General features: G+C 38.4%; 73 protein-coding genes, 2 tRNA genes and 1 pseudogene (1 of these 76 running past the window's edge). 51 read left to right on the top strand and 25 right to left on the bottom strand.

What is annotated here, in order from left to right:
• The first annotated feature begins 158 nt into the window (after positions 1–158).
• From AC0L7T_RS16560 to AC0L7T_RS16550, 3 genes are all read left to right on the top strand, one after another.
• Positions 159–1751, top strand: coding sequence for an aminotransferase class V-fold PLP-dependent enzyme (locus AC0L7T_RS16560; protein WP_473336685.1), 1593 nt, complete (start codon positions 159–161; stop codon positions 1749–1751).
• A gap of 939 nt (positions 1752–2690) precedes the next feature.
• Positions 2691–3272: a hypothetical protein gene (locus AC0L7T_RS16555; protein WP_473336683.1), complete on the top strand. Its 582-nt coding sequence runs from the start codon at positions 2691–2693 to the stop codon at positions 3270–3272.
• Positions 3273–3785: 513 nt separating this feature from the next.
• Positions 3786–7064, top strand: coding sequence for a VCBS repeat-containing protein (locus AC0L7T_RS16550; RefSeq protein WP_473336681.1), 3279 nt, complete (start codon positions 3786–3788; stop codon positions 7062–7064).
• Between the two features lie 257 nt (positions 7065–7321).
• Here the strand turns inward: AC0L7T_RS16550 and AC0L7T_RS16545 are convergent, their stop codons facing one another.
• Together AC0L7T_RS16545 and AC0L7T_RS16540 are read right to left on the bottom strand one after the other, a co-directional pair.
• Positions 7322–8992 carry a RagB/SusD family nutrient uptake outer membrane protein gene (locus AC0L7T_RS16545; RefSeq protein WP_473336679.1) on the bottom strand — a complete coding sequence of 557 codons (1671 nt, stop codon included), beginning with the start codon at positions 8990–8992 and terminating at the stop codon, positions 7322–7324.
• Positions 8993–9011: 19 nt separating this feature from the next.
• On the bottom strand, positions 9012–12077 hold the full coding sequence (locus tag AC0L7T_RS16540) for a SusC/RagA family TonB-linked outer membrane protein (protein WP_473336677.1): 3066 nt from the start codon (positions 12075–12077) through the stop codon (positions 9012–9014).
• Between the two features lie 600 nt (positions 12078–12677).
• Between AC0L7T_RS16540 and AC0L7T_RS16535 the strand changes: the two genes are divergently transcribed.
• The 5 genes from AC0L7T_RS16535 (at position 12678) to AC0L7T_RS16515 (ending at position 18780) form a co-directional block, all read left to right on the top strand.
• Positions 12678–13925 (top strand): TolB-like translocation protein, encoded by a 1248-nt coding sequence (locus AC0L7T_RS16535; RefSeq protein WP_473336674.1) that lies wholly within the window; start codon positions 12678–12680, stop codon positions 13923–13925.
• 84 nt (positions 13926–14009) lie between these two features.
• Positions 14010–15443 carry a sulfatase gene (locus AC0L7T_RS16530; RefSeq protein WP_473336671.1) on the top strand — a complete coding sequence of 478 codons (1434 nt, stop codon included), beginning with the start codon at positions 14010–14012 and terminating at the stop codon, positions 15441–15443.
• Between the two features lie 73 nt (positions 15444–15516).
• Positions 15517–15765: a toxin-antitoxin system YwqK family antitoxin gene (locus AC0L7T_RS16525; RefSeq protein ID WP_473336669.1), complete on the top strand. Its 249-nt coding sequence runs from the start codon at positions 15517–15519 to the stop codon at positions 15763–15765.
• 500 nt (positions 15766–16265) lie between these two features.
• Positions 16266–17867, top strand: a complete 1602-nt coding sequence (locus tag AC0L7T_RS16520; protein WP_473336668.1) for a BCCT family transporter — start codon at positions 16266–16268, stop codon at positions 17865–17867.
• 193 nt (positions 17868–18060) lie between these two features.
• Complete coding sequence (locus tag AC0L7T_RS16515; RefSeq protein ID WP_473336666.1) at positions 18061–18780, top strand: NYN domain-containing protein; 720 nt, start codon at positions 18061–18063, stop codon at positions 18778–18780.
• A gap of 2 nt (positions 18781–18782) precedes the next feature.
• Here the strand turns inward: AC0L7T_RS16515 and AC0L7T_RS16510 are convergent, their stop codons facing one another.
• Complete coding sequence (locus AC0L7T_RS16510) at positions 18783–20138, bottom strand: sensor histidine kinase (RefSeq protein WP_473336664.1); 1356 nt, start codon at positions 20136–20138, stop codon at positions 18783–18785.
• Between the two features lie 260 nt (positions 20139–20398).
• Here AC0L7T_RS16510 and AC0L7T_RS16505 point away from each other — a divergent pair, with 260 nt between their 5' ends.
• The 11 genes from AC0L7T_RS16505 (at position 20399) to argJ (ending at position 34717) form a co-directional block, all read left to right on the top strand.
• The gene (locus AC0L7T_RS16505; RefSeq protein ID WP_473336663.1) at positions 20399–21676 is read left to right on the top strand and encodes a DUF445 domain-containing protein; all 1278 of its coding nucleotides are present in this window, start codon (positions 20399–20401) and stop codon (positions 21674–21676) included.
• 261 nt (positions 21677–21937) lie between these two features.
• Positions 21938–22915, top strand: a complete 978-nt coding sequence (locus AC0L7T_RS16500; protein ID WP_473336662.1) for an endonuclease/exonuclease/phosphatase family protein — start codon at positions 21938–21940, stop codon at positions 22913–22915.
• A gap of 45 nt (positions 22916–22960) precedes the next feature.
• A complete protein-coding gene (locus AC0L7T_RS16495; RefSeq protein ID WP_473336660.1) occupies positions 22961–24391 on the top strand; it encodes a Ca2+-dependent phosphoinositide-specific phospholipase C in 1431 nt (476 codons plus the stop codon).
• Positions 24392–24434: 43 nt separating this feature from the next.
• Complete coding sequence (locus AC0L7T_RS16490) at positions 24435–26435, top strand: alpha amylase C-terminal domain-containing protein (RefSeq protein ID WP_473336659.1); 2001 nt, start codon at positions 24435–24437, stop codon at positions 26433–26435.
• 113 nt (positions 26436–26548) lie between these two features.
• Positions 26549–27895 carry a Trk system potassium transporter TrkA gene (gene trkA, locus AC0L7T_RS16485; RefSeq protein ID WP_473336657.1) on the top strand — a complete coding sequence of 449 codons (1347 nt, stop codon included), beginning with the start codon at positions 26549–26551 and terminating at the stop codon, positions 27893–27895.
• Between the two features lie 2 nt (positions 27896–27897).
• Complete coding sequence (locus AC0L7T_RS16480) at positions 27898–29349, top strand: TrkH family potassium uptake protein (RefSeq protein WP_473336655.1); 1452 nt, start codon at positions 27898–27900, stop codon at positions 29347–29349.
• Positions 29350–29365: 16 nt separating this feature from the next.
• Entirely contained in the window at positions 29366–30133 is a 768-nt protein-coding gene (locus AC0L7T_RS16475) for a PhzF family phenazine biosynthesis protein (protein ID WP_473336653.1), read from the top strand.
• A gap of 296 nt (positions 30134–30429) precedes the next feature.
• Positions 30430–31254, top strand: a complete 825-nt coding sequence (argB, locus tag AC0L7T_RS16470) for an acetylglutamate kinase (protein WP_473336651.1) — start codon at positions 30430–30432, stop codon at positions 31252–31254.
• Between the two features lie 2 nt (positions 31255–31256).
• A complete protein-coding gene (locus tag AC0L7T_RS16465; protein ID WP_473336649.1) occupies positions 31257–32462 on the top strand; it encodes an acetylornithine transaminase in 1206 nt (401 codons plus the stop codon).
• A complete protein-coding gene (gene argC / locus AC0L7T_RS16460; protein WP_473336647.1) occupies positions 32449–33492 on the top strand; it encodes an N-acetyl-gamma-glutamyl-phosphate reductase in 1044 nt (347 codons plus the stop codon). Before AC0L7T_RS16465 ends, argC begins: the two co-directional genes overlap by 14 nt.
• Positions 33493–33505: 13 nt before the next feature.
• Positions 33506–34717 carry a bifunctional glutamate N-acetyltransferase/amino-acid acetyltransferase ArgJ gene (gene argJ, locus AC0L7T_RS16455; protein ID WP_473336645.1) on the top strand — a complete coding sequence of 404 codons (1212 nt, stop codon included), beginning with the start codon at positions 33506–33508 and terminating at the stop codon, positions 34715–34717.
• A gap of 172 nt (positions 34718–34889) precedes the next feature.
• On the opposite strand, the gene AC0L7T_RS16450 is transcribed toward argJ, so the two are convergent.
• Positions 34890–35432: a hypothetical protein gene (locus tag AC0L7T_RS16450; RefSeq protein ID WP_473336643.1), complete on the bottom strand. Its 543-nt coding sequence runs from the start codon at positions 35430–35432 to the stop codon at positions 34890–34892.
• A gap of 244 nt (positions 35433–35676) precedes the next feature.
• Here AC0L7T_RS16450 and AC0L7T_RS16445 point away from each other — a divergent pair, with 244 nt between their 5' ends.
• Positions 35677–37428 (top strand): c-type cytochrome, encoded by a 1752-nt coding sequence (locus tag AC0L7T_RS16445; protein WP_473336641.1) that lies wholly within the window; start codon positions 35677–35679, stop codon positions 37426–37428.
• 684 nt (positions 37429–38112) lie between these two features.
• Here the strand turns inward: AC0L7T_RS16445 and AC0L7T_RS16440 are convergent.
• From AC0L7T_RS16440 to AC0L7T_RS16430, 3 genes are all read right to left on the bottom strand, one after another.
• Positions 38113–39501: an arginine decarboxylase gene (locus tag AC0L7T_RS16440; RefSeq protein ID WP_473336640.1), complete on the bottom strand. Its 1389-nt coding sequence runs from the start codon at positions 39499–39501 to the stop codon at positions 38113–38115.
• Positions 39502–40105: 604 nt separating this feature from the next.
• Positions 40106–42181 carry a tetratricopeptide repeat-containing sensor histidine kinase gene (locus AC0L7T_RS16435; protein ID WP_473336638.1) on the bottom strand — a complete coding sequence of 692 codons (2076 nt, stop codon included), beginning with the start codon at positions 42179–42181 and terminating at the stop codon, positions 40106–40108.
• A 645-nt stretch (positions 42182–42826) separates the two neighbouring features.
• Complete coding sequence (locus AC0L7T_RS16430; RefSeq protein ID WP_473336637.1) at positions 42827–43429, bottom strand: TetR/AcrR family transcriptional regulator; 603 nt, start codon at positions 43427–43429, stop codon at positions 42827–42829.
• Between the two features lie 205 nt (positions 43430–43634).
• Between AC0L7T_RS16430 and AC0L7T_RS16425 the strand changes: the two genes are divergently transcribed.
• The 4 genes from AC0L7T_RS16425 to AC0L7T_RS16410 all read left to right on the top strand — a co-directional run bounded on the left by AC0L7T_RS16425 (position 43635) and on the right by AC0L7T_RS16410 (position 52338).
• A complete protein-coding gene (locus AC0L7T_RS16425) occupies positions 43635–46886 on the top strand; it encodes a SusC/RagA family TonB-linked outer membrane protein (RefSeq protein ID WP_473336635.1) in 3252 nt (1083 codons plus the stop codon).
• Between the two features lie 13 nt (positions 46887–46899).
• Positions 46900–48696, top strand: a complete 1797-nt coding sequence (locus AC0L7T_RS16420) for a RagB/SusD family nutrient uptake outer membrane protein (protein ID WP_473336633.1) — start codon at positions 46900–46902, stop codon at positions 48694–48696.
• Positions 48697–48792: 96 nt separating this feature from the next.
• The gene (locus AC0L7T_RS16415) at positions 48793–50025 is read left to right on the top strand and encodes an alkaline phosphatase family protein (RefSeq protein ID WP_473336631.1); all 1233 of its coding nucleotides are present in this window, start codon (positions 48793–48795) and stop codon (positions 50023–50025) included.
• Positions 50026–50127: 102 nt separating this feature from the next.
• Positions 50128–52338 carry a carbohydrate binding family 9 domain-containing protein gene (locus AC0L7T_RS16410; RefSeq protein WP_473336629.1) on the top strand — a complete coding sequence of 737 codons (2211 nt, stop codon included), beginning with the start codon at positions 50128–50130 and terminating at the stop codon, positions 52336–52338.
• 123 nt (positions 52339–52461) lie between these two features.
• On the opposite strand, the gene AC0L7T_RS16405 is transcribed toward AC0L7T_RS16410, so the two are convergent.
• From AC0L7T_RS16405 to AC0L7T_RS16395, 3 genes are all read right to left on the bottom strand, one after another.
• Complete coding sequence (locus AC0L7T_RS16405) at positions 52462–54771, bottom strand: hypothetical protein (protein WP_473336628.1); 2310 nt, start codon at positions 54769–54771, stop codon at positions 52462–52464.
• A 152-nt stretch (positions 54772–54923) separates the two neighbouring features.
• Positions 54924–56606, bottom strand: coding sequence for a hypothetical protein (locus tag AC0L7T_RS16400; protein WP_473336626.1), 1683 nt, complete (start codon positions 56604–56606; stop codon positions 54924–54926).
• A gap of 480 nt (positions 56607–57086) precedes the next feature.
• Positions 57087–58013, bottom strand: coding sequence for an AraC family transcriptional regulator (locus AC0L7T_RS16395; protein ID WP_473336624.1), 927 nt, complete (start codon positions 58011–58013; stop codon positions 57087–57089).
• A gap of 178 nt (positions 58014–58191) precedes the next feature.
• Between AC0L7T_RS16395 and AC0L7T_RS16390 the strand changes: the two genes are divergently transcribed.
• Together AC0L7T_RS16390 and AC0L7T_RS16385 are read left to right on the top strand one after the other, a co-directional pair.
• A complete protein-coding gene (locus AC0L7T_RS16390; RefSeq protein WP_473336622.1) occupies positions 58192–59718 on the top strand; it encodes an aldehyde dehydrogenase family protein in 1527 nt (508 codons plus the stop codon).
• 75 nt (positions 59719–59793) lie between these two features.
• Complete coding sequence (locus AC0L7T_RS16385; protein ID WP_473336620.1) at positions 59794–60192, top strand: DUF779 domain-containing protein; 399 nt, start codon at positions 59794–59796, stop codon at positions 60190–60192.
• Between the two features lie 35 nt (positions 60193–60227).
• Here AC0L7T_RS16385 and AC0L7T_RS16380 read toward each other — a convergent pair whose 3' ends face one another.
• Both AC0L7T_RS16380 and AC0L7T_RS16375 read right to left on the bottom strand, forming a co-directional pair.
• The gene (locus AC0L7T_RS16380; RefSeq protein ID WP_473336618.1) at positions 60228–61976 is read right to left on the bottom strand and encodes an amidohydrolase; all 1749 of its coding nucleotides are present in this window, start codon (positions 61974–61976) and stop codon (positions 60228–60230) included.
• A 103-nt stretch (positions 61977–62079) separates the two neighbouring features.
• Positions 62080–62397, bottom strand: coding sequence for an antibiotic biosynthesis monooxygenase family protein (locus AC0L7T_RS16375; protein WP_473336617.1), 318 nt, complete (start codon positions 62395–62397; stop codon positions 62080–62082).
• A gap of 214 nt (positions 62398–62611) precedes the next feature.
• Here AC0L7T_RS16375 and AC0L7T_RS16370 point away from each other — a divergent pair, with 214 nt between their 5' ends.
• The 5 genes from AC0L7T_RS16370 to AC0L7T_RS16350 all read left to right on the top strand — a co-directional run bounded on the left by AC0L7T_RS16370 (position 62612) and on the right by AC0L7T_RS16350 (position 69329).
• Positions 62612–63994, top strand: a complete 1383-nt coding sequence (locus tag AC0L7T_RS16370; protein ID WP_473336615.1) for a cytochrome ubiquinol oxidase subunit I — start codon at positions 62612–62614, stop codon at positions 63992–63994.
• A gap of 6 nt (positions 63995–64000) precedes the next feature.
• Complete coding sequence (cydB, locus tag AC0L7T_RS16365) at positions 64001–65038, top strand: cytochrome d ubiquinol oxidase subunit II (protein WP_473336614.1); 1038 nt, start codon at positions 64001–64003, stop codon at positions 65036–65038.
• A gap of 111 nt (positions 65039–65149) precedes the next feature.
• Positions 65150–66061, top strand: a complete 912-nt coding sequence (locus AC0L7T_RS16360) for an SMP-30/gluconolactonase/LRE family protein (RefSeq protein ID WP_473336611.1) — start codon at positions 65150–65152, stop codon at positions 66059–66061.
• Between the two features lie 203 nt (positions 66062–66264).
• Entirely contained in the window at positions 66265–67722 is a 1458-nt protein-coding gene (locus AC0L7T_RS16355; RefSeq protein ID WP_473336609.1) for an arylsulfatase, read from the top strand.
• A gap of 26 nt (positions 67723–67748) precedes the next feature.
• Complete coding sequence (locus AC0L7T_RS16350) at positions 67749–69329, top strand: sulfatase (RefSeq protein ID WP_473336607.1); 1581 nt, start codon at positions 67749–67751, stop codon at positions 69327–69329.
• A 199-nt stretch (positions 69330–69528) separates the two neighbouring features.
• Here the strand turns inward: AC0L7T_RS16350 and AC0L7T_RS16345 are convergent, their stop codons facing one another.
• From AC0L7T_RS16345 to AC0L7T_RS16335, 3 genes are all read right to left on the bottom strand, one after another.
• Positions 69529–71298 carry an SLC13 family permease gene (locus tag AC0L7T_RS16345; RefSeq protein WP_473336605.1) on the bottom strand — a complete coding sequence of 590 codons (1770 nt, stop codon included), beginning with the start codon at positions 71296–71298 and terminating at the stop codon, positions 69529–69531.
• Between the two features lie 8 nt (positions 71299–71306).
• Positions 71307–73604 (bottom strand): acyl-CoA dehydrogenase family protein, encoded by a 2298-nt coding sequence (locus tag AC0L7T_RS16340; protein WP_473336604.1) that lies wholly within the window; start codon positions 73602–73604, stop codon positions 71307–71309.
• A gap of 225 nt (positions 73605–73829) precedes the next feature.
• The gene (locus AC0L7T_RS16335; RefSeq protein WP_473336603.1) at positions 73830–75260 is read right to left on the bottom strand and encodes an alanine/glycine:cation symporter family protein; all 1431 of its coding nucleotides are present in this window, start codon (positions 75258–75260) and stop codon (positions 73830–73832) included.
• A 529-nt stretch (positions 75261–75789) separates the two neighbouring features.
• Between AC0L7T_RS16335 and AC0L7T_RS16330 the strand changes: the two genes are divergently transcribed.
• Together AC0L7T_RS16330 and AC0L7T_RS16325 are read left to right on the top strand one after the other, a co-directional pair.
• The gene (locus AC0L7T_RS16330) at positions 75790–76617 is read left to right on the top strand and encodes a CvfB family protein (protein ID WP_473336601.1); all 828 of its coding nucleotides are present in this window, start codon (positions 75790–75792) and stop codon (positions 76615–76617) included.
• Positions 76618–76795: 178 nt separating this feature from the next.
• The gene (locus AC0L7T_RS16325; RefSeq protein ID WP_473336599.1) at positions 76796–77719 is read left to right on the top strand and encodes an ROK family protein; all 924 of its coding nucleotides are present in this window, start codon (positions 76796–76798) and stop codon (positions 77717–77719) included.
• Here the strand turns inward: AC0L7T_RS16325 and AC0L7T_RS16320 are convergent.
• Positions 77709–78101, bottom strand: a complete 393-nt coding sequence (locus AC0L7T_RS16320; RefSeq protein ID WP_473336598.1) for a hypothetical protein — start codon at positions 78099–78101, stop codon at positions 77709–77711. The genes AC0L7T_RS16325 and AC0L7T_RS16320 overlap by 11 nt on opposite strands.
• Positions 78102–78197: 96 nt before the next feature.
• A complete protein-coding gene (locus AC0L7T_RS16315) occupies positions 78198–80456 on the bottom strand; it encodes a hypothetical protein (protein ID WP_473336596.1) in 2259 nt (752 codons plus the stop codon).
• A gap of 469 nt (positions 80457–80925) precedes the next feature.
• Between AC0L7T_RS16315 and AC0L7T_RS16310 the strand changes: the two genes are divergently transcribed.
• The 4 genes from AC0L7T_RS16310 to AC0L7T_RS16295 are packed head-to-tail and all read left to right on the top strand — an operon-like array spanning position 80926 to position 87220.
• Positions 80926–81519, top strand: coding sequence for a TetR/AcrR family transcriptional regulator (locus tag AC0L7T_RS16310; RefSeq protein ID WP_473336594.1), 594 nt, complete (start codon positions 80926–80928; stop codon positions 81517–81519).
• A gap of 44 nt (positions 81520–81563) precedes the next feature.
• Positions 81564–82676, top strand: coding sequence for an efflux RND transporter periplasmic adaptor subunit (locus AC0L7T_RS16305; RefSeq protein ID WP_473336592.1), 1113 nt, complete (start codon positions 81564–81566; stop codon positions 82674–82676).
• A 6-nt stretch (positions 82677–82682) separates the two neighbouring features.
• Complete coding sequence (locus AC0L7T_RS16300) at positions 82683–85823, top strand: efflux RND transporter permease subunit (RefSeq protein ID WP_473336591.1); 3141 nt, start codon at positions 82683–82685, stop codon at positions 85821–85823.
• Between the two features lie 5 nt (positions 85824–85828).
• Positions 85829–87220: an efflux transporter outer membrane subunit gene (locus tag AC0L7T_RS16295; RefSeq protein WP_473336589.1), complete on the top strand. Its 1392-nt coding sequence runs from the start codon at positions 85829–85831 to the stop codon at positions 87218–87220.
• 438 nt (positions 87221–87658) lie between these two features.
• Here the strand turns inward: AC0L7T_RS16295 and AC0L7T_RS16290 are convergent, their stop codons facing one another.
• A complete protein-coding gene (locus tag AC0L7T_RS16290) occupies positions 87659–90031 on the bottom strand; it encodes a TonB-dependent receptor (protein ID WP_473336587.1) in 2373 nt (790 codons plus the stop codon).
• 198 nt (positions 90032–90229) lie between these two features.
• Here AC0L7T_RS16290 and AC0L7T_RS16285 point away from each other — a divergent pair, with 198 nt between their 5' ends.
• The gene (locus AC0L7T_RS16285) at positions 90230–91264 is read left to right on the top strand and encodes a sensor histidine kinase (RefSeq protein WP_473336585.1); all 1035 of its coding nucleotides are present in this window, start codon (positions 90230–90232) and stop codon (positions 91262–91264) included.
• A gap of 1 nt (position 91265) precedes the next feature.
• Positions 91266–91970 carry a LytR/AlgR family response regulator transcription factor gene (locus AC0L7T_RS16280; protein ID WP_473336582.1) on the top strand — a complete coding sequence of 235 codons (705 nt, stop codon included), beginning with the start codon at positions 91266–91268 and terminating at the stop codon, positions 91968–91970.
• Positions 91971–91975: 5 nt separating this feature from the next.
• On the opposite strand, the gene AC0L7T_RS16275 is transcribed toward AC0L7T_RS16280, so the two are convergent.
• Positions 91976–92809: a 3-keto-disaccharide hydrolase gene (locus AC0L7T_RS16275; RefSeq protein WP_473336580.1), complete on the bottom strand. Its 834-nt coding sequence runs from the start codon at positions 92807–92809 to the stop codon at positions 91976–91978.
• 35 nt (positions 92810–92844) lie between these two features.
• The gene (locus tag AC0L7T_RS16270; RefSeq protein WP_473336578.1) at positions 92845–95088 is read right to left on the bottom strand and encodes a bifunctional SulP family inorganic anion transporter/carbonic anhydrase; all 2244 of its coding nucleotides are present in this window, start codon (positions 95086–95088) and stop codon (positions 92845–92847) included.
• 255 nt (positions 95089–95343) lie between these two features.
• Here AC0L7T_RS16270 and AC0L7T_RS16265 point away from each other — a divergent pair, with 255 nt between their 5' ends.
• The 3 genes from AC0L7T_RS16265 to AC0L7T_RS16255 all read left to right on the top strand — a co-directional run bounded on the left by AC0L7T_RS16265 (position 95344) and on the right by AC0L7T_RS16255 (position 99700).
• Positions 95344–96645, top strand: coding sequence for an alpha/beta hydrolase family protein (locus tag AC0L7T_RS16265; protein WP_473336576.1), 1302 nt, complete (start codon positions 95344–95346; stop codon positions 96643–96645).
• 72 nt (positions 96646–96717) lie between these two features.
• A complete protein-coding gene (locus AC0L7T_RS16260) occupies positions 96718–97236 on the top strand; it encodes a DUF4943 family protein (protein WP_473336575.1) in 519 nt (172 codons plus the stop codon).
• A gap of 616 nt (positions 97237–97852) precedes the next feature.
• On the top strand, positions 97853–99700 hold the full coding sequence (locus AC0L7T_RS16255) for a chloride channel protein (RefSeq protein WP_473336573.1): 1848 nt from the start codon (positions 97853–97855) through the stop codon (positions 99698–99700).
• A 223-nt stretch (positions 99701–99923) separates the two neighbouring features.
• Here the strand turns inward: AC0L7T_RS16255 and AC0L7T_RS16250 are convergent.
• A tRNA-Glu gene (locus tag AC0L7T_RS16250) sits at positions 99924–99995 on the bottom strand.
• Between the two features lie 26 nt (positions 99996–100021).
• A tRNA-Glu gene (locus AC0L7T_RS16245) sits at positions 100022–100093 on the bottom strand.
• A gap of 231 nt (positions 100094–100324) precedes the next feature.
• On the opposite strand from AC0L7T_RS16245, the gene AC0L7T_RS16240 reads away from it, so the two are divergent.
• The 8 genes and pseudogenes from AC0L7T_RS16240 to AC0L7T_RS16205 all read left to right on the top strand — a co-directional run bounded on the left by AC0L7T_RS16240 (position 100325) and on the right by AC0L7T_RS16205 (position 110885).
• A complete protein-coding gene (locus tag AC0L7T_RS16240) occupies positions 100325–100963 on the top strand; it encodes a peroxiredoxin (protein WP_473336571.1) in 639 nt (212 codons plus the stop codon).
• A 619-nt stretch (positions 100964–101582) separates the two neighbouring features.
• Complete coding sequence (locus tag AC0L7T_RS16235; RefSeq protein ID WP_473336570.1) at positions 101583–102668, top strand: 3-oxoacyl-ACP synthase III family protein; 1086 nt, start codon at positions 101583–101585, stop codon at positions 102666–102668.
• A 20-nt stretch (positions 102669–102688) separates the two neighbouring features.
• Positions 102689–103522: an amidohydrolase family protein gene (locus AC0L7T_RS16230; RefSeq protein ID WP_473336569.1), complete on the top strand. Its 834-nt coding sequence runs from the start codon at positions 102689–102691 to the stop codon at positions 103520–103522.
• A gap of 14 nt (positions 103523–103536) precedes the next feature.
• The gene (locus tag AC0L7T_RS16225; RefSeq protein ID WP_473336567.1) at positions 103537–103866 is read left to right on the top strand and encodes an L-rhamnose mutarotase; all 330 of its coding nucleotides are present in this window, start codon (positions 103537–103539) and stop codon (positions 103864–103866) included.
• Positions 103867–104200: 334 nt separating this feature from the next.
• Positions 104201–104743, top strand: coding sequence for a hypothetical protein (locus AC0L7T_RS16220; RefSeq protein WP_473336565.1), 543 nt, complete (start codon positions 104201–104203; stop codon positions 104741–104743).
• A gap of 120 nt (positions 104744–104863) precedes the next feature.
• Positions 104864–105302 (top strand): annotated as a pseudogene (locus AC0L7T_RS16215) (IS982 family transposase); the annotation flags it as partial.
• A 1064-nt stretch (positions 105303–106366) separates the two neighbouring features.
• Complete coding sequence (locus AC0L7T_RS16210; protein WP_473336563.1) at positions 106367–110128, top strand: DEAD/DEAH box helicase; 3762 nt, start codon at positions 106367–106369, stop codon at positions 110126–110128.
• Positions 110129–110261: 133 nt separating this feature from the next.
• A complete protein-coding gene (locus AC0L7T_RS16205; protein WP_473336561.1) occupies positions 110262–110885 on the top strand; it encodes a class I SAM-dependent methyltransferase in 624 nt (207 codons plus the stop codon).
• Between the two features lie 74 nt (positions 110886–110959).
• Here AC0L7T_RS16205 and AC0L7T_RS16200 read toward each other — a convergent pair whose 3' ends face one another.
• Genes AC0L7T_RS16200 through AC0L7T_RS16190 form a run of 3 tightly spaced genes read right to left on the bottom strand, consistent with a single transcriptional unit; the run spans position 110960 to position 113764 of the window.
• A complete protein-coding gene (locus AC0L7T_RS16200; protein WP_473336559.1) occupies positions 110960–112327 on the bottom strand; it encodes an NAD(P)(+) transhydrogenase (Re/Si-specific) subunit beta in 1368 nt (455 codons plus the stop codon).
• A 5-nt stretch (positions 112328–112332) separates the two neighbouring features.
• Positions 112333–112650, bottom strand: a complete 318-nt coding sequence (locus tag AC0L7T_RS16195; protein WP_014021957.1) for an NAD(P) transhydrogenase subunit alpha part 2 — start codon at positions 112648–112650, stop codon at positions 112333–112335.
• A 1-nt stretch (position 112651) separates the two neighbouring features.
• Positions 112652–113764, bottom strand: a complete 1113-nt coding sequence (locus AC0L7T_RS16190) for a Re/Si-specific NAD(P)(+) transhydrogenase subunit alpha (RefSeq protein WP_473336557.1) — start codon at positions 113762–113764, stop codon at positions 112652–112654.
• A gap of 725 nt (positions 113765–114489) precedes the next feature.
• On the opposite strand from AC0L7T_RS16190, the gene AC0L7T_RS16185 reads away from it, so the two are divergent.
• On the top strand, positions 114490–115343 hold the 5' portion of the coding sequence (locus tag AC0L7T_RS16185) for a sulfatase family protein (protein ID WP_473336555.1). It continues 700 nt past the right edge of the window; 854 of the gene's 1554 nt are visible here — the first part of the coding sequence; the start codon lies at positions 114490–114492; the stop codon falls past the right edge of the window.

Raw genomic sequence — 115343 nt, 5'->3', positions numbered from 1 at the left:
ATCGGTAAAATGATCTAACCGTTAGGGTTTTAGTGATTAAGTGAAGTGTTCATTGGGTTACATCTCCCTAAAATATCAATGCTAACCTATTCTTTAGTTAGGATTAAATTTAAGTTCTAACGATATCCTATTACCTTTTATTTTGAAAAAGATTCATCATGATTAGCAGAAGAAAAGTAATAAATATTTTATCAAGCCTGCCATTTGGCAGTCTGTTTTTAGGAGCACTTTTGGGTACAAATAGTGCCAGGTCAATGCCTACCACTACTCTGTCCCAAAGTAAAAAGGCTCTTGGCAAAAGCATATATGACTCGATAGGAGTACGCCCACTGATTAATGCCCGGGGCACTGTTACTGTCGTTGGTGCAACTAGGGTCCTGCCGGAAGTACAGGTCGCGATGGACGAAGCGGTGAAGGACTTTGTTCAAATTGATGAACTGATGAATGGAGTAGGGCTTCGCCTAGCAGATATAACAGGGGCGGAATGGGGCGTGGTGTCTTCAGGTGCATCCGCTGCAATATCTATTGCGACAGCCGGTTGTGTGACAGGAGGCGACCCTGATAAGATTTGGCAAATCCCCAATCTGGATGGAATGAAGGATGAAGTGATTATTCCTTCTTATTCTCGATCGGCCTATGATGCTGCAGCAAAGGCGGTGGGAGTGAGAATGGTAGAGGTGAATAGCCCCGAAGAATTAAAAGCTGCCTTGGGTCCCCGAACAGCTATGATTATGGTTATGGCCAGTGGTGCATCTGAGGACGGGCCTCTCTCGCTGAAAATAATCGCTGCTCTTGCCAAGCCACTTAAAGTGCCAATCCTTGTGGATGCAGCGGCTGAAGGACTAGAAGTCCCGAATCCACATATAACCCAAGGGGCGGATATGGTTGCCTATAGTGGAGGTAAATATTTGCGAGGTCCACAATGTGCTGGCCTGCTTATTGGACGCAAAGATTTTGTCCAAGCTTCTTGGATCACTAGTGCGCCCCACCACGGCTTTGGACGTGGGTTTAAGGTGGGTCGTGAGGAGATAATGGGGATGCTGACAGCGGTAGAAATGTGGAAAAAACGGGATCATGCCGAAGAGTGGAGGATGTGGATTTCTTGGGCCAATTACATCTCCCATCGTTTGGAGCAGGTTCCTGGGGTGAAGACAGAGATTATTCTCCCAAAAGGAAGATCTAATCGATCACCTTCTCTTCATGTAAAATGGGATATTTCTTTAATTCCACTCACAGGAGAAGATATTGAAGAACTTTTGTGGGAAAACAATCCCCGAATTGCTGTCAGCGGTGCTGGGAGTTACCTTCCTTTCCCTCCAAATATGGAGCCTAACATACGGATTAACCCCTCCCAACTTACGGCAGGCGAGGAGAAGGTAATTGCCAAAAGCGTTTATGAGTTTCTTTCCAATCCACCTCAGATGCAAAAGCCTAGTGGTCCTGCTGCATTTAACTTAAGTGGCCTTTGGGACCTAGAGATACAATTCGTCGCAAGCATTGTGAACCAAACTTTCATGTTTGAACAAAAAGGAAATGAAATTTTTGGTACCCACCATGCTAGTTTCGGACCTCGTGAGCTAACAGGTACGCTTCATGGCAATGATATTTTGATTCGAAGTTCCTATACTAGCCAAGGAGTACGCCTTAATTTCCAATTTACAGGTGTAGTTAGTAACGATAATATGGACGGTATATTGAGTTTGGGTGAATACGGCAGGGCAGAATGGAAGGCGAAACGCAGACACTATTAAACCCAGTAGTTTCCTAACAAATGGTTAAAAGAATTTGATCCAGTGAATGAAAAAAATTGAAAAATGATTGTTGCTGTTTCTGAAGGATAAGAGTCAAAGTAGCACCCAATACCCAGACGAATTTAGCTAAAAAGATAATGGATATAAAAGGATTATATATTTTCCCAGGTTTTGTAGCTTTCAATACCCATAATAATCATGGAGTTAATCCCCATTCAGAGTATAGCAATGGACTTAATGGTCCAATATGGTTGCATTCACTTTTCGCTCTGTTGCTACAATAAATCTGGGCACCCTTACAATACATCAAAAACAATCTATTGGCTTCCTCCTGACCCTCATCTCTTATAGGGGAAGTCAGCGAACAATGGTGGACAAAGCTTGATGTTCTTTCTGGCTTGTCCCGCATTGCAAATGCCTGTGAACTCGTTTCACAATGGATTCCAAGGGATGTAGAAAAATGCTACACCCAGTCTACGGTAGGTAAAGCGTACGCTGGATGATTTCGCAACTTCTTCCTGATATTTTCAACGAATTTCCCTATGAAAAAATCCTCATTCCAAGGCTTAGGGAGGACTTTTGGTGAATCTTAGGTAAGTTCAGGTGACCACAATAGGTATGGCTTGTACCTACCCGGCAGGACCGGTCATTTCTGTTTTCGAAACATATATCCTAATAAATTTAATATTAATATATGATCCTAATAAATTCACAAATTGGCTAAAAAGATAGTTGATCCATTTGTTAAATTTATTTTTTAGTTATATCTTAGGATTGTATTTTACGTTTACTAACTGACTCACTATGAAGCAATTTTACAAATACAATGGATAAATCCTGGAAAGTTTTTTTCTATTGATAATTAACTGAATAGATGAAAAATCATGGTTTTATGGCAAAAAACATATTGATTGCGTTTCAACAATAAATTCATTAAGAATGTTACCTAAAATTAAATTATCATTAATTGGGACCTTTTTGTTCGTACTTACTTTAGGCTTAGACGGAAACTCCCAAATCGAATCCGAAGCGGTATCCGCCAAAAATGCAGTTTATCTTGAGGTAGGTGGAAATGCAGGTTGGTATAGCTTAAATTATGATCGTATTTTTTATCAAAAAGGTATGTTAAAGCTGTCGGGTAGGGCTGGTTTTTCGCTGTGGCGCCACAATACATCAGCGCAGCCTTACAATACATCAAAAACTATCTATTGGCTTCCTTCGGTACCATTGGAATTTTCAGCTTTACTTGGCAAGTCCAAACATCACTTGGAAATAGGCACAGGAATAACTCCCCATTTATCAGTAACTGTTAGAAGGCATCCAGATTTTTTAAGAAGTAGTGATAAAGTGTATTTGAATGCATTTATACCATTAAGATTGGGATACAGGTACCAGAAACCTGAAGGGGGATACTTCTTTAGGGTTGCTTATACTCCGGTATTCGAGCTTCCTATATTAGAAGGAAATAATTTTTTATTTAACCCGATTTTTGCCGGGATAAGTTTCGGGAAGAGTTTTTAAGCAAAGTAATCTGGTTGAATACAAAGTTTGGCCTCCTTCTGTCCCTCAGTTTCCTATAGGGAAAGTTAGCAAACAATGGTGGACAAAGTTTGATGTTCTTTCTGGCTTGTCCGGCATTGCAAATGCCTGTGAACTCGTTTCATAATGAATACCAGGGGATGTAGAAAAATGCTACACCCAGTCTACGGTAGGTAAAGCGTACGCTGGATGATTTTGCAACTTTTCTCTGATAATTTCAACGAATTTTCCCCATGAAAAAATCGTCATCCCAAGGCTTAAGAAGGACTTTTTGTGATCCTTAAGCTACTTCAGGTGACCACAATAGGTAGGGCTTGTGCCAGCCCGACAGACGGGTCATTTCAAGTGCTATATTTAAGCGATGAATCTTCTAAACTTATTCAACAAATAAACTTTTGTTTTATTGTTTAAAACGTCGCCCATAAATACACTTAATTTTTTTATGTCAAACTTCAAATGACTAAATTAGTAATTAATCATTTATACTTTAGAAAAATGAAAATAAGTGTTGTTGCGCTCACATTTTTTATTCTTTTTGGATGCTCAGAAGTGAAGGATGAAAATTACCTGTTTAGATCCATTGACCCGACTGTTTCACACTTGGATTTCACCAATGAATTAAAAGAAACCAATAACCTGAGTATTCTCTATTATCTCTATTTCTACAATGGGGGAGGAGTAGCTATAGGGGATCTCAACAATGATGGTCTCCAGGATGTATTTTTCACCGGAAATCAAGTTCCCAATAAATTATTTTTAAACAAAGGGAATATGGAATTCGAGGACATCACGGAAAATGCTGTAGTTGCTGGTTTTTCTGATTGGAATACTGGCGTAACACTGGCCGATGTTAATGGTGACGGAAATCTTGATATTTATGTTTGTGCAGTAGTAGGAATCCACGGGTTGAAGGGTAAGAATGAATTGTTTATAAACAATGGTGACCTCACTTTCAGCGAAAAAGGGGAGGAATTCGGTTTGGATTTTCAAAATTATTCTACAATGGCTTCTTTTTTTGATTATGACAATGATGGAGACCTGGACATGTACTTGTTAAACCATTCTGTACATACTGATAATTCTTATGGTCCGGCGGCGATAAGACATAAGCGCACTGAGGAAAGTGGTGATAAGTTGCTAAGAAATGAAGGTGGGAAATTCATTGATGTAAGTCAGGAAGCAGGAATTTTTGGTGGGGCCAATGGCTATGGACTTGGGTTGGCAACTGCGGATTTTAACAATGATGGATTTACTGATCTTTATATAAGCAACGATTTTCATGAAGACGATTATTACTATATCAACAATGGAGACGGGACTTTTACCGAGCAACTGAAGGATAAATTCAGCCAGGTAAGCAGGTTTTCTATGGGGAATGACGCTGTGGACATCAACCAAGATGGCTTTGTAGATATTATCACCTTGGATATGCTACCTGAAGATGAAAAGGTGCTCAAATCATCAATGAGTGATGATCCCATTTATACGCATGACCTGAAAATAGAACGCCTCAATTATCATCCCCAATACGCGCGTAATATGTTGCAAATTAACCGTGGTGGAGAATACTTTCAGGAAGTCGCTTTGTACAGTGGTATCTCAGCTACTGATTGGAGTTGGAGTCCTCTATTTGCAGATTTTGATTTGGATGGAAAGCAGGATTTATTCATTTCTACAGGGATTTCGCGAAGACCCAATGACCATGATTACATCAATTATATATCTAGCGAAGAAGTAGAACAAAAATTCAACGCTTCAAACCGTTTAGATCAGGAAGCGTTAAATAAAATGCCTTCAGGGAAAGTAAAGAACTATATTTTTAAAGGGGAAGAAAACCTACAGTATTCAGATCAGTCTGGCAACTGGATTTCTGATTACCCAAATTTATCAACAGGAGCTGCATGGGCAGATCTGGACAATGATGGAGATTTGGATCTGGTTACCAACAATCTCAATGAACCAGCAACCTTGTACCAGAACAATTTGGATGGAAATTCAGCTTATTTAAAAATCAAGGTAGATTTCATTGCTCCAAATACTTTTGGGATTGGCACCAAAGTGATGACTTGGCATCAGGGTAAGATGCAAATGAAACAGTTGTTTACTTCAAGAGGTTTTCAATCCTCTTCAGAACCTTTGATCCATTTTGGTTACGGCAATATTCAACAAGTAGATTCTATGCTGGTGATATGGCCAGACAATACAATTGAAAAAAAATACGACATAACAGTGAATCAAACACTGGAGCTGAGCCCATCAGAAAACCGCCAAAAGGTAGATTATTTAGAAATCTTCCCCAAATCCAAAACTTGGTTCCAAAAAGTCGGGACTTTATCGGGATTGGATTATAAACACCAAGAAAACAGGTTTATAGATTTCAATCACCAACGGCTTATTCCCTATAAAACTTCTGATCGTGGACCTGCAGTTGTGGTCAAAGACCTTGATGGCAATGGTAGCGATGATATTTTCTTTGGAGGAGCGAAATCGCAGCCTGCAAAGGTTTTTCTTCAAACTGATAATGGATTTATTGAGAAACAAATCGATTCAATTGCCAAAGATTCTCTTCGTGAAGATGTCTCGGCAATAATAGAAGACCTGAATAATGACGGTAAAAAAGACCTATTCATTGTCTCCTCAGGTGGTGAGCTTTCTGAACAAAATGAGGCTTTGTTGGATAGGCTGTTTATCAATGAAGACAAGGGTTTTAAAAAACAGGCCCTTCCTCCTTATTTTGAGAATGGTGCTGTAGTAAAAGCGCATGATTATAACAAAGATGGAAATATAGACCTCTTTGTAGGTAGTGGGGCTGTTGCAAATGATTTTGGACAGCTTCCAAAATCTTATCTCCTGAACAATAAAAACGGCTCGTTTGAGATTGTTGATAACAAAACACTGGAAAATGTAGGGATGGTTACAGATGCTGTCTGGACAGATTTTGATGGTGATGGGTGGGTTGATCTAATCGTAGTGGGGGAGTGGATGACTCCCAAGTTTTTTAAAAATCATGAAGGAATTTTAAAAGACATTACCGAAGAAATGGTTGATCAAAAGTTAACAGGTTTATGGCAATCCATCATTCCGTTTGATATCAATGGGGATGGTGAACTGGATTATTTATTGGGGAATTGGGGGCTTAACAGCAAATTTACTTCGAAAGAAGATTTCCCATTGAAGATGTATTATGCGGATTTTGATGAAAATGGAAATACAGAAACAATTGTAGCCTATGAAAAGGACGGCGAATACTATACAGTTGCAGGACTGGATGAACTGAGCAACCAAATGCGTTTTCTTAAAAGAAAGTTTACTTCGTATAAAGATTTCGCTGGCAAACCCTTGGAGGAGCTATTTGACGAAGAGCAGTTGGAAAATGCCACCCTTTTGACAGTAAATAATCTGGCATCCGGATACCTATTGAATGCTGGGGGTAAGTTTACTTTTGAAGCTTTTGATGCCTCTTTACAGGTAGCTCCTTTGACGGCCTTTTTAAAATTCGATTTTGATGGAGATGGAAAGGAAGAAGTCATGGCAGGTGGGAATTATTTTGGTGTGTCCCCATATCATGGACGCCTTGGAAGTCTTTCAGGAAATATAATTACTTCCGAAGGAAAAATAATAGAAGGAAACCAGCTTGGTTTAAATTTTAGCCAAAAAGCTGTAAGGGGTTTAGACATAATTAATATCAAAGGTGCCTACTATCTCATGGTAACATTCAACAATGAAAAACCAGATTTCTATATACTAAGACAGGCAAATCAAATCCAAAAATAGCCTAGATATAATTGGTCTACTGCCTTACCTCTGCCTTCGACAGGCTCAGGCACCGGTAGTTCGGATGCCCAACAGTCTCAGGCAACGGTAATAGATTAATGAAGTTTATACTTTAAAAACAATTAACAATTACCTCCCTTCAAAAGAAGCTAAAGAAAAAAATCCGGCACCTCAGACCAATGTCTCGATGCCGGATTTATTATTTATCCATTTTGGATTCCTTTACAAGAAGCCCAACAATTGTCTTTAAATTAAAATCAATAGCCAGGGTTTTGTTCCAGAACGTTACTCGCCGAAAGTGCTGAAGTAGGCACAGGGAAGCGATTTAAATGGCTTGAATTAGAAGGGGTGTGGTCCCACCATTTTTCTGTGGTGAAAAACCCTAACCTGATTAAGTCAGTTCTTCTTCTGCCTTCTCCCAGAAATTCAATTCCCCATTCATCTGCCATTCGGTATAAGTCCAAATTCCCAGCAGTTGCAGGATTGGAATCATTGCCTCCTTCAAAAGCCCTCGTTCTTACATTATTTATTAAGGTTGCTGCTTCAGAAGCATTTCCTAATCTTAACTCGCACTCAGCAAGCATTAAGTAAACTTCGGCCAATCTAAAAACTGGATGATCTGCAGCCCATCTCAAAGTCAGGTCCTGGCTGGATGGGACAGGGATTTTCACCAAACGGATACCGGTATTTTCTTCACCTGCGCCAATATTGGATGGAAGATCTTCAATAGTTGAGTAAGTTGATCCCAATTCCGAAAATCTTGCAACCTGATCTACAAATTCCAGTGGTTGTCCGTTGTACTCTTCATTACCTATAACTTGGTCACCATTTATTGGAGAAATTTGTGGACCTACTAAAAACATCCCTTCGTAACTGCCAGAGCCAAAATATTTAAATGGCTTCTTTCTAAGGTCAGTATCTTCGAATTTTTCGTAAGGAGAGCCCAACTTAAAATCCTCAGAGTATAAGGTTCCATCAGGTCTTCTTGATGGCTGTAAATGGGTTCCATTGTTAGAACCCAAATCTACATCAAAATATACCCGGGAATTATAATGGTACATATGACCGTAGTGGGTATACTCTAGTCGGTTAAATTCTGAAGGGATGGACCAAATAATCTCAGGTGATTGGTCATTTTCAAAATCGTGAGGCCCTTTCCAATCTGTATCCAGACCATAGTTACCATATTCATTATTAATGATTGCTTTAGAGATTACCGCTGCTTCATCGTACATGGGCTCTCCAATGTAGGCTTCTGCATTAAAGTATAATCTTGCCAGCATCACTGCTGCTGCCCCTTTGGTGATTGCCCCTTCCTGAGGTGCGCCATCTTCTTTTACAGATAAGTCAATAAGGGCTTGTTTTAACAAAGTTTCTATGTGATCAAAAGTTTCTTTGTCGCTGCTTCTAGGAACATTTTCCTGTTCTAGACTTGTGAAAATTGGAAGGCCACCGTAGAAATCAAGCCCTCTTAAGTAGAAGAATGCGATCAAGGCATCTAACTGACCGAGGTGGGCAGCTTTATCTTCTTCAGAAAGTGCAAGTGCCTGGTAATCTAATTTACCCAAGTCTTGCTTTACATCTAATGCCAAAGCTACGCCTTGCAATGTTCCTCTCCAGGTGCCAAATAATTGGGATTCATCTGGGGTCCATTCATGATGCTGATATCGGGCATAACGCCCTCCATCGTACCAATGACGTCCTTTTGTTGAACGGGCAAACTGATCTGCTGAAAATTCCTGTGCCACCCATCGGTCTCCGGTTAAGTACCATCTTGCATGGGTGAAAGGCCTATAAAGTGCTGCCAATACATCTCCTTCCGTTTTAAAGAAGGTTTCTGGTACTACCCTGTCATACCAAACCTCATCCAGAGAACAGCTTGTTATAATGACAGTAAAGAGTATTAATATATATTTTGTCAATTTCATGATCTTAATTTTTTTGGGTTTAAAAATTCGCTTGTACACCAAACATAAAAGTTCGCGTTTGTGGATAGGTTGCCCTCTCTTCAAACCCTGGGTCCAGGCCATTTATATTTACCTCTGGATTTAAACCTGTATAATTTGTAAGGACGAATAAGTTTTGCCCTGTGGCATAAATACGAAGCCCTTTCACGTATTTGTTTCCTTTCACATCAAAAGTATAGCCCAATGACAATACATCTAGCTTCAAGAAATCACCATCTTCAATCCAATAATCACTCAACTCTTTTTCACCAGTGATATGTTTTTGCTCATCATAATTTTCTACCAAAACATTCCTGGACTCCAATGGGATTCCATAATAGAAATTAGGCATGTTAAATATATCATGTCCTGTCCATCCTCTGAAATAAGCATTGATATCAAATTTCCCTACAGTGAATTGATTGTTCCAGGCTATGATTAGTTTAGGAATCGCATTGCCTATGAACTTTTTGTCCTGGTTGGTTTTTGTTCTTTCAGTCACATCAAATACTTCTCCATCGTCTCCTCTTAGCATCCAGTTCCCATCTTCTGTAAATCCAGCATGCTCCCATACGAAGAAGCGACCTATAGGCTCACCTGGGAAAAGTCTTACAGCATTACCTGGGCTACCCGGTGCTGGAAAACCTTTTCTATCCCAAAAGGTCTGATTCCCCCAAAGGCTTACCAGTTCACTTTTATAAGAAGAACCAATTAAGGTAGTTGTATAATTGAAATTGGTTTTGTCGATAGCATTCCAGGTGACTTCAGCTTCCCAGCCTGTATTTCTTAAAATACCTACATTCATTGTGGTTTTGTCGTGAATAGCTGGAGGTTGTGGGACAGAAATGTCATATATCAAGTCGTTTACATCTCTTTTAAAGACATCAAACCTACCTGAAATATTTCCTTCAAGAATAGCAAAGTCGACACCCAGATTGTATTCCTTTTTTGTTTCCCATCTTAGGTCTGTATTTTGGTTATGGGATACTCCATAGGTTCTTCTCCATTCACCATTCATCAGCCACCAGGTATCCGGGCCATACATTCTGGTTGCCACACCCGGTGCAAATCCTTCATTACCTGTTTCTCCGAAGCCACCTCTAAGTTTTAGATTGGTGAACAAATTTTGCGTTAGCATAAAGGGTTCGTTGTGAATATTCCAACCCACTGAAAGTGCTGTAAAGTTGCCCCATCTATTGCCTTTGGCAAATTTTGAAGAACCTTCTCTTCTCAAACTTGCAGTAATCAAATACCTATTGTTCCAGCTGTAGTTCACCCTGCCAAAGAAGGCCATCAACCTTACCCTGGGGTTTTTAAAAGAACCTAAGCCGGCTCTTCCTTCAGACAAGAACCGACCTGTACCCAGATCATGCTCTTCTATTCCATCCACAGCAAAATCAGAATTGTTTGCCGTAAAACCTTGTCCATTAAATTCTTGGAAACTATAACCCCCTACCGCGTTAATTGTATGAAGATCAAAGGTTTTGTCATAAGTGACAAACGTTTCAAATGTATTGTCATTAAATTCCCCATATTGATGACTGGCATATCCAGCTACTCCCTCATCCAATGAGGTTTTATGTTGGGCTGATCTCCAGTAGGTTCCATAATAATTGTGATTGTTTATGGAATATCTAGCAGTCAGGGCAATATTATCGGTAATATTAAATAGGAAGGAGGTGGTGTTTAGGAGATAAGTATAATCGGATTTATCTGTCCTTAATTTAATATCAGCTACAGGATTATACCAGTCATAGCCTCCTGTCCACACATTAAGCCCATGTGGCATAGTAGCGTCATATGGGCTTTCAGTGGGATTCAACTGCAAAGCCATCCTAAAAATATCATTGTTCGAGAAATTGGACTTTCTTTTATTGTAAGACAGGTTATTTGTAATTTTTAAAAAACCGTCAAACATTATAAAATCGGTATTTATCCTTGCTTGTGTGTCATCTCTGTCTGAACCTATAGCCAATCCTGTAGCATTTCTATTACTGATTGTTGCCCGAATTCTAGCATTTTCTACTCCTCCGCTGAAGCTAAGTACATTCCTATAACTTAACGGAACATCATTGGTGACCTCGTCAAACCAATCCGTATTGTGGCCAAGATCATTGCCTAGACCTTCTTCAAGGAAACGATCTCTTCCCAATGGCTCATTGTAACGGCGTACAGTTTCTGCAAACATTTCCCCAGTATAACTAACCGTTAGTTCTCCCGACTTAGCAGATTTGGTGGTAATAAGAATTACTCCGCCAGAGGCTCTCGTTCCGTAAATTGCAGCGCCAGAGGCATCACGCAAAACTTCTATGGAGGCAATGTCCTCCTTTACCACAGAATTGATATTTCCGCCTGGCACCCCATCTATAACAATTAGTGGTCCTTGAGAAGCATTTACGGAATTAACCCCACGCAATTGAATAGAGATTTCTGAGTTTGGATCAGCGCCATTGGTGGACTGAATACTTAATCCCGGAACTTTTCCCTGAATGGCCATTAAAGGGGAAACGGTACCGGCAACAAAATCCTTTTCATTCAATGAACTCACCGCACTGGTGAGGTTTTCTCTATTGACAGACCCATATCCCACGACCACAACTTCATCCAATGAAGCTACATCTTCAAGCAAGATTACATCAATTTTATTCTGATTATTGACAACAATGCGCTGCGATTCAAAGCCTATAAAAGAAAAAATGAGGGTTGAACCTTCAGGAACTGTAATAGAATACTTCCCACTAAGGTCGGTGGCGGTACCAAGTCCTGTTTCTGGAATGGAAATTGTCACACCAGGTATCGGTTCTCCACTTTCATCAGTTACCGTGCCTTCAACTTTCACATCTGCAACCTCAAAAAAGTTGTCTGCAAGGTTTTTAGTTGCTTCCGTTGCCTCAAAATTCAAATTTTCATGTAATAAAGAAGAATTTTTGATAACTTCTTTAAAGCGCGTCTCCTTCTCCTTTCTGTTTTCCGCATGTAGATAATCCACAGTCATTATCTGGAGGATTACAGCAATTGAAAACAATTGGAGAATGGGTTTTACATAATTACGTAAGTGTTGTTTCATTTTTTTGGGATTAGGTTAATTAAATGGAATTAGGATAAATTATTCATAGATAGAAGCTTATTGTTATTTATTAAGCTTTTACTATTAATAAAACTAATTAATGACCAATTTAAAAAATATATTGGTGTTATTTGAAAAAATTATCTTTAAAAAAAAGTTATTTAATTATTTATAATGGTATTAATCATAAATAGATTTTAATTAATCTTTAAATAAGGACAATAAACTGTTTTGTATTGGTAAATTTTAAAGAGATTGTTTAAATCAGAATTTAAGCCGTAGGCAAATTCAGCGTATTTGTATTTCATTTTCTATGTCATAACCTATTTCCATTGATTGTATCGTTGTTTATAGAATGAATTCGAGGTAATTAAGCAATTTGGATTTTTACTTTTTTCAAGGGAAGTTATTCTATCACTCAACAGAAATTACTATCCTGTTTTGGGCTTTATCTAAAAAATAGGAACCTGCCTGATTAAAGAAGTTAATTCAATTTTAGATTTGATGCAATTTGAAAAGCTGACAATCTCATGCTATTTTGTGGTTTAACTTCGAATTCAACAGATTTTGTTCAAAAACCAATTAACCAATTCAATCCAAATGAGACCCTTAATTTTTATTTTGCTGACTTGTCTTATTGCCTTTTCATGCGCAGAGCCCTCCCCCAAACAGGAAATAAGCTCCTTAAATACTGTAAATTTCCCAGAAGTTTCTGCTCCCATTCAATTGGTAGACAATGGCAAAGAACATCTTTATGCCAGCTATTATGGAATCAACTCTTTTAGTGCAAATCAAAAATATGCGACAGTTTTAGAAACGGACATTGTAGATCGCCTTCCCACCGAGGAGGATGAGGCTACATTGGGACTTGTAGACCTTGAAACCATGGAGTTCAAGCCACTGACAACGACGCGAACATGGAATTTTCAGCAAGGGTGTATGGCGCATTGGTTGGCTACTTCTCCAGATTCTCTTATTATCTACAATGACCTAAGGGATGGGAAATTTGTTTCCATTATTATGAATGTACATACCCAAGAGGAAATAAAAACCATTCCCCACCCGGTAAGTGCCGTATCTCCTGATGGAACCAAGGCTGTAAGTATTAACTTTTCTCGTCTTCGCATTACAAGGAGCGATTATGGTTATGGTGGAGAAGGGCAGGATAAAAAAGAGGATGATCAATTCCCCGAAGATGATGGACTATTTCTAATAGATCTAGCCACAGGGGAGGCTGAGCTTATAGTCTCAATGGCTGATGTCAAGGACTTGGTTCCGGAGATCCCTGAGGATGGGATTGAGTATTTTAATCACACCTTGTTTAGTCGAGGAGGTTCTAAAATATTTTGGCTAGCCAGGGCTATTCCAAATAGGAATACCACTTCATTGATAGTAAACATAGATGGAACGGGGCTTCAAAGGTGTTTTCCAGACGACTGGGCAGGATCACATTTTGATTGGCTGAATGATGAAGAATTAATGGTCACTAGTTCCTATGAAGGAAAACAATATTCCCATGTATTGTATACTACAGGCAAGCAGGATTATAAAAGGCTTGGGAATGGTCTCTTGGATTTTGATGGACATGGGACTTTCTCACCTGATGAAAAATGGATGGTTACAGATACCTATGCTAGAGAGAACAAATTTCGAGAACAAAAGATCTATTTGATGGACATGAAAACCAATGCTGTACGAACTTTAGGGCAGTTTGTTACTCCTGAATCTTTTAAAGGATTTTGGCGCTGTGATATTCATTGTAGGTGGAGCCCTAAAGGTGATATGATTGGTTTTAATTCCGTACATTCCGGATCAAGACAAGCCTACTTACTGAAATTGAAATTCTAAAAGGAAGAAGTAAATAATTATTAATTATTAATTGTTAATTGTTAATTAATTAACCATTAACCATTATCCAATTAACCATTAATCATGTCCCAAAAGTACCTTTTACTGTTTTTTATAAGTCTTTGTCTTACTAGCCTTAGCGGAAAAGCCCAGCAAGAACGACCCAATATTTTAATGATTGCGGTGGATGATTTGAATAATTTTGTCGGAGGAATGGGGCATCCAGATGCCATCACCCCCAATATGGACAAGCTTATCAAAAGTGGTTTGCTTTTCACTAATGCGCAATGCCAATCCCCCATGTGTAGCCCTTCTCGAACAGCTATAATGACGGGATTAAGGCCTTCCACTACTGGAATTTACGGGTTTATTACGGATAACAATATCAAAGAAACCAACCAAGCAACCCGTGAAGCCAAAATGATGCACCAGTATTTCAAGGAGCAAGGCTATTATACAATGGGTATCGGTAAAATATATCACAATCATGCACCTGAGGATTTGTTTGATGAAAGCGGTGGACGTGCCAAAGGTTTTGGACCATACGCAAAACAAAACTTTCATTGGGACAAAGAAAAAACATCTACTGACTGGGGTCCTTTCCCTGAAGAAGACAGTCAAATGCCGGATTATCACACTGCAAAATGGGCATCGGAAAGACTCCATAGAGATTATGAGCATCCCTTTTTCCTTTCAGTAGGCTTTCTTCGTCCTCACGTCCCCTGGTATGTGCCCCAAAAGTGGTTTGACCTTTATGATACTGCGACACTTCATCTTCCTCCTTATTTGGCAACAGATCGAGAGGACTTACCGGAAATAGCCCTTGCCATAGACGATTTACCGATGATGCCTACTACCGAATGGGCCTTGGCCAATAATCAATGGAAAAACATTCTTCAGGGTTATTTGGCAAGTGTTTCCTTTGTTGACCATTATATTGGGGAAGTATTGAATGCTTTAGAAAAAAGCAAGTATGCAGAAAACACCATAGTTGTGCTTTGGTCTGACCATGGCTACCGATTGGGAGAAAAAAACACCTTTGCCAAGGTGGCACTTTGGAACAGTGCGACGGCAGCCCCTCTTGTTTTTGCAGGACCAGGTATCCCGAAAAATAAAAAAGTGGATGTACCAGTGGAGTTGTTTTCAATTTACCCCACATTAACAGACTTAGTGGAACTTCCTTCAGTAGCGAATATTGAAGCAGAAAGCATTTATCCCCTGATAAAAAACCCAAAATTAAAGTGGGAAAAGCCTGCAATTGTTACCTGGGCTAGAAATAACCACGCCATTGTCACCAAAGATTACCGGTACATTCATTATGAAGATGGTTCTGAGGAATTGTATTTGCTAAAAAAGGACCCCAATGAGTGGAACAATGTGGCTGATAAGATGAAGTACACCGAAGTAAAAGAAAGACTGGCTCAATTTCTTCCAAAAATCAATGTCAAGTGGGCCAAGGAGTCCAAATATGATAATAACGATTATTTCATCAAGCAGAAAATAGAGCAAAGCGAGTAAAGAATGGTATAATAGAATAAAAAAATTGTACTATTGCTTTAGGGTTTAGGGATCAATGGACTGAAAACTCATTATGACAGCAAAAAGTAGTAATCTAAAAAAAGCTGAAATTGTTGATGGTTATACCATTAAATACCATGCCAATGGTGAAACGATATGGTCCAAAGGTAAAATAATTAGCGGCCAAGCGGAAGGTTACTGGGAATGGTACCGTATTGACGGAACCATCAAACGTTCGGGTTATTTTAAGAAGGGGGAACCCATGGGAGAGTGGACAACCTATGATGCCAAAGGTGAAGTATACAAGGTTACCTATAGGTAAGCGAAAACATTCAAGATGGTAAAAAACAAGGGGCTTTCTAATAAAAGATTTAGTTGTTCAATTGTACTCATATCGGTTTGAGATGTTGGCCTAATTATAGGCTAGTTTATGGCCTCTCTGCGAACGCTTTTCTATTGGTTTGGTTAAAAATCCTTCCATGATTTTAAATTTGGGTGGAATGGAATTTGTCATCGGAGGCAAAATAGTATACTTTTAACAATGTCTGAAATGGCAGCGAGATTTGTAAAGCTATTTCCAATTCTGCCTACCAATAGCTACATCTTGAATAATTTACTTTATTGATTGTTTACCAATAGTGTAAAACAATCTATTGATTTACTTTAAGTACTTCTCTTGAGTAGGTAGTTCTAAGTTATTCGGAGAATAGCAACAAATATTAGCTAGCCCTATTTAGGAGTAAATCACCATTTCTGATTTTAAGTAAACCTGGTTCTAATAAAATTTAAATATAGAAGACCTTTCTTTTCAATTGATTAATTATGCTGAAAAAACATTTTGACATTCATAGGCCGGTTTTTTGGCCATCTGTCATATTGATTTTTATTTTTATTCTGATTACCCTAATTGTAGGTAAGCCTATGGAGCTTGTATTCTCAAGCATCAAAACCTTTATTACAAATAAAACCGGATGGCTTTTTATTATTGCGGTGAATGTTTTTATCGTTTTTTGCTTTTACCTGGGCTTCAGTAAATATGGTACGATAAGACTTGGAGGTAAGGAGGCTGTGCCAGAATTCAGTACAAGTTCTTGGTTTGCCATGCTGTTTAGTGCTGGTATGGGAATAGGATTATTGTTTTGGGGGGTAGCAGAGCCTGTAAACCATTATGCCAATCCTCCTTTTGGGCAAGCCTACACGGTTGCTGCAGCAGAAGGTGCCATGAACCTGACCTTCCTTCACTGGGGGTTTCATGCCTGGGCAATTTATGCGGTAGTTGCCCTATCACTAGCATTTTTTGCTTATAATCGAAAACTACCTTTAACCATAAGATCTGTATTCTACCCTTTGCTGGGAGAGCGCATACATGGATGGATTGGTGATTGTATAGATGTCTTGGCAGTGCTGGCTACCCTTTTCGGGTTGGCTACTTCCTTGGGCTTAGGGGTAAAACAAGTCAGCGGAGGTTTATCGTATTTATTTGACATTCCCAATACCATAACCGTACAAGTTTTATTGATTGCCGGAATTACTTTAATAGCAACTATATCTGTGGTATCGGGTATCGACAAAGGGGTCAAATTTTTGAGTGAATGGAATGTGAGAATAGCAGCTATTTTGCTAATTTTTGTAATTATCGTAGGCCCTACACTCTTTATCTTTCGCTCATTTGTTCAAAATTTAGGGAATTACATGGAAAACATTCTTCAAGTGTCTACCTGGACGGAGGCCTATAGAGACAATGGTTGGCAGAAAGACTGGACTGTTTTTTATTGGGCTTGGTGGATTTCCTGGTCCCCTTTTGTAGGAATGTTCATTGCCAGGGTTTCAAAAGGGAGAACCATTAGGGAATTTATATTTGGGGTTTTGCTGGTGCCCTCCATTTTGACGTTTTTTTGGTTAACGGCTTTAGGGGGATCTGCCATCCTTTTGGATATGCAGGAAGGATTGGCTAGCAATACCCACAGTCTGGCTACTAGCATAGTTGCGGATGAATCTATAGCCTTGTTCGTCTTTCTGGAGAAGTTTCCATTTTCAAGTGTAGGTTCCATTATTGGGATTTTATTGGTTACTAGTTTCTTCGTCACCTCATCGGACTCTGGTTCTTTAGTGATCGATAGCATTACCGCAGGGGGTAAATTGGATGCCCCTGTAGGTCAACGTATTTTTTGGGCCACAACAGAGGGGACTGTAGCCGCAGTTTTGTTAATAGGAGGAGGACTTACAGCTTTGCAAACTGCTGCAATTACCACAGGATTGCCGTTTTTAATTATTTTGCTTTTCATGTGTTATTCATTGTTAAAAGGCTTGCGATTAGAATATGCCAAGGACAAGCAATTTGAAATGGATATGGATAGAAAAGTGTATGAAGATAAATTATCAAATGTGATTCTTAAAAAACTTGATGAGGAAAATAAATCGTAAAAGAAAACAATAGTATTATAAGGTTGAAATGGCTCAAATATAGGCTTCTTTCTTCCTAATTTCTTATTGATTGAAGCAGGCACCTTGATAGTAAGGATGGATAATCAACAGCTGTACGCATGAATAAAGACCAGGAAAACACCAATTTCTTTGCTTCGTTTTATTTCTTATTTTTACAGAATAATTAAATCCCATGGATAAAGACATTAAAATTGCTGTATTGATTGATGCAGATAACGTTCCCTCTACTCAGGTTAAGGAAATGATGGAAGAGATAGCCAAATATGGCAATCCAACTATAAAAAGGATATATGGGGACTGGACAAAACCTCAATTGGGAAAGTGGAAAAATGTGCTGTTGGAAAATGCGATAAACCCAATCCAACAGTATGGTTATACCACAGGAAAGAATGCGACTGATTCGGCCATGATTATTGACGCAATGGATATTTTGTATTCTGATAAGGTAAATGGATTTTGTTTGGTATCGAGTGACAGCGACTTTACCAAATTGGCTACAAGGTTACGTGAGTCCAGGATGCTAGTCCTTGGAATGGGGGAGAAAAAAACGCCCAATCCTTTTATTGTTGCCTGCGATAAATTTATCTACCTGGAAATTTTGCATAACCAAAGTGAAGAAAAGGAAAATGGTAAGACCAAAGTAAAGGCGCCCGTTCAGGTTGACAAAATCAATCCCAAATTGATCAGGTTGATATCCAGTACCATTTCAGATCTGGCTGATGATGATGGTTGGGCATTTATGGGAGATGTTGGGAATTTACTTCAAAAGAAGCAACCAAACTTTGATTCAAGGAACTTTGGGTTCCAGAAACTAACGCCTTTGGTTAGTTCTATTCCTAATTTTGAGGTAGAACGAAGAATTAAATTAATTTACGTCCGAAACAAAGAATAGCATCAAAAGGTGGTTGAATGTTTGGGTAGTGTAAAAGTGAATACTGTTCCTTTTCCAACCTCTGAGGCTACCCATATTTCACCTCCTAAAATATCAGTTATTTTTTTAACAATAGCTAAGCCCATTCCTGTACCATGACCAGTGGAATGGTTTTGTAGGCGCTGGAATAAGACGAAGATTTTATCAAAATAATTGGAATCAATGCCTATTCCATTGTCACTTAGTTGAAATAAATAATCTTTTTCTCTTTCTTCCATCGTGAAATGAATCATTGGAGGTCGATTTGGGTCTGAATATTTCAGGGAATTACCAATGAGGTTTTGAATTAGTAGCGAAAAAAAGCTTGGGTGCCCAGGGAATTTATGCATTGGTCCAGAGGTGATTTTTGCATTTTTCTCGATTATTTGGGGTTGAAAAGTAAGTGTTATTTCCTTTAGTATTTTTTCAGGATCAAGAAGAACAGGATCATCTGTTATTTTATTGATTCGAGAATATTCAGACAAATCAAGAATCAAGAGCCTCATTCTATTGGCACCATCTACAGCATAAGAAATGTAGGTATTAGCTTTTTCATCCAATTGGTTGCCGTACTTTTTTTTCAGCAATCCAATGAATCCTGAAATCATCCTTAGAGGCTCCTGAAGATCATGTGAAACGACAAAGGTGAAATGCTCCAATTCCTTATTCTTTGACTCAACTTCTTGAAGGGATTCCTTGAGCTTGATAGTCCCCAATTTTAGTTTTTCCTGGAGGGAATATTGCTCTCTTAAACTGTTTTCTAACCTTGAAAATAATTTGGGTATAAGGTAAGAAAACATGGCACTTAAAAATATCAAATTCGAGGATACCGCGATCCAGTGACCCAATTGTACACCAGGAAGATTAGGGAGATCAACGATTGCTTTAAAATGGACCAAGAGGCCAAAAGCAATACAGGTAACTAAATTAAAATAAAAGCTAATATAGGTTCTGCCGTTGGGAAGAAATAAAATCATTAAAATCGAAACTGCCAATAAATACATTAGTCCTGGACCAAAATTGCCCACAAAATAAATGAGTACAACCCCAATGCCATAAAAAGCTAAAAATACGGCCCATTTTCTGATGAATAGAGACATTCCAGGTACTAAAGCGACCACTATACAGACTAGAAATGCGAGTGAATCAAATACTATGAGCGGAACATGATTGTTTATAAAAGCCATTATCAGACCTGGAATCACTCCGATGAGGCAAAATGGCATTAAAAATGCTATACCGGAGACAAAAAGCCTATCCCTCCATTGATCAAGGGGATCGGCATTTTGTTCAGTAGCCAAACAATTTTTTTCGATATATTTTAAATACTTATCCCACATGAATGTAATCGCTGTTTTATTAAAAAATGTCCTAAGGTATAAGCCATCCACATTGCGCCAAGATTAACTTTAGCATTGGATATCTAATGGAAATAATTTTAAAAATAATGAATATATTATTCCTTAAGGAGATTTATCCTAAAATAAATTTCCCATTTCGATTAATGGATCAAATTTTGTAGACAATAATTAAATATATTGTTTAAAGAATTAGGTGATAAAAGTATTTAACTATTTATAAGTCAGGTAATTAAGAAGTTTTGAAGAGCAAAATTGGAAGGAATTCTCTACTAATTGCCATTTCCGGATTTATTTTCTTGGAAATGGGTATTTATTTCGAGGTTTTGGATGCGGCTATTTGGCGCATTTTGGCTACTGCTTTCGAGGCTGGGACAATAGGAGGATTGGCAGATTGGTTTGCTGTAAGTGCTTTGTTTTATGAAATACCTATTCCTTATGTGAGAAAACATACGAATATCATTGTAAAAAATAGGGAGAAATTAACCGAGGGAATTGTAGATCTGGTTACTACCAAGTGGTTGTCTCCAGAAGTTTTGGAAGAAAGACTCACACATATTAAAATTGCAGATGGATTATTGCAATCTTTAGAATCTGGTGAAAATGTACATAAATTACTTGGATTTTTTAGCGGGGTTTTTAAGCGCATATCAGGTGAAATGGACAATCCCCAATTGGTGGTTCTTGTCCAAAAATTGCTAAAAGATAAACTCGAAAGCTCAGATGTTGCCAGGCCATTCGGGGAGTGGTTGCATGGCATTTTAACTGAAGGAAAACACCATGAGTTTATTGCCATCGCCTTGGATCAATTTTCAGCCTCTATTAAAGAACCGGAAACAAGAACACTTATCTTAGGGAAGTTAAAAACTGCTCTTGAATTATATGCAAGTAGAGATTGGGTGAAAAAATCAGCGGTGTGGTTAGGTAAAAAAACTGGAGGGATAGATCCAGACCTATTGATCGATAGGATATTAGACCTCGTTTTGGCCTTATTGGAAGAAATAAAGGAAAATCCAGAGCACCCAATACGTAAAAATCTGGAAAACTATGTTTTGGAGTTTGCAAGTAATCTTGAATCAGGAGACGAAAGAACCTTGGCTTATGTAGAAAACCTCAAAAGGAACTGGATTTTAAATGATAAAACCAAGGGCATGATCCAAAAGGTATTGGTTCAATTAAAAGAAAACATGCACGAGCAGTTTGCCAATAGCGACACACCAATAATGCAATTAATCAGCAGGCAATTGCACCGCTTTCTAGACGAGTTGCGTGAGGATGACAATAGTAGAAAGAAAATTGATGTGTGGATGAGAACGACTATTACACATCTTGTGACGAAATACCACCATGAACTTGGGGATATGGTTAGAAGCAGTTTGTCCAAACTGGATGACAAAGGAATAATGCTTCAAATCAAAGAAAAGGTGGGGTATGATTTACAATACATACGGCTCAACGGGGCAGTAGTTGGTGGTATTGTGGGACTTATAATAGCAACGATCAGGTGGGCTATTCATTGAGCTTGAGTTTCATCCCAGTTTTAGCATTATCTTATTATCTCGGATTTAATCACTTTGTGTTACGTAATTGGAAAAACTACGCTGAATTTTAATACAGCATGGGGATAAAATGACGGCCTAAACTCTCCAAAATAGACAATAGGATATTTCGCATTTATTTATGATTTAAACCAATTATTTGAATGAATGTTGTTTATTGTTTTGATAAAGCGTAAAAAACCTTATTTTTAGTTAAAATTGTCTTCTTTTATCAATTTTGATATGAATCAAAAATCTTCAAAAATTCTAGGCTTACCTCCGAAGCATATTTTAGAAGAGATAGGTGCCCTAAATACAGTTTTAGATCAAGGACTTCCTTTTAAAAAGTTGGATCACAACATTTTGATAGCTACTTGGAATATTCGTGCTTTTGGAGGGCTTACAGAGAAATGGGAGGCGGATGATTCAGATTCCCCCAAAAGGGATCTACATTCTGTTTTGGCGATAGCTCAGATTATTTCCAGGTTCGACATTATTGCCGTTCAGGAACTCAAAGGAAATTTAAAAGCTTTCAGGCACATGCTCAAATTATTGGGCAACCATTGGAGTTTTATTTTGACTGATGTTTCAGGGGGTGATGAGGGCAATGATGAACGAATCGGGTTTTTGTTTGATACCCGTAAGGTTAAGTTATCCGGATTGGCTTGCGAACTCGTAGTGCCTAACAAAAAAGCTGAAGAGATCAAAGAGGGCGCCTTTGATAGGCAATTTGCCAGAACACCTTATGCAGTAGGCTTCAAGGTAGAGGATAAAACATTTATTCTTGTAAGCGCACATGTTTTATATGGAAAACGAGCAGCAGACCGTGAAGGGGAGTTAACTGCCATTGCTCAGTGGCTACAGCAATGGGCTTCTAATATGAAATCCTTTGATCAAAGCCTTATCCTTTTGGGAGATTTTAACATTGATAGGATAGGGGATCCCAGATATGATGCTTTTATTTCCTCTGGTTTATCTGTACCTGAAAACCTATGGCATGTCCGGAGAACATTACTTGACAATCAAACAAAGTTTTATACCCAGATTGCTTGGTTTGAAAATCAAAATAAAATTCCTCAACTTTCTATTCGATATCTTAATGGCGGGGTTTTTGACTTTGGGCCTCATATTATGAAGAATGCAGGATTGAGTCCATTTCAAATGTCATGGAGAATTTCAGATCACCTTCCACTGTGGGCAGAGTTTTCCACACGTGACTAGTTTCTAGCTAAGTTTTGATATATTTAATTAAAAAAAAATATGCATATGTTTTTTAGGTGTTTAATTATTTGCCTATCAGTATTATTTGTCAATTGCGAAAATAAAAAACACCAGGAAAGTGAGTTTAAGTCATTAAAGATCAATCAAATTCAATTCATTGGAAGTCATAACAGTTATAAAAGAGCCATACCTGAGGTGCTCTTAAATCAAATTAAAAAAGAAAGCCCTGAACTAGCAGAAAGTCTGGATTATAGTCATCCTGACATTTGGAAACAATTGGATGCAGGCCTTCGGTTATTGGAGTTGGATATTTATCATGACCCTGAAGGAGGGAGATTTAGTAATCCTTTGGGAAAAGCAAATGTAGCGGCTGAAAATTGGGATAATGGGTTTGACAAACCAGGTTTTAAAGTATTTCATGTTCAGGATATAGATTTTTTAAGCCATCATGCTTTGTTTAGAGAGTATTTGATTGATTTAAAAAATTGGTCAGCAATACATCCCAACCACTTGCCCATTTTTATCAGTTTGAATGCCAAAGACACCAATTATCCCGAACGCGGGTTTGCAGAGGCGCTTGCATTTGATCAGGAGGTTTTTACATTGCTGGACGAGGAAATAAGAGAATTTTTAGGCGTTGAAAAACTAATAACTCCAAAAAACTTAAAGGAATCCTCCAAGGATTTAAGAACCGCCGTAACTGAATCTGGCTGGCCAGAATTATCCAAGGCGAGAGGTAAGTTCGTGTTTATTCTGGATGAAGGCGAGCCTAAAGTGACTGAATACCTTTCCAAAACCTTAGATGCTTATGATGGGCTTTTGTTTGTAACTGTTTCCGAGGATCACCCCATGTCTGCGATACATATCGTAAATGACCCCGTTCAAAATCATCAGCAGATTAAGGATTTGGTAGAAAAAGGATTTATAGTCAGAACTAGGGCAGATGCTGGAACAAAAGAGGCTAGATCCAACGCTACCAAAAGAAGAGATATGGCATTTTCAAGTGGAGCCCAATTGATAAGTACAGATTACTTTGTTCCAGACCAAAGATTCGAAGGGGCTTATAAGGTGCAATTTGAAGAAGGAGTATACGCTCGTATTAACCCATTTATATCAGATAATGGAGATTCAAAAGAATCTTTGTCTGAAGATACAGATCGTGTAATAGTACTCAATCCCCAGACCTTCTCCATTGCTGAGGGAAAATTGGATGCGCTGCTATTAGATGTTCGGACCAAACAGGAAGTTGATCAGGGAATGATTACTGGCGCAGTAAATATTGACTTTCTTGAGCCTGGTTTTGCAGAAAGAATTTCAGAATTAGATAAAAACCAGACCATACTGCTGTATTGTAAAGTAGGTGGAAGGAGTGGGAAGGCCGCTGATATATTGGTAGGCAAAGGATTCAAGCATGTGTACAACTTAGAAGGAGGGTATGACCTCTGGAAAGCGAATGGTTACCCCGTAGAGGAATAACTACAGTTTTTAATTATTAATTCAATCACTTTTGCAGAGCTATATGAAATTGAAAATTGTTCAGGAGGACCCATGGTTAGAAGATTACAAAGAAGAAATTTACCAGAGATGGGTTAGGTTTCAATTGGCCTTTGATGCACTCACAACGAATAGTGAAGGACTAAGTGCTTTTGCCTCGGGTCATGAATATTTTGGAATTAATTTTGATAAAGAAAAGCAAGCCTGGGTTTACAGAGAATGGGCCCCTGAGGCCAAGGCACTTTTCCTTATTGGCGATTTCAACAATTGGGACCGAACCACCCATCCATTAACCATGGATGAATGGGGAGTGTGGGAAATAATTTTACCTTATGATGCGTATAAAGATAGACTCGTTCACAAAAGTTTGGTGAAAGTGCACGTTGTTAGCTCTAAAGGTAGCCAAGACAGAATCCCTGCCTATATTAGAAGAGTTGTTCAAGATGATGAAAGCAAAGATTTTTCAGGTCAAATATGGTCTCCTGAAAGGGCTTTTACATGGACAGACCAAAATTTCAAACCAGATTATTCTAAAGATGGATTATTGATCTATGAATGTCATGTAGGTATGGGGCTTGAGGTGGAAGCGGTTGGTACTTACAGGGCTTTTGCGGATGAAATTTTGCCTAAAATCAAAAATTTGGGTTATAATTCCATACAATTAATGGCAGTAATGGAGCATCCCTATTATGGTTCTTTTGGTTATCATGTTTCTAATTTTTTCTGCCCCACAAGTCGATTTGGTACGCCTGAGGATTTGAAGTACCTGGTTAATAAGGCACACGGTCTGGGGCTTGCAGTGATTATGGATGTGGTTCATTCACACGCTGTACAAAATGTTTCGGAAGGATTAAATGGTTTTGATGGATCAGATCATCAGTATTTTCATGCGGGACCGAGGGGGTATCATGAAGTATGGGACTCCAAGTTATTTGATTACGGAAAATGGGAGGTCAAGCGGTTTTTACTTTCCAATTTAAAATATTGGCTGGAGGAATTTCATTTTGATGGTTTTAGGTTTGATGGGGTTACCTCCATGCTTTATTTCCACCATGGTTTGACCACTTTTGATCATTTTGAAAAATACTTTCATAAAGACGTGGATTGGGATGCCATAACTTACTTACAACTGGCCAATGCGCTTATCAAAGAAGTAAAACCCTCTGCCATTTCCATTGCAGAAGATGTAAGCGGGATGCCCGGACTGTGCAGGTTGCCAGTTGAAGGAGGGGTAGGGTTTGATTATAGGCTGGCCATGGGTGTTCCAGATTTTTACATTAAGATGTTGAAGGAGAAGAAGGATGAGGAATGGGATATTCTTGAATTTTGGAAAGAACTAAGTGACCGAAGATATAAAGAAAAAACAATAGCGTATGCAGAATCCCACGATCAGGCATTGGTAGGAGATAAATCTCTCGCCTTTTGGCTAATGGATAAGGAGATGTATTTTCACATGCAGGTAGGAGATGAAAACATCATCATTGATCGGGGGATTGCCATTCATAAGCTGCTGAGGCTATTTACCATAGGTTTAGGGGGTGAAGGTTATCTCAATTTTATGGGGAATGAATTTGGTCATCCGGAATGGGTGGATTTCCCAAGGGAGGGAAATAATTGGAGTTATCAGTATGCGCGGAGACAATGGAGTCTTGCCGAAGATAAAAAGCTAAAGTACCAGTACCTGCTGAATTGGGATAAGAGGATGATTGCGGTTATGAAGGAATACCATATTTTGAGTGCGCCTTTTGCTGATCAGGTTCATGCTGATCCAGAAAACAAGGTCATTATTTTCACAAGAGGCCTTTTATTGTTTGCTTTTTCCTTTAATCCTGAGACCTCAATTGCTGACTATAAATTTAGAGCGCCTTCTATGGGACAATATCGACTTGTACTTAATTCAGACGACAAGCAATTTGGAGGATTTGGCAGAATAGACAATAGTAAGGCCTATTTTACAGACCAAAAGCAACTATTGAGTATCTATATGACCAATAGGACTGCTTTGGTTTTTGAAAAATACGATTGACCAATCCCAATTTTTATTTGGTTGAAATTGAAATAAATTGGAAATCAGATAATAAGTATTGGTCTTGGCCCAATTTTGATTAATATTACCCTTTAATTATTTAATTCGAGTCTATGGCAGTAAATATCGTGATCGCTGGTGCTGGGGATATGGGTTTTCACTTGGCTGAACAGCTTTATTACGAAAGTAAGAATATCATTTTAATTGATTTGGATAAGGATGTTTTGGACAATATTGGATCCAGGTTGGATGTATTGACAATAGAGGGGGATTCGGCATCAATTGAGATATTAAAAAAAGCCAATATTCACAATGCTGAACTTATGTTGGCGGTTACTACTTCCGAAAAAACCAATATATGTACAGCAGTTTTAGCCAAACAGCTAGGAGCGAAAAAGGTAATCGCCAGGGTTCGGAACCATGATTACTTATACGAAGAGAATAAAATCTATTTTGAGAACCTGGGAATAGATTCTATTATTTCTCCTTCAATGCTTTGTAGCAAGGAAATTTCCAGGTTAATGAAACGCTCCAGCTTTTCTGATGTTATTGAATTTGAAGGTGGAAGATTAAGTGTGGTAGGCATTACACTGGATCGGTATTCCCCCCTCATTAATAGAAAACTGTCGGATACGCGTACCGACCCAATTTTTAAAGAAATACGGATCATAGCCATAGTGCGAGACCAAAGGACAATTATCCCAAGAGGAGATACTTTTATTCGCAACAATGATCATGTATTTTTTATTTCCAACAACAAATCTGTAAATACAATAAAAGACCTAGTTCACCACAAAGAAAAAGAGATTCATGATGTCATGATAATCGGTGGTGATGATCTTGCTTATTCCACCGCAAGAGAATTGGAAGATGATTATGGGGTAACCTTGATCCATAATGACAAAGAGCGTTGTAAATGGCTTGCCGAAAGGTTGGATTCTGCACTTATTATTCATGGTGATTACAAAAACATTAACCTTCTTATAGAAGAAGGTCTCGAAACAATGGATGGATTTCTGGCGCTAACCGATAGCTCAGAGACCAATATTATTACCAGTCTAAGTGCTAAAAATCATGGCGTTTACAAAACGATTGCTCACGTAGATACCAGAGAATACATCCACATTTCTCACAGTATCGGTGTTGATTCCCTGATAAATAAAAAATTGGTAGCAGCAAATCATGTTAGCAGGTACTTGAAAAAGGGACAGGTGGAAGCCGTTTCTGGTATACAAGGAGTAGAGGCAGAATTTGTCCAATATGCTGTGACAAAAAACAATAAACTGACCAAAAAGAACTTGAAGGCGCTACATTTCCCTGATACGGCCATTGTGGCAGGAGTTATTAGAGGGGAAGAAGTGTTTATTCCCGATGGTGAATTTCAATTGCAACTTCATGACAAAGCCATCGTTCTTGCCCTACCTGAAGCGAAACCTGTATTGGAAAAATTATTTAATTAATCATGATCCATTATAAGGCAATTTTAAAAGTCATGGGAGGATTGATGATGCTCCTTGGCGTTTTAATGTTTCCAAGTGTCGCTTTCGCTTATTACTATCAAAGTGGAGACCAGATCACCTTGATCGGTTCTGCCTTGATTTGTTTGACTATTGGCGGGACTTTTTTCTTTTCTTTTGCAAATCAAGATCAGAATATACGAAAAAGGGAAGGCTATATGATTGTCGCTTTAAGTTGGGTAATTATGTCCGTTTTTGGCATGATGCCTTACCTTTTAAGTGGTACCATTCCAAATTATTCAGATGCCATTTTTGAAACAGTCTCAGGGTTTACAACCACTGGAGCTTCTATATTGACAGACATAGAGCGTCTTCCTGAAGGGATTTTACTATGGAGAAGTATGACCCAATGGATTGGTGGATTGGGTATCATTGTATTGACCGTCGCTATCTTTCCTTTATTGGGTATTGGCGGGATTGAATTATTCGTAGCTGAATCACCTGGCCCGACATCCGATAAGGTGCATCCAAGGATAAGGGAAACAGCGAAAAGACTATGGCTTATCTATTTTGGACTCACCCTTCTTTTGGTCGCTATATATTACATGGAAGGGATGTCCTTTTTTGATGCAATGAACCACTCCCTTACCACCATGTCTACAGGTGGTTTTTCTACTAAAAACAATAGTATGGCCTATTTTGATAGTCCGATAATACAGTATACTGCTGTAGCTTTTATGTTTTTGGCCGGAACAAACTTCACCTTGATATACTTTGCTTTCAAAGGTCAATTCAAAAGAGTTTGGGCAAGTGATGAATTCAGGGCTTATTTTGTTAGTGTGGGACTTCTGGTGATTGGCATTTTTGGAGCAGTTTATTTTTTAATGGACGATAGCTTTGAAAAATCTTTTAGAGATGTACTCTTTCAAGTCGTTTCACTGGTTACTACCACTGGTTATGTCACTGCAGATTATACGGTATATAGTAATGGCTTAACCATTATTTTCTTTATGATCCTATTTATGGGAGCCTGTGCTGGATCTACTAGTGGGGGTATTAAATTTATTCGGCACCTAACCTTCGTAAAGAATTCCACCTTGGAATTTAAGCGTATTGTGCACCCTCGGGCAGTGATACCTTTGAAGATTAATGGCGAACGCGTTACCGGAAAAGTAATTACCCATATCATGAATTTCTTACTTTTGTACCTGATGATTTTTGTATTGGGTTCAATAGTAATGTCCATTGCTGGTTATGATCTTATTACCTCTTTTGGTGCCGTAGCCACTGCCATGGGAAATGTTGGGCCTGGAATTGGAAGGGTAGGACCAGTTGATAATTTTGCTTTCTTTTCGCCTTTCGCTAAACTATTTCTTAGTTTTTTAATGTTATTGGGTAGATTAGAGCTCTTTACTATATTGATTTTATTTACACCGTATTTTTGGAGAGCCAATTAATAGAAATCAAAAGCGTATGAGTCCAGCAATTATATCAGTGTTTACTGAAAAAAAATTGGGGTACAAAGGAAATCCCGCAGCCGTGGTACTTTTAAGAAAACCCTTGAAAAATCATGAGATGCAGCAACAAGCTGCTAATTTGGCTATGCCGGCTACCTCTTTTGTTTTTATTGATAAAAATGAAAACTGTCATGTGAGCTGGTATGCTCCTGATGAAGAGATTAAATTATGTGGTCATGGAGCTGCAGCAGCAGGAATATTTCTATCTCAATACCTTAAGAAGCCGGAAATAACGCTACATTACAGTGGGGGAAAAATTGTAGTTGCTGTTTCAAAGGACAACTTTTCCATGCGTCTCGAAGCTATTCCAGTTTTGAAACTTCTTCCTGAATGCCCATTGCCTTTGATTGAAGGATTAGGAATTCCGGTATTGGCCATTTATGAAACGGCCAATAAACACCTTATATTAACGGATTCTGAGGCCTCTTTAAAGAACATGAGTCCTGATTTTGAGCGTTTAAGAGATTCAGAAATATTTGGATATGCCATTACAGCTGCTGGAGACAAGGTGGACTTCGTAAGTAGGACCCTTGTGCCGCACGTTAGTCAATTGGAAGACTTTGCCACTGGCTCTTCACATGCCATGCTGGTGCCTTTTTGGTCAGAAAAGCTGAATAAAAGCGAAATGGTAGCAGACCAGTTAAGTGAAAGGGGAGGAAGATTTATTTCCAGTATTTCTGGCAATGAGGTTGTACTTTCAGGAGAGTTTGAGCTTCAGGAATAAGGTTTTGTTCACCTTTTATATCATTAATATTTCAGGTTAAAAGCGTCCTACTTCAAACTTATCGTTTTAAACAAGTAGTAGTAGAATTATAGAATCCCCAGGGGCAAGTGTGTGTTTTACATGACAGACTGTCAAAACGGAAAGTGTACTTTACATTATTTCAATATTCCATAGTAATATTTAAACGAATTCAATTTTTAAGGTTTTTCCAATATAATTTTCTTTCCTTGGTATAATTATTGCTTTTTTATTTTGCAATGTTTAAATAAATCTAATATTGACAAAATATATATACAATGGAATATCGTAAAATTCTCATCAAATACGGTGGGAATGCAATGATCAGTGAAGAGCTTAAGCTTGGTATTTCCCAGAAGTTGAAAGTGTTGCAAGAGCATGGTATTCAGGTAGTACTGGTGCATGGTGGAGGGCCCTTTATCAATAAGTCTTTGGCTGAAGCGGGCATTAAATCTGAATTTTTTGATGGACATAGACACACCAGTTTAGAGGCCATGTCATGCATTGAAAAAACCCTTAAAGGAGAAGTGAACAGTTCTCTAGTCAATTTATTAAATAAACAAGGGCTGAAAGCGGTTGGGCTTTCAGGTAAAGATGGTAAATTGGCTATTGCTCAAAAAAGATGGCACACAGGGCTAGATCAAAATGGTGAAGAGCATAAAGTAGATTTGGGTCAGGTAGGAGATATTGTTACCGTTAATCCTCTTTTAATAGACACCTTATTGGAAAACAAGTTTTCTCCAGTAATCACTTGCATTGCTTCAGATGAAGAGGGCAATGACTACAATATCAACGGGGATGTATTTGCAGGTAAAATAGCTGCTGCAATTGAAGCAGATGCCTATATTGTATTGACTGATGTGGATGGACTTTACAAGGAATACCCCAATGCAGCATCTATTATAAGGGAGATAGATACAGCCACCATTCCGAAATATTATGGGGACGTTATATCAGGAGGGATGATACCTAAGATTGAATCCTGTGTTTCGGCTGTTCAGTCTGGTGTTAAGAAAGCCGTAATCTTAAATGGCACACGTCCAGAGCAAATTACAGATTATATCATTCACCAAATTTCAATAGGTACAACAATTAAACTTTAAGCATGCATATTTCGAACGAATATTTGTACGAAGAAGACAAGAAAAATTATTTACCTACATTCAAGCGCTTTCCCTTGGCATTTATAAAAGGGAAAGGGAGCCGGTTGTGGGATGCAGATGGAAAGGAATACATTGATATGCTTGCGGGAATTGCCGTTAATAATTTGGGGCATTGCCATCCTAAGGTAGTGAATGCCATTCAAGCGCAGGCTGCGGAATTAATCCATATTTCCAATTTCTTTGTAAGCCCTCCTCAGGTAGCACTTAGCAAATTGTTGGTTGATTTAACCAAATTGAAACATGTTTTTTTGACAAATAGTGGTGCTGAATCTGTAGAAGGAGCGATTAAAATTGCCAGGAAATATGCCAGCAAAAACAATAGAGGTGGAGGGATTATTTCAATGGAAAATTCCTTTCACGGCCGAACCCTTGCTACGATTGCCACAGGTCAAAAGAAATACCAAAAGGGTTTTGCTCCTATTCCTTCAGGTTTCTCCCAAGTTCCATTCAATGATTTAAATGCCTTAAAAGCCGCAATCAACGATCAAATAGCAGCAGTAATTCTTGAACCTGTGCAAGGGGAAGGCGGGGTGATTCCAGCCGATAAGAAATATTTGCAAGCAGTAAGAGAGCTTTGTGATGAAAACAATGTTTTACTCATTTTTGATGAAATTCAATGTGGTATAGGTCGAACGGGAAAACTGTTTGCCAAAGAGCATTATGGCATACAACCAGACATAATGACCTTGGCTAAAGGACTAGGCGGAGGAATGCCTATAGGTGCATTTTTATGCAATGAAAAAGTAGGAAATGCGATTGACTACGGTGATCATGGTACCACCTTTGGAGGAAATCCCTTAGCATCAGCTGCGGCATTAGCCACTCTTACAACCATTTTGGAAGAAGGTTTGGTAGAAAGAGCGCTCAATAAGGGAGATTATATTATGAATACCGTTAGATCCTGGTCTAAAGACCACCCAATGATCAAAGAAGTTCGGGGATTAGGAATGATGATAGGCATACAGTTAGATAGACCTGCAGCGCCAATAGTGAAGGCACTTTTGGACGATGGAGTTATCGTCAATGGGACTGCCGAATCCGTAATACGTCTTGTGCCGCCACTTAATATTCCGGAGGAAGATGTAGAAATAGCCTTGAATAAGTTGAAGTCAATAATAGAATCAATTGAGCAAAATGAGAAATCATAAATATAAAGTAAGTATCGTAGGCGCCTCGGGTTATACTGGTTCGGAGCTGGCGAGAATCTTAATCAATCATCCCGAAGTAGATATAGTTAGCATCACCTCTGAAAGCCATAAAGGCAAACGATTTTCAGATTTGCATGGCCAATTTTCAGGGATTATTGATTTTGAACTGATTGGAGCAGATGATGTGGACATAGAGGAAGTAGATGTAGTATTTTTAGCCCTTCCTCATGGCGTGTCCATGGAGTTTGTAAAGCGTTGGGCAGATGCTGGAGTTAAGATTATAGATTTATCGGGAGATTTTAGGCTTTCTAGTCCTGAAGTTTATGAAGATTGGTACAAAAAAGAGCACACGTTCCCTGATGGCTTTGAAAAAGCAGTTTACGGTATGCCGGAGCTTTTCTTCGATGAAATTAGTTCTGCGACACTTGTGGCGAATCCAGGTTGTTATCCTACAGCTTCTATTTTGAGCTTGGCGCCATTATTTGCAGCAGGAATAGCTATCCCGGGAGTAGCGATTATAGATGCGAAATCTGGTGCTACTGGTGCAGGTGTAAAAGCGAGCAATACTACACATTTTTCTAATGTAAATGATAATTTCAAAGCTTATGGTCTTGGTAACCACAGACATACAGTGGAAATTCAGGAACAGCTTTCGTTTTTAATGAAAAATTCGGTTATTTTACAGTTTACTCCCCATCTTTTACCAGTGGATAGAGGCATTCTGGCAACCTCCTATTTATCTTTAGATAAAGAAATGGATCAGGAAAGTTTAACTTCACTATACAAGGATTTTTATAAAAATAAACCCTTTGTTAGAGTGAGGAATCAAGCGCCTTCTATTAAAGAGGTAAGAGGCAGTAACTATGCGGATGTTTATCCATTTTGGGATGAGAGGACCAAAAGAGTTATAGTGATTACTGCCATTGATAATTTGGTAAAAGGTGCAGCAGGTCAAGCTGTTCATAATATGAATATTATGTTGGGATTGAACGAATCCATTGGCCTTCGACAGGTTCCAATGCAACCATAAATTAACAAACGTAATGATTAAAAATATTACTAGTGTAAAAGGAATTAAATGTTGGGGTGCTCATTCAGGTGTTAAATCTATGAAAAGAGACCTGGCCATCATTTTTTCGGAAGTTCCAGCAGCTGCAGCTGCTACGCTTACACAGAATAAAGTTCAGGCCGAACCGATCAAGGTTACAAAAAGAAATCTTGCCAATAATAGGGCCCAGGTCATTGTTTGTAATGCAGGGAACGCAAATGCCTGTACTGGTGAGCAGGGGAGGAAAGGTGCAGAAGCAATGGCAGATACTGTCGCCGCTGCTTTAAATATTTCGCCTGATGATGTAATAGTTGCCTCAACCGGTTTGATAGGCGAAGTATTCCCCACAGAAGATGTGGTAGAAGGGATAAAAGAAACTGTACCAAAGTTATCCAATGATGCAAAAGCGGGTTCTTTTTTAGCCAATGCTATATTGACAACCGATACCTTTGCTAAGGAAGGTTTTGTTGATTTTGAGTGGGAAGGTAAAACCATATCCATAGGTGGAGTGGCAAAAGGATCAGGAATGATTCATCCCAATATGGCAACCATGCTTGCTTTTTTAGCCACAGATATCGCTATTGACGAAAAATTGCTTCAAAAGACACTGAAATATTGTGTAGATAGGTCCTTTAATATGATTACAGTAGATGGTGACACCTCTACCAATGATATGGTCGCTATATTGGCCAATGGGATGGCTGGGAATGATAAAATCACCCAAGAAGATGACCCGCTCTATATATTGTTTAAAGAAAAACTCGGCGAATTATTGATTCACCTTGCCAAACTAATTGTTTCTGATGGTGAAGGAGCCTCAAAATTCATTGAATACAGAGTCTCAAAAGCCATTTCAGAAAATGTAGCCATGAAACTGATTAGAGCTATCTCAGATTCTACTTTAGTAAAAACAGCGATGTTTGGACGCGATCCCAATTGGGGTAGAATTATTGCTGCTTGTGGCAATGCTGGGATAAGTTTTAACTATAAAAAAGCGAATCTATATTTAGGCGATGCGGACAATCAGGTACAGGTGCTTTTAAAAGGATCTCCTACCAAGTTTGATAAAAACTACATGAAAAAGTTACTCAGGGAATCGCACATTAAAGTGCACCTTGAAATTAATACAGGCAAACAAGAGGCGACTGGATGGGGATCTGACCTCACAACAGATTATGTTATGTTTAATTCAGTATATACTACCTGATCGAACAATTACAAACAAAGCCTCTAATAATATATTAGAGGCTTTGTTTATTTTAATTTACAATTAAATGTCTTTTTGTAGGTCAAATAGTTTTTTAATAAGTTTTCTACATCCTTTTGAAGGGTAAAAGGTTTGTAATATTGTTTCTCTACTTTATCGATTGGATTTTTTTTTAATAATTATCTCCTCCAATTATATAGGCAACTCTTGCACCAAGAAAAGCCATTTGGTAGGGTGACGCTCCCGATTGTTGGTACCTAAGACTAAACGCTAACTGATTAAATACATAGCCTATTTCGGCTGCAAAGGCAAATTGGATATCCTTGGCAATAAAACTGCCTGCAATATTTTTATCATTATTAATCAATAATGCGCCACCCAATTGAGGCTCAAAAAAGAAAGCCTGCCTGTAAACCCTGTATCCTACTAAAACCGGTATCTGATGAAGGCTGACATTTTCCCCATTGGGCAAAATGTAACTTGAATTCAAGGGGAAGTACAGGTAACTTCCAGAAAAACTAAGCTGTGCATCCATAGGCATTGCCAACAATCCCTTTAAGGTTATGCCAAATCCTGCTGGGAATTGGGTTTTATAATAATCATTCAATACCCCACCTGCATCGAAACCAATGTTTAGTTGATTTGTCTTTTCCTGAGCCAATGAAGGACCAATTAATCCTATTAATAAAATAATAAAGAGCACCTGTTTTTTCATGATTCATCTAGGTCTTGATCTGGCGGATTATTATAATCCGAAGTTAAAATTTTTTATTAGCTAACAAAACTAAGGTTGTCTATATCTCAAAATTACATTATCTGGATAATCTTCCTTTAGTTGTACTCAATCAATTATTGATTATCGACTTTATTATTTTTCTATAGAAAAATACATTGTTCATGGTATAATCTAATCAACAAATTTTTATATTAAGAGGTTTTTTAATTATAGGTTAAAGTTTATGAACGTCAAATGTCTTTTAGGTTTACTTTGTTTATTTGTCATCACCATTTCCTGTAAGCAAGGAGATGGAAACAACGCTAATTCGGAGGACAATTGGCTGGTGCCGGATAGTATTAAAATGATTCACAACCCTGTTAAGGATGATGAAATGCTGGACAAAGGGAAAGCTCTTTTTCGGATTTATTGTTCGACTTGCCATGGTTTAGGAGGTAGGGGCGATGGTGCTGCTGGTCAGGCTATGGGTAGTCAACCTGCAGATTTACTATCTGAACGCGTGCAGGACCAGACGGATGGGGAATTGTTTTATAAAATCACTAATGGCAAGGCAGTAATGCCCTCTTTTCAGGAGCTGTTATCTGAAGAACAACGCTGGTATTTAGTAGATTTTATTAAAAACCTTAGCCAATTCTCGGGAAAAGACTTGGATCCAGATGTGCCTGAATCTCTGGTTCCTGATATTGATATTGAACATTTTACTAAAGTAGTCCCAAGAGTAGTTAGAATATGGAGTGGACCGAACAATTACCTTTGGTATGCGACCATAGACGGAGGGGTTTACAGGTTACCCATAGAAAATCCCCACCAACTTGAAAAAATGCTTGAAGTGTCGGATCATGGGATCAGTAGGTTACAGGGAGCGACCATGCATGAAGGTAGGGTGTTTTTAAGTGGTAATGTTCGGGTAAATGATAACAAAGGCACCAAAGGTAGAATGGTTAGGGTAAGCTGGGATAGTGCCGATAAAGCCAAGTCAGAAGTTGTTTTTAACACGGAAGAATATGGGACTACAAATACGCCTTTCGATCATGGTTGGTCTGCCTTACAAGTCAGTGGTGATGGACAATACATTTACGTAGTCAGCGGTAGCCGTACAGATCATGGAGAGATTCAAGATAACCTGGGAGCCTACCCCAATTCCCGGGACGTGGCCCTCACTTCAAAAATTTTCCGGATTCCAATTGATGCTGTTAATTTGCTATTACCAGACAACCTTGAGTTTTTAAAGGAAAAGGGTTACCTATATGCCGAAGGGCTTAGAAATGCTTACGATCTTGCCTTAGACAGTGAAGATCGACTCTTGGCGGTTGTAAATTCAGGAGATTATGACCAAAATGAAGACATGTTTTGGATAAGAGAGGGGTACCATTATGGCTATCCTTGGGTGATGGGTGGTCTAGAATCTCCCCAGCAATTTCCAGATTGGATACCTGACCCTGATAAAGATCCATTTTTAAATGCAGGTGCTGCAGCATGGCCTGATGACTTCTACAATGATCCTTCGTTTCCGAAAAAGCCTCTGGGTGTTAATTTTGGTAAAAGCTTTATAAATTATGGACCTGATTCAGATAAATTCAGGGATAAAACCACTGGTGAAGTGCAAGATGCGTCTAACTTAGGAGTAGGAATGCAAACTTTTACCCCTCATTCTTCGCCACTCGGGCTTGTTTTGGACAATGAGCAATCCTTGCCAGGGAGGTTTAAAGGAAAGGCCTTGGTAGCCAGATATACCAACGGGCAGAAATCAGTCTTAATGCAGCCTTTTACAAAAAATGGCGAAGACCTGCTGCTACTTGATTTGAATTTCCTTCCGGAAGAAGAAAATTTTAAGTTAAATACTTATCGGGTAGCCAAAGGCTTTACCCAACCCGTGGATGCCGTATTGGTAGATGGAATTCTGTATGTTATTGAATTTGGAGGAAGAGAACGGGGTGGAAATATTTGGAAAATAGCTTTTAATTCAAATCAGTAGTTCAAGAAAATTTCTCTTACCGAAACAGGTAAATAGAGGATTTTCATTCACCACAAATCGAAGTCATTTAAAGTCATAAATTGCCCACAGATCAATTTATGACTAAATAAAAATATAAAGCGCTGCTCCCCTGATCAGTATTTAGGAGAGCAGCACTTCGTATTGTATGCATTTAAGATTTCATTGTAATCCCTTATTTTTACCTATGTTTAAAGACATTTTGTTGGAGACGTATTAAATGTATTGGATCTCTTTACTTTACAAGTAATTTTTTCAATTAACTGCAATAGTTAAAAAAAAATATAAATAAATCACTTATACTTTTGTAAAATAATTATTATCCCTATATTTGTGTTATCAAATCGAAAGAAATGATATTTGTATTACCCTAATAAGGGAATTGGTGATGGTTTCATCGCAGGTTCAAATCCTGCTAATACAACTGGTTATTTTGGGTTTATTGTTAATTGACTTAAGCTATGGGAAATTTTTCATAGCTTATTTTTATGCCTAAAACGACTAAAAAATTAGTTTTATTTTTTCTAAACAATAAACTTTTACCTAGAAGGGTAGTGCTATCCCGTTTTCAAATCCATTACTTTCTGGTTAAACAAAAAAAACCAAGGATACTGAATGCAGTATCCTTGGTTTAAAAAGTATTTATTTTGTGTAAAATAAAGTGGATTAATAGCCTAGAATTTTCATCATGTCTTTGCTTTCTTGTTCTGGAGCAAATAATCGATGTTGAATTGTGCCATCCTTATTTCTGTCAATGATTACATGTTTAGGCGCGGGTATAAGGCAATGCTGAATTCCTCCATAGCCTCCCAAAGACTCCTGGTAAGCGCCAGTATGGAAAAAGCCAATATATTGTTGATTGTCTTTTTCTCTTTTGGGCAGGTAGATATTGAATTGATGAGATTCTGAATTATAGTAATCCATGCTGTCACAAGTCAAACCTCCTAGTGAGATATTGTGGTATTCCTTGTCCCAATTGTTTATAGCCAACATGATGTATTTTTGATTTAATCCCCAGCTATCTGGTAGTTGGGTAATAAAAGAGCCATCAATCATGTACCATAGCTCTTTATCATTTTGTAATTTCTCATCGAGAATGGAATACAATACTGCTCCACTTTCCCCTACTGTGTAGCTCCCAAATTCCGTAAATATATTCGGCTCGATGGTATTGTTCTTGGCACACATCCATTTGATGTTTTTAATGATTTGGTCTGCCATGTATTGGTAATCATAATCAAAAAACACATTGGTCTTAATGGGCCAACCACCACCAATATCCATGGTATCCAGTTCTGGAGCTACCTTTTTAAGTTCTACATATTTCTGGATAAAACGTGTCAGTTCTGACCAATAGTAGGCAGTATCACGGATACCCGAATTGATAAAGAAATGAAGCATTTTAAGGCTTACATTGGGATTGTTTTTGATTTTCTCCTCATAAAGGCTGATGATGTCATTGTACCTTACGCCCAACCGAGAAGTGTAAAAACCAAAAGTTGGTTCTTCATCTGCGGCGATTCTGATTCCGACTTTAAAAGGGACTTTAACATGCTCCAGGTAATAATCGATCTCTGTAATATTGTCCAGTATTGGAATGCAATTCACAAAACCATCGTTGAGCAATTCTGTAATGTATTGTTTGTACAAGTCTCTTTTAAACCCATTACAAACAATAAAAATATCTTTATTAATTTTCCCATTGGCATAAAGGCTCTTGATAAGTGGTATATCAAAAGTGCTGCTGGTTTCTATATGTGCACCGTTTTTAAGGGCCTCATTGACAACAAAACTAAAATGAGAGGATTTGGTACAATAGCAATAAGTATAACTACCCTTATAATCATGCGTTTCCATTGCGTTGCCAAAGTAGGTTTTCGCATTCTGGATGTTTTCAGAAATTTTAGGTAAGTAAGTTAATTTTAAGGGCGTTCCGTATTCTTCAATAATATCCAATAAATTAATTCCGTTGAATTGCAATTGATTTTCCGAAACCTTGAATTCCTTGGTCGGAAAATCAAAAGTCTGCTTTATGAGGTCAATGTATTTGTTCATTTCTGGCGGCTAATAGACATTAAGTATATACTCGGTTCAAAAATTGCATTAAAAACTGTAATATCAAATCAATTTTTATTTGAAAAAGAACAAATTTGAAAAATCCCAGTTTAAATTCATTTCTTTGAACAAACTTTTTGACACTTCTGTCTTGATTTTTATTCAAAGTTAATGTTCTATTAATTGGTTCAATTTTCACGCCAGAAAATAGCGGTCATCGTTCTATGGAATTAAAATCGCAGCCCAGTAGCCTTAAATAGCTAACTTTAGACTGATTAATTACAATTATACATTTCAGGAATGGGTAAATCAATAGATTTTCCAGGGTTTTGAAGCCCTTACGGTGGAATTAAACCCGGATTCAATAACCTGGAAATATTCGCAATGCAGCTTAGGAGATTTTGTTATTTTTCAAAAGGGCTCACGCCATTTGCTTCAAATATTTCACTCCATAAGAATTTTTGGTATAGGTAAAATTTCTCGGTAAACATCAACATCGAAAATAATGTAAGCGATAAAGAGTGTAGTGATATTATGCAATAGGTCTCAAAAAATTGGGGAATTACTTATGGGAGAATCTAAGATAGGGATTTAGGGGAGGGGATCAGTTTTTGATTGGAAACTCAACGTAAAAGGTGGTACCTGCATTTTCTTCAGACTCGAACCATATTTCCCCTTCATGTGCGGAGATGATTTGTTTTGAAATGGCCAATCCCATTCCAAAAGGTTTTTCACCATTAGTGCCTGTTCTTTTGCCCATTGTGTCCCAATCAAATACCATGTTTTTTAAAGAATTCGGAATACCTATTCCCTCGTCTTTTATTTTGATGGTTATAATGTCATATGTGCTTTGCATGATAACGTCAATATTTTTCCCTATAGGCGTGAATTTGATGGCATTTGCTATTAAATTAGTCAGAACACGCCACATCTTTTCTTTGCTGATCAAGGCGGTAACAGGAAGAGTGCTCAAATGTATTTTTTGTTGCTTTTCTTCCGCTTTGTGGTTTAATATTTCAACACAATATTTTAATAAGTGGTCTATTTGTACTTCTTCTTTAATTAATCTGTTATTGTCCTTATTTGGAAGCAACATCTCTGTGATGAGATTCATGGAATTACTGCAAGAAGTCTTAATGTTTTCCAAAAGGTATTTATTTTCTCCATTTAATTGGGGGTCATCTAGTATCATATTTGCCATCATGATCATACTACTTATTGGGTTGCGTAGGTCATGGGCTACCATGTACATGATTTTGGTATTTTCGGATTGGCTAAATTCCAAAGCGCTTAATGTATCCTGAAGGTCTTGGTTTTTTTGAAGGATAAGATTATTGGTTTTCTTTAATTTTTTTAAATTATTCCAATTAAATATTAGAAAAATTGCCAACAGAATGGTGAAAACCAGCGCTGTGCCCAAGTAGATGTTTTTTATTTTATTGTCTCTGTTGACAATTGATAATTCGTATTTCTGCGCAGCATTTCTAAAAGAACCTTCCACGTCTACATACTTTAACTCTTGATCTACTTTTTGAATGGAATCATTTAATTGATGGTAGGATTTCATTAGTGCCAAAGTGTTAACAAGGTCTCCTTTATTTTCAAAATAGGTTCCTTTTGTCAGGTACCAGCGAAGCACAATGTCTGAATATTTTCGGTTTTTTAATTCAGAATTGGGCAATTCTTTGTCAAGTTCATCCAGATATACCAACGCCTCATCAAAGGATCCCTCATCTATGTATATTTGAGCCAATTTAAGTTTAGCCGTTTGGGCATCACTTTGATCATAGTTAGGTTTGCTATTTATTGCGATACTACTTTTTAATAGCTTTTTTGCAACTCCTGTTTTACCAAGCTTGGCCATTACGCCTCCTAAATTTCCTTTTACAACTCCCATTGCAGAAGTTATAAATAATTCTTTTTCGGGATATTTTGGCTTGATTTCCTCAAGAAAGGCTAAAGCATCTATATAATAATAGGCCGCACTATCATATTTCTCTATTTTTTCATAACACAAGGCCAATGTATTCCTGTAGTTTTGAGGTTCATTGATGTTTTGTATTAAACTTTCATTTCCCAAGCAGGCCTTATTTTCTGCTATCGCCTTTTTGAAGAAAGGGATTGCCTCTTGGTACTGTTTTTGATCAAATCGAAAGATCCCAAGTCTGTAAGTTAGGTTGCTGACATGACAATCGTCCAGGTTTTCAATGGCGTACTCTCTTCCTTTGAAAAAGCTTTGGAAGGCATTGTTATACTTATGGTTGGCTTTTGAAATGTCTCCTTCCATGAAGTTTGTCAGAACAAACCTATAATCATTTACCTTGTCTTCTTTTCTCAAGATAAGGTACATGCTGTCTAAAAATTGCTCAGATTTTATAAGGTCTACTTCATACTTTAAGTAAAAATCAGCATAGAAATTATACCACTCCCAGGTATCTAAATGACTCCTGTCAGGTATTGAATTGTAGACACTGTCAAAATAACTAAAGGCTCTTTCATATTGACCATTGTTTAAAAATATCCCAGCATCATCCAATGCTTCAATGAGCTCCGGTGAAGGGTTTTCATTTATAGTATTGGTGCTATTGCATGCTGTGTTAATTAGGATGCATAAAAAAAATACATAAAGATGCCCCCAATAATTTACAAGATTAAAAACAAAAACACTCCGTTTTTTCATATTCGTCCAAATTAATCCATTATTCTTTAAAAAGACTAATTTTTAAAAAGGTAAATTCACAACTTTTTAGGTGACTTGCATGGAATGAATTATTAAAGAAAGCCCTTAAGTTTTAACATACATTTTTAAAGATTTGAATTACGTTTATTTGTTTTAATGGGTTTTAAAAATCAGAAAATGGATATTCAGGGATAGATTTAATTCTCATTCTTAAATATATGTATAATAATTTTTATAAATGTTAAAGTCAAAGTTGTAGCCTAACAGCAAGAATTGAAATTAGGCATGACTCAAAATATGAATTGCCTTTCGACTGCATAATGAAAAGTCTGCCAAATCAGTCAGTCATTGCATTTCCTATCAAAAGCATGTTCGTGGGTAATTAAAGGGGACGATAGAGCAATAAACCTATTGTTTTGTTGGTATTGTTTCCTGTTTTCAGTTACAATACTTACAAACTCTTGGTCTCAGGTAACAACAAAACGTTACTTTTTCCAGGTTATTGGATTCGCATTAAAACCAATCTATCTAAACAAAAGGTACTTGAATAATTAATTTATAGTGACAAAGACATGGCCGTACACAGGGAAATTTAAAGTTAGCTGGGGGAGAGGGATAATTTTATCTATCGGCTTATGGATTCAATTACTCATCAACACTTTGTTCGGATTGAATAAGGTCAAGTACTTGTCCTTTAAAAATACCTATTTTGTGACTGTATTCTTTAGGGTCTTCTATCATGGAAAGATAATAATAGGCGCCTTCAATAACGACAAAGATTTTTTCCGCCAATAATTCAGTGTTTTTAGATGAAAGTACCTCATCTTTATCAAGAATTGTCTTTAAAGTATTTCTTAATTTCAGATGGAGCTTTTTGTATTCATTTTTTATCGTTTTGTCCCTAAAAGTAAAAGCGTAACAGCTAAAGAAGACTCCATCATCAAAAAGGAGGTTCCATTCTCTTGAAAAAAGACGGTCAACCAATAAATTGGGATCCAGCTTACTGTCTTTTTCAGATTTTAGAATAATAGGCTTATAAATCAATTGGTATTGGTGGAGTATAAAATCGATTAAGCCAAGAACCAATAACCTCTTATTGGAAAAGTAATGCATTATCAGGCTTGGGGGCATTTTAAGGTGGTTTCCAATTTTCGCAATGGATACATTTTCCAAACCTTCTCGCTTGCACAATTCATAAAAACCTGAAATAATTTCCTTCTTTCGCTCGGTCCTAATGGTTGTCTTCATATATTAGTTTAAAATAAAAACACTAAAATAGTCAATCATGTTTATTTTTTAATCTATTTTTTGTTAATTTTATTATAATTTATATTGAATGAGTATTCAATAAACAAAGGGTAAAGCCCTATTAATACTAGGGTAATATGTGTGAACTACCTTGCGCACTGCAAATCTGCAATCGAATCAGTACCAATTTAATATCCAATATTTTATGGAAAAAAATTTACAATTGTTTAAGAAAATCAGTAAGAAAACAGGCTTTACAGCCTTATTTATGCTGGTCGTTCTGACTGTCCAGGCCCAAATAGTGGTGACTGGAGTAGTCAAAGACGGAATAGAAGACATACCCTTACCTGGGGTGTCTGTCTATCAAAAAGGTGGTGGGAGTGTTAGCATCACAGATTTTGACGGTGTGTATAGCATCGAAGTTGCAAATGCTCAGGCCGAATTGGTCTTTTCATTTATAGGCTTTGAAACCCAAAATCTTAAAGTAGGAAATCGATCCACTATTAATGTAACCTTGTCTGCTGAAGAAACCCTCCTGGAACAGGTGGTAGTGGTAGGGTATGGTACCCAGAAAAAAGTTAACCTGACGGGTGCAGTTGATCAAATATCTGGTGATGATATTATCGACAGGCCAGTAGGTAATGTAATGCAAAGCCTTCAGGGGGTTAGCCCAGGATTAAACATTACTTATTCTGGTGGTAGACCTGGTAATATACCAAATATCAATATTAGGGGTTATACTTCCATCAATGGTGGTGGACCACTTATTGTACTTGATGGAGTGGCTGTAGCTTATGATGATTTGTTGAGATTAAATCCTGCGGACATCGAATCTTTTTCAGTATTGAGAGATGCTGCCTCTGCAGCCATTTATGGTGCCAGAGCAGCTTTTGGGGTAGTTTTAATTACTACCAAACAAGGAGGAAGCAAGCAGGTAATCTCCTATAATAGTAATTTCTCCTGGGGCAAGCCATCCGTTATGCCTCAACCAGTGACCGATCCATATATCTATTCAAGGGTGATGGACCATGCCACCAGTAATACCCCATGGAATTATGTCAACTTCAATGATTACCATTATTCATGGGCAAAAGAGCGTTCTGAGGATCCTTCTGTAGAAGATGTAAGAATAGATCCAAATAATCCTGGTCAGTGGGCCTATATGGGTAACAATGACTGGTATGATTATTTTTTCAATAATTCTAGCTTCTCAACCAACCAAAGTTTATCCATTAGTGGTAGCTCTAATAATGAGGGGATGCCAATGACTTATTATGTATCGGGTGATTACACCAGAGAAAATGGGATGAACAAATTACAACCTGACAATTGGGACAGGTATTCCTTAAGAGCCAGGATTACCGCTACGCCAAAAAGCTGGTTGAAATTGGACAACAACCTTAATATCTATCAAACCAAACGTGAGGAATCAACCAATAATCTTACGGATATTTATTATCGTACTCCTATAGAAGTAGCCAAAAATCCTGATGGATCCTGGGCCAATACAGGCGCAGGTAGGCTTGCCGCTCAATTGGTTGATGGTGGTAGAAATGTGGAAGACATGTTTGGCTTTCACAATATTTTGAGAGCAACAGGTACTTTCCTGGATGGAGACCTTACTGTTACTGGAAACGGGAGTTTCAAAAGAGAGCAGTGGATATATGGTTGGGACCGAAAAAATTATGATATCGGTTTTGGTCCGGATGATATCAGAACCGAAGGTGGTGATGGGTCTGTGATACAAAGAAATGGAAACCTTCAAAACACTATTTTTGACCTGTACAGTAATTATACCAAAACTTTCGGGAACCATACCATTAGTCTTCTTGCTGGTTACAATCAGGAAAGTTATTCTTACTCCTCTGTAGAGTCAGAAAGAAGGGTCTTAATATCTTCTTCATTGCCCTATTTGGGTTTGACATCAGGCGATTCATACATTCGTCCTGGCTATAGTTCTTATGCCACCCAAAGTGCATTTGGCAGGGCCAACTATACTTACGATAATAAGTATATTTTGGAATTTAATGGTCGATACGATGGCTCTTCCAGGTTCCCAAGTTCCAGCAGGTGGGGCTTTTTCCCTTCCATATCAGGAGCATGGATAGCAAGTGATGAAGGATTCCTTCAAAATATAGACGGGGATCCAACACTGAAATTCAGAGCTTCTTACGGAAGTTTAGGGAACCAGAACGTAGATGATTTCGGCTATCTGCAGTCTTTGCCTTTTGGGCTTTCTGACTATTTGATTGCTAATGAACGACAGAATGTAGTTTCGAGTTCTCCACTACTAGCCGTAGATCCCAATTTCTATACTTGGGAAAGGGTAGTGACAAAAAATTTCGGTGTTGATTTTGGCTTATGGGAAGATAAGTTCTTCGCCACCTTTGATTACTATATTAGAGATACAAAGGACATGTTGACCTATCCGGTGGAACTTCCAGGCGTATTGGGTACCTCTCCACCGAAACAAAATGCTGCAGATTTGCAAACCAAAGGCTGGGAAATAGCGCTGAACTATAGAAACAATTTTGGAAGTTATGACAAGCCGATTGAATTTGCTTCTAAGTTTTTCGTGTCAGATTCCAAATCATTTATCACCAAGTATGAAAATGAACAACGGTTATTTACAAATGACAGAGAAGGCGAGGAAAATGAACCCTATTTTAGAGAAGGTCAGGAAGTTGGAGAAATCTGGGGATTGGTTAATGATGGTCTTTTTAATTCAGAAGATGAAATCAGTCAACTTGATCAATCTGCAATTGTCCCATGGGGAGCTTTACCTATCATCCAAGGTTGGCCAAGATATGTTGATTTAAACAATGATGGTAAAATAGAGGAAGGTCTTTCGGATATTGAACCCAAAGACCTTAAGGTCATAGGTAACAGTCGTCCCAGATACCAGTTGGGTGCCAACTTAAGTGTGGCATGGAATGGTTTTGATGCTTCAATATTTTTACAAGGAGTTGGTAAGCAGGATTATTACCCTAGGAATTATCTTTTCTGGGGGCCTTACCAACAGCCCTATGCCAATATTTATCCATGGAACCTTGACTTCTATCGAGGTGAAGCAGATAGTGATGCCATGCGTGCGCAGCACAGTCAATCGTATATCGATGCAGGATTAGCGGATGTAAATACAGATTCAAGCTACCCAGTACTTCAGTCCTGGCTAGCAGATGCAAACTACGGTTCCGGGCTTGATATTTCACAAACAGGCTATTTGTTAAATGCTGCTTATGTTAGGGTAAAGAACATTACCATAGGATACAATTTGCCAGAGCAGTGGGTTTCTAGAATTAAAGCCAGTAGAATTAGGGTTTTTGTTTCTGGAGAAAACCTATATGAATTTTCTGCCATCAAGTCATTTATTGACCCTGAAGCCATTAACGATGCAAACGGTTTTGCTTATCCATTCCAAAGAAAGTTTTCATTCGGTGTAAATGTTGACCTATAAACGCAAATTAGAAATGAAAAAATATATAATTTATATATTCCTACTGAATATATGCTGGATTAGCGCCTGCGATGATGAATTCATGGACAAGTATCCACAGACTTCTATTGCCCCTGAAGCGTTCTTTAAATCGGAACAGGACCTAAGGCTTTATGTCAATGGATTGTTAACCCTTCCAGGTATGTTCCAGTACCAGGTAGATCAAAACAGTGATAACCTTGCAACTACCGGTGCGGTTGAAATAAAAAATATAATGACCGGATCACCAAGTTCTCAGAATATAACTGTAGGATGGAACTGGAGCAGATTGCGGAATATTAATTATTTCCTTGAAAATAGCCGTCAAGCAGATGCTACCGTAGAAGTTATTGAGCATTATGAAGGAATCGCTAGGTATTATCGGGCGATTTTCTATGCCAACATGGTAAAGCGTTATTCCGATGTTCCTTGGTATGACCAATTGCTTTCTCCATCTGATGAAGACTTGTACAAAGGAAGAGATACCAGGGAATCTGTGGTAGATGGTATCATGGAAGACCTTGAATTTGCAAGTGAACATGTGACCACAGGTGTTCCTAACGGAACTCCTGGAAACTGGGCGGTAAAGGTTTTTTATGCAAGATTTGCATTATACGAGGGTACTTTCAGAAAGTACCATGAAGAATTAGGTCTTCAGAATACTGCGGACACCTATCTAGCGAAAGCGAGTGAAATTGCAGGAGTCATCATGGATTCAGGGCAATTCACTGTATACAATACCGGAAACCCTGAAAATGATTATAAAACGCTATTCAATAGTCAAAACTTAGCGGAAAATGGAGAAGTAATTTTATTTAACGCTTACGATGCCAATAAGGATAGAAGTAGTGATGTAAACACTGGTGTTTTTGGTACCTATGAGCAATCTCCGGCAAGGGATTTGGTCCAAAGCTACTTAATGGCAGACGGTTCAAGTTTTACCGATAAGGCTGGATATGAAAAATTCTCTTTTGTGGAAGAGTTTCAGGATAGAGATCCTAGATTGTACCAAACTTTGGTTTATCCGGGATGGGTTCGTGTGCCTGAAAGCAGCGCCTATATTCCTATTTTAAACAGGAATTTCAGTGGATATTACCAACACAAAGGGTACGGTAACACTACTGATAATCTGGAGCTTGGAGGATTAGATTTCCCGGTTTACAGGTATGCAGAAGTATTGTTGACTTTTGCAGAAGCAAATGCAGAATTGGGAACCTTAACGCAAGCTGATCTGGATGCCTCAGTGAATTTACTTAGAAATAGAGTTGGAATGCCAGCCTTAATGCTCAATGAGGCCAATGGGCAGCCGGATCCCTTTATGATGGCAAAATATCCTAAGGTATCAGGTGCTATGATGGGGGTACTATTGGAAATCCGAAGAGAGAGAAGGGTTGAGTTAGCTGTAGAAGGTTACAGATTTGACGACTTGATGCGCTATGGAGCAGGTAAATTACTGGAAAATATACCTGAAGGAATGTATTTTTCTGGCTTGGGTAAATTTGACTTGACAGGTGATGGTATTCCTGATGTGTTTTTGGTAGATAAAGGAACAGATATTCCTGAAGACGATGCCAAGGATGTAAATGAGTTGGGAAAATCACTTATTTACTACAAAACAGGGACAATTGATGACAATGTTACCGTTTACTTGGAAAATGGAGAAGATGGTGGAACAATGGTTACTGAAACTTCGCCTAGAGACTTTATTGAGCCTAAATACTATTACAGGCCTATTCCTATTCAGCAAATAGCACTGAACCCAAATCTTGAACAGATTTTTGGTTGGGAATAAAACTTTAAATTAGAAATACCAGGTAAGCTGTTGGAAATATTTTTTTCAGCAGCTTACTTTTGTTTAATCAATAGATGAATTTTATACCCTAAATAAATGAAGAAAATTAATATGAGGTTAGCCATTGTTTTTTTGTTTAGCACCATGCTGACATTGGCCGCCAATGCGCAGGAGAAAAAGACCCTATTTATTATTTTAGATGGTATTCAAAGGGAGCTTTTAGAAAATAATCCTACCCCTAACCTTGATGATATAGCCGCCGAAGGTGGATATGCACATGCTTATGTGGGAGGAATGAAGGATGGCTATTCTGAAACACCTACCATTTCAGCTGTAGGATACAATAGTCTTCTCACAGGTGTTTGGGTAAACAAACACAATGTCAAAGGAAATAGTATCCGAGAGCCAAATTACAATTACCCAACCATTTTCAAGAAATTCAAAGAAAACTATCCTAATAAAACCATAGCCGTTTATTCTACCTGGCTAGATAATCGGACCAAGTTGGTAGGTGAGAACCTGGAAGCCACGGGACACTTACAATTGGATTATCACTTTGATGGGCTGGAAATAGATACCCTTTCTTATCCTCATGATAAAAAGAGTGATTATATTAAAAAAATTGATCAGGCCGTTTCAACTTATGCAGCCAACGATGTTATCAATAAAGGTCCTGATATGACCTGGGTGTATTTGCAATATACGGATGATATGGGGCATAGGTTTGGAGAAAGCCCACAAATGAATGCTGGTATTCAGGAAGCGGACAGACAGGTAGGTCTAATCTGGGAAGCCATTCAGAAGAGAGAAAAAACCCACAATGAAGAATGGATGATCATCATTACTACAGACCATGGTCGGAAAGTAGGAGGCCGTGGACATGGAGGTCAGTCAGATGAAGAGCGTGCGACATGGATGGTATCCAATAAAAAATTCAATGGTATTTTTGGAAATACGCCTGGAGTGGTTGACATTTTTCCAACCATAGTTAATTATATGGATATTGCCGTTCCTAAAAATCAAGCCATGGAATTAGATGGCGTATCTATGTTAGGGGATGCCTACGCAAGCCATTTGACGGGTGCTTTGAAAGGGGAAAGCCTTACCCTTACATGGAAAGATTATGGCATTAAGGACAAAGCCTTGGTTTGGGTGAGCCCCACGAATCAATTCAAATATGGCGAAACAGATATTTACAGGCACATAGGAGAAGTAGCTCTGGAAAATGGATCTGCTACTTTCGATTTAAAATATGCATATGAACATCTAAAAGTGGTAATTGAATTACCAGAAGGTTACCTTAATGTTTGGGTAACAAATGAAGAATAGGCCTAACAATAAAAAAAATCACTTTTTAGTATACCATTTATGTAAAAAGAATAAATAATTTGGTGTTCGAAGGCTTAACTTGGTCTTCGAACATTATAATTCATGCAAAAATTTATTCTAACCGCTTTACTTTCTTTTATTTCCATACTTATTGTTTTTAGTCAAGAGTCCGAACATCCCGGGATATATGCTGAAAAGGCAACGAAACCTGTGCTCATAGACGGTATACTTGATGAAGCCGTATGGAAAGACATTGGCTGGGAAAGTGATTTTATTCAAACATTCCCTACTGATACAGCAAAGGCAATCGCTGAAACGAAAGTAAAAGTGTCCTTTGATGATAAATTCATATACATAGCAGCGATTTTATTAAACCCTGAAGACAGAAAGAAGTATGTGAGTACTTCCTTAAGAAGAGACTATAGGGGAAATCAGAACGACGGAATCAGTATTGTAATAGATACTTTCAATGACAAAACCAACGGTTATATATTCGGTGTCAACCCTTATGGGGTGCAAAGAGAGGCCATGGTTGGCAATGGAGGCTTATTGACTACTGATTTTAATCTTGCTTGGGACAATAAGTGGTATTCCGAAGCAACCATTCATGAGGATCATTGGATAGTGGAGATTGGGATACCTTTGTCCACTCTAAGGTACAAAGATGGAGCCGAAAACTGGAACATTAATTTTTATCGGATCGACAGTAAATACTCTGAAAAAACCACCTGGACCCCTATTCCTAAGAATTTCAATGTAACCCACACTGCCTTTTCCCGAAATCTTCATTTTTCTGAACCATTGCCCAAAGCAGGGGGTAACTATTCGATTATACCCTATGCAGCGATGGCCACTTCAAAAAACAATATCAATGGTATTGAAGAACCTCTAAAACCATCTTTTGGAGGAGATGCTAAAATAGGAATTGGACCGGCAATGAATCTTGACCTTACCGTTAATCCTGATTTTTCTCAAGTTGAGGTAGATGAGCAAGTGACAAATTTAGATCGGTTTGAAATCTTTTTTCCTGAAAGGCGACAGTTCTTTTTGGAGAATGTAGATCTTTTTGCTGATTTTGGAACAGATAGAATCAGACCTTTTTTCTCCAGAAGAATAGGGGTGGACAGGGATGAAAATACAGGCCAAAATGTGCAAAATCAGATCCTATATGGTGCAAGATTAAGTGGCAAGTTAAACGAAGATTGGAGAATTGGTGCCATGAACATGCAAACTGCCAACGACCCGCTCAGAGGAATCTCTGGTAAAAACTTTACGGTAGCCGCTTTGCAGCGTAAGGTATTTAATCGTTCCAATGTCGGGGTAATGGTCATCAACAGAGAGACCATGGACATGGAACAAGGTGGCTTAAACCTCGTGAATGGGAAGCATAACCGCCTGGCAGGTATTGATTATAATTTGTTCTCAAAAGACAACCGCTGGACGGGAAAGTTTTTTTATCATAAAACCTTTGAAGAGGGGAAACAAAGCAATACAGGAACTGGCCACGCGCAATTAACCTTTACCGATGTAAACCTAATGGCAGGTTTGTCTTATTCCAATGTGGGAGAGCATTACAATCCTTTGGTAGGTTATACACCCAGAGTGGGGTACCAAAGAATAGCTCCAATAATGAGCTATACTTTTTTTCCAGACTCAAAACTCATCAATAGACATGGTCCGGGGTTTGAATCTGAGACTTTATGGACCCCTACATTGGGAATAACGGATGAGTTGCATACCTTAAATTACTTGATTCGCTTGCATTCCTATGCAGAGGTTACCCTAAGCGCAAACAACCAATACACCTATTTATTTTTCCCTTTTGATCCTACCAGATCTGGTGGAGAACCTTTGGCACAAGGAACTTCTTACAGGTACAATTATTTTGGTATTGATATGAGAACGGATCCCAGGAAAGCATTTTCTTTAAAAGGGGTAGGGCAGACAGGCCAATATTATAATGGGCAAATGTCTAATTTTCTTGGAACTGCCCAATGGAGAGTCGGATATTCCGCTAATATCTCCATGAATATCAGCTATAGCCGGCTAAGGCTTCCAGAGCCACAGAAGGATGCAGATTTATTCCTGATTGGACCAAGGTTTGACCTTACCTTTACAAGAAGTTTATTCTGGACCACCTTTATCCAATACAACAACCAAATTGATAATATCAATATCAATACCCGTGTTCAGTGGCGTTATGCTCCAGTGTCTGATTTGTTTGTAGTATATACTGACAATTACTTCCCAGACACCTTCGCTTCCAAACAACGGGCTTTTGTGATGAAATTAAACTATTGGTTGAACCTTTAATCTGCTTAGAAGAAATTCTGTCATTAATAAGATTGGATTGCTTATTTTAAGTTTTAAGACTATAAAAAAAAGGTGACTGCTTCAGAAGTCACCTTTTTTTATTTACTTTTTAATATTTATCAATTATTTCAAGTAATCTGGTCTTTTTGTACCGGTATAAGGTTTTGCACCAGGATTGGATTGACTAATTTTCTCTACTTCCAATAGTTTTTGATCTGTAACTGTAGGGGCTTTTATAAAACCATAATACCTTCCTTTCCAGTAATCTCTTAAATAACCCGTAGGCTCCATGATCCTGTTTCCATTTCTGCCACCATCCAAAACAATTGCTCTTCTGGATTCACGCAATAAAGCGGTTTCCCTCGGAGACATGGCTTTAAGGCCACCTTCATAGGAGATATAACCTTTTTCTACAAAGAGGTCATCCCTATGAGAGTTGCTGTAATTGTAGTCCCTGCAATCCAGTGGCCATTCTCTAAGATGTTGTGTTGCAGCGCCGAGATCAGCATCATTGCCGGTAAGGGCTGCATAGGTAAAGTTAAACCAGGGGATTTTTTCCATGCGCTTGATTTCATAGGTTCTCTCTAAACTCCTCAGGTAAGTGGAACGCAAGTCTGGGTCTTTTTCATAGGGAAGCAAAATCATGTAGGCTTCCAAGGCAAGATTATCATCCCATGGAGCAATTTGAGAAGGAGGAAAGGTTTTCTTTTGTTTAATTGTGTTTTCTGGGTAACCCCATTTCACCAATTGCTCATAGCCCTTTTTGTATTTTTCATCTCCGGTTAATGCATAGGTGGCATAGGTGAAAGCCAAGACTTCCAAACCATTAATTCCACGGTCTTCGTAGCCGTAAGGCCTTAGTAAATATTCTGGGTTCCATCGACCCCACCTTGTAGGTTCTCCATCAGCATCTATTAATTCCCAGCCATTGTCCATAATATAAGAAGTCATTCTTGTCATATGTTCCTTGGCCAACTCCTTCTCTTTTCCTTTGGCTACAAAATCGTGAAAAATGGCTACAGAATAATAATGGGCAATTACCTCATCACTTGAAGCGTCTCCTTTCCAGTACCATAGGCTGTCTGCAGTGGCATACCATTTGGCTGGTAAACCACCAGAGCCTCTATTGTCTAAGCCGCCAGAGTCACCTTCTCTTGAGAACACAGCCCTTGAGATAAGCCCTTCTATAGGTGTAACCCTTTCCAGAAATAGCATGGCCTGGAAGGCATCCAATGCTTCTTTCCTGTCAGCTTCTTCACCAGTAACTGCATATTTGTAACTCATAGCAGCAAGGTAGGTAGCCGTATGGGCACCATCATTGTCACTTATCTCTCTTTCCCATTCTCCATTTCTTTTGGTCAATAGATGAACAAAGCCCATTCTTTTATGTCCGTAAGCTTCCATCCATTGCTCGTAATGCGCAGCTTTTTTCTGAAGGGTATACGGTTCATAATGTATAATACCAAGGCCTCCATCCGTAGCAGCTACTACTTTATTCTTGGTGCTTGCAATTCCATTGACCTTATTGTTGGGTAACCAAAGGTCCGCGCCAAAATAGTGGAATTCTTCAGCGGTCATTCTGATAAGACCACGGGGAGTTCCTATCCACATGTCCCTGTCAAAGCCTTTGACCATCTGTGCAGTATTTTCTACGGGTAAACCATCAGCGCCTTTTATTTGGGTAAGGGAGGTTCCTCTTAGCAAGCCTAATCCCCGATCGGTACTGATATAAAGCTTACTTCCGATACTAAGTAGGTCTTTGGTGTTTTTTGATGGCAAATTACCCCAATCAATAAGGTGTTCATTGACCACTTTGCCTGCCAATTGTACCAATTCTCCTGGACGGAGAATATGAAGGGTCTGGCTATAACTTTCAATGGCAGTAATAGGACCTAAAGTAACAGGATCGGCGAGAAGCTGGCTACCGTCTTCCATAAACATGGTTACATCACTGGACAGAAAACCTCCTTCAGGCATTATATTTATTAATTTACCCCCTTCATATTTATAAATGGACTCCCTAGTAGCTACATGGACCTGGTTCAAATGCATACAAAAGTCTACAAACTTTTCATCGCTGATTTTAGCCCATTTTTTGTCATCAAATAGATAAAGCCCTGAATTGCTGCTAACCCATAGGTCACCTTTCAATACTTCAATTTTATTGATTTCGTCAGGTGCTGCTTTTACAGTAACCAGCTTTTCTCCTTGTAGAAGACCTAATTTGCCATCTTTTACGAAATAAACAGATTCATTTAATATTGCCACCTGACTTATAGGGGTAGCTGTCGGTATCACCTCTCTCCGTTCTTGCAAGAAAGGGGCATCCTCTACAGGCTTCCAGAAATGGTCAGCTTTGTCTTGGGCAAAGAGGTAATTACAATTTAATAGTGCCGCAACTAGGATAAGCGCAGCTTTAAAAGTCTTCTTCATTGGTTGATAAAATTTGTGATTGTTAGTTAAATACCCCTTTGATAGAAGAATGTACCATATGTAGCTTTTTTTTTGTAAAAAAAAGCCATTGCAAAGCGCTAATAAATCGCTAAGCAATGGCTTGATTTAATGACTTTACCTTAAAAATGATATTATTGGTTATTAGATAAAGCTTTTTCAAAATTGAGTTTTCCCAACCTGAATTTTTTCTTATACTCCTCAAAAAGGAGTATTTCATGGTCTCCCGTTTTGCCAAAGGCTTTTGCCCTGGATACCAATTTTGTTTTCTTAAAGTTAGATAGTTCGTACCTATCTTGATCTCCATTATTATTAACTTTTACCAAAGAAAGCACAAAATCTTTTTTTCTATTTCTGGGATTGAATGTTTTTGGGTTGACCAATTCCTTGACTCTGATGTTCTCTTCACGATCATTAAACATCAAATAAATGTCATCATCAATAAGTGTGGCATGAAAAGACGAGAAAAGTCCACCATCTTCAATGCTATATTGGCTTTTTTTAACCTTGGTTATCCAATTTTTGGTTCCAGTGGGCGAAAACTCAATCAATACAATATTTTTATAATAAAACCTTTCAACCTTTGAATTGAAGGACGAATTATAGTTTGGGGTACTAGCCATGCCTGGTGTGCTACTTGGCCCCCCATAAATGGGAGTTGAAGAAAAGGGAGAAATTGTCCGATTATGTTTTTCACCTATAACCACTATGCTACCATTACTTTTAAGGAAAATATCCCTGACAGAATAATTGGTATCTCTTGGTTTTCCTTTGTTGCGTTTTTTGGCTTTTTCAACTTCTTTTTCAGGTAGAAAATCAGCTTCAAATTTATCGATGCTTTCAAAAATGTTTGAATGGTCTAATGAGGATAGAAGTCGGCTATAACTTCCTATAGAATTAGAAAACCCTTTTTTATCGGAGTAAAATCCTGCTATAAATAGGTCGTCATTATTGGTCAGTTTTAAAGCCAATTCATTTAAGTAATTTTCTGGTATAGAAATAATGGTTTTAATAGCTTCTCGGCTGGTTCCATCAATGCTGATAAGCGTATATTTGTAAACCTCTGCTCCAAAAATTATAGCAGTTTTTTTACGGTCAATCGTTTCTACAATAAAATGTACTTTGCCTTGGTTGTCTACAATTGGTTTCATTGATATAAAACCATATTTAAAATCTGAATCAATATAAGATTTGCTCCAAAGTAAATTGAGCTCCTGATCAAAGGTTTTAATGATAAACTCGCTTTGATTTTTTACTTTATTATAAATCAATTCAACGGCCAATAATTTGGTTGAATCAGGAGAGAAATGAAAATTAACTCTATTGTAGACGTTTTTACGGGGATTAATAATAGGCGCTTTGTTGGCAGAATTACCCTTCGCAATACATTTGGGTTTCCCAATAGGTTCAAGGTTATTTTTGTTTAATTCTAAACTATAAATACTCTTTGCAGCATCTCTGTTTTCATTTCTGGAATAAAATAAATACAATTTGTCCTTAATGGGTATTAGTTCTTCAAACATTGAGAATCTGGGTAAATCCAGTTTTTTTAAATGTTTGGACTTTACCAGATTAAAGTTTGCATCATAACGCTGTAAAGTAGGAAAAGCAGGGGACCCTAGAATTTGGCTACTATAATGATTTTGAGAAATCAAATATCCATTGCCATTTTTTAGGATAACCTTTTGTAGGGTATTTTTCTTAAGACTGTTCTTTTTTGTGGCAGCCCAAGTTACTTTACTATTGTCTGGTAATTTCTGACTATAGGTTTTAAATCCTAAAAAGGCAACTATAATAATAAGTAATATTTTTTTCATAAAAGTGAAGTTAAAATAATATTAAATACATTTTAGATTATTTAAAATACAAAAATATATACATAAAAATAATTTACCTAATTATTAATGAATTTTATTTCAAACCATTTAATTGGTTTGAATAAGAAGTGCTTGGTGAAAATGTAAGAATAACAAGAATATAGCATCTGATAATAGTAACATTTCTAAATTAATGAGGAAGGACGTAACATGCCCTATTGCATGATTCCAACGTAATAAAAAGCCTATGCCGATTTTTGGATTAGGATCAATTGACATGGGTTTTAACCCATATATTATAGAGGGATAAGAGACAGTATAATGACGATATTGCTGTTTTTTCTTAATAGGTAGGCTGAAAAAGCAATCGAAGTTAGCCTACGAAAGTTAGCCTATGTTCAATAGGTATCAATGTTTTGAATCCGGGTCTAAAACCCAGGAGAAAGGAGAGAGTGATTTTCTGTTATTAGGCTCTTTTGTTTATGGTTGCTTTTTCATTTGATAAATTTTCGGAGTCTCCCCGTATTTATTTTTAAAAGCCCTTATAAAATAGGTGACATTATTGAAACCGGCAATTGCACAAACTTCCTGAACCTGATAGGCGGATTGCTTTAATAAATGGGCAGCATTGTTCAACCTTTGTTCCAAGATATATTCCATGGGGCTGATACCAAATTCTTCCTTAAAGGTCCTTGAAAAATGGGTTTTACTCATACAAGCTTTAGCACTTAAAACCTCCAATGTCAAATGCTCTCGCAAGTTCTGTTTGATATAATTGACCACGTGGGCAATTCTGTTCGAGTTGGTCAAAGATTTATAGGTCTTTTCTAAAATATCTCTGGCCTGAGTTTGAGACAAACGAATCAACAATTCCTTTAAGGCCAGTGAGGCGATCAGGTCCTTGTCTTTCGACCTTTCTTTTACACCTATTCGGATAAAGCGATTGATGATTTCAGAAAGGTCTTGATTGTTGATCAGATGGAAATAATTCAGATCCAGTCCCCATTGCTTTTGCCACACTTTGTCCGGCAATTTTTCATTCAAAAGATTGAAAGTGTTTTCAATCATCTCTTGGGAAATCGAAAGCGCTATACATTTAGTAGGATTGTCCCATTTTGCCTCAGGGAAATCAATTTTCATCAATTCGTTTGGAGGAACGATAACTGACTCTCCCGGCAAATATTCAAATCCAGGCTTATTAAAAAGATGCATGACTTTTTTTCCTTTCATCATGGTTGTCAATACCAAGTCTCCAAAACTTAGGTTCACATTTGATGCCTGTTGGTGTGTTTCAAAAATATTGAGCTCACAATTGTTCAATGAATAAGTAGTGCGGTTTTCGACCAATGTTTTCAAATCGCTCTCATTTCTCCAGGGAACTCCAGTTATAAAGGGTCGTCTTGGCATGTTATTATCTAATGCTAGGTTTAATGGGCAGCATATATTATGCCTTTTTTTAATCAATCCAAAAATTTCTCTTTTCTTAAATTTGTCAAAATGACAAATGAGGTGGATAAGATGGTCCTTTAGGTTGATTTTAAAAATTAATTTACTACTAAATTTGATTAAACTCAAAATTAAAAAAATGTCAACACAAACAATATCCCAAAGTACGCCAGTAGAGCGACCAATATTTAAAGAAAAATACGATCATTTCATTGGAGGAAAATGGGTAGCTCCTTCAACGGGGGAGTATTTTGATAATATTTCCCCAATTGATGGGAAACCATTTACCAAAGCAGCAAGAGGAAACAAAGATGATGTGGAATTGGCTTTGGATGCAGCCCATGAGGCATTTAAGTCCTGGTCTAAAACATCTCCAGCTGAAAGAAGTAAATTGCTCAATAAAATAGCAGATGTCATTGAGGAGAACCTCGAAATGCTGGCTCGAATAGAAACGGTAGACAATGGAAAGGCTTTGAGGGAAACCCGAGCCGCAGATTTGCCTTTGGTTATTGATCACTTTAGGTATTTTGCAGGTGTGATCCGAGCAGATGAAAGCACTATCTCTGAGCACGATGCAAATACAGTGAGTATTGCCTTGCACGAACCCCTTGGAGTGGTAGCCCAAATAATCCCCTGGAATTTTCCATTGTTAATGGCCACCTGGAAAATGGCCCCAGCATTGGCGGCAGGCTGTTGTACAATAGTAAAACCTGCCGAACAAACACCTACAAGTATCATGGTACTTATGGAGTTGATTGGAGATATATTGCCTCCTGGTGTACTTAATGTTATCACAGGATTTGGTCCGGAAGCGGGAAAACCACTGGCCAGTTCAAAAAGGGTAGCAAAAGTTTCTTTCACAGGAGAAACCACCACCGGAAGGCTTATTATGCAATATGCTTCTGAGAATTTGGTTCCTGTCACAATGGAACTTGGCGGTAAATCTCCAAATATTTTCATGAAATCGGTGGCCGATGCCGACGACGATTTCTTTGACAAAGCTATAGAAGGAGCCGTTCTCTTTGCTTTAAATCAGGGAGAGGTTTGTACTTGTCCTTCTCGAATTTTAGTCCATGAAGATATTTATGATGTATTTATGGAGCGGGTGGTAGAAAGGACCAAAGCCATTAAAATGGGAAATCCTTTGGCTGAGGATACCATGATGGGAGCTCAGTCTTCCAATGACCAATTGGAAAAAATCATGTCTTACATGGATATTGGAAAAAAAGAAGGCGCTCAGATTTTGTGTGGAGGAGATAGGGCAGGTTTGAATAGCGGACTTGAAACGGGCTATTATGTGCAGCCTACCATCTTTAAAGGCAATAATAAAATGAGGGTTTTCCAGGAGGAGATTTTTGGTCCGGTCGTTTCTGTGACCACCTTTAAAACGACCGAAGAAGCAATAGAAATTGCGAATGATACCATGTATGGACTTGGCGCAGGCTTATGGTCTAGAGATGCCCATGAGTTGTATCAGGTACCTAGAGCCATTCAAGCAGGCAGGGTATGGGTCAATTGTTACCACACCTATCCAGCACATGCTCCTTTTGGAGGCTACAAAAAATCTGGATTTGGAAGAGAAAATCACTTGATGATGTTGTCTCACTATAGGCAAACCAAAAACATGTTAATCTCTTATGATAAAAAGAAAATGGGTTTCTTTTAATTGACAAAGTGCCGGATTGCCATTATGGCTCCGGCATTTTTTCTTTTTATTGTATTCTTTAAATGAGAAATCACCATGCAAAATTATGTCTCTCGTGTTTTGATTACCGAAGAAGCCAAAACGATAATTAATAAATTGAAAGATACCCATCAAAATGATTTGATGTTTCACCAGAGTGGTGGATGTTGTGATGGTTCTTCTCCAATGTGTTTTGAGAAAGGAGATTTTATTGTAGGTGGAAGTGATGTTTGGATGGGAGAAGTTTATGGTTGCGATTTTTTCATGAATGAAGACCAGTTTGACTATTGGAAGCATACCCAATTGACCCTGGATGTGGTTCCTGGTAGGGGAAGCAGTTTTTCTATTGAAATACCTTTGGGTATTAGATTTATGATTCGGTCCAGGTTATTTACAACTGAAGAACTGACTCACCTAATCCCGGTCATCACTGGGGAGGAATATTTGGATCGCTAAGCCTTAGCGTTTTCATCACATTTTTCCCGGCAATTTTATTTCTCCCTCTGATATACAATTTCCCCATTAATAATCGTCATCACTACCTGTGTTTTCAATATTTCCTCTTCAGCTATTTTCATTATATCCTGATCAAAAATAACAAGGTCAGCTAGTTTACCTACAATGATACTCCCTTTTGTGGTTTCTTCAAAGGCCCCATAGGCAGGGGATAAGGTATAGGATTTAAGTGCTTGCTCACGTGTCATTTTTTGTTCGCCTTCATAACCATCCTCAGGTGTTCCTTCTAGTGTTTTACGCGTTACACTTGCATAGAAATTAGCCATTGGTGAAAGTGGTTCAACAGGCACATCCGTTCCATTAATTACCGGAATCCCTGTTGCTAAGAGTGCTTGCCACATATAGGCCCCCTCTTTTATTCTTTTTTCACCCAAGCGATCTATTGCCCAGGGTCTATCAGAGGACAAATGGATGGCTTGCATGGCGGGAATAACGCCTAGTTGAGCAAACCGTGGAATATCTGTTGGATGTAAATGTTGTGCATGTTCTATTCTAAACCGGTGATCAAAATTCAAGGCATTCATTTCCGAAAGCGCTTTCTCATATTGGTCCAAAACTTCCTGATTGGCCCGATCTCCAATGGCATGGGTAGCAACTTGGAACCCATATTTAATGCCATTTTTTGCTGTTTCGAAGACCTCCTCCATTGGTATAGTCTCATGTCCATAGTGGCCAGGACGGTCAGAATATTCCTCCAGTAGCCAAGCGCCCCTCGATCCCAATGCCCCATCAGCAGATAATTTAATGGATCGAATGCGCAGCCAGGAATCCGTTTTCGGGCCCTTTTGATACCATTCTTTCAATAATTCTTTGTCATTTCCACCAAGCATGGCATATATTCGGATTTTCAGTTTCTCTTCTTTTTCCATTTTTAGATAAAATGTCAAAGTTTCCCTGCCAACACCAGCATCATGAAAACTGGTGATACCATTTTTAAGACAAGCGTCCTGTGCTAAATTAAAAGCTTGAAGCTCGTTCTCTTTACTACTTTCAGGGATGTGTTTATTAATAATACCCATGGCATTCTCATTAAAAATACCTGTAGGGTTTCCATTTTTATCTCGAATGATTTCTCCTCCGACTATACCTTTATAGCCATTTATTTCATGTTTTAAAGGGCCAATACCTGCAATTTCCATCGCTTTAGCATTGGCAAACAAAGCATGTCCACTTGCATGAAAAAGTACCACAGGATGATCGGGAGAAATAGTGCTCAAAACCTGATGAACTGGGAATCCTTTGATGGTTTCTTTGGGTTGACTTGTCCATTTACTCTGGTGCCAACCACGGCCAATGATCCAATTTCCAGGAGGGGTTTTAGCCACTGTAGTTTTTACTTTTTCTACAATTTCATCATAGCTTTTTGTGTCAGATAGGTCAAGATTCAACTCAGCATAGCCTAATCCCATAAAATGGCCATGACCTTCTATCCATCCAGGTGTAATTATTTTGCCGTTAAGCGCTATTATTTGTGTTTCTGGACCAATAAATTCTTCCACATCTTTTTCTAAGCCTGCAAAAATAATGACCGAATCTCTTAAAGCAACAGCTTCAACATGTGGCCTATCCGGATTTAGAGTATAAATGGCTCCACCCTTTAAAACCTTTGAAGCTTTTTGCACAGCGTCTGGTGAAGTACAGGCAAATGTAAGTACAGCTACAAAAATAAATGAACAGTAATAGATTAGTCCCTTTGACAAATATTGGCAACTAGAATTTTTCATTGAATTACATTTTCTTTTATTTATCAATTGTTGCTTTTTTTGAAAACACCTTGGCTTTTTGACAATGATTCAATTTCAATATATGCTGTAAGTTCATGTTTACTCATATGCCATATTCTCTTTCCACCTTGCAGATTCGGACTTTATAATGGCTGTACCAGGTTGATTTACCAAGGCTTTGAGCAATACTGTGTTCACTTTGGTTCTTCCAGGCTTTTATAGCCTCCATACTTTCCCAATAACTTACCGTGATCCCAATAGTACCGCTTGCAGATTCGTGTCCAAGGTATCCGGGTTGATCAACCACCATTTTTTCCATCTTGGCAGACATCTCAGGATAGTTTTCTAGATTTTGACTTTTAATACTGGTAAATATTACTGCGTAATAGGGTGGCTTGGGTGTGGGGCTAATTTTCTTCATCCCTTTAAATTAATTAAAGCCTGATAATAATGATCAAAATAGCTGTTTTTTTTAATTTTATCTTCTGATATTTATACCTATCAGACAAAGAGAATTATTCATTTGGTCTGAAGCTTTGTAAGAAGACAAGTTAGCAATAACTGGTTTTCAAAATTACTGAGGAAATATTGGATTAATAGAGCTGAATGGGTGTCAAACAAATAAATAAAGAAAAATGGACGTAGAAATTCTCTCCAGAATACAATTTGCTTTCACCATTGCTTTTCATTACATCTATCCTCCATTGAGCATTGGGCTTGGGTTGATTATGGTAATTATGGAAAGCCTTTATTTACGTACCGGAAACAAAGATTATGAGACCTTGGCCAGGTTTTGGACCAAAATTTTCGCCCTGACATTTGGTATAGGGGTGGCCACTGGAATTGTAATGGAATTTGAGTTTGGCACCAATTGGGCAACCTATTCCCGCTATGTTGGAGATGTTTTTGGAAGTGCTTTGGCTGCCGAAGGGATATTTGCCTTTGCACTTGAGAGCGGGTTTCTAGGCGTATTGCTTTTTGGTTGGGATCGCGTCAAACCATGGGTACATTGGGTAGCTACTTTAGGCGTGTTTTTAGGTTCTATGTTTTCGGCAGTGTGGATTGTTATTGCCAATAGTTGGCAGCAAACCCCAACAGGATTTCATATCGTTGGAGAAGGAATGGAGGCAAGAGCAGAAATCACTGATTTTTGGGAAATGGTATTCAATCCATCGAGCATGGACCGATTGATTCATACCTGGCAAGGGGCTTTATTAGCAGGGGCTTTTCTGGTATTGAGTGTGCATGCTTATTACTTAAGAAAGGGAAGGTATGTAGCAATTTCAAAAAAGGCATTTAAAATCGCTTTGGTTGTAGCCACTGTCTTTTCTTTGGCTCAATTGGTTTCAGGCCATAGTTCAGCCAATGGCGTTGCGGTAAACCAACCTGCAAAATTGGCGGCCTTCGAGGGACACTTTGAAAAAGAGGCTCCTGCACCCATGTATTTATTTGGCTGGGTGGATAAGTCTAAGCAAACTGTAACTGGTTTAAGCATACCTGGGGGCCTGTCCTTTTTATTGCATTATGAATTTGGTGCGCCTGTGATAGGCTTAAATGCTTTCCCTGAAGAAGATCGACCCTCACAGGTTAATGCTGTCTTCCAGTTTTATCATATAATGATCAGTATAGGCATGTTTCTGATTGTTCTAACACTTGTTGGATGTGTCCAGTGGTACAGGGGCAAACTCTTTGAAAGCAGGCGTTTGTTGTGGGTATTTTCATTTTCTGTTATACTACCGCAAATAGCCAATCAAGTGGGTTGGTACGCTGCTGAGATGGGGCGCCAACCATGGGTAGTCTATGGTTTGCTTCGTACAAGTGATGCTTTGAGTAAATCAGTCACCGCCAATCAGGTCTTGTTCTCTCTGATTTTGTTTTTTATCGTTTATACGATTCTCTTATTATTATTTCTTTACCTTCTAAATAAGAAAATTAAACACGGCCCTTACGATGAGGAAGAAGACGATGACCGACCGTTTCAGCAGCAAGTTGGAGCCTCCTTTTCACCTGACAAATAAATAGATATGGAAACCTTATTTGGAATAGATTATCCCACGCTTTGGTTTTTGGTAGTAGGAGGCTTGTTTTCTGGCTATGCTATCTTGGATGGCTTTGATTTTGGCGCAGGGGCCTGGCATTTGTTTTTTAAGAAAGAAGAAAGCCGGAGATTGGCCCTTAATGCAATTGGGCCAGTATGGGACGGCAATGAAGTTTGGCTAGTAATAGGTGGCGGATCACTTTTCGCAGGTTTTCCTGTAATGTATGCCACTTTATTGTCGGCGATGTACGTTCCATTCATGCTATTTTTGTTGGTCATTATTATGCGGGCAGTTTCTATTGAATTTAGAAGCAAAGAGCCCATGCTATGGTGGCGAAAAATGTGGGATATTTCTTATTCAGTATCCAGCACACTCTTGCCTTTTTTTCTTGGAGTGGTGCTGGGAAATGTACTTTTAGGGATGCCCATAGGGGAGGGATTTGAATATGAGGGCGAAGGCTTTTTAAGCTTTTTAAATCCATATGCAGTAATGGTGGGTATATCCACCCTTGCGCTAATGATGTCCCATGGTGCCATTTATCTTTTATTGAAAACGGAAGGAAGAATGTATGCCAAGTTGACTTTTCTTTTAAAGAAGGGAATGATTTTCTTTATGGTAAGTTTTGGAATTACTTCCTTGTATACATTGATTTATATTCCCCACTTGTCAGATACCTTTAGAGATTCCCCAGTACTATTTGTCGTTCCATTGGCTGTTTTGCTATGCATAGCGAATGTGCCCAGACTGGCCAATAAAAAACAATTTGGCAAAGCATTTCTATTTTCTTCATTGACCATTAGCTTATTGCTTATAATAGTGGCGATCGAATTGTATCCAAACTTGCTGTTTTCAACCTTAGATCCAGCGCATACCATCAATGTTTATAATGCAGCCTCATCTGATAAATCACTAGGCATTATGCTCACCTTTGCAGCCATTGGCGCCCCATTAGTACTCGGTTATACTGCCTTTGTATACATTACGTTTAGAGGAAAGGTAAAGATAGAAGATACCAGCTACTGATAAGTTTGTGGGGCAATTAATTGATATTGTGTATTTATGCGAGGATATTTAATCGTTTAGTTTTATATTTCAGAAGTAAAACCCTGTATTTGTATTTAAACCCAAAACATTATGAAACGGCTTGTTTTAATACTTTTAACCTCCTTTTGCCTTTCCTCAATATACGGTCAGCATTTGGAAGTCAATGATCCTGCATTATTAGCTCTTGTGGATAAAGAGAGTCCTGTCATCAAGATATCGGATGGTTATCAATTCCTAGAAGGTCCGGTATGGAACAATGAAGGGCAATACCTGCTATTTAGTGACATACCTGCCAACACCATCTACAAAGTGCATCCTACAGGTCAAATTAGCGCTTTCCGTCAGCCAAGCCAAAATGCCAATGGGCTGACATTTGATGAGGCGGGAAACTTATTTATTGCAGAGCACAGCGGAAGGAAGATTAGTAAACTAAGCCCTGAGGGTGATTATTCTACGGTGGTTGATAACTATAACGGGGTCGCATTAAATAGTCCCAATGATGTTATTACAGATAGCAAAGGCGGCATTTATTTCACAGACCCACCTTATGGCAGGCCTAAAGATGCAGCGGATACCTTAGGTTTTAATGGGGTATATCGATTTTTTAATGGCAAATCCCAATTGATAGCAGATGACCTTTATAGGCCCAATGGTTTGGCTTTGTCTCCAGATGAGCGCACTTTATATGTAGCCAATTCAAGCCAACCTAAAATCTTTATGAAATACCCGGTAAGTAAATCCGGGAAAGTTGGAAAAGGGAAAGTGTTTTACAATGCCTCGTCTTTAATTGGTGAAGGAAACCCTGACGGTATCAAAGTGGATCAACAAGGGAATGTTTTTGCTACTGGCCCCGGGGGAGTATTGGTATTTTCACCAGAAGCGAAACTTCTTGGCACGATTAAATTTCCTGAAACCCCTGCAAATCTTACTTTTGGAGGGCCTGATGGTAAAACGCTTTTCGTTACAGCACGCACAGGCTTGTATTCAATCCGCTTAAAATAAATCCGTTATTAATTTTTAGACGCTGATAGGAGACATTTAATTCAAATACGATCAATGGCAAAAGGCAAAAGCCAAATTGGCCATTTTAATTAATCGAAAGAATATGTAATTTGCCTTTTAAACCGGCTGATGCAATAGGGTTTTATTGCATCAGCCGGTTTAAATCAATAGCTCAATTAACCTTTTGAATAGCATTCAGATTTATGAACAAATTTACTTTCTTTTTCAGCCTTAGCTTTACAACGATGCTATTGGCAGGATGTGGCCGACAGCAGGATACTGCAACCAGTGAATCTTCCCCCTCTAAACCAAACATCATTTATATTTTAGCAGATGACCTTGGATATGGAGATTTAGGCTTCAATGGTCAGGAGCATATAGCGACTCCAAATATTGATAAATTGGCCAAGGAAGGTTTGTTTTTTAACCAGCATTACTCTGGCTCTACCGTTTGTGCGCCGTCTAGAAGTACCCTAGTTTCAGGCTTGCATACAGGAAATGCGCCTGTAAGAGGCAATTATGAAATTCAACCTGAAGGTCAATACCCATTGCCGGATTCAGTTTTTACCATTTTTGAATCTTTAAAAGCCGCTGGCTATACCACCGGTGCATTTGGTAAATGGGGCCTTGGTTACCCAGGTTCTGAAGGCGATCCCAACAATCAGGGAGTGGATGTGTTTTTTGGCTACAATTGCCAAAGAATGGGACATAACTATTACCCTTATCACTTATGGGACAATCAAGATTCATTGGTTTTAGAGGGAAATGCAGGAACAAACCTGGGTGATTATGGACCAGCACTAATTCATGAAAAGACTTTAGATTTTATTACAGACAATAGCCAAAACCCCTTCTTTCTCTATGTACCTACCATTATTCCACATGCGGAATTGATAGTCCCAGAAGAAATAATGAAAAATTATAGGGACAGGTTTGAAGAAACACCTTATGTAGGAGTTGATGAAGGCAAAGATTATAAAATTGGTGGTTACATGTCCCAAGAAGAACCACGTGCCGCTTTTGTAGCCATGGTAGAGTTACTGGACCAGCAGGTAGGAGAAATTGTCGCCAAATTGGAAGAATTAGGTATCAGAGACAATACAATGATTATTTTTACTTCAGACAATGGCCCGCACAAAGAAGGTGGAGCTGATCCTGATTTCTTTAATAGCAATGGTCCTTGGAGAGGTTACAAGCGGGATTTGTATGAAGGGGGAATCAGGGTTCCAATGATTGCCAATTGGCCTGGTAAGATCAAACCTGGGCAGACGGATCATATTTCAGCATTTTGGGACATTTATCCTACTGTTGCTGCGCTAACGGGAAGTAAACTTCCTGAAAATACAGATGGCATTTCTTTTGCCCCTGTGCTTACAGGAAATAAAGAAGACCAGAAAAGCCACGAGTATTTGTACTGGGAATTTATTGAGCAGGGAGGAAAGCAGGCCATAAGACAAGGTAAATGGAAAGCCATCAGGCTTAATCTAAGGAAAGATGACAATCCCCCTATAGAGCTATACAACCTTGAAGAGGATCCGGCTGAGGAAAATAATATAGCAGATAAACACCCTGATTTGGTCAAGTCCTTCAAAGAATTGATGGAAGCAAACCATACTCCAAATCCAGTTTTTAAATTGTATGCTTCCGAATTGGATCAATAATTTTTGCCTATACAAACCCAAAAATAATGTTGAATAAAAGGAATATCACTCTAAATTCATTGTTTCTGTTAGTTTTAGGACTGTTTTCATGTGCTTCTGAAGAAGTTGCAAAGACGCCTAATGTAGTATTTATCCTAGTGGATGACATGGGTTATGCAGACTTAGGCTACTCAGGCTCCACTTTTTATGAAACGCCCAATATCGATAAGTTGGCCAATGAAAGTTGGCAATTTACCAATGGTTATTCGGGAAGCAGGGTATGTAGCCCCGCACGAGCCACTATTATGACCGGGCAGTTTACTTCCAGTCATGGAATTACAGACTGGATCGGCGCCAAAGAAGGCGAAGCATGGAGAGCGCATAATAGGCACGATCCAATGCTTCCTGCAAACTATGTACACCACCTTTCAAAGGAAAGCACAACGATAGCAGAAGCTTTTAAAGCAAACGGATATAAAACTTTTTTTGCAGGGAAATGGCATCTTGGTGATGAGGGGAATTATCCTGAAGACCATGGATTTGATGAAAATGTTGGGGGATGGGACAAAGGTTCTCCTGCGGGTGGTTTTTTCTCCCCTTATAAAAACCCCAAGTTAAAAGATGGGCCTGATGGTGAGAACCTAACCCTAAGACTGGCAAATGAAGTGGCTGATTTTATAGGGAGGAGTAAAGAGGAACCGTTTTTCGCTTTTCTTTCCTTTTATGCGGTGCATGCACCAGTTCAAACCAGTAAGGATAAATGGGCCAAATATAGGGACAAAGCTGAAGCGATGGGCATAGCAGACCATGGTTTTGAAATGGGAGAGAAGCTTCCTTTCAGAATGGTGCAGGATAATCCAAATTATGCCGGCCTGGTGGAATATGTGGATGATGCAGTTGGAATTGTTTTGAATCAACTTGAAGCCATGGGCCTTGATGAGAATACCATCGTTGTATTTACTTCAGACAATGGTGGGGTGGTAGCTGGCGATGCCTATGCTACGTCCAATCTTTTGGTAAAAGGAGGGAAAGGCCACCATTGGGAAGGTGGGGTTCGCGTACCTTATCTGATAAAAGTTCCAGGAACTCAACCTCAGGCACCAATTGATTATCCAGTGGTGGGGGCAGATTTTCTCCCAACCTTAGTAGATTTTATCTCTGGAGAGGTGGCCATTTCACAGGAAATAGAAGGGACAAGCTTGAAACCAATAATTGAAGGTCAAAAATTGAAGGAGCGTCCTATCTTCTGGCACTATCCACATTATGGCAACCAGGGAGGTGTGCCTTCAGCCATGGTAAGGCAAGGTGATTGGAAGTTGATTAGGTATTTTGAGGATGGACATGAAGAATTGTACCGTCTTCCTGAGGATCCATTTGAGGAAAATGAACTATCTGCTGATCACCCTGAAAAGAAACAAGCCCTTTCTGCCTTGCTTGGCAATTACCTGGAGAGTAAAGCTGTTTTAATGCCTACTCCTGATAAAGAATTCGACAAAGAACTTTTCCAAGAACGCATCGAAAAAATGGAAAATGAGATGTTGCCTAAATTGGAAAAACAGCGACTTGATTTTCTGGACAAAAATTGGCAACCCAATAAAGATTGGTGGGGAAGTGAACCAGCTAAATAAAAACAGATTCAGAAAATGAATAAATCATTTTGAAACTGGTTTTATTTATGGCTAGCCCTAAAAAGGCTGTTTTCAAGTATTAAAAACAAGCTTTGATGGCCTTGGATTGTAGCCGTGGAATTTTTCCTTCGGCTACAATCCAAGGCTTATTTTGCCCAACCCCGGCAGGGGTTGGGCAGTGTTAGTCAAAAGGTAATTTTTAAAGCGGCCATACCCATAGAATAACAGGAATTCCTACAGCCATCACAATTAAAGATAGCGGTAAACCCAGTTTCCAATAGTCCCCAAACTGGTAACCTCCTGGCCCAAGAACAAGTGTATTTGATTGGTGACCTATAGGGGTTAGGAATGATGATGAAGCCCCTACGGCTATACTCATTAGAAATGGATCTGCTGATAGTGAAAGTGCAGCTGCAATCTGCAAACCTATAGGTGCCATTAACACAACTGTCGCTGCATTGTTGATTAATGCTGACAATAGCATTGTGGTAACCATTATTAATCCAAGTAGACCCCATGGAGGTAAATTATCCGCAGTCGACAAAATTAATTCAGTCACGGTGTTGGCAGCGCCACTTGTTTCAAAGGCTTGACCCACGGGTATCATTGCCCCAAGCAAAACAATGACTGGCCAGTCTATGCTGGTATAAAGGTTATTCAATGGCAAGATCCTGCTGACTACCATTCCCATGGATGCAAGGGTAAAAGAAATAGCTACTGGAAGCCATCCCATTACCACAGCGATAATGGACAAAGCAAAAAGGCTAACAGCCAACAGTGTACGTCTTGGTTTACCTATTTTTATACTTCTTTTGGCCAATGGATAGCATTTCATTTCGAAAAGCGTATCCGACAAGCTATTTCTTCTCAATTGCAAGAGTAAAACATCTCCTGAACGAAAAACTTCATGATCAATTCTCTTGATGATGGTTCTGTCCCCCCGGGACAAAGCCAATAAATTGACATCATAGCGGGATCTCATGTGAATACTAGAGGCGGTTTGGCCAATTAATGGGGAATTTTCCTGGACAATACCTTCCGTGTTTATAATATCATTTTCATCCTCAGTAGCCGCAATAAAACCTTCGTTTCCAACAAGCTTAACCTGATATTTATTCACGAATTCCTCCAGGACATCTGTATTGGATTCCAAAACAATGATGTCATTCTTTATCAGAATAAAATAAGGGCTTGGCGCATGAATTCTAATCTTATTCCTGACGATGCCAAGGACTTTGACATCTAGTTCCTTGTCATCCGTGATAAGCTTAATTGGGTTGTTTTCAAGCGCTGACTTGCCTGAAATGATCACTTCAGTAATGTAGTTTTCAATTTTGAACAAGGCCTCATTTGCCTGATTCGAGTTTCTTTTGGGGATCAGTCGCCATCCTACCAAGGAAATAAAGAGTACTCCTGCTAAAGCAATACCCACACCTACGATGGTGAAATCAAACATACCAAATGCAGCTTCACCACTTTGAGCACGGAAGGAAGCTACAATAATATTTGGCGGAGTGCCTATTAATGTCGTCAAGCCTCCTAATAATGAAGCAAAGGCAATAGGCATTAAAATCAGTGAAGGAGAATAACTGTGTTTTCTAGCCATCTGTATAGCTACAGGCATAAAAATGGCCAGGGCACCTATATTATTCATAAATCCTGATGCAATGGCCACCGCTCCTGAAATGGTCGCAATTTGAATGGTGATATTGTTGCCCACCTTATCCATCAAAGCGACAATCACATTAACGATTCCAGAGTTTTCAAGCCCCTTGCTCACTACCAGGATGGCCGCAACTGTAATTACCGCAGGATGGCTAAAGCCCATAAAGGCATCATCATAGGGTACCAGGCCAAGTATAGCAAGTAATATTAAAGCAGATAGTGCGACGAGGTCGTAACGGATTTTCCCCCAAATAAAAAACAGAAGGGATAAACCGAGAGTGGCAAATACGATGATTTCTTCCATATACTAAACTAGGTCGCAATAGGGGCGGATAAACAGGAATCCGGAATATTAAAAGCGTTCACCAAAGGCACTGCATCTTTACGGATTTCCCAGCACAATTGGTTGACCATTTTCCGAATGGCCTTGGATTTAATTCCTTCCATATACCCCTGCTCCAGGTACCAGCCATTATGGGTTTCGATCTGGTACAAGGCAAAAAGATTACAAAGTTTTTTCAGTACTTGTTTAAGTTCTGGATCTGTTGTTTGCTCAATTTTCTCAATGAATTTCTCCAATATTACCCGCTCAATAAAAGCCATTGCCAAGGTAAACAGATGATGTTGGGCTACATTCACTGCATCAAATGGATCCATCCCTTCATCCATCAGACGTTTTAACCTCTTGGCTGCAGAGTCCAGAATACTATTTTCTCTGTATTGAAAAGCATTAAGATGAAATTCAGCGTCCAGTAGGTGGTTTTCGTCTGTATTTCTAATGATAAGTGGGTTCTTTTCTGTGATGGATGTCTTTGTTTTACTAACTACATAATCTATCACAGTGAACAAATTCATGTTTTCAAATTGATCCTTGTATGCACTCAATCTACTTTTGGCCACAAGTTGCAACAATACCGTATTGTCACCTTCAAAGGTAGTGTACACATCAGAATCATTTTTTAAGGCATCAATCCTGTTTTCTGATAAAAAACCTTTTCCCCCACATGCTTCTCTACATTCCTGTAAAGTGCTTGTATTGTGCCAGGTTACATAAGATTTTAAGCCAGCTGCTAAGGCTTCAATTTCTTGCATTTCATCCTCTTTTCTATTTAAAAAGCGGTCTGTCACATATTCCATTGCAAAATGACAGGCGTAGGTTTTCGAAAGTAATGGCAAGAGTCTCCGCTGATGCATGCGGTAATTTAAGATCGGTACTTCTGTACTGCCATCCGGCCCGAATTGGCGACGTTTGTCAGCATACCTTATTGCAATGGTAAGACCGGATTTTGAAGCCGCTAGTGCAGACCTTGGAATGCCTATTCTTCCTCCCACCAAGGTACCCAACATGGTAAAAAATCTTTTGTTATCGCTGGCAATAGGGCTCTGAAATTCACCTTCCTCGTCAACTGAAGAAAATCTATCCAGCATGTTTTCTTTTGGGATGGTGACCTTGTCAAACCCAATCAAGCCATTGTCCACTCCATTGAGGCCCATTTTTCTCCCACAATCGGCTATGGAAATACCAGGTAAAGTTTTTCCTTCATCATCCCTCAATGGGACGATGAAAGTACTTACACCATAATCTTTTTCATTGATCAACAGTTTTGCAAAAACAGTGGCCATCTTTCCATGGAGTGCAGCATTGCCAATGTATTCCTTTCTGGCATTTATATGAGGAGTATGTATGGTAAAGGTTTTCTCTTCGTGATTGTAAGTGGCAGTCGTTTCTATCCCCCTTACATTGGAGCCATGGTTGGTCTCTGTCATGGCAAAGCAACCAGGTAACTCAAGACTTCCTATGGCTTTGAGGTATTTTTCATGATGCTTCTTTGTTCCTAACATAAAGACACTCATTCCCCATAACCCAAACTGTACACCAAACTTAATTACTGTACTTAGGTCCCGATAACTTAGGGTTTCCATTACTGTGAAGTATCCCTCCATGTCATTTCCTCCACCATATTCCTTAGGGAAACCAATGGATCCATATCCTTTATCAGCAAGGATTTTACACCAAACAAGCACTTGTTCCCTGTACGCTTTTAAATTACCAGGGTCTACATAATCGAATTCTTTTTTGGCAATAACCGATTTGATTTCATCAATCAAAGGTTTTCTGTGGCCGTCAAGTAGGGCAGTTAACTTGTCTGTTTCAAACTCTTTTTGGGTTTCATAAGAAGTGGAAATGTTGGCATGTGAAGATTTAAATGTCAAGGCAGCAGATTTACCAATTATTCCCAATTGGTTTTCCAGGTTTCCCAATTCATTTTCAACTTTGGACAAGGGGAAGGTATGGGCTACCTCAGGAGCATTTTTTCTTAAAATCTCTACCCCAATACTTGAAAGGTGGGGGTATTTCGTATTGTTATCTACTGCGGATTTTATCATTTTCCACCACATTTCCAACTCCTCCCTTGAGGGCGGTGAATTTGGATCTAGCTTTGCAGTTAAATATTTTCTATCCTCTACGCTCAACCAATCTACAGCTTTAAAAAAGGATTCGAATGCCTGGTGTTCGCTAGTAGTGATTGTTGTGTCTGACCATACCATATATAAGATCGGTAGGAGAACAAGACTTCCATTGGTTGGTTGAGAAAGTATCTTTTCCATGTTTTATTTTAGGTTTAAGATTTTGTATTAAAAAGGTAAGAAAATATATCTAACCCTTTCAATAATCCTACCAAAAATTAATAATGGATTAAAGGCAATGAAATTTAAGTGGAATGGTCTAAAATTAATGTCTGACGAAAATATTGGCCAAAAAATAGCATCGTATTCTCCACTTTTACTTTTTAAAGTGGGGTTAAAACGATGGTTTAATGATAGAATAAAGCCTTAATCAATTTTATCCCAGACTTCGATATTTTTTATATTCAAACTTTTAGAGTTGAAGGTAGGGTCTAACCCTTTTTTCCTTTGATCCACGTAGTCTTTTAATGCTGCCATGGCAGGTTTTCTAAGCAAAATGATTGCAATCATATTTAGCCATGCCATCATTCCTACCCCAATATCACCCAGTGTCCATGCCAGCTCTGCAGTTCTGATGGTACCATAAAACGTAGCTACCAAAATCAAAACCCGAAGAACAAAAACAGGCCATTTTTTGTGTTGATCTCCTTGAAGATAACTTAGATTTGTCTCTGCTATATAGTAGTAGGCCATGATCGTAGTAAATGCAAAAAAGGCTAAAGAAACCGCAATGAAACCTGCACCGAGCGTTGGGAAATGTGAGCTTATCGCAAATTGTGTGAATTCTGGTCCAAATGTTACCCCTGGAAGATTTTCTACTAAAAATCCTCCTTCTGGATTGACCACATTGTATTGTCCTGTGAAAAGAATCATGAAGGCGGTGGCCGTGCAGATAAAAAGCGTGTCCACATAGACGGAAAATGCCTGCACCAAGCCTTGCTTTACTGGGTGACTGACCTCCGCTGCTGCTGCTGCGTGTGGAGCAGTTCCCTGGCCTGCTTCATTGCTGTAAATCCCTCTTTTTATTCCCCAGGAGATGGCCATACCAAATATCCCACCAAAAGTTGCATCGGCATTGAAAGCAGAAGTAACGATTAATTTGATTACGCCAGGTATTTCAGTGATGTTCAAGGCCATGATGATTATGGCCATAATGATGTAGGCAGCTGCCATAAAAGGAACAACTATTTGGGCTACTTTTCCGATTCGTTTTACCCCACCAAAAATAATAAGCGCAAGAAAGACACAAATAACCAAACCTGTAATCCAAACCGGTACATCAAAAGCATTTTCAACGCTGATGGCAATACTGTTGCTTTGCACTCCAGGTAAGAAGAAGGCAGTGCTAAGTATGGTAGCAATGGCAAACAAAATGGCATACCACTTAATCCCCAATCCCTTTTCTATATAGAAAGCTGGCCCACCACGGTATTGGCCATCTTTTACTTCCTTGAACATTTGTCCCAATGTTGCTTCTATGAAGGCTGATGCGCTCCCTAAAAAGGCGATGATCCACATCCAAAAGATTGCTCCTGGGCCTCCCATCGCAATGGCTGCTGCAACTCCTGCGATATTTCCAGTTCCTACCCGACCAGAGATGGCAATGGCAAAGGCTTGAAATGAGGTAACTCCTTTATCTGAAGACTCACCACCAAATAATAATTTAATCATTTCCTTGAAATAGCGGACTTGAAGAAATTTGGTGACAATTGAAAAATAAATCCCGACACCTAAGCAAAGGACAATTAGTGCATTACTCCATAGAATGTCATTTACGGCGTATATTATGGACTCCATATTGTTAGTTTGGCTTGAAAAGTTTATTTATTAACACAAAGAAAACCTAAAATAGGGTTAATAATAATTTTGAGGGTAAATAATTCGAGGAACAAGGAAGGTTTTCTTCCAAAATAGGCCATTACCGTTCTATTGGGCGATGGAATGACTTTAAAATCACCCAATCCTTGCTCTTTCTGCTTCAACCAATCCTTACAAGCTTTGAAATAAGCTTGTAAATGTCAGACGGTTTTAAGACAGAATTAAAGTGAAGGAGGCCATAGTTTATAAGGAAGGTAAAAATTGGGCCAGATAAAAAAATAAAAAAAGCTAAAGGTCTTCTCACATTATCGTGAAATACCTTTAATTCTTCTAGTCTTTGACTTCAGGAATTCTATTCATAAAATTCATTTGCTTGTGATTTGAGGCATTTAATAATTGAAAAAATAACTACTTCATAATGCAAGAATAAATCCCTATTAAAAATCATTATCTTTGCAGCGATTTGTAGCTAAATACAAATAGACGGAAATACAACGGAAACACAATTATGAAAGAATTAGGATTAATTAGCACATTACCGATCAATCGGTTTACAGACAATGGTGCTTATCTTGCTCTAAGCGATGGAGATGAGTTATTGATACCAAAACGGTATCTAAGTGGAGAGGAGAAAGAAGGGGATTTTAAGGAAGTTTTTGTTTATACAGATAGTGAAGACAGACCGGTAGCAGTAACGGACCATCCTTCAGCCATACTGGATCAGTTTGCTGTGATGGAGGTAAAAGATGTTACAAGTATAGGTGCTTTTTTAGAATGGGGACTGGAAAAGGACTTGTTTCTTCCCAATTCCGAAATGCGCCAAACAGTCTCTCCTGGGGACAAGGTATTGGTATTTGTCTGCGTAGATCATCGAACGTCCCGTTTGATAGGGGTGAGCAAATATGAGGATTTTATTTTATCAGACACTAAAGGGTTTGAGGCAGGGCAGGAAGTAAATGCTTTGATTTTTGATCTCACGGATTTGGGGTATAAGGTTTTGGTCAATGATTTTTATGAAGGGCTTATTTATGCCAATGAGGTATTTAAGCCTTTAGAAATTGGGGATTCCGTCCGAGCATTTGTAAAAAAGGTTAGAGAAGACAATAAGATTGACTTAATTATTACTCCTATAGGTCGACAAAAATTTGATGAAGGGGCAACCCAGATCTTGGACCTACTTCTTGAGAAAAACTTTTTACCCCTAACGGACAAGTCTTCTCCTGAGATCATTAAAGAAACTTTGGGAATGAGTAAAAAGCATTTCAAACAATGTATCGGACAATTGTACCGAAAAAAGGTCATTGTGATAAAAGATGATGGTATTTATAAGACTTAAATTACATCTTTAGGATTATTTTATCAATAATATTATTGAATAAAGGTTTTAGCAGGAAAATCTGCTATTTTTGCCCTATTCACTATTAGAATGATCAACCTAAATTTTCGTAATATTGATCGTTGATCAAAGGCTTAATAAGCGGTATTTAAATCTTGTAATTTGATTAGATTTTAGAATGGATAATAAAACTGAAGTGTTTTTAGGTATAGATGTGGGAGGAACTCACGTAAAAATAGGTTTGATAGATACCCAAGGTCAAATTATTCAGTTTGGCAAAGAGGATACAGGCCTCCTCAGGAAGAGTTCTCAAGGTTTTAATAAAGCCTTTGTGGAAGTTGTAGGCAAATACCTCAAAAGTAACCCCCAAGTAAAACATGTTGGTATTGGACTTCCAGGTCTGGTCAGTAAGGATAGAACAACCACATTAGAGATTCCGGCGATTTCAGAACTCAATGGGTTTAACCTTAAACAGGCATTATTGGACCAATATCCGGAAATAATCTTTCACCTGGAGAATGATGCTAGTGCAGCCGCTTTAGGAGAATTTCATTTCGGGAAAGAAAAAACATCTGACAATTACCTTTTCATTACTTTGGGCACAGGTATAGGCAGTGCGTTGATCCTTGATAGAAAAGTTTTTAAAGGGGTGAGAGGCAATGCCATGGAAGTAGGGCACATGCTTTCGAGAGGAAATAGCAGGCTTGAACCTTTAATAGGTAGAAATGGAATACTTAAAATGGCCGCTAATATGATGAAGCAATTTCCTGAGGAAATTGGTGAAATGGAAGGGCAGGAATTAGGTATTCATTTATTGGTTGCTTCGGCAAAGAATGGGAATGGAATTGCCTTAAGGACTTTTGCTGAACTAGGCGCAATTTTAGGAGAGGCATTGGTATCTACAATACGTATTCTAGATGTTACAGAAATTTATTTTGGTGGTGGAATTTCGGCAGCCCTTCCATTCATCCAACCCCAAATGGAAAAAACAATTCATCAATATTTAAGTCCTTATTACCTTACTGACTTAAAATTAGAAAAAGCTACATTGGAAAACGATGCAGGTACGCTAGGTGCAGCAGCCCTGTGTTTTATGGATTAAGTGTAGTCACAGTTACTTCACTTACCTTATTGATAGCATTGAGTCGAAAAAGAACCTTTAGGGGTTCTTTTTTTATTTGTTGCTCACAGCGGTCTGAAGGCTCCAGGAAATAAATAAAAAAACTTTGGCTTTTGTCCACAAGCTCTACCCGATCTGGACGACCGAAAGTAATGATAATTTCCTGGTTGTTTTTTGCCAAAAACGAGTTTTTTATTTCCCTTATTTCTTCAACATCCTGTAAGCGCAAACCCAGGCAACCATTCCTGTCCTTTTTCCAGTTTTCTATATTTATGCTGCCTGTTTCTAATTTGCCTGAACAAGAGGAGCCTAAGACAAGTATAATAATAATGAAAAAGTAAGCGGTGATTGATTTATAAGCCATAAGAAAACGGGAAAGGTTGCAAATAACCATGCAAAATTAGTGGGAATGTTTGATTGCCTTGGTATGTATTGAAGAAAAAGACAAGATTTTTTAAAATTAAAGGGTAACAGGTTCAGAGGCAGATAAATGATACGTTTGGCCTTGGTACTTCATAATGACATTTCGATCGGTTTCTACACGATGAATCCTATCGTTCTTTAACTGAAACATAAAAAGACATTTTTGGTCAAAAGACACATCAGCTTTTCCATCTCCGTCCAAATCCATTGCTTCTCCTTCGCCTCCAGCAGTATGAAGGCCAAGGTATTGATTTCCCTGAATGCTGGCCAGAGGAGTACTGAAACCATTTTTATTCCATTTAAAAGTTGCCCTTATTTCTCCAGCACTAATGCCTGAAGCTGATTTAGGATAGACCATAAGGTCTACAGAAGGGTCTTTTGATTCAAATCTAACAGGTTTTAACCAACCATAGGTGCTTTTAATGGATTCTCCCGAACTGTCTGTTTGAATGTCTTCATTAAGACCTATAAAATATTGTTGGTCTCCATTTTCGGAAAAGCCAGTATGAGCAGAATTACTGCTTACTTCTGTGAGAAGGGGATTGCCATCATTTTCCAATAAAGGTACCGTCAGGCCGTATGGAAGGTTCTGGGCATTTTTCAGTCTGGTCACCAGAAGATCTGGTGTAAGAATAAATTCCTGACTAAAATAGGGACCGCCTCTACCTGTTACAAAATGGTAGTGGATGGTGAACCGAACCAAAAGAGGATGGACAAAATGAATTTCAGCCTCTGCCTGATAGGTGGCAGGCACATCAGCTATTCTTACCCAATGACCTCTTTCCATCCATTCGGGGCCAAAGCTGATACCAGATTGAGGGCGATAGCTGTCTACTAAGGTGCCATCTCCCGTTTTCATCTCAAAAGAGGGTGTTTTGGTAAGGTCATGCTCCCCATCCGAGGGACCTAAACGTCCATCCCATCCAGCCTTAACCATTCTTATCGCTCCCATTGGAGTCCAACTCAAACCATATTTTGGCACTGTAGCCCCTCTTAGATTTATCATTACCTGAAAACCTCCTGCATTGGCAAAAAAAGCTCCAAATCTGTCATCTGTAGTAAAAGCATAACCACCGATTTCAGTGGGAGCTGGAAATTGAGGTATTGCTGTTTGCCGGCTAAGCCAGACTTCAGACAAGTGTTGGATAAATGCTCCTGTGTAATTCCCCCATTGGCTGGCAGGCTGGTAACCCACCCTGTCTCCAGGGTCAAAATGATTTTTGGTGATGTAAAAAGAACCATTGAAGGGACCTGATTCTCTTTGCCAGCGATAGATACTCTTAAACGCAAGGTTGGCAGCTCTTCTGTATTGACCGGCGAGGTATTTATCGCCGTTTTTCCAGGCATCTTCTGCCATTACTTCAAATGCCAACTGGTACAATACATCATTGAAAATATGATTGTCAGTTCTTCCGTTTGGCGGTGCCTGGCCATCAGGTGCCTGGGTATAAAGGCTGGTGTAAGTTCCTCTTCTGACTGCTTCAAGAATTTCATTTGAGGAAGGCCCATCATAACCCTCAGCAGCCAATGCAATCAAATTTCCCCTTCCAACAGCTTCTACGGCCAGAGACTGAGGATCACTGCTCCAATCTTGGTACATGTTCCATTTGTCATTGACAATTCTTATTTTCTGACTGTACTGGTTCCAGGCTGCTTCTATAAATTCAGTTGCAAATGCCTTAGAGCTAAGTTGGTGTTGGGCCCGACTCCATTCTCCTTTCATCGCATAGGTACGCCAATTATTTGTTCGGCCATCGAAATTTTGCATGACCTCAACCAAAGGCGTTTGCATTCGTTTCTGCCAAAGCTCAAATTGTTTTTTAGAGACATGCGGTTGGTAAAAAGGTAAAGCATTGGTTAATGGGCTTATAAAAAACTCCCCATGCTCGTCAGGAATAGCCTTGCTGCCTCGAGAGAATGCCAAAGTACTGTGCTCCATGGCTTTTATACCTGCTTCTTTAAGTGAATCACCATTCCCAGCTTTTAAAAGTACACCTACAGCAAAAGCAAAATACGGAGTGGAATATTGGTGTTCCCGCTGGAGGTAGGGGTCTATTATGGCCCCTTCCTTGTCCTGATGTTTTGCTACTACCAGACAAGTGGCTTCAATTAGTTTTAGGAAAGCATCTTTGTTTACTTCTTCACTTTCCCAAGAAATGGCAGTAAGATGAAATGGCTGTAAAATTCTTGCATGTTGATTTGAATTTTGGGCCAGGATGCCTGATACTGATAAAAAAAATAGGATGACGACGGTTGATGTAGATTTTAGAATTTTTTTTAGGCTTTTGTAATTCATTTGTAGTCTGTATTTTGATGTAAATTAACTATAAATTTGAAGGAAAATAATATTTAGGTCTTCAATTTGTGTATTGGAATAGGATTATAATATTGATTTTATTTTTCAATATTAAGATGGGACAAAGCCTTATCTTATATGGTAGGTAGGATGCTTTTCAGAAAACCAGGAGTCATCCTGACAAAATTATTTTGCTTGCTTATTTTCGTTTAAAAAATTAAAAGGCTACCCTGAATTGTTTTAATATTAATTTTTTTTCAGAATATAAATATTTTGGACTTGTATTTTTTACCTCTTATAAATTCCTTAAATCCAGTCAAAGAACTTTTATTATAGTTTCTAAATTCAAAATGATTCTAATGAATATCGTTTTTATTTTTCGTTTGTAAGAATTATATGTGGTTTTTATAAAAATACAAGTTGAATTTCCTTGGAGGATAAAATCCTTCTTTATAGTTTTGCCATTAGAATGAACGTTCGATCTATGCCAATGCAACAGTCTCAAGAGTTTTCAGAAAAAGAAATAGCCATCTATGAAGGTGCGCTAGAACTTGTAGCCAAATATGGTTTTCATGGTACTTCCATGAGTTTATTGACCAAAGAAGCCAAGGTGTCTACAGGAACAATTTATCACTACTTTTCTAGTAAAGATGATTTAATGAAAAAGATGTACTGCTACTTTCGCAGTCAGTTGGAATCCTGGATAGCTAATCATGTGGACGATAAGGAAAGCTATAAGGAAAGGTTTTATTTGAGGTGGTTAAAACTTTATCTCTTTTATACTCAAAACCCAAAAGTGCTGGTGTTTTTTGAGCAATACATCAATTCACCTTATAACCTGGAAAGGAATCCACATCACTTTACGGGAGCTTATTTTAAATTTCTCAAAGAAGGAATTGATAAAAAGCATCTAAAACCAGCCAAACCCGAGATCTATGTGGCAATGTACATGGGCAGTGTGGTAATGGCTTCAAAAATCAACGTTTTTGGTTCCATATTATTGGAAGAAACAGATCGGGAGCTTCTTATCAATAAATTATGGTTTGGCATGTCTCAGGTTTAATCGCAATCAAAATTTTTAATTAGCACAAATAAATTTTCGTTTAAATGAATAAATTTTCTTTTGTATTTCTCATAGTGCTTGTAGTACTGTGCCAATCCTGTTCAGAAGGAGAAACCAAAAATACTGGAATGAGGCAGGCGCCTAATATTCCCGTCCTAGAGATTCCTTCCAAAACGATAACCAGTTATCAATCCTACCCAACTAGTTTGGAGGGAGTGGTAAGTAGTTCTGTAAGGGCTAAGGTTTCAGGTTATATCACCCAAGTTTTAGTAGATGAAGGTCAAGCAGTGAGGAAAGGTCAAAGCTTGTTTAAACTTGAAACACAATCCTTGGATGCTGATGCTGCTGCGGCTAAAGCCAATGTGGAGGCCACCAAGGTAGATGTGGACAAATTAAAACCACTTGTAGAAAAAGGTATTATTGGAAGTGTTCAGTTAAAAACAGCTGAGGCCAGGTACAATCAGGCCATGGCAACTTATAACAGTATTTCTGCCAATATTGGTTACGCCACTATAAAGAGTCCAGTTTCGGGGCATATTGGTGCCATCCCTTATCGTCAAGGAGCTTTGGTAAGTCCAAGCGACCCATTGACAACGGTTTCACAGGTGGACAATGTTTTCGCCTTCTTTTCTATGAATGAAAAAGAGTACTTGAATATGCTCCAAGTAACCAATGGGGAAACACTTGATGAGAAATTGGGGAATATGTCTGAGGTGGAACTTGAATTGGTAAATGGTCAAATTTATTCCCACAAGGGCAAGATTAAAACGGTTACAGGCCAGGTAAACCCAAGCACTGGAACGGTGAGTTTTAGAGCCACTTTTCCAAACCCAAACCGATTGCTTGCACATGGCAATAGTGGGAAAATTCGTATCCCTAAAATTTACGAAGAAAAGCCAGTAATTCCTGAAGCTTCTATTTACGAACAACAAGGGAAAATATACTTGTATAAGGTGGGTGCAGATTCTGTTGTAACCGAAGCATTGATAAAAATAGAGGCGAAAGTAGGTCAACTATTGGTCGTTGAGGAAGGGCTGAAAGAGGGCGACAAAATAGTTTATCAGGGCATTGACAAGTTGCGAAATCAAATGAAGATTTCACCGCGATTAGTCCCTTTTGATAGTGTCGCTGGAAAATTAAAAGTAGCTTTTAAATAAGATAAAATGCTAAAACAATTTATAGACAAACCGGTACTATCCACTGTAGTTTCCATTTTAATACTCATTCTAGGTGTTTTAGGTTTATTGTCCTTACCCGTAAGTCAATACCCGGACATTGCACCTCCAACAGTTAGAATTACAGCATTTTATCCAGGAGCAAATGCTGAGACGGTATTAGAAAGTGTTATTATACCCATAGAGGAGCAGGTGAATGGAGTGGAGAACATGGATTATATTACTTCCACTGCAAGTAATAGCGGAACTGCCACCATTCAGGTGTTTTTTAGACAGGGCGTAGATCCTGATATCGCAGCCGTAAACGTGCAAAATAGGGTGGCGAGAGCCAATCCTCTTTTGCCAAGTGAAGTAGTTCAGTCAGGTGTGATTACCCAAAAACAACAAACCAGTTCTTTGATGTTTTTTACAATGGTTTCAGATAACCCTGACTATGATGCCACTTTTATCCAAAACTACCTTAACATCAATGTTATTCCGACCCTAAAAAGGATCAAGGGAGTAGGGGATGTTACGGTTTTTGGCTCGAAGAATTATGCCATGAGAATATGGCTTAAGCCTGACAAACTCACCGCTTATGGTTTGATGCCTTCAGATGTGACTGCAGCCATAAACGAACAAAGTTTGGAAGCAGCAGCAGGATCCATCGGACAAAACAATGCACAGGCTTTCGAATATGTTATCAAATATGGTGGACGTTACAAAAATGAATCCCAATATGAGGACATCGTTATCAAAGCATTAGGAGACGGGCAATTCTTGCGTTTAAAAGATGTGGCTGATGTAGAAATGGATGCTCAGGGATACTCTGTGATGTCCTTTACCAATGGCAATCCTGGGGTGAGTATGGCAGTCTATCAGACGCCTGGTTCGAATGCCCAGGAAATCATTGACAATGTCAAATTATCTTTGAACGAACTTGAAAGTAGGTTTCCAAAAGGCTTGTCCATTTTTATTAATTTTGATACCAATGATTTTCTGAATGCTTCTATCGCTAAGGTGACCACAACTTTGATCGAGGCCTTTATCCTGGTATTTATAGTGGTATTTATTTTCCTTCAGGATTTTAGATCTACTTTAATACCTGCGATTTCTGTTCCTGTGTCCATCATTGGTACTTTCTTTTTCCTAAATGTCTTAGGGTATTCGGTTAACTTATTGACCTTGTTTGCATTGGTACTTGCCATAGGCATTGTGGTTGATGATGCCATTGTGGTAGTAGAGGCTGTCCATGCCAAAATGGAAGGAGGAGTGAAAAAAGCACGTAACGCTACCCATCAAGCCATGGATGAGATAACGGGAGCTATTATTTCGATTACCCTGGTTATGGGAGCAGTGTTTATACCTGTTACTTTCATAACTGGGCCAACAGGTGTCTTTTATGAGCAGTTTGGGGTCACTTTGATGATCGCAATAGCCATTTCAGCTGTCAATGCATTGACTTTAAGTCCTGCACTCTGTGCGTTATTGTTGAAGCCACATGAGGATCACCCTGACAAGAAACTTAGTTTGGGAAAACGTTTCTTTAAAGGTTTCAACAGGGCATTTGATGTAACAACAGCCAAGTATGTAGGAGCATTGAAATTCTTGTTTCGCTTTAAGTGGATTACAGGTGTGATCATTATTGGTTCAATCGGAGCGATTATTTGGGCAGCTGAAAATACCCCAACTGGTTTTGTTCCGGAGGAAGATAGGGGATTGATATTTACGGATATTGTATTGCCAGAAGGTGCTTCTCTGGATAGAACCGTTGCCGTCACAGAAGACCTAATGCATGCCATAGAGGATTTACCAGGAGTTGAAGGAGGATCTATGGTCAACGGTTTCAGCCTTATTTCTGGAGAAGGTAGCAATTTTGCTTTGGGTTTTATTCGATTAAAACCTTGGGATGAAAGGGGAGATGAATCTTTATCCGCCAAGGCTTTGATAGGCAAAATGTTCGGCATAGCTGCCGGTATTCCTGGCGCAAAAATTCTATTCTTTGCCCCCCCTAGTATTCCTGGATTTGGTGTTTCTTCGGGTTTTGAACTTAAGTTTCTAGATCAATCCGGTGGCAGTTTTAATGATTTGGATGTCGAGGTAAAAGAATACATGGGTAAATTAATGGGCAGACCAGAAATTTTATATGCCCAAACGGCTTTTAGTACTGGTTACCCTCAATATGAAATGGTGCTTAACATTCCTAAAGCAAAAGAAGCGGGAGTAAGTATAAGTAGTATTTTAGGTACGCTTCAAGGCTATATTGGAAGTATTTATGCTGCCGATTTCTCGAAGTTTGGTAAGCAATACAGGGTGTATATTCAGGCGATGCCTCAAGATAGATCAGAAGTTGATGACCTTAATTCCTTGTTTGTTAGAAACAGCAAGGGGGAGATGGCACCTATTTCAGAGTTTCTGTCACTCAAGAGGGTTTATGGACCGCAAGCGGTAACCCGATTTAACCTATTCAATTCAGTAGCCATTAATGGTGCTGCTGCGCCAGGTTACAGTACAGGTGATGCCATCAAGGCCATTCAAGAGGTAAATGAGTCGGAGTTACCCAGAAATTTTGCTGTGGATTATTCTGGTTTGACCAGAGAGGAAATCAATGCAAGTAGTCAAACTACTTTTATCATATTACTAAGTATCCTCTTTGTTTACTTTATTTTGGCTGCGCAATACGAGAGTTATCTTATCCCTTTAGCGGTTCTGCTGTCTTTACCTGTAGGAGTAATGGGGGCTTATTTAACCACCTACTTCCTGGGAATGGAAGCGAATATTTACTTTCAGATAGCAATGGTGATGCTCATAGGGCTGTTGGCTAAAAATGCGATCTTAATTATAGAGTTCGCCATTCAAAGAAGGGCTGCTGGTGCTACGATTGTAGATGCTGCATTTGATGGGGCCAAGGTAAGGCTTAGACCTATCCTAATGACATCATTTGCCTTTATCATTGGTTTGTTACCGCTGGCTTTTGCCAATGGAATTGGTGCTGCTGGTAACAGATCTATTGGTACAGGGGCTGTTGGAGGCTTGCTGATAGGAACTGTACTGGGCGTTTTTGTGATTCCTATCTTGTTTATACTATTTCAATGGCTTCAGGAAAAAATCAGTCCAAGAAAAGAAGTTGAAGCTTTAGAAAACGCTTAATTATTATGCAAAATAAAAGTCTATTTATACCTTTTATATTATTGATTTTATCTTCGTGTTTTGTGGCCAAGGACTACAAACAAGCCGATAAAGTAGTAGAGGAAGATTATTTCAGAACGGATTTATTGCCTGAAGACAGTGTCACATTGGCCGATTATTCCTGGAGAGAAGTATTTACTGACCCACATCTGGTAGGATATATTGAAGAAGGGTTAGAAGCCAATATTGATATTAGAATGGCTTTACAGAAAATTCTTGCGGCACAGTCTTATTACAAGCAAGGAAAATGGGGACAATTGCCCACCTTGAGTGGAACAGGCAAGATTACCCACCAGGAATTGTCCAAAAACTCTCAGTTTGGGTCTTTCTTTGATGGAGGGATTACCCAGTACGAAGTTTCTGCAGGTTTTTCCTGGGAGGCAGATATCTGGGGGAAAATTAGAAGTCAACGGAGGGCATTTGAAGCATCCTATTTGCAATCAATAGCGGCACATCAGGCCGTAAAAACAAGATTGATCAATGACATTGCCAATCTATACTTTAGGTTATTGGCTTTGGATCAGCAATTGGAGCTGACCAATAAAACGATCACAAATAGAGAGCAGGCATTGGAAACTACCTCTTCCTTAAAAATTGCAGGAATCGTTACTGAGGTAGGGGTAAAGCAAACCGAAGCTCAGCTATATACAGCCAGGGCCTTAAAGGTAGATTTACAAAGAGATCTTCATTTGGCTGAAAACACAATTGCCATTTTATTGGCCAGATCACCTGAAGACATCCCTCGTGGCGAACTTGATGATCAGCATCTTCCTGAAGAGCTTTCTATAGGTTTTCCTGTTCAGCTCCTAAGGAATCGACCAGATGTATTTGCTGCAGAATATGGACTGATCAACGCTTTTGAAATGAGCAATGTGGCGAAGACCAATTTGTACCCCTCCTTAACCATTTCAGGTACAGGAGGTATCCAAGGCTTGGAATTGGATCAGTTGTTTAGTTTAAATTCGGTTTTTGCCAATGTGATTACTGGATTAACACAACCGATCTTAAACGGTAGAAGATTAAAGACTCAGTTTGAGGTCTCTTTAACCCAACAGGAGCAAGCGTACTTGTCTTTTAGAAAAACCATTTTGAATGCCGAAAAGGAAGTTTCGGATGCTATCTATAACTTTGATTCAGCCAAAGAGAAGGAAGGGCTGCTTAAAAATGAATTAGATGCCTACCAGATAGCCATTGAATATTCCGAAGAGCTTCTGGACAATGGAATTGGGAATTACCTGGAAGTGATTACTGCCCGAGAAAATGCTTTAAATTCTGAAATTAAATTAATAAATACCCGCTACGCCCAAATGGAAGCCCTTACCAATTTATACAGGGCACTTGGCGGTGGTTGGCAATAGTGGCTATTGGTAGCATGTCCGTAAATTCAATTTTGTGTAGGTGCTTATTTTAAGTTATTCTCAAGGTGATTGTTTCACTATTAAAATTGTTTTTCAGAGGGTTTATTATCAAATAGTGATGGCCCCTTCAATAGTTCGCTTAAATTCAAAGCCAATTATTGAAGGGGCTTTTACTTGCTGACAAACAGCCCAATTTTCCTGTGATTACATCTCTTCTCCAAAAAGTGGGACTGGCTCCATGAACCTTTTTCCATATTTGGTTTTAACCCATTGAAAAGGGAAACCAAAATCCCTGCCAATTTCCATGTTTGAATCCAGGAAAAACAAAAATGCCACAGGACTAAACCTGTGGCATTGAATTGCTTGTTTAGGTAATTTTATCTACTTACTATTCTGATGGCTAGGATACTGATGCCAGATAGATTAGATTACCTGAGGTTAAAAACGACGTTTTTGCCCACTAAATTCCATTGCTTCACCTTTTCCAAAGCCATAGCTTAAACCAAAGGTGACGAATCTTCCTCTCATCCTGTGGCTGTATTGCGAAAAGTTGCTTTGGACCGTTTCAGTTTCAAATATCCTGCTTGCAAAAGCATCTCTGACACTAAGATTAAGGATTACTTTACCTTTAAGTACCTTCTTCCTTACCCCAATGTCAGCCATTGCATAACCACTCCGTAATTGTTGAAAGGTTTGGTTTTTAGATTGGTAATTCCCTACCAACTCTAGTGCAAAGTCAGCAGGAAAATCAATTTTTGTAGTTAATCTTGAAGACCATTGGTCAGCACTGAAATCAAAATCTGTAGATTCATAAGTTCCTTCTCTGTGGAAATAGTTATAATTAAAATCACCGTTAAATGACAACCAATCCAATGGTGTGTATTTACCATTCACTTCCCAACCAGTGGTTTTATTGGTGCCAATATTCATAGGCATGGAGATGGCAACATCCCCTTCAAATCGGGTGACATTCTCCACTGTACTGGTAATGTACCTGTGATAAACTGAAGAGCTTATAGAAAATGCTTTGTGGTCAAATATCCCTGTTATTTCATAGCTATCAGTCAATTCAGGTAGCAAATCCGGGTTTCCTGTTCTGATACTATAATTGTTTCTGATATTATAATAAGGATTCAGGTCAAATAGTCTTGGTCTGGCAATTCTTCTTGAATATCCGGCCTGAAGTGAAAAGTTATCCCTCATCTTATAGGAGGTATGAAGGGTAGGGAAAAAATTGGTGAAATTCCTGTTGTTCTCCTGGTCGTTTTGTTCCAATAAGGTGTATAGGTCTGTGTTTTCTACCCTTAGACCTAATTTTATGCCTGCTTTATCGCCTTCATAAGATCCGGTACTGTAAACACCCAAAACCTTTTGGTTGTAGAGAAAAGAATTGGATAAATCTGTAACCACCATCCATTGGTTGTCTTCCCAGTTGCTAATTGAATAATCGTTTCCTACATCTGTAATTAGATATTGGCCACCAGTTTCAAAAGTTATCTTTTCAGTAAAAGGTTGGGTATAATCTGCCTTGAAAGTATACTCTACTTGTCCAAAGTCAGTTTGGGTTTGCTGTTGGTCACTTAATGCTTCTTCACCAAACTCCGGCGTATTATTGAAGGCAGATTTTTGATCTTTAGAAAAAGAGCTGCCCAGTGCGCTTACCAATAGATAATGATCTTTTTTATCGGAAAAATCTTTTTTGTACTGCATTTCAAATTGCCATTTAGGATTGGTTGCGGATGTAACCTCATCCCTTTGCCATGCAGAGGAAACCACATTGTCGGCATTAATAGCTTTATAATTAATTAGTGACGTTTCTGATTCCCACTCATAGGCAAAATTACCGGTAAGTGAAAGTACATTGTTGTCATCTATATGGTAATCAGTACCTAAAATAACATTAAGGAAGGATTCTCCTTTGTCTCTTTCACCAAAATTATTTATTTCAGTATTGGCTGTTTCATTCCTGTTATAGCCTTTGTATTTTTCTGGAAATTTGCGTTTACCAACACCAATTTGACTGAAGAGATTGAATTTTTCAGTTCTTTTATTTAGGCTAAATCCTAGACTATGGTTATCGGGGACACCTGTATTTAAAGATATAGAACCATTAACCCCCCGTTTTTCTTCTTTCTTTAATACGATATTTATTATTCCAGAGGTACCTTCAGCATCATATTTTGCAGATGGGTTGGTGATTACTTCAACGCTTTCTATCATATCGGCTGTTAAAGTACCCAATGCATTTCCTCCATCACTTGCCAAAACGGATGGTTTGCCATTAATCATGATTTGAACACCGCCAGCACCGCGTAATTGGATCTGACCCTCTATGTCGACTGTTACTGATGGTACATTGTTTAAAACTTCCAGTGCACTTGCTCCTGTACTACTCAGGTCCTGACCTACATTGAAAATCCTTTTGTCTAGTCTGAATTCGGTTGTTGACCTTTCACCCCTAATAACCACCTCGTCCATCAACTTACTGTCTTCTTCTAAAAATATCGTTCCGAAATCAGCTTTTCCATTGTTAATTTCATATTCGGTTATGGTCTTGGAAACAAACCCTATGAAGCTAATTTCAAGGTTAAAAGTTTTGTCCTGAGTAATTAACAAAAGGCCGCCGTCCGCTTTTGTTGTCGTACCAACCAATAGATTACCCGTTTCCTTGTCAATGAGCTTAATTGTGGCAAATTCAACAGGAATTTTGCTGTTAGCCACCAAAACTTTTCCGGATACTTCTATATCCTGTGCTTGTGAAGAAAAAAGTGTCACAAATAAAATGGTGACAAGTGTTAGAAGTAATTTCATATAGTTGATTATTTTCTGTTGATAATGTGAATTTGTAAATAAATTCTGAACATTTAAAAAGTTTTCGGTGAACGGTTCATTTTGTCTGTCAAACGACAAAATTGTGATTTGCATGATAATCACGTTGTTTACAGGGATAAAATTGGTGTTCAACTTTTATTTTTGTCTGGAAGACAAGCAAATCTTTATATTTGTTTTATGAAAGGGCAGTCAATAAATAAAAGTATAGCCACAAAGGAGTTTTTGTTTCAATTGGTGCTTCATGCATTGGTTTTTAGTTTCTATGTGATAGACAGCAACCACCCTAGTAAAGTCAACACTTTTCACTGGTACGATGTGGTCTATTTTTTAAACTATACGGTGGCTAATCTTATCATTAGTTATGTATTATTGCCCAAATTTTTTTATACAAAAAAATACATTGCTTTTTTTGGGTTAACGGTTATAACCATTGCCTTTGTTATTTTGTTGGAAGAACTTGTAATAGAAAAATGGTATTTTCCGGATTCCAGAGGAGCAGGTTTTCCGGGAGTTATCTTTAGCCTTGGACAGGTACTGCCTGTTATTGTAATCCTTTCAGGGTTTAAGTTTGCCTGGGATGCGCTTCGTAATCAACGGAAAGTAGAGGAGTTAAAAGCCATTATAAAGGAAGGGGAGTTGACTTTTTTAAAGTCTCAAATTAATCCTCATTTCCTTTTCAATAACCTTAACAATCTCTACTCTTACGCGGTAGTTCAATCACCTAAAACACCAGGAATAATTCTGGAGTTAAGTTCTGTACTGCGCTATATGCTCTATGAGTGCAAGGAGGCTTCCGTGCCCCTCTCAAAGGAAATAGAGCACCTAAGGAATTTTACTCGTTTGAATGAAATGCAAATTGAAGAAAGAGGAAAAGTTGCTTTTGATGCTCCCAATGAAGGTGCAGGTTTTAGAATTGCCCCACTTATTTTAAACGTTTTTATAGAAAATGCTTTCAAACACAGTCAAAGCGGGCAATCTGAACAAATTGTAATTGACATTCATTTGACCATCAATGAAGAAGGGAAATTGATTTTTGTTTGTCAAAATAATTATAAACACGTAAATCAAAAATCGAACTCTGGTAAAGGAATAGGGCTTAAAAATGTAAAGAAAAGATTAAAATTGCTCTATCCTGATAGCCATGTGTTAAATATTCAACAGACCGAATTATTGTATAAAGTTAGCTTAGAAATGATATTGAACAAGGAGTAAGATGAATTGTATCATAATCGAAGACCAACCACCTGCACAAAGAATACTTAAAAAGTATATTGAAGATTTGGGTACCCTTAAGCTCAAGGGAACCTTTAGTGATCCTTTATTGGCGATGGAGTTTTTAAACTCCAATGCTATTGATTTGATTTTTTTGGATATCCATTTGCCCAGATTGACAGGTTTAGACCTTCTTAAAAGTCTAAGTAAAAAGCCACATATTATTCTAACCACTGCTTATTCTGAATATGCGCTGGAAAGTTACGAACTTGACGTAGTTGATTATTTATTAAAGCCCTTTTCATTTTTACGTTTTGTGAAAGCCGTGGGCAAGGTTCCTGGACCAAAAGAAGTATACCCCAAGGAGAGAGTGACGATAAATGCCAGTATTAATAAAAAAGAACATTTTATTAAATTGGGGTATGATCATGTTAGGATCTCCTTTGAAGAAATTATGTATATACGTGCAGATGGAGATTATTGCGAAATTATCCTATCGGATAAGAAGTACTTGTCTTCTGAACCCATGAGAAAATGGTTGGAACTATTGGATGGCCAGCAGTTTATCCGCATTCACAAATCCTTTATGGTGAATATTGCCAGAATAGAGAAGGTGTCGGGAAACCAAATCACCCTGATCAATGGCGAGCAATTGCCTATTGGCAGGGCATTTAAGGAAGATTTTTCCGATAGATTTCTAAAATAAATTGATTAGTTTAATTCCTTTATTTCAATATTTTTAAATTCTACTCCCTGCCCTTCTGCTTGTAAGCCGATATAGCCTTCTTTCAGCATTTTTCCATCTATCTTATTCGCTGGATTAAATCGATTGGCAACACCACCACCAATTTGAGGATTTGTATATTCCAATACTTGCTCACCATTAACTTTATGAATCACTAAAGAATCTCCATAGACGATCAATTCTGCATGCACCCATTCCTCCCATGAGAAAGTAGGCGAAGTTGAACTGATACAATGTCTGGGATCCATCTCACCATTAAAGAACACTTCAGTACCGGGAGAGCACATATTACCTGTAGGTCTTGGTTTACCATCTCCAGCATCTGCCAGCATTTGGTATTCTACCGATATGGGCCAGTCTTGTTCCTTTAATATGGTTTCAGGTGCCTGAGAATGAAACATTACGCCACTGTTTCTATAAGTGTAGCTTGGTGCATCTTCCATCCATTCGTCAGTAAAGCGGTAATCAAACTTAAGGTGAAAGGAGGAGTAAGGTTTTTTATAAAACAAATGACCATAACGTTCGTCAAAACTTTCATATCCATCATAGTTGACCTGAATAACCCCATCTACAACCCGGAAGGTATTTGCAAAATTGTCGCCTGACTCATGATGTTGTAATTTTGCTGTCCATCCTTCCAAATTCTCACCGTTAAAGATGGTTTCCCATTGAGCTTCTGGCTCATTTTGCGCAGTCTTGGATTCACTTTTTCCACATGAAGTGAAAATTATAAGTGAAATAAGCAAAGGTAGCAATGGGGTTAGCTGTTTCTGTTGATTATTGATCAAAGACCACTTCATTTTTTTGGTTTTAATGGGATAAATATTTTCAAGCCCTAATTTAGGGAATTATTATTGGAATGGGTTTCGGGTGAATAAAGTGTAGAAAATTCAATTCTTCCAGTTTTTCTATTAAAAAGAGCTGTGCAGAGCCCTATATTGCCCTTTTGAATTTCACTTTTTAAATAGGGATTGCTCGAAAGAATTAAAGCTTTAGAATACTCAAGGTTCCACCTTGCCAATTTGTCTGACCAGTACTCCAAATTCGAGAGTGAAACATCCCTGGGTTGGAATAGGGCTGCTTTCAGGGAAGGAGTAAGTAAACCGCTTGGTAGCTTATCTGGGGATGATATTATGTTTTTTAAAGATGCATTTATTAATTTGTTGGGTGTATTCCCCAAGATCAGAATCAATTTTGCATGTTGTTTTTTGCAAGAAATTTCAATGGTTTCAATCAGGTGAGTGTCCAGGATGTTAGCAGCAACTTTTAATGGAATGAGATCACCAATTCCAGTGTTCATCAACATATTGAGAGGTTCCCGCATGTCTATACAGTTAATTACTACTGCCAGAGGAGCATCTTTAATGAAATCCTTCAGTTTTTTGTTTTGGAAACGTTGAGATACCAGGTCGCCATCAATGTATCGTTTATTTCCTTCCGCCAAGAAGTCCAATATTTTTTGGGGTGACTTAAGGTCATTTCTGTCTTGTGAATTCTTGCGGTCAATTATAATTTTCTTTTTGGGTGAATAATTGTCTCCCAATCCTATTATACTGAAGTCTATGCTGTTTTCTTGCGCAAAGGTATGTTTGTAGTCCTCAAAAATTTCTAAAATATCAGGTTCAATATAGGAAGAAAAGGAAGCGTCAATGATTACTTTGGTCCCTTTTGGTAAGTTCCAAAGTGTTCTTTTAATGGCAGGTTTATTTAAAAATGAGACTTCATTAGATAGCTCCAGACGAACCGTTTTCTTTTTGTTGGTAGGGTTGGTTTCCTCTATGTAATACGGATTATAGAAATTACTTCTAAGCAAGAAGAAAACACTTACAGCAGATCCAATCATTACTCCCAATAAAACATCTGTCATAAGAATGGCTATGACTGTGACCGCAAAAGGCAAAAACTGAACCCAGCCTTTTTGATACATCTGCCGGATGATTTGGAAAGAAGTAAGCTTGTACCCCACAAGAAGTAAAATGGCAGCAAGAGAAGCCAAAGGGATTAGGTTGATGATGTTACTGAGAAATAAAACACTAATCATCAATAGAAAGCCATGGATCAGGGTAGACAATTTGGATTCAGCACCCGCCTCAATATTTACGGAACTACGAACAATTACTGAGGTAATGGGAATGCCCCCTAATAACCCAGCCAGTGTATTTCCGACCCCTTGGGCTACCAATTCCTGATTGGGTGGACTACGTCTTTTGTGCGGATCAAGGTTGTCTGTGGCTTCGAGATTTAAAAGGGTGGCAATGGACCCAATAATGGCAATGGTAAAAGCATAGGTCCATACTTTCCTGTCGTTGATGGCCGTAAAATCCGGGAAAGTGAATAATGAACCAAATTGATTAACCTCTGGTATATTGACGAGATGCACGCCTTCCAGATAAAGGCCAGGAATAAAAATTTTGAAAAGCTGGTTTAGTGCAACACCAAGTATTACAACGAATAGTGAAGGTGGGAAAAGTTTTAAATGCTTTAAAGGGGTTTTGTCCCAAAACACCATGGTAGCCAATGAAACCAGAGACAGCACTAGTGCACCAGGTGCAATGGAAGTAAGTACCAAAAGAATTCTTTCCTGAAGCCCATTAAAAACATCTTGAGAATAATTTAAAAGCCGGCTTTTATCGAGTTCTACTCCCAAAGCATAGGGCAGCTGAGAAAAAACTAAAATTAACCCAATGGCTGCTAAAAGGCCTTTAATGATATTGGTAGGGATATAGTCTGCAATTCTCCCAGCCTTCAGCAAGCCAAGTATTATCTGAATTATTCCTCCAATCAAAAGGGCCAAAAGGAATACCTGAAAGGAATCCAATAACTGGATGGCTACCAAAACAACTGCCGAAAGGCTAGCTGCCGGGCCGGAAACACTGGTGTGAGACCGACTTAATAAACCTATAACTATTCCTCCGATCATTCCAGAAATCAATCCAGAGATCAGTGGAGCGCCACTAGCGAGCGCTATTCCCAAACACAAAGGGAGCGCAACCAAAAAGACAACAATTCCAGCAGGGATGTCCTTGGATGGATTGGTGCTTATTTTCTGATTCAATATTCCAATGGTCTTATTGTTCATTTGGTTTTCGAAGGACCGTTTTCTTTTCAAGTTAATACTTACAGTTAAGTTGAATAATAGTAAAAACTATCAATAGTATTAATAAACAAATTCAGTCTAAGAATGAATTATTAGCTACCATTTCAAATCCTTAAACAAAAATAGAATAAGAATTGGAAAAATTATTCTCATCCTCAAATATATATCTCAGCGAAAAAAAATTATATTTATCTATTCAAGTTTTATTTACATAGAATGAAAAAACCCAATTTAGCTATGAGATTTGCAAAGATATATTTGCCTATAATTGTAATTCTTCTTTTATCCTTTCGGGCCAACCCTGTAATTGGGCAAAATGATTCTAATCACTTTTTTTATGGAGATTTACTTCCAGATGCACCTGAATTGGCGGAGAGGGGAGAATATGCTATCGGGGTTCAAACCCTGGAACTTATTAACGAAAATCAGCCAGACATTGCCAATTTCAGTAAAGAAGACCAACCTGATTACGACAGACCATTGACGGTTGAGATTTGGTATCCTGCAGATGATGATTCCAAACCTGAAACCATTTATAAGGATTTCATTGGGGTTGCAAATGATGTAAAACGCCCACTAAGTCATTTTTCATTTAAAGGTAGGGCTGCCCGGAATGCTATCCCAAAAAATGACGAAGGAGGCTACCCTTTAATTATTGTCTCACATGGCTATTTGGGATCCAGGTACCTGATGACTTATCTTACTGAAAATTTGGCATCTAAAGGCTATGTAGTGGTAGCCATACACCATACAGAATCAACTTTTGAAAATCCCGGAAAATTTTCAAGTACCCTTTATCACCGTCCCTTAGATGATCTGTTTGTTTTAAACGAAATGGCCGAAAGAAATTTACATGACGAAGGGTTTTTAAAAGGAATGATTGACACGGACAATACGGCATTGATAGGTTATTCGATGGGTGGATATGGCGCATTAAATGCTACAGGAGCGGGTTTTTCAGCTGCTTTTGGAGGTTTCTTTGGGCAAATGACAGGAGGAAGTAATAAAATAATGGAGCGTAGTTTAGCCAACCCTTCGTATGCAGCGTCTGTTGACCCACGAGTAAAAGCGGTGGTGGCTTTTGCCCCTTGGGGAATGGCCAGAGGAGTGTGGGACAGTGAGGGATTGGCTAACCTTAAGCTCCCAGTGTTTTTTGTAGCCGGTGACCAAGATGATATTTCAGGTTATGAAGATGGAATCAAGGCCATCTATGAAGGTGCTGTCAATGCCAATCGGTACTTGCTGACTTATAAAAATGCCAGACACAATGTGGCACCCAACCCACCACCTGCAGAATCATTCCAAAAGGGCATGCACCTCGATGAATACCTGAGATATGCAGAGCCTGCCTGGGATCAGAGAAGAATTAACAATATCAATCAACATTTTGTCACTGCATTTTTGGGCATCCACCTTAAAGGAAAAGACTATTCTCCCTATCTTGATTTACCGATGGATGCATTAGAAGAAACTTGGAAAGGTTTTAAACCTAGAACCTCTATTGGTTTAGAATTAAGGCATATAGAGGCCAATAAGTGAGAGCGTTATTAACTAATTTTATTCATTATATTTATTAAAATTTTAATGCGTATGTTATTCAATTAAAGGACCATGAAAGACATGAGATTTACTTTGGTTATTTTTGCGCTTTTGGCATTTGTCAGCTGTGATAAAAGGGAAGAAGAATTGTCCGAAAAGGTAACGGTCAATCAGTATGTTGATTTGCTTGTAAAGGGGAAATATTCCTCCATGGAATTACCTTCTTTTACAGCCGCTGATATCCCTGACTTACTTGAATACCGAAACAGTAGACAAAAAATATCGAATTTTCCGATCAACTGGATATCTTCTTCCTTGACAGAAGAAAGCACTTTAGGGATGTATGTTTTATGGACAGTAGAATCTATCCGTGCAGTTGCCATTGAAAGTGAATTTTTAATAGGGAGGTTCCCCTCTCAAAACCCTGTAGTGCAGATGCGAGAAAGTCCATTTGAATATGTGCCAGAGGAAGAATCCCTTGAGATAGTCGCTGATGCCTATATGGAATGGTGGCAGAAAAATGAATACAGGGGGTTTGATGAATTTAAGGAAGTTGATCCAATGCTGAGTACTGACCTAAGGTGGCATTAAGATGGTATCAATGATAGGGTTAAAATCCCTGTTTTTGAATGGATTTCGTACGCTATTACCACTGATTTTGAGCAAGAATTGTTATTATTTATTTTATTGGGGGGGCTGAGAATAGCAAGTATTCCTTATATTATCAAAAACACCAGATTCCCAAGTATTTTTCCTTTGAAAAAATACTTGGGAATCTTTGTGTCATAAAGATAGTAGGTATGCTGATGTTGGCATAAAATAATATAAAATTTGTGCTACCTTTAAATCCTGAAAACCCATTTTTGATCTCTGATTTCGAGTTAAACCCAAATCCAATTGATTTACTATAATTGAACCTCAAAAATGGATTTATATTTGAGTGCAGAATATAAAAATAGGCTACCAGAGATGTTTTGATTAATTGCTGTTTTGAGCATTTGATTCTGGCGGTATTTTGGGTTTGTGGGGTCTCATCTAGTTTATGAAGAAAATGAAGGGTTAAGCAAAATTTCAACCTTTGGTCTGGAGAAGTTAATTGTCTAATTATATCAACTTTATCCCGGATTACGCAATAGGCTTCTTAGTGGCTACACCATGTTAGAGAACAGTTATTGCATATTTCGGGTTTAATCATCTGAAAATTTAAATGAATAGGAAAATAAAAGTTCTTTATATAAGCTATTTACAATTCAAAAAGAATTTTATTCAATATCCTTACCGGAAATTTAATTTCATAGAGTTATTTTTAATTTGGGTAAGTCAAAAAGTTACCCGTTCGCAGTTTCTTGTTTTGTCTGGTATTTTGGTTGGACTTAGTGCTGGATCTGCCGGGGTTATTTTGAAAGTATTTGTTCATTATATTCAATCTTCCATTAGCGCAGATGTTCCTTTAGAGGAAAGGTTACTTATCTATGGGATTTTCCCCATGATTGGCATTACCCTAACCGCTTTTATTGTAAAATATTTTTTTAAGGGAGATGAGGAGAAGGAAATTTCCTTTATTCTCAAAGATATTTCCAAAAAGCAGAGCAAAGTAAAATTAAGTAAGATGTATTCTCAAATTTTACAGAGTGGGATAACTGTGGGGTTTGGGGGTTCTGTAGGGCTTGAGACGCCAATAGCTGTCACAGGGTCGGCGATTGGCTCTAACTATGCTCAGCGGTACAGGTTGGGTTTTAAAGAGCGAACACTATTATTGGCCGCAGGTGCTGCGGCCGGAATCTCTGCAGCCTTTAATGCTCCTATAGCTGGAATAATGTTTGCCTTCGAGATAATTCTTACAGGGCTTGTTTTTACAGATTTCATACCATTAGTTATTGCTGCCATCTGTGGAAGTCTGCTTTCTACAATTATCTTGAATGAGGACATACTCTTTAATTTTCAGGCGCGCGAAACTTTCAATCATTTCAATGTTATTTATTTTCTGGGCTTAGGGGTATTGACAGGTTTATACGCAAGGTACTTTTTAGTTGTTGGGCAAAGGGTTCAAAAGTTTTTTGATCGATTTGAAAAACAGGTGCTTCGTAGAGCGATTTTAGGAGGTGGTATTCTTTCCATTCTTTGCGTTTTGTTTCCACCTCTTTTTGGTGAGGGGTATATGAATATTAGAACCATTTATCAAGGTGATGTAGAATTGCTAATTGAGGACAGTCTATTTCGGTATATTGGGAATTCAGATGTTATCATTATAGTGTTTTTATCATTAACGATATTGTTAAAGGCATTTGCCACCAGCATCACCTTAAGCTCTGGAGGAAATGGAGGTAATTTTGCACCTTCCTTGATGGCTGGCGGACTTTTAGGATTCGTGTTTGGGTTCTCTTTAGAAATAATGGGTTTTACAGATGTCCCCACGACCAATTTAATGTTGGTAGGTATGGCTGGGGTAATGTCTGGAGCCATGTATGCCCCACTGACAGCGATATTTCTAATTGCTGAATCCAGCAGTGGGTATGATTTGTTTATCCCTCTGATGATTGTCTCAGTGACTTCTTATATCATCAACCGTTCGTTTTCTCCAATCAATCCATCTTTTAAAGAGTTGGCTGAAAAAGGGGATATATTTACAACACGGCAGGATCAGAATATTTTGGCTCATATTTCGCTAAATGATTGTATTAACCCTTCCTCAATTCTAATCCGAACCACTGATAGTATGGAAGAAGTGCTTCATATATTCAGAAACAGTGATCAAAATAGTATGGCTGTAGTGGATGCCAATAATCAATTCTGGGGCGTGTTGAATCGGGAACAATTGCGTCCATTCCTGCTAAATAAAGAGTCTGCAGATGGAACAAGCGTAAATCAATTGGCCATTGCCCCGCCATTCATTATATCGCCCAATGATTCTGTAATGGAGGTAACCAAGATGTTTGATGAAGCAGATGTATGGCAATTGCCTTTGCTTGATGAGGAGAGAATGTTTAAAGGCTTTATTAGCAGGTCAAAAATCTTAACCAATTATCGTGCTTTGCTTAGGGATTACTCTGAGTAAAGAAGCGGATTGACAGAAAGGGGATAGGGTTCCTAATGTTTGGTGCCAATACAAAAAAAACATTTCAAAATGAATTTTAATATTTGGACTGATTTCAAAATTAGAAATCAAACTAATGCAAAAAAAAAACCTGATCAATAGATCAGGTTTTTTTATTCACTTTAACCACTAACAACCACAAATAAAATTTGCTTGCCAGGTGGCAAACAAAAAAAATTTGTTGTAGTCCGTACGGGAATCGAACCCGTGTTTCATCCGTGAAAGGGATACGTCCTAACCCCTAGACGAACGGACCAAAATAAAAAAGAGCATCATGTGAAGTAGTCCGTACGGGAATCGAACCCGTGTTTCATCCGTGAAAGGGATACGTCCTAACCCCTAGACGAACGGACCATTTGAGTATTGATGTGCTCTTTTTCCTAAATGGTGATGCAAATATAGGGTCTTTCAAGAACAAACCAAAACCCACCAAAAAAATAATCCAAAAGTTATCACAATCCTTTGAAAGTTAGGGGTAAAATTTATAGAAAGAAAAAAAATAGGGGTTGGTAAACTTTATTTTTGTCTATTCTGTTTCAATTATATAACCCATAGAATAATTATCAAATTAAAAATTTTAAAATTATGGCCTTAAGATTAGGAGATATTGCACCGGATTTTACCGCTGACTCTTCAGTAGGGGAAATTAACTTTTACGATTACCTTGGAGACAGCTGGGGTATTTTGTTTTCTCACCCTGCCGATTACACTCCAGTATGTACTACCGAATTGGGAGCTGCTTCAAAGCTAAAAGACGAATTTGACAAAAGGAATGTTAAAATGCTTGCCTTAAGTGTGGATGGAGCAGAAAGTCACAGGTCTTGGATCAAAGATATTAACGAGACACAACATACAACTGTTGGTTTCCCTATAATTGCTGATGAGGACAAAAAAGTTTCCGAACTTTATGACATGATTCATCCAAATTCCAATGAAAGTTTTACCGTTCGTTCCGTTTTTATCATCGGTAATGACAAAAAAGTAAAACTTATCATCACTTATCCTGCAAGCACAGGGAGAAATTTCGTTGAATTATTAAGGGTAATTGATTCTTTGCAGTTAACCGCCAATTATTCAGTAGCTACACCAGCAGATTGGAAAAATGGTGAAGATGTGGTTGTTTCACCTGCCATTAAAACGGAAGATATTCCTTCTAAATTCCCTAAAGGGTTTAAGGAAATAAAACCTTATTTAAGAATGACACCACAACCTGATTTAAAATAAATTAGGAAAAATAGTGGGGCTGATCTTTTTCAGCCCCTTTTTCTTTTTGTAGGTAAATTGAAAATGTCTTTTCATGATTATAAAGGTTTTACTTCTTTGGTAGGCATTTTATTAAATTTTATCCCTAAACCTAAATTTCAGGATTCGAAATCATTAATAATTTCAGGTTGTGGTATTGATGAGCTTTGTAAATGGTCACAATTACAGGACGATACCTTCCTATGAAATTGATGCCCACTGTAAGGGATTTATATAGGTCTAGCCAAGTCGGAACTTTTAGTAAGACAAACATTGGATTGAGAAACAATAAACTATAGAGAGATCTCCAGATCAGATGGTTTATTTTATAATGGAATCAAAAAGGATGTCAAATATTAACCAAGTTTATGCCAGGCAAAATACATGGCCTATTTTTAGTTTGCTATTATTTTAGTACTTTTTGAAGTTATTGTTTTATTTTTGTAGTTTTTAAATTTTCTTTCCATAAAAACTGATTAAAATCATTGCTGATATAATAAATTCAGGCATAATTATTCGTATCATTCAGATAAATTTCTTCAAACAAATAATTTATAATTCATATTTTATAATTCTTAAATTAAGAATAGAAAATTAGTTAATGGATAAGAAAATAATTAGTAGCATTATCGTCGGATCAGGGAAATACTTACCAAAAAAGATTGTCCCCAATGATTATTTTTTAACCAAAGAATTTTATGATGCAAGCGGCAAACGATTAGTTAAACCTAATCAAGATATTGTGGCAACGCTCCAAAAAATCACTGAAATAAGAGAAAGGAGGTATCTGGAGGACAATTTAATGACTTCAGATATGGCTTATTTTGCAGCACAGGACGCCTTGACTTCAGCTGATATAGACGGAGAATCCCTGGACTATATTATAGTGGCACATAATTTTGGCGATATTTTGAATGATAATATTCGAATTGATACTTGTCCAACAATAGCCTCCAGGGTCAAACACAAGCTAGGTATAAAAAATCCCTATACTGTAGCTTATGATTTACCTTTCGGTTGTCCCGGCTGGATCCAGGGGATGATACAAGCCAATTATTACCTGCAATCTGGTGATGCTAAAAGGGTGATGGTAATAGGAGCGGAAAACTTGTCTCGAATTTCTGATCCCCATGACATCGACAGTATGATTTTTTCTGATGGTGCAGGGGCGGTCATTTTAGAGGCAAAGGAAGGGGAAAGTAAAGCCGGTATACTGGCACATATTACAAGATCAGATACCTTAGACCATGCCTTTCTATTGACTATGGGGCCTTCTTACAATCCCGATTACCCTGACAACACCCGGTTTTTAAAAATGAATGGTAGAAAATTGTATGAATATGCAATAAAAACTGTTGCGCCTACGCTTAAGGAGTGTATTGAACGTGCCGAAATTGATATAGAAGACCTCAAGCATGTATTAATTCACCAGGCAAATGCCAAAATGGACCACAATATTTTAGAGCGTCTTTTTTTACTTTATGACAAAACCGATATTCCAAATGGTCTTATGCCTATGAGTATTCAGGAATTGGGAAATAACTCGGTGGCAACTGTACCTATTCTTTACGATTTGGTGGTGAAGGGTAAAAAAGAAAACCATCAATTCAAATCCGATGACTATTCTTTATTTGCCTCTGTTGGGGCTGGGATGAATATTAATGCTTTTGTGTATCTTCATCCTTAATATTTAACTATTCATTTGCTATGATCAGAAAGATAGATGCACATCAGCACTTTTGGCGCTATGATCAGATTGATTATTCATGGATTAGTGAGGAAATGGTCAATTTGAAGAAGGATTTTCTTCCAGATGATTTATTTCCAGTATTAGCGGCGAATGGGGTGGAAGGGACCGTTGCAGTACAAGCATTACAGGATGAGAAGGAAAACGAATTCCTCCTTGGACTTGCTGAAGAACATCCCTTTATTTTAGGCGTAGTGGGGTGGATCGATTTAAAGACTCCAGAACTGCTAGCGCGGTTAAACGTCTATGAAGCCTATAAAAAGCTAAAAGGCTTTAGACATGTTCTTCAGGACGAAGAAGACCCCGAATACATCCTAAATGAAGCCTTTCAACGAGGCTTAAGAACAATATTCGATGTTGGGTATACCTATGACCTTTTGGTGCTTCCACATCAAATGAAAGGTGCTATCAAGACAGTGTCCAATTTTGAGGGAGGAAGCTTTGTTCTCGATCACCTGGCGAAGCCGGACATCAAGAATGGTCAGAATGAGAAGTGGAAGGAGAACATCAAAGCATTGGCTGAATTCCCCAACGTTCACTGTAAGTTATCGGGAATGATAACGGAGGCCGCATGGAATCAATGGGAGGAAAAAGATTTTTATCCCTATATGGATACCGTAATGGAAGCCTTTGGAGAGGATAGGCTGATGTTCGGGTCGGACTGGCCAGTTTGCAAATTGGCAGGTAGTTACGAACAGGTAATAGGACTGGTGGAAGGATATTTCAAAGGCCATTCCGAGTCTACCTTGCAAAAAATATGGCACGGGAACGCGTTAAACTTTTATCGTCTTTAAATTAAAATTTCATTATGAAGAGATATTGTCTTGCTTTGGATTTAAAGGATGATCCTATCATCATCGAGAAGTACATTAACCATCACAAAAAGGTTTCTGAAGAAATAATTTCTAGTATAAAAGGTGCAGACATTGAAGTGATGGATATTTACCTTACGGGAAACCGGCTTTTTATGATCATGGAGGTTGGGGAATTCTTTTCTTTTGAGGAAAAAGCCAAAATGGATGAAAGCAATCAAAAGGTGCAGGAATGGGAAAAGTTAATGAGTACGCTGCAAAAGGCACTTCCATGGGCCAAACCAGGAGAAAAATGGGTAGTCATGGAAAAGATTTTTTCGCTATAAAAAACAAAAAATAGCAGCTTATTAACCCAATAAAAGCAATAGGTTTTTATCTATTGTCTATTTTGCGTGAATGAAAGTCTACTTCGCATTTATGATTTACCTATTGGTAAAGGTAAAATGGAATTGAAGAATTTTACTTTTTCCCTATGAAAAAATGGGAGTATTTGACCTATAAATTTTCAATGTTTTATTTTAGATTATAATAAAAATATAAGTAGTTTTAAGCTATTATAAATTTAGTTTTATGAAATATAGATTTCAGTATTTCGTATTGCATTAAATGTTTTTTATTGAATTGGTAAAAAATATCAACCAGAATAGACTTTTTATTATTATGAAAATAAGTAAAACTTTAGGGCTATTTTTTGCCTGCATGGTGCTTAGTTTAACCGCATTTTCCCAGAAAAATCATTTGAGCTCACAAGAAGGAAGTGCCAATATTGGGATTGGCATTGGGCTTCCATATGGAGGAATTGGATTAAATATGGGTACAAATGTAGCTAAAGGAGTACATTTATTTGGAGGTGTTGGCTACCAGATTGCTGACATTGGTTATAATGTAGGGATAATTAAAGATTTTGAAAGCAAGGGTATGGCTCAATTTTACCTCTCAGGTATGGTTGGTACGAATGCTGCGATTAAAATTGATGGATTGCCTCAATCAAGTAAAACTTATTTTGGTCCCTCTTTTGGTATGGGAATTAAAATAAATAGCAATCGGAAAGAAGGGAATTTTTGGGATATGGGAATAATAATTCCAGTAAGATCTTCTGAATATAAAAGTGATTTGGAAGGGTTAAAACAAGATGCACGGATTACTGGCCTTACTGAGCCTTGGCCTGTTTTATTGGTATTTGCTTATAATTTTAATTTGTAAATGTATTTCTCAGCATCACTGATACATAATTTATTAAAATAATCCCTGAAAAGGAATATCCAATTCAGTGATTACTTTGAAAATCAGGCTATCATTCCATATCACCTTTACATCCCTCCCCTTCATCTAATAATCAATGACAAAGGGGAACTTTTGAATTTTGCAATTACTCAGGGAAATGTTGATGACAGAGCTCCCTTGAAGAATAAAAGATTTGTGAATGAATTAAAAGGAAAACTTTATGCTGCAAAGGATATATATCCAAAGTATTGACGGAATTATTGTTTATTAATGGCCTTCACCTGATTACCAATATCAGAAATAATATGAAAAATACCCTGATGGAACTAAAAGATAAGATAATGCTCAGAAAAAGATCTGTCATTGAAACGGTGAATGATGAACTTAAAAACATGTGCCAGATTGAACATTCCCGACACCGTTCATTTAATAATTTCATCACAAATTTGATCTCAGGCTTGATTGCTTATACTTTTTCCCAAAAAAGCCTGGAATCAAATATGAAACCGTCCAAACTAACCAAATTGCCATATATTAAAATAGAACTCAGGTAGATAGTAATTTTTAACGGAATTATTAATATTGGGACGCGGTGGCCGGGCCAAAACTACGAGGCGACGTTGGGCTTTGTGGGGGGAAGATTAGTTTTGGCTAGATTTTTCTTTGGTTCGTTTCTTTTCATCATGTTTACCCTGTCTTATTCAGGGCCTGTCCTGATGCGTAGCAAGTCAGGGGAAAAGAAATGAACGGATAAATATTAAATATGCCTTTACCCTGGCCAAAAACTTTAATAATATTCCCAGCATCCCAATTTCCTATATCTATGCCAAAACATTTACTATTGCATTTGTTACTTTTTTGCTGCAGGCCTGCCCAGAAACAAAGTAGCTCAGGGCCTGCCCTGAGTTTATTCAGTGGTCAAAAAAGTAACCAACCTGTCCTGGGACTTCAGGGAAAACCCCGCCGCTGAGTATCTTTTTGGCTAAAATTTAAGGCTTGCTAATCTCTGCTTAAATTTCTTAACGCCAAAAATCTACAAGGCGGAAATTAATTTATCATATGACCTGAACCTAATTCAGTTTTATAAAATCTGTCATTGGTAGGCTTAGGGAGGACTTTTAGTGGAAAAAGCTGTGAGAATCCCGAACAAGTCGAGACTGCCATTCCCTTCCCCACCTAAGACAACCCTCTAAAAGGGTTAGCAGTGACGAAATAGTTGTTTATTTAGGACGATTTCAAATCGAACTCAGGTTATTACATAATCCGGGTTCAAATATCAATTTTCTTATAGCTATGAATAGACAGTATGTCAGGAAATGTAAAGAATCACCACAAATCCATTAAAATTAGTGTCGTTATGCCTATCGTTAAAATCATAATTCGTGAGAGAAGGAGGGTAGTTAATTTATTATTTGAGTATACCCTAAAACCCAGCGGAAAATTATTAAAATATAAGGAAGAAAAATCTCTTTTTATTTAATGAAACCCATAGAATTCCGCTAATTTTAGCATCAGTTGGATGACAATAAAATCTGTTTAAAATAATTTATGTGTCTTTAATTTTATGATTAAACCCTCTAATTTGATAATAATTTAAAGTCTATGCCACTTGATAAAACCCAATTAAAAACATTAAAATATCTCAAGAATGGATTGTCTCCTCAACTGATAGAAAGAGGGAAGTTACTTTTCCAACAAGGGAAGGTATCTTTCGATTTTTTCGATGATGAATTGGAAGACTATTATTTTTTGGTAAAGGGTAATGTGAAGCCATCCTATCAGGTTTCCATTTGTTTAATGGAGAATGATTGGGAAGATGGCGAGGAATATTTTGAAGAGGAGGCATACGATTGCAACTGCATGTATTTTATGCAAAACTTTGAATGCAAGCATGTCGCAGCCGCTATTCTGTACCTGGAAGTGAATAGCCGCAATGCGTTTATTTCGGAGCCGTATAGAAATAGGTTTACCTTTATGGAGGTTAACAAAGAGACCACCGATCCAGTTTTTCTCAATAACGAATTGACTTTCCCCGTGGAAATTCCTTGTGAGCAGGAAGAAATACCTAAGCTGGCTGAAATGATGACCATGGTTCCTGACAAGCCTATTCATGCTTGGTTGGAAAATGTTATTATCTTGGAAAATGGTTACAATTATTATGTCGAAATCCATGGGCACCTGCACCAACTTACGGTTAAGTTTTTAAAAGGTAAAATAATTATTAGTGGATTATACGATAAAGCGCACTTGGTAACCTTAGGATTGCAATGGCTAAAAATGTACTTTAAAAATCCCCAATTAAAGGATTTGTATCTTTTAAGTAGTGCACAGAAGAAGCAGGCAATGAAGGATTATTTGCACCGCTTTGGCTTACAAAACCAAATAAAAGACCCAAATAAAGCATTGAGTATTGTTTATTCTGAAGGCGAGGTTATTATGATTCCTAAGGGACCCATTAGAGGTTTCTATAATGTTGACCGCGTTTCCAAAACCATGGAGAAAAATCTATTTGCACCGTTCCGTGCTGCTGAAGAGAACCTTTCTGCAATTGAGACTTCCTCTGAATGGGGTTTGTATCATGCTGCCTTTGCCTTGGTAATGGACTATCGGGGAAACTTTGAAAAAATACTGGCGTTTATGGCCAAGGGGAGCAAAAATGAGCCAAAAGCGTTAAAAGTTAAATTTACGATTTTAGATGATCCGGACGATATTCGACTGGGAAATAATCCTGATTTGGAAAGTATTTTGGTAGTTGTAGAGAGGCTAAACAAGGCCCTTCAAAAGAAAGATCTTCAAGTAATTTATAACCTGTTTGGGGAGTTTTTGCGCCTTTCATCCGAATATAGACTATTTGCTTTTAGCGGAAATGTTCGGGATGCCCAATACCCAAAGAAAAGAAATTTTGGACAACCACTTCAAGTTTTGAACACCAAATTGGTGGTCAAAATACGTAAAGAAGGTTTGTTGTATGATGTCTTGGTCATTTTGAAGTCCGGTGAACAGGAATTTTCGCTGGAGGAAATAAATGATCAATTGGCAAGTAATTCAACCTATGCCATTTTTTTAAATCAGACATTATTTTATCTACGAAGTCCCTCTGAGATGAAGGTGCTTGAGTTTTTAAGGGATTTTCCGGTATTACAAGTAGTGGAAAGTGAACTGGATGATTTAGTGAATAAAATATTATTGCCCATGTCTAAAAATGTTGAAATTATAGATGAATCCGGGGTGTTTCAGGAAGCTGATGGAACTGATACAATGCAGCGGGAACTATATGTGTCTGAATTGACAGGATTGGTGATTTTCAGGCCCTTTGTCAAATATGGGGAAAATGCCTTTTCCAATCCACTCGAAGGAAACACTATTATGGATCCTGATACCAGGACGATTTACCTGCGTGATGAAGATGTAGAGGAGGAATACCTAGATTTACTGAGAGACTTGCATCCTAGTTTCCAAAGGGGAGGAGGTCAAGGGTTTTTCCACCTGACACACGATGCTTTTATGGATAACCTATGGTTTATGAAAGCTTTTGAGATCCTCAAAGAGCATGGAGTGAGGGTGCTTGGTTTGGAGAAAATCAAAATTAAAAAATACTCTCCTTTTCCTCCTAAAATTAGCATGGAGTTTGGCTCTTCTCAGGACTGGTTTGAAGTCAATGCTAAGGTGGTTTTTGGAAACAATAAGGTAAAGCTAAAAGACATAAAAAGGGCGCTGGAAAAGGACAATAATTTTATAGAGTTGGCAGATGGTACTATCGGTATTTTGCCAGAGGAATGGGTCAAAAAATTCAATCGCCTTTTTCGAACTGGAGAGACCAACAAAGAGGAAATTAAAATTGCCAAAACCCAGTTTAACCTCCTCGATGACTTTTCGGAATTGGTGAGTTATCCGGATATTTTACAGGAAATACAAGAGAAAAAAGAAAGGCTGAGAACGTTTACTGAAATCCAACAAACAACAGTTCCAAAGCGACTAAATGCAACCTTAAGAAATTATCAATATGCTGGTCTGAATTGGTTGAATTTCCTTCAGGAATATGGGTGGGGAGGAATCCTCGCGGATGATATGGGCTTGGGCAAAACCCTTCAGTTGATCGCCATGATCTGCAAATTGGTAGAGAAAAAAGAGAAACGTGTTCTCGTCATTGTTCCCACCACCTTGCTATTTAATTGGAAAAATGAACTTGAAAAATTTGCTCCACATATCGATTACTTCATCCATCATGGCAACCGCTATGATTCGGTGGAGGAACTTAGCAAGCATCAGTTAGTATTGACCAGTTACGGACTAGTAATAAACGATTTGGATTTGCTTAAGCAAATTGAATTTGATGCCATTATCGCAGATGAATCTCAAGCCATAAAAAACGTGCATTCCCAACGTTATAAAGCCATCACTAAACTGAGAGGAAAATTTAAAGTGGCCCTTACAGGTACCCCTATTGAAAATGGATTGGCCGAACTTTATGCACAGATGAACTTTGTTAATCCAGGGTTTTTCCAAAATTTCAAAGGTTTTAACGACAATTTTCTTCTTCCATTGAAAAAGGGGAATGCTGAGATTTTGTCTGAACTACAGCGCAAGATTCAACCTTTTATACTCCGACGAACCAAAAAGGAAGTGCTCACCGAGTTGCCTGAAAAAACAGAAGAGTACCTGTATTGCGAGATGGATGCTGTCCAACGGAAAATTTATGATGCTTATAGAAATGAATATAGGGATTTCCTTCTTAAGAAGTTTGAGGAGGAAGGGTCAGCATCCTCTAAAATGTATGTTTTAGAGGGACTTACCCGGTTAAGACAGGTGTGTGATTCCACTGCACTTGTTCCCAACAATGAAGGAAAGTTGGCCTCTGCCAAAATTGAAATCCTACTCGAGCACATCAAGGAAAAAACGGGTAATCACAAAGTATTGGTGTTTAGCCAATTTGTGAAAATGCTGGATATTGTTCAGGAGAAGTTAAAGGAAAACCACATTGAATATACCTATCTGGATGGTAAAACCAGCCTTAAGGAACGTGAGGCCCGTGTCAATCAGTTTCAAGGGGATGCCACTAAGCGGGTGTTTTTAATAAGCTTAAAGGCAGGTGGAACAGGTTTGAACCTGACCGCTGCCGACTATGTTTATATTTTGGACCCATGGTGGAACCCGGCAGTAGAAAACCAGGCCATAGACCGTTGTTACCGCATGGGGCAGGAAAAACACGTGATAGCCTATCGTATGGTTTGTACGAATACGATCGAAGAGAAAATAATGCGCCTTCAGCAGGCAAAAACCAAGATGGCAAAAGAAGTGATTACTGAAGGAGATAGCTTCCTTGGTTCTTTGGATGGGGATGGCATGTTGGCTTTGTTTGATTGATTTAGGATTTTCCTTATGATTTTAATGGAATCGTTTTTTTTACAACGATGCTGACGAAATCGCTCAAGTTAAATTCATTAGGTTACCTTTTTCCATGTCTTCGAATCCGGAATTATTTATTAAATTTAAAGTGATGGAAGATATTTGGATAAAAAAATGGAATGAAAGGTATGGCAATGAAGCCTATGCCTATGGGGAAGCACCTAACTTATTTTTTGAAGAAAAAATTAAGGAATTAAAAGTTGGTAAATTACTATTGCCAGCTGAAGGAGAGGGCAGAAATGCCGTTTTCGCAGCAAAACTTGGTTGGTCTGTTTTTGCATTTGACCAAAGTGAGGAAGGAAAGAAGAAAGCCATGAAATTGGCTGATAAGAATGGGGTTGTTATAGATTATCAGGTAAAAGACATGGCCTCGGTAAGTTACTCGAAGGAGCAGTTTGATGTAATAGCCCTAATCTATGCTCATTTCCCTGCCAATGTTAAGTCCCAATACCATAAAGTATTGGATGGCTATTTAAAAAAGGGTGGGACAATTGTTTTTGAAGCTTTTAGCAAGAAGAATTTGCAATTTCGTGCAAAAAATGAAAAAGTTGGAGGTCCCAAAGACTTGGATTCACTCTTTTCTATAGAAGAGATCAAAGCCGATTTTAAAAATTACACCATTATTCAATTGGAGGAAAAAGAGGTAGAACTTGGTGAAGGGCTTTACCATAATGGCAAAGGGTCTGTAATTAGGTTTGTAGGAAAGAAAAAGTAGAAGCAAATTAGATACCACTTCCATTTACTAAAGAGTATAAAAAAAAGGCTGCCCTATTAAGGCAGCCTTTGAAATTACATGTTTTTAACTTCTCCAACGAGTTCATTAAGCACCTTTTTGGCGTCACCGAAAAGCATTCGGGTTTTAGGGTCAAAGAAAAGCGCATTCTGAATTCCGGCGTAACCTGAACTCATACTTCTTTTGATCACTATCACGTTGGTTGCTCGATTAACTTCTAGTATAGGCATACCATAAATAGGACTTGAAGGATCATCGTTTGCAGCAGGGTTGACCACATCATTGGCGCCAATCACCATTACTACATCCGTGTTTGGGAACTTCTCATTGATGTCATCCATTTCGATAAGCTTGTCATAAGAAACATCCGACTCGGCTAAGAGCACGTTCATATGACCTGGCATTCTACCCGCTACCGGGTGAATTCCATAAAGTACTTCAACACCTTTTTCTTCTAATATTTTCTCTAAATCATGGACAGCATGTTGTGCTTGTGCAACTGCCAAACCATATCCAGGTACAATTACTACCCGCTTGGCATAAGCCAATAAAATGGAGGAATCATAAGAATTGATTTCCTTGGCCACCTGATCCCCATCCTGACCCGCAGCAGCAGTTCCAGCAGAAGCTCCAAAGGAAGTAAATAGGATATTTGAAACGGAGCGGTTCATGGCTTTGGCCATCAATAAGGTAAGTAGAATCCCCGCAGAACCAACCAAAATACCACCCATTAGCATTACTTTATTGTCATAAAGTAATCCAGTGGTAGCAGCGGTTACCCCTGTCAATGAATTGAGCAGGGAAATTACTACAGGCATATCTGCACCACCGATTGGATAGACGAACATCAAACCATAAATGAGAGAAAGCACAACCAATACATAAATTAAAGTCGGCTGAGGTGCGCCAGAGGTAAGTATATAAGCAGCCAATGCTATAGCTACTCCCAATACGGCAAATCCAAGCATTTTATTGATACGAATATCTTTTAAAACACCTTGTAGTTTTCCCATTGCAACCAATGAACCTGAAAACGAAACGGATCCAATCACTAAACTGGACATAAGTACTGCTCCTTTGCCAATGTCATCTACTGGAAGGTCACCGTATTCTACCAAACCGATCAAGGCTGCGGCAGCTCCACCCATACCATTGAAGAAGGATACCAATTGAGGCATGGCCGTCATCTGAACGGTTTTAGCGGAGTATAATCCACCTACTGTTCCAAGCGCCATTGCTATTAAAATAAGTGCCAGATTATCTAAACCTGGGGTCAAAAAGGAGGCTAAAATAGCCAATATCATTCCTGCTAGGGCGATGCTGTTTCCTTTTCTCGCAGAATCTGGATGACTCATCATCTTGATACCAACGATAAAGAGTACCACCGCTACCAGGTAGCAAATATCTATTATCTGTAAAATCATGATTCTTATTTTTTACCTGGTTTTTTCTTAAACATCTCTAACATTCTGTTGGTCACAGCAAATCCACCTACCACGTTTAGGGTAGCCAGCAATACCGCCAAAAAGCCTAGCGACAAAGCCAGGTAATTGGAAGGGTCTGTTTTTCCTAAAACTATAATAGACCCTACAATCACTACTCCTGAGAGGGCATTTGACCCAGACATTAATGGTGTGTGCAACACAGTAGGTACTTTTGAAATTACCTCAACGCCTACGAATATCGCCAGAATGAAAATATAAAGTTCTTGTTGGTTAATTGATATATATTCAATAATCGCTTCCATATTATTTTAATAAGGGTTCATAAACTATCGCTCCATCATGAGTGATGCAGGTTCCTTTAATTATTGCGTCCTCAAAATTGAGGTTCAATTGATCTTCTTTTAACAAGAGTTTCAAAAGATTCTGTACGTTTTTGCTGTACATCTTACTTGCATCCTGTGGCATGGTGGATGGCAAGGCAGAGTTGCCTATTACAGTTATCCCATCAATTGATACTGTTTCGTTGTTTTTGGTTCCTTCGCAATTTCCTCCATTAGCTGCGGCTAAATCTACCACTACAGCTCCGGATTTCATCTTCTCCAACATTGCTTTGGTAATCAGGATAGGGGCTTTTCTTCCAGGTATCAGTGCCGTAGTGATTACAACATCTGATTTAATGATGGATTTTTCCAGCATTTCGGATTGTTTTTGCTTGTATTCTGCGGATTGCTCAACCGCATAGCCTCCTGCACCTGAATCTTCTACAGCTCCCGGGACTTCTACAAATTTACCTCCTAAACTTTCTACTTGTTCTTTTACTGAAGGTCTGGTATCAAATGCTTCTACTACAGCACCGAGCCTTTTGGCAGTGGCGATAGCCTGAAGACCAGCGACTCCAGCACCTATTACCAATACCTTCGCTGGTGCAATTGTACCAGCAGCAGTCATTAACATAGGGAAGAATCTAGGCAAATTGGCAGCTGCCAATAGCACTGCTTTGTAACCTGATACAGTACTCATAGAGGACAATACATCCATGCTTTGTGCACGTGAAATTCTTGGGATGGAGTCCATACTGAACAAAGAAACGCCTGTATCAGCAAGCGTTTTCATAAGCTCTTTTGCTACCAGGGGTTGGTATACGCCAAATAGGTATTTCCCCTTGGATAAAAAAGCCAGGTCTGTGGTGTCTAAAGGAGTGATTTGAAAAATCATTTCTGCCCCTTTCAGAACATCTTCGCGATCTTTAACTTCAGCACCAGCGTCCAAATATGTGGTATCAGAAAGGAAAGAGGATTCTCCGGCTCCTTTTTCAATCAGGACTTTATTGCCTGATGCAGTTAGGACCTTTACAGCTTCCGGATGCAAGGAAACCCTGGTTTCCGGAGAAGGTTCTTTTAAAATTCCTAAAATCATAATGGTGGTTTATAAATGTATTCCAATCATTGAGTGTCCAAAATCAAATGTTTTCATTCCAGGCCCAACTGTAAGCTTCAAATGATTTTGGCAGTGCAAAAAAAGCACTTTTTTACGGATTTTACCGTAATGTTTGCCAAAACTTTCTCTTTTTAGCTAGTTGAAGGATTTTTTTTCCTATTGCCTTAAACATATTGAAAATTTTCCAGCTCATTAAATGGTTTTCTCCTCAAAATCGGACTTTGCTTTCATTTGATTTCTCTAAACTAAGTTAAAATTGGTTAGGTTTTAGGGATTCGTCCCCTTTTTCCCCCTTCTTCCTTATAGGGTAAGACCAATTTTTATTTTTGATTTATTAAAAAAAATTTTAGTTCTGCCAGATTTCCAGAAATACTTGCGAATATTCGTAAGTAATTTTTCAAAACATATTAATGATTCATTGATTAACCCGGATTATATAATAGGATTTACCTTGATTACGGGAAGTGTTATAATCGCTAGAAAATCAGGCTGTTTGGAGATTTCAGCGTAGCGCCACTATGGTGAACCTTTCTACCGTCAGGAAGAATTGAAAATAGCAAAGATTGGGTATTTTGAAGCGATTTCAGCACGTAATAGATTTTCTATTGCATATTTCGGGTTAAATTTAGGTTAAAACCACTAAGCAGCGTTTGAATAAGGAAATAATTCATTTTTTACCTTAAATTAGGGCAAATCCTCTTCAGATGAACGCTATAACTGCAAAAACGACTAGATTTATTATTTTTACCAGCATATACATGCTGGCCATTTCCTGTACCGGATCAAAAGAAAATACAACTCCAAATATTGTTATCATCTATGCTGACGATATGGGTTATGGTGACCTAGGTATCCAAAATCCAGCCTCTAAAATCCCTACACCTTATCTTGACCAACTTGCCTCAGAAGGAATGCGATTTACTGATGCCCATAGTTCTTCGGGTATATGCTCTCCTAGCAGGTATGCACTGCTAACTGGAAGTTACCATTGGAGGCGACAGCACGGGATAGTTGGTGCGTTTGGCAAACCGTTTTTTAATGATTCAGACATTACACTTCCTCAGGTATTAAAGACCAAAGGCTATGAGACGGCTTGTATCGGCAAATGGCATCTTGGTTGGGACTGGACGTTCAAGAATGAACCCTCTGGAGAAGTCATGCAATGGGGACAAATGCGAAAAGTTTATTTGCCGCAAGACATTGATTGGAGCCAACCGATTTCCGGTGGTCCCCTTGATAGGGGTTTCGACTATTATTATGGGGATGGCACCATCAATTTCCCACCTTATGCATGGGTAGAAAATGACCGACTACCCATTGTACCGAATGCATCAATGGATATTCAAAACATCGGTTATTCCACCAAAGAAGGGGATTGGGAATTTAGGCCTGGGCCTAAGGTAGAAGGCTGGAATCCCTATAAGGTATTGCCAGGCCTTACTGACAAAGCAGTAGAATACATTAATACAAGAGATCCTAAAAAACCATTTTTCCTTTATTTGGCTTTGCCATCACCCCATGCGCCCATCATTCCAAATGATGAATTTGATGGGGAATC

The sequence above is a fragment of the Cyclobacterium sp. 10D3-21 genome (assembly GCF_055809755.1).
Note: the sequence above shows the minus strand (reverse complement) of the source record. Positions and strands in the feature narration are given on the sequence as shown.

Coding starts and splice junctions, on each gene's coding strand:
- trkA (WP_473336657.1), top strand. CDS start 26,549: ATGGCAGTAAATATCGTGATCGCTGGTGCTGGGGATATGGGTTTTCAC.
- AC0L7T_RS16510 (WP_473336664.1), bottom strand. CDS start 20,138: ATGTGGGATAAGTATTTAAAATATATCGAAAAAAATTGTTTGGCTACT.
- AC0L7T_RS16450 (WP_473336643.1), bottom strand. CDS start 35,432: ATGAAAAAACAGGTGCTCTTTATTATTTTATTAATAGGATTAATTGGT.
- AC0L7T_RS16220 (WP_473336565.1), top strand. CDS start 104,201: ATGAAAATAAGTAAAACTTTAGGGCTATTTTTTGCCTGCATGGTGCTT.
- AC0L7T_RS16385 (WP_473336620.1), top strand. CDS start 59,794: ATGCAAAATTATGTCTCTCGTGTTTTGATTACCGAAGAAGCCAAAACG.
- AC0L7T_RS16210 (WP_473336563.1), top strand. CDS start 106,367: ATGCCACTTGATAAAACCCAATTAAAAACATTAAAATATCTCAAGAAT.
- AC0L7T_RS16330 (WP_473336601.1), top strand. CDS start 75,790: ATGAAAGAATTAGGATTAATTAGCACATTACCGATCAATCGGTTTACA.
- AC0L7T_RS16440 (WP_473336640.1), bottom strand. CDS start 39,501: ATGAACAAATACATTGACCTCATAAAGCAGACTTTTGATTTTCCGACC.
- AC0L7T_RS16325 (WP_473336599.1), top strand. CDS start 76,796: ATGGATAATAAAACTGAAGTGTTTTTAGGTATAGATGTGGGAGGAACT.
- AC0L7T_RS16550 (WP_473336681.1), top strand. CDS start 3,786: ATGAAAATAAGTGTTGTTGCGCTCACATTTTTTATTCTTTTTGGATGC.
- AC0L7T_RS16295 (WP_473336589.1), top strand. CDS start 85,829: ATGCAAAATAAAAGTCTATTTATACCTTTTATATTATTGATTTTATCT.
- AC0L7T_RS16475 (WP_473336653.1), top strand. CDS start 29,366: ATGAGTCCAGCAATTATATCAGTGTTTACTGAAAAAAAATTGGGGTAC.
- AC0L7T_RS16335 (WP_473336603.1), bottom strand. CDS start 75,260: ATGGAGTCCATAATATACGCCGTAAATGACATTCTATGGAGTAATGCA.
- AC0L7T_RS16360 (WP_473336611.1), top strand. CDS start 65,150: ATGAAACGGCTTGTTTTAATACTTTTAACCTCCTTTTGCCTTTCCTCA.
- AC0L7T_RS16230 (WP_473336569.1), top strand. CDS start 102,689: ATGATCAGAAAGATAGATGCACATCAGCACTTTTGGCGCTATGATCAG.
- AC0L7T_RS16370 (WP_473336615.1), top strand. CDS start 62,612: ATGGACGTAGAAATTCTCTCCAGAATACAATTTGCTTTCACCATTGCT.
- AC0L7T_RS16280 (WP_473336582.1), top strand. CDS start 91,266: ATGAATTGTATCATAATCGAAGACCAACCACCTGCACAAAGAATACTT.
- AC0L7T_RS16190 (WP_473336557.1), bottom strand. CDS start 113,764: ATGATTTTAGGAATTTTAAAAGAACCTTCTCCGGAAACCAGGGTTTCC.
- AC0L7T_RS16265 (WP_473336576.1), top strand. CDS start 95,344: ATGAGATTTGCAAAGATATATTTGCCTATAATTGTAATTCTTCTTTTA.
- AC0L7T_RS16405 (WP_473336628.1), bottom strand. CDS start 54,771: ATGAAGAAGACTTTTAAAGCTGCGCTTATCCTAGTTGCGGCACTATTA.
- AC0L7T_RS16205 (WP_473336561.1), top strand. CDS start 110,262: ATGGAAGATATTTGGATAAAAAAATGGAATGAAAGGTATGGCAATGAA.
- AC0L7T_RS16465 (WP_473336649.1), top strand. CDS start 31,257: ATGCATATTTCGAACGAATATTTGTACGAAGAAGACAAGAAAAATTAT.
- AC0L7T_RS16520 (WP_473336668.1), top strand. CDS start 16,266: ATGCTGAAAAAACATTTTGACATTCATAGGCCGGTTTTTTGGCCATCT.
- AC0L7T_RS16195 (WP_014021957.1), bottom strand. CDS start 112,650: ATGGAAGCGATTATTGAATATATATCAATTAACCAACAAGAACTTTAT.
- AC0L7T_RS16490 (WP_473336659.1), top strand. CDS start 24,435: ATGAAATTGAAAATTGTTCAGGAGGACCCATGGTTAGAAGATTACAAA.
- AC0L7T_RS16495 (WP_473336660.1), top strand. CDS start 22,961: ATGTTTTTTAGGTGTTTAATTATTTGCCTATCAGTATTATTTGTCAAT.
- AC0L7T_RS16350 (WP_473336607.1), top strand. CDS start 67,749: ATGTTGAATAAAAGGAATATCACTCTAAATTCATTGTTTCTGTTAGTT.
- AC0L7T_RS16410 (WP_473336629.1), top strand. CDS start 50,128: ATGCAAAAATTTATTCTAACCGCTTTACTTTCTTTTATTTCCATACTT.
- AC0L7T_RS16225 (WP_473336567.1), top strand. CDS start 103,537: ATGAAGAGATATTGTCTTGCTTTGGATTTAAAGGATGATCCTATCATC.
- AC0L7T_RS16530 (WP_473336671.1), top strand. CDS start 14,010: ATGTCCCAAAAGTACCTTTTACTGTTTTTTATAAGTCTTTGTCTTACT.
- AC0L7T_RS16235 (WP_473336570.1), top strand. CDS start 101,583: ATGGATAAGAAAATAATTAGTAGCATTATCGTCGGATCAGGGAAATAC.
- argC (WP_473336647.1), top strand. CDS start 32,449: ATGAGAAATCATAAATATAAAGTAAGTATCGTAGGCGCCTCGGGTTAT.
- AC0L7T_RS16500 (WP_473336662.1), top strand. CDS start 21,938: ATGAATCAAAAATCTTCAAAAATTCTAGGCTTACCTCCGAAGCATATT.
- AC0L7T_RS16545 (WP_473336679.1), bottom strand. CDS start 8,992: ATGAAATTGACAAAATATATATTAATACTCTTTACTGTCATTATAACA.
- AC0L7T_RS16420 (WP_473336633.1), top strand. CDS start 46,900: ATGAAAAAATATATAATTTATATATTCCTACTGAATATATGCTGGATT.
- argJ (WP_473336645.1), top strand. CDS start 33,506: ATGATTAAAAATATTACTAGTGTAAAAGGAATTAAATGTTGGGGTGCT.
- AC0L7T_RS16560 (WP_473336685.1), top strand. CDS start 159: ATGATTAGCAGAAGAAAAGTAATAAATATTTTATCAAGCCTGCCATTT.
- AC0L7T_RS16445 (WP_473336641.1), top strand. CDS start 35,677: ATGAACGTCAAATGTCTTTTAGGTTTACTTTGTTTATTTGTCATCACC.
- AC0L7T_RS16480 (WP_473336655.1), top strand. CDS start 27,898: ATGATCCATTATAAGGCAATTTTAAAAGTCATGGGAGGATTGATGATG.
- AC0L7T_RS16390 (WP_473336622.1), top strand. CDS start 58,192: ATGTCAACACAAACAATATCCCAAAGTACGCCAGTAGAGCGACCAATA.
- AC0L7T_RS16415 (WP_473336631.1), top strand. CDS start 48,793: ATGAAGAAAATTAATATGAGGTTAGCCATTGTTTTTTTGTTTAGCACC.
- AC0L7T_RS16535 (WP_473336674.1), top strand. CDS start 12,678: ATGAGACCCTTAATTTTTATTTTGCTGACTTGTCTTATTGCCTTTTCA.
- AC0L7T_RS16320 (WP_473336598.1), bottom strand. CDS start 78,101: ATGGCTTATAAATCAATCACCGCTTACTTTTTCATTATTATTATACTT.
- AC0L7T_RS16305 (WP_473336592.1), top strand. CDS start 81,564: ATGAATAAATTTTCTTTTGTATTTCTCATAGTGCTTGTAGTACTGTGC.
- AC0L7T_RS16255 (WP_473336573.1), top strand. CDS start 97,853: ATGAATAGGAAAATAAAAGTTCTTTATATAAGCTATTTACAATTCAAA.
- AC0L7T_RS16540 (WP_473336677.1), bottom strand. CDS start 12,077: ATGAAACAACACTTACGTAATTATGTAAAACCCATTCTCCAATTGTTT.
- AC0L7T_RS16430 (WP_473336637.1), bottom strand. CDS start 43,429: ATGAAGACAACCATTAGGACCGAGCGAAAGAAGGAAATTATTTCAGGT.
- argB (WP_473336651.1), top strand. CDS start 30,430: ATGGAATATCGTAAAATTCTCATCAAATACGGTGGGAATGCAATGATC.
- AC0L7T_RS16240 (WP_473336571.1), top strand. CDS start 100,325: ATGGCCTTAAGATTAGGAGATATTGCACCGGATTTTACCGCTGACTCT.
- AC0L7T_RS16270 (WP_473336578.1), bottom strand. CDS start 95,088: ATGAACAATAAGACCATTGGAATATTGAATCAGAAAATAAGCACCAAT.
- AC0L7T_RS16260 (WP_473336575.1), top strand. CDS start 96,718: ATGAAAGACATGAGATTTACTTTGGTTATTTTTGCGCTTTTGGCATTT.
- AC0L7T_RS16300 (WP_473336591.1), top strand. CDS start 82,683: ATGCTAAAACAATTTATAGACAAACCGGTACTATCCACTGTAGTTTCC.
- AC0L7T_RS16290 (WP_473336587.1), bottom strand. CDS start 90,031: ATGAAATTACTTCTAACACTTGTCACCATTTTATTTGTGACACTTTTT.
- AC0L7T_RS16525 (WP_473336669.1), top strand. CDS start 15,517: ATGACAGCAAAAAGTAGTAATCTAAAAAAAGCTGAAATTGTTGATGGT.
- cydB (WP_473336614.1), top strand. CDS start 64,001: ATGGAAACCTTATTTGGAATAGATTATCCCACGCTTTGGTTTTTGGTA.
- AC0L7T_RS16345 (WP_473336605.1), bottom strand. CDS start 71,298: ATGGAAGAAATCATCGTATTTGCCACTCTCGGTTTATCCCTTCTGTTT.
- AC0L7T_RS16355 (WP_473336609.1), top strand. CDS start 66,265: ATGAACAAATTTACTTTCTTTTTCAGCCTTAGCTTTACAACGATGCTA.
- AC0L7T_RS16375 (WP_473336617.1), bottom strand. CDS start 62,397: ATGAAGAAAATTAGCCCCACACCCAAGCCACCCTATTACGCAGTAATA.
- AC0L7T_RS16380 (WP_473336618.1), bottom strand. CDS start 61,976: ATGAAAAATTCTAGTTGCCAATATTTGTCAAAGGGACTAATCTATTAC.
- AC0L7T_RS16435 (WP_473336638.1), bottom strand. CDS start 42,181: ATGAAAAAACGGAGTGTTTTTGTTTTTAATCTTGTAAATTATTGGGGG.
- AC0L7T_RS16425 (WP_473336635.1), top strand. CDS start 43,635: ATGGAAAAAAATTTACAATTGTTTAAGAAAATCAGTAAGAAAACAGGC.
- AC0L7T_RS16285 (WP_473336585.1), top strand. CDS start 90,230: ATGAAAGGGCAGTCAATAAATAAAAGTATAGCCACAAAGGAGTTTTTG.
- AC0L7T_RS16340 (WP_473336604.1), bottom strand. CDS start 73,604: ATGGAAAAGATACTTTCTCAACCAACCAATGGAAGTCTTGTTCTCCTA.
- AC0L7T_RS16315 (WP_473336596.1), bottom strand. CDS start 80,456: ATGAATTACAAAAGCCTAAAAAAAATTCTAAAATCTACATCAACCGTC.
- AC0L7T_RS16515 (WP_473336666.1), top strand. CDS start 18,061: ATGGATAAAGACATTAAAATTGCTGTATTGATTGATGCAGATAACGTT.
- AC0L7T_RS16310 (WP_473336594.1), top strand. CDS start 80,926: ATGAACGTTCGATCTATGCCAATGCAACAGTCTCAAGAGTTTTCAGAA.
- AC0L7T_RS16555 (WP_473336683.1), top strand. CDS start 2,691: ATGTTACCTAAAATTAAATTATCATTAATTGGGACCTTTTTGTTCGTA.
- AC0L7T_RS16400 (WP_473336626.1), bottom strand. CDS start 56,606: ATGAAAAAAATATTACTTATTATTATAGTTGCCTTTTTAGGATTTAAA.
- AC0L7T_RS16395 (WP_473336624.1), bottom strand. CDS start 58,013: ATGCCAAGACGACCCTTTATAACTGGAGTTCCCTGGAGAAATGAGAGC.
- AC0L7T_RS16200 (WP_473336559.1), bottom strand. CDS start 112,327: ATGATTTTACAGATAATAGATATTTGCTACCTGGTAGCGGTGGTACTC.
- AC0L7T_RS16275 (WP_473336580.1), bottom strand. CDS start 92,809: ATGAAGTGGTCTTTGATCAATAATCAACAGAAACAGCTAACCCCATTG.